This is a genomic window from Mycobacterium sp. NGS68 (assembly GCF_059812195.1).
The window spans coordinates 1-115,343 of sequence record NZ_JCALCE010000020.1 but is presented as its reverse complement, the minus strand read 5'-3'; the positions used below and the strand labels follow the sequence as shown (position 1 = coordinate 115,343).

The 115,343-nt window shown below is 67.5% G+C and carries 90 protein-coding genes, 3 tRNA genes and 3 pseudogenes (1 of these 96 running past the window's edge); 35 read left to right on the top strand and 61 right to left on the bottom strand.

Annotated features, from left to right (window positions below; translation table 11 throughout):
• The 3 genes in view from AC5Y5V_RS21010 to AC5Y5V_RS21000 are tightly spaced (at most 14 nt apart) and all read right to left on the bottom strand, a layout consistent with a single transcriptional unit that may run on beyond the window.
• Positions 1–332: the 5' end (the start) of an ABC transporter ATP-binding protein gene (locus AC5Y5V_RS21010; protein WP_499939410.1), read on the bottom strand. 529 nt of this gene lie to the left of the window's left edge; only the first 332 of its 861 coding nucleotides appear in the window; its start codon is at positions 330–332; its stop codon lies off the left edge, out of view.
• Positions 332–5,833 (bottom strand): type I polyketide synthase, encoded by a 5,502-nt coding sequence (locus tag AC5Y5V_RS21005; RefSeq protein ID WP_499939427.1) that lies wholly within the window; start codon positions 5,831–5,833, stop codon positions 332–334. The genes AC5Y5V_RS21010 and AC5Y5V_RS21005 overlap by 1 nt, the downstream gene beginning before the upstream one ends.
• 14 nt (positions 5,834–5,847) lie before the next feature.
• Positions 5,848–7,647, bottom strand: coding sequence for an NAD(P)/FAD-dependent oxidoreductase (locus tag AC5Y5V_RS21000; RefSeq protein ID WP_499939407.1), 1,800 nt, complete (start codon positions 7,645–7,647; stop codon positions 5,848–5,850).
• Positions 7,648–7,769: 122 nt separating this feature from the next.
• Between AC5Y5V_RS21000 and AC5Y5V_RS20995 the strand changes: the two genes are divergently transcribed.
• The gene (locus AC5Y5V_RS20995; RefSeq protein ID WP_499939405.1) at positions 7,770–9,059 is read left to right on the top strand and encodes a cation:proton antiporter; all 1,290 of its coding nucleotides are present in this window, start codon (positions 7,770–7,772) and stop codon (positions 9,057–9,059) included.
• A gap of 27 nt (positions 9,060–9,086) precedes the next feature.
• On the opposite strand, the gene AC5Y5V_RS20990 is transcribed toward AC5Y5V_RS20995, so the two are convergent.
• From AC5Y5V_RS20990 to AC5Y5V_RS20960, 7 genes and pseudogenes are all read right to left on the bottom strand, one after another.
• A complete protein-coding gene (locus AC5Y5V_RS20990; protein ID WP_499939403.1) occupies positions 9,087–9,854 on the bottom strand; it encodes a crotonase/enoyl-CoA hydratase family protein in 768 nt (255 codons plus the stop codon).
• Entirely contained in the window at positions 9,851–10,573 is a 723-nt protein-coding gene (locus AC5Y5V_RS20985) for a PaaX family transcriptional regulator C-terminal domain-containing protein (RefSeq protein ID WP_499939401.1), read from the bottom strand. The genes AC5Y5V_RS20990 and AC5Y5V_RS20985 overlap by 4 nt, the downstream gene beginning before the upstream one ends.
• A gap of 12 nt (positions 10,574–10,585) precedes the next feature.
• Complete coding sequence (locus tag AC5Y5V_RS20980) at positions 10,586–11,521, bottom strand: crotonase/enoyl-CoA hydratase family protein (protein ID WP_499939399.1); 936 nt, start codon at positions 11,519–11,521, stop codon at positions 10,586–10,588.
• Positions 11,518–13,146: an acyl-CoA dehydrogenase family protein gene (locus tag AC5Y5V_RS20975; RefSeq protein WP_499939397.1), complete on the bottom strand. Its 1,629-nt coding sequence runs from the start codon at positions 13,144–13,146 to the stop codon at positions 11,518–11,520. The genes AC5Y5V_RS20980 and AC5Y5V_RS20975 overlap by 4 nt, the downstream gene beginning before the upstream one ends.
• A 47-nt stretch (positions 13,147–13,193) precedes the next feature.
• Complete coding sequence (locus tag AC5Y5V_RS20970; RefSeq protein WP_499939395.1) at positions 13,194–13,607, bottom strand: type II toxin-antitoxin system VapC family toxin; 414 nt, start codon at positions 13,605–13,607, stop codon at positions 13,194–13,196.
• A complete protein-coding gene (locus tag AC5Y5V_RS20965; protein ID WP_499939392.1) occupies positions 13,600–13,854 on the bottom strand; it encodes a type II toxin-antitoxin system Phd/YefM family antitoxin in 255 nt (84 codons plus the stop codon). The genes AC5Y5V_RS20970 and AC5Y5V_RS20965 overlap by 8 nt, the downstream gene beginning before the upstream one ends.
• Positions 13,855–13,925: 71 nt before the next feature.
• Positions 13,926–14,752 (bottom strand): annotated as a pseudogene (locus tag AC5Y5V_RS20960) (alpha/beta fold hydrolase).
• 124 nt (positions 14,753–14,876) lie between these two features.
• Between AC5Y5V_RS20960 and AC5Y5V_RS20955 the strand changes: the two are divergent.
• On the top strand, positions 14,877–15,491 hold the full coding sequence (locus tag AC5Y5V_RS20955) for a TetR/AcrR family transcriptional regulator (RefSeq protein ID WP_499939390.1): 615 nt from the start codon (positions 14,877–14,879) through the stop codon (positions 15,489–15,491).
• A 17-nt stretch (positions 15,492–15,508) separates the two neighbouring features.
• On the opposite strand, the gene AC5Y5V_RS20950 is transcribed toward AC5Y5V_RS20955, so the two are convergent.
• The 7 genes from AC5Y5V_RS20950 to AC5Y5V_RS20920 form a co-directional block, all read right to left on the bottom strand.
• Positions 15,509–16,348 carry an extracellular catalytic domain type 1 short-chain-length polyhydroxyalkanoate depolymerase gene (locus AC5Y5V_RS20950; RefSeq protein WP_499939388.1) on the bottom strand — a complete coding sequence of 280 codons (840 nt, stop codon included), beginning with the start codon at positions 16,346–16,348 and terminating at the stop codon, positions 15,509–15,511.
• Between the two features lie 10 nt (positions 16,349–16,358).
• On the bottom strand, positions 16,359–17,117 hold the full coding sequence (locus AC5Y5V_RS20945; RefSeq protein ID WP_499939385.1) for a deoxyribonuclease IV: 759 nt from the start codon (positions 17,115–17,117) through the stop codon (positions 16,359–16,361).
• A gap of 10 nt (positions 17,118–17,127) precedes the next feature.
• Positions 17,128–18,066, bottom strand: a complete 939-nt coding sequence (locus AC5Y5V_RS20940; RefSeq protein WP_499939383.1) for a type IV toxin-antitoxin system AbiEi family antitoxin — start codon at positions 18,064–18,066, stop codon at positions 17,128–17,130.
• 145 nt (positions 18,067–18,211) lie between these two features.
• Complete coding sequence (locus AC5Y5V_RS20935) at positions 18,212–22,162, bottom strand: DNA-directed RNA polymerase subunit beta' (protein ID WP_499939381.1); 3,951 nt, start codon at positions 22,160–22,162, stop codon at positions 18,212–18,214.
• A gap of 43 nt (positions 22,163–22,205) precedes the next feature.
• Complete coding sequence (rpoB, locus tag AC5Y5V_RS20930) at positions 22,206–25,697, bottom strand: DNA-directed RNA polymerase subunit beta (RefSeq protein WP_499939380.1); 3,492 nt, start codon at positions 25,695–25,697, stop codon at positions 22,206–22,208.
• Positions 25,698–26,248: 551 nt separating this feature from the next.
• Positions 26,249–27,253 carry an ABC transporter ATP-binding protein gene (locus AC5Y5V_RS20925; protein ID WP_499939377.1) on the bottom strand — a complete coding sequence of 335 codons (1,005 nt, stop codon included), beginning with the start codon at positions 27,251–27,253 and terminating at the stop codon, positions 26,249–26,251.
• A gap of 1,078 nt (positions 27,254–28,331) precedes the next feature.
• On the bottom strand, positions 28,332–29,846 hold the full coding sequence (locus AC5Y5V_RS20920; RefSeq protein WP_499939374.1) for a carotenoid oxygenase family protein: 1,515 nt from the start codon (positions 29,844–29,846) through the stop codon (positions 28,332–28,334).
• 84 nt (positions 29,847–29,930) lie between these two features.
• On the opposite strand from AC5Y5V_RS20920, the gene AC5Y5V_RS20915 reads away from it, so the two are divergent.
• On the top strand, positions 29,931–30,614 hold the full coding sequence (locus AC5Y5V_RS20915; RefSeq protein ID WP_499939370.1) for a TetR/AcrR family transcriptional regulator: 684 nt from the start codon (positions 29,931–29,933) through the stop codon (positions 30,612–30,614).
• A gap of 63 nt (positions 30,615–30,677) precedes the next feature.
• On the opposite strand, the gene rplL is transcribed toward AC5Y5V_RS20915, so the two are convergent.
• The 5 genes from rplL to AC5Y5V_RS20890 all read right to left on the bottom strand — a co-directional run bounded on the left by rplL (position 30,678) and on the right by AC5Y5V_RS20890 (position 37,678).
• Positions 30,678–31,070 (bottom strand): 50S ribosomal protein L7/L12, encoded by a 393-nt coding sequence (rplL, locus tag AC5Y5V_RS20910; protein WP_499939368.1) that lies wholly within the window; start codon positions 31,068–31,070, stop codon positions 30,678–30,680.
• A gap of 46 nt (positions 31,071–31,116) precedes the next feature.
• Positions 31,117–31,713, bottom strand: coding sequence for a 50S ribosomal protein L10 (rplJ, locus tag AC5Y5V_RS20905; protein ID WP_499939366.1), 597 nt, complete (start codon positions 31,711–31,713; stop codon positions 31,117–31,119).
• Positions 31,714–31,974: 261 nt separating this feature from the next.
• Positions 31,975–32,880: an ROK family protein gene (locus tag AC5Y5V_RS20900; protein WP_499939362.1), complete on the bottom strand. Its 906-nt coding sequence runs from the start codon at positions 32,878–32,880 to the stop codon at positions 31,975–31,977.
• Positions 32,880–33,491 carry a DUF7158 domain-containing protein gene (locus tag AC5Y5V_RS20895; protein ID WP_499939360.1) on the bottom strand — a complete coding sequence of 204 codons (612 nt, stop codon included), beginning with the start codon at positions 33,489–33,491 and terminating at the stop codon, positions 32,880–32,882. Before AC5Y5V_RS20895 ends, AC5Y5V_RS20900 begins: the two co-directional genes overlap by 1 nt.
• Positions 33,488–37,678: a glycoside hydrolase family 38 N-terminal domain-containing protein gene (locus tag AC5Y5V_RS20890; protein WP_499939358.1), complete on the bottom strand. Its 4,191-nt coding sequence runs from the start codon at positions 37,676–37,678 to the stop codon at positions 33,488–33,490. The genes AC5Y5V_RS20895 and AC5Y5V_RS20890 overlap by 4 nt, the downstream gene beginning before the upstream one ends.
• Positions 37,679–37,738: 60 nt before the next feature.
• Between AC5Y5V_RS20890 and AC5Y5V_RS20885 the strand changes: the two genes are divergently transcribed.
• From AC5Y5V_RS20885 to AC5Y5V_RS20845, 9 genes are all read left to right on the top strand, one after another.
• Positions 37,739–38,296, top strand: a complete 558-nt coding sequence (locus AC5Y5V_RS20885) for a DinB family protein (protein ID WP_499939356.1) — start codon at positions 37,739–37,741, stop codon at positions 38,294–38,296.
• Between the two features lie 10 nt (positions 38,297–38,306).
• Positions 38,307–39,224 (top strand): alpha/beta fold hydrolase, encoded by a 918-nt coding sequence (locus AC5Y5V_RS20880; RefSeq protein ID WP_499939354.1) that lies wholly within the window; start codon positions 38,307–38,309, stop codon positions 39,222–39,224.
• A 183-nt stretch (positions 39,225–39,407) separates the two neighbouring features.
• On the top strand, positions 39,408–40,754 hold the full coding sequence (locus AC5Y5V_RS20875) for an ABC1 kinase family protein (RefSeq protein WP_499939352.1): 1,347 nt from the start codon (positions 39,408–39,410) through the stop codon (positions 40,752–40,754).
• A 30-nt stretch (positions 40,755–40,784) separates the two neighbouring features.
• The gene (locus tag AC5Y5V_RS20870; RefSeq protein ID WP_499939350.1) at positions 40,785–41,690 is read left to right on the top strand and encodes an alpha/beta fold hydrolase; all 906 of its coding nucleotides are present in this window, start codon (positions 40,785–40,787) and stop codon (positions 41,688–41,690) included.
• Between the two features lie 85 nt (positions 41,691–41,775).
• The gene (locus AC5Y5V_RS20865; protein ID WP_499939348.1) at positions 41,776–42,636 is read left to right on the top strand and encodes a cyclopropane mycolic acid synthase family methyltransferase; all 861 of its coding nucleotides are present in this window, start codon (positions 41,776–41,778) and stop codon (positions 42,634–42,636) included.
• Between the two features lie 178 nt (positions 42,637–42,814).
• Positions 42,815–43,696, top strand: coding sequence for a cyclopropane mycolic acid synthase family methyltransferase (locus AC5Y5V_RS20860; RefSeq protein WP_499939345.1), 882 nt, complete (start codon positions 42,815–42,817; stop codon positions 43,694–43,696).
• Positions 43,697–43,798: 102 nt separating this feature from the next.
• On the top strand, positions 43,799–44,695 hold the full coding sequence (mmaA4, locus tag AC5Y5V_RS20855) for a hydroxymycolate synthase MmaA4 (RefSeq protein WP_499939342.1): 897 nt from the start codon (positions 43,799–43,801) through the stop codon (positions 44,693–44,695).
• A 282-nt stretch (positions 44,696–44,977) separates the two neighbouring features.
• Positions 44,978–45,676 (top strand): YciI family protein, encoded by a 699-nt coding sequence (locus tag AC5Y5V_RS20850; RefSeq protein WP_499939340.1) that lies wholly within the window; start codon positions 44,978–44,980, stop codon positions 45,674–45,676.
• Between the two features lie 9 nt (positions 45,677–45,685).
• On the top strand, positions 45,686–46,918 hold the full coding sequence (locus tag AC5Y5V_RS20845) for an RNA polymerase sigma factor (RefSeq protein ID WP_499939338.1): 1,233 nt from the start codon (positions 45,686–45,688) through the stop codon (positions 46,916–46,918).
• A 57-nt stretch (positions 46,919–46,975) separates the two neighbouring features.
• Here the strand turns inward: AC5Y5V_RS20845 and rplA are convergent, their stop codons facing one another.
• The 11 genes from rplA to AC5Y5V_RS20790 form a co-directional block, all read right to left on the bottom strand.
• Complete coding sequence (gene rplA / locus AC5Y5V_RS20840; protein ID WP_499939336.1) at positions 46,976–47,686, bottom strand: 50S ribosomal protein L1; 711 nt, start codon at positions 47,684–47,686, stop codon at positions 46,976–46,978.
• A gap of 80 nt (positions 47,687–47,766) precedes the next feature.
• Positions 47,767–48,198, bottom strand: a complete 432-nt coding sequence (gene rplK / locus AC5Y5V_RS20835) for a 50S ribosomal protein L11 (RefSeq protein WP_499939334.1) — start codon at positions 48,196–48,198, stop codon at positions 47,767–47,769.
• Positions 48,199–48,254: 56 nt separating this feature from the next.
• Positions 48,255–48,980, bottom strand: a complete 726-nt coding sequence (nusG, locus tag AC5Y5V_RS20830; RefSeq protein ID WP_499939332.1) for a transcription termination/antitermination protein NusG — start codon at positions 48,978–48,980, stop codon at positions 48,255–48,257.
• Positions 48,981–49,011: 31 nt separating this feature from the next.
• Entirely contained in the window at positions 49,012–49,503 is a 492-nt protein-coding gene (gene secE, locus AC5Y5V_RS20825) for a preprotein translocase subunit SecE (RefSeq protein WP_499939330.1), read from the bottom strand.
• Between the two features lie 103 nt (positions 49,504–49,606).
• Positions 49,607–49,679 (bottom strand) — tRNA-Trp (locus tag AC5Y5V_RS20820).
• A 158-nt stretch (positions 49,680–49,837) separates the two neighbouring features.
• A complete protein-coding gene (hadC, locus tag AC5Y5V_RS20815) occupies positions 49,838–50,338 on the bottom strand; it encodes a (3R)-hydroxyacyl-ACP dehydratase subunit HadC (protein WP_499939328.1) in 501 nt (166 codons plus the stop codon).
• A 3-nt stretch (positions 50,339–50,341) separates the two neighbouring features.
• The gene (gene hadB, locus AC5Y5V_RS20810; RefSeq protein ID WP_499939326.1) at positions 50,342–50,770 is read right to left on the bottom strand and encodes a (3R)-hydroxyacyl-ACP dehydratase subunit HadB; all 429 of its coding nucleotides are present in this window, start codon (positions 50,768–50,770) and stop codon (positions 50,342–50,344) included.
• A complete protein-coding gene (hadA, locus tag AC5Y5V_RS20805; RefSeq protein WP_499939323.1) occupies positions 50,757–51,236 on the bottom strand; it encodes a (3R)-hydroxyacyl-ACP dehydratase subunit HadA in 480 nt (159 codons plus the stop codon). Before hadA ends, hadB begins: the two co-directional genes overlap by 14 nt.
• A gap of 47 nt (positions 51,237–51,283) precedes the next feature.
• Positions 51,284–51,451 (bottom strand): 50S ribosomal protein L33, encoded by a 168-nt coding sequence (gene rpmG / locus AC5Y5V_RS20800; RefSeq protein WP_499939321.1) that lies wholly within the window; start codon positions 51,449–51,451, stop codon positions 51,284–51,286.
• A 45-nt stretch (positions 51,452–51,496) separates the two neighbouring features.
• Positions 51,497–51,570 (bottom strand) — tRNA-Met (locus tag AC5Y5V_RS20795).
• Between the two features lie 27 nt (positions 51,571–51,597).
• A tRNA-Thr gene (locus tag AC5Y5V_RS20790) sits at positions 51,598–51,670 on the bottom strand.
• 162 nt (positions 51,671–51,832) lie between these two features.
• On the opposite strand from AC5Y5V_RS20790, the gene AC5Y5V_RS20785 reads away from it, so the two are divergent.
• From AC5Y5V_RS20785 to AC5Y5V_RS20765, 5 genes and pseudogenes are all read left to right on the top strand, one after another.
• A complete protein-coding gene (locus AC5Y5V_RS20785; protein ID WP_499939319.1) occupies positions 51,833–52,549 on the top strand; it encodes an MBL fold metallo-hydrolase in 717 nt (238 codons plus the stop codon).
• 66 nt (positions 52,550–52,615) lie between these two features.
• Positions 52,616–53,494, top strand: a complete 879-nt coding sequence (locus AC5Y5V_RS20780) for a DUF8453 domain-containing protein (RefSeq protein WP_499939425.1) — start codon at positions 52,616–52,618, stop codon at positions 53,492–53,494.
• 49 nt (positions 53,495–53,543) lie between these two features.
• Entirely contained in the window at positions 53,544–54,239 is a 696-nt protein-coding gene (locus tag AC5Y5V_RS20775; protein ID WP_499939317.1) for a crotonase/enoyl-CoA hydratase family protein, read from the top strand.
• A 74-nt stretch (positions 54,240–54,313) separates the two neighbouring features.
• A pseudogene (locus AC5Y5V_RS20770) lies at positions 54,314–56,717 on the top strand (molybdopterin oxidoreductase family protein).
• A complete protein-coding gene (locus tag AC5Y5V_RS20765) occupies positions 56,714–57,193 on the top strand; it encodes a hypothetical protein (protein WP_499939315.1) in 480 nt (159 codons plus the stop codon). Before AC5Y5V_RS20770 ends, AC5Y5V_RS20765 begins: the two are co-directional and overlap by 4 nt.
• On the opposite strand, the gene AC5Y5V_RS20760 is transcribed toward AC5Y5V_RS20765, so the two are convergent.
• Together AC5Y5V_RS20760 and cynS are read right to left on the bottom strand one after the other, a co-directional pair.
• Positions 57,190–58,197, bottom strand: coding sequence for a patatin-like phospholipase family protein (locus AC5Y5V_RS20760; protein WP_499939313.1), 1,008 nt, complete (start codon positions 58,195–58,197; stop codon positions 57,190–57,192). The two genes, AC5Y5V_RS20765 and AC5Y5V_RS20760, sit on opposite strands and share 4 nt — an antisense overlap.
• 3 nt (positions 58,198–58,200) lie before the next feature.
• Positions 58,201–58,677 carry a cyanase gene (gene cynS / locus AC5Y5V_RS20755; protein WP_499939311.1) on the bottom strand — a complete coding sequence of 159 codons (477 nt, stop codon included), beginning with the start codon at positions 58,675–58,677 and terminating at the stop codon, positions 58,201–58,203.
• Positions 58,678–58,716: 39 nt separating this feature from the next.
• On the opposite strand from cynS, the gene AC5Y5V_RS20750 reads away from it, so the two are divergent.
• A complete protein-coding gene (locus AC5Y5V_RS20750; protein WP_499939309.1) occupies positions 58,717–59,799 on the top strand; it encodes a DUF8808 domain-containing protein in 1,083 nt (360 codons plus the stop codon).
• On the opposite strand, the gene AC5Y5V_RS20745 is transcribed toward AC5Y5V_RS20750, so the two are convergent.
• Positions 59,762–60,544, bottom strand: a complete 783-nt coding sequence (locus AC5Y5V_RS20745) for a class I SAM-dependent methyltransferase (RefSeq protein WP_499939307.1) — start codon at positions 60,542–60,544, stop codon at positions 59,762–59,764. The genes AC5Y5V_RS20750 and AC5Y5V_RS20745 overlap by 38 nt on opposite strands.
• A gap of 5 nt (positions 60,545–60,549) precedes the next feature.
• A complete protein-coding gene (locus tag AC5Y5V_RS20740) occupies positions 60,550–61,065 on the bottom strand; it encodes a nitroreductase family protein (RefSeq protein ID WP_499939422.1) in 516 nt (171 codons plus the stop codon).
• 201 nt (positions 61,066–61,266) lie between these two features.
• Here AC5Y5V_RS20740 and recC point away from each other — a divergent pair, with 201 nt between their 5' ends.
• The 3 genes from recC to recD are packed head-to-tail and all read left to right on the top strand — an operon-like array spanning position 61,267 to position 69,664.
• Entirely contained in the window at positions 61,267–64,590 is a 3,324-nt protein-coding gene (gene recC, locus AC5Y5V_RS20735) for an exodeoxyribonuclease V subunit gamma (RefSeq protein WP_499939305.1), read from the top strand.
• Positions 64,590–67,901 carry an exodeoxyribonuclease V subunit beta gene (gene recB / locus AC5Y5V_RS20730; RefSeq protein ID WP_499939420.1) on the top strand — a complete coding sequence of 1,104 codons (3,312 nt, stop codon included), beginning with the start codon at positions 64,590–64,592 and terminating at the stop codon, positions 67,899–67,901. Before recC ends, recB begins: the two co-directional genes overlap by 1 nt.
• On the top strand, positions 67,898–69,664 hold the full coding sequence (gene recD / locus AC5Y5V_RS20725) for an exodeoxyribonuclease V subunit alpha (RefSeq protein ID WP_499939301.1): 1,767 nt from the start codon (positions 67,898–67,900) through the stop codon (positions 69,662–69,664). The genes recB and recD overlap by 4 nt, the downstream gene beginning before the upstream one ends.
• Here recD and AC5Y5V_RS20720 read toward each other — a convergent pair.
• From AC5Y5V_RS20720 to AC5Y5V_RS20710, 3 genes are read right to left on the bottom strand one after another with little or no spacing between them, the layout of a single operon-like run.
• Positions 69,654–70,052, bottom strand: a complete 399-nt coding sequence (locus AC5Y5V_RS20720; RefSeq protein ID WP_499939299.1) for a TA system VapC family ribonuclease toxin — start codon at positions 70,050–70,052, stop codon at positions 69,654–69,656. The two genes, recD and AC5Y5V_RS20720, sit on opposite strands and share 11 nt — an antisense overlap.
• Positions 70,049–70,279, bottom strand: a complete 231-nt coding sequence (locus tag AC5Y5V_RS20715) for an antitoxin (protein ID WP_499939297.1) — start codon at positions 70,277–70,279, stop codon at positions 70,049–70,051. Before AC5Y5V_RS20715 ends, AC5Y5V_RS20720 begins: the two co-directional genes overlap by 4 nt.
• Positions 70,280–70,305: 26 nt before the next feature.
• Positions 70,306–71,310 carry a hypothetical protein gene (locus tag AC5Y5V_RS20710; RefSeq protein ID WP_499939294.1) on the bottom strand — a complete coding sequence of 335 codons (1,005 nt, stop codon included), beginning with the start codon at positions 71,308–71,310 and terminating at the stop codon, positions 70,306–70,308.
• A gap of 107 nt (positions 71,311–71,417) precedes the next feature.
• Here AC5Y5V_RS20710 and AC5Y5V_RS20705 point away from each other — a divergent pair, with 107 nt between their 5' ends.
• The gene (locus AC5Y5V_RS20705; protein ID WP_499939291.1) at positions 71,418–72,134 is read left to right on the top strand and encodes a TVP38/TMEM64 family protein; all 717 of its coding nucleotides are present in this window, start codon (positions 71,418–71,420) and stop codon (positions 72,132–72,134) included.
• 112 nt (positions 72,135–72,246) lie between these two features.
• A complete protein-coding gene (locus AC5Y5V_RS20700; RefSeq protein ID WP_499939287.1) occupies positions 72,247–73,482 on the top strand; it encodes an HNH endonuclease signature motif containing protein in 1,236 nt (411 codons plus the stop codon).
• A 1,198-nt stretch (positions 73,483–74,680) separates the two neighbouring features.
• Here AC5Y5V_RS20700 and AC5Y5V_RS20695 read toward each other — a convergent pair.
• The 11 genes from AC5Y5V_RS20695 to AC5Y5V_RS20645 all read right to left on the bottom strand — a co-directional run bounded on the left by AC5Y5V_RS20695 (position 74,681) and on the right by AC5Y5V_RS20645 (position 87,047).
• Complete coding sequence (locus tag AC5Y5V_RS20695) at positions 74,681–76,231, bottom strand: MCE family protein (RefSeq protein WP_499939282.1); 1,551 nt, start codon at positions 76,229–76,231, stop codon at positions 74,681–74,683.
• A 3-nt stretch (positions 76,232–76,234) separates the two neighbouring features.
• Positions 76,235–77,389: a virulence factor Mce family protein gene (locus tag AC5Y5V_RS20690; RefSeq protein ID WP_499939277.1), complete on the bottom strand. Its 1,155-nt coding sequence runs from the start codon at positions 77,387–77,389 to the stop codon at positions 76,235–76,237.
• Positions 77,386–78,867, bottom strand: a complete 1,482-nt coding sequence (locus AC5Y5V_RS20685) for a virulence factor Mce family protein (RefSeq protein WP_499939275.1) — start codon at positions 78,865–78,867, stop codon at positions 77,386–77,388. Before AC5Y5V_RS20685 ends, AC5Y5V_RS20690 begins: the two co-directional genes overlap by 4 nt.
• A complete protein-coding gene (locus tag AC5Y5V_RS20680) occupies positions 78,864–80,405 on the bottom strand; it encodes a virulence factor Mce family protein (RefSeq protein ID WP_499939273.1) in 1,542 nt (513 codons plus the stop codon). The genes AC5Y5V_RS20685 and AC5Y5V_RS20680 overlap by 4 nt, the downstream gene beginning before the upstream one ends.
• Positions 80,402–81,433 carry a virulence factor Mce family protein gene (locus AC5Y5V_RS20675; protein ID WP_499939270.1) on the bottom strand — a complete coding sequence of 344 codons (1,032 nt, stop codon included), beginning with the start codon at positions 81,431–81,433 and terminating at the stop codon, positions 80,402–80,404. Before AC5Y5V_RS20675 ends, AC5Y5V_RS20680 begins: the two co-directional genes overlap by 4 nt.
• A gap of 10 nt (positions 81,434–81,443) precedes the next feature.
• On the bottom strand, positions 81,444–82,658 hold the full coding sequence (locus AC5Y5V_RS20670) for an MCE family protein (protein ID WP_499939268.1): 1,215 nt from the start codon (positions 82,656–82,658) through the stop codon (positions 81,444–81,446).
• Positions 82,659–82,663: 5 nt separating this feature from the next.
• Positions 82,664–83,539, bottom strand: coding sequence for an MlaE family ABC transporter permease (locus tag AC5Y5V_RS20665; RefSeq protein WP_499939266.1), 876 nt, complete (start codon positions 83,537–83,539; stop codon positions 82,664–82,666).
• A gap of 1 nt (position 83,540) precedes the next feature.
• Complete coding sequence (locus AC5Y5V_RS20660) at positions 83,541–84,338, bottom strand: MlaE family ABC transporter permease (RefSeq protein WP_499939264.1); 798 nt, start codon at positions 84,336–84,338, stop codon at positions 83,541–83,543.
• Positions 84,335–85,057: a FadR/GntR family transcriptional regulator gene (locus AC5Y5V_RS20655; RefSeq protein WP_499939261.1), complete on the bottom strand. Its 723-nt coding sequence runs from the start codon at positions 85,055–85,057 to the stop codon at positions 84,335–84,337. The genes AC5Y5V_RS20660 and AC5Y5V_RS20655 overlap by 4 nt, the downstream gene beginning before the upstream one ends.
• A 95-nt stretch (positions 85,058–85,152) precedes the next feature.
• A complete protein-coding gene (locus AC5Y5V_RS20650; protein WP_499939258.1) occupies positions 85,153–86,097 on the bottom strand; it encodes a class I SAM-dependent methyltransferase in 945 nt (314 codons plus the stop codon).
• Between the two features lie 2 nt (positions 86,098–86,099).
• On the bottom strand, positions 86,100–87,047 hold the full coding sequence (locus tag AC5Y5V_RS20645; RefSeq protein ID WP_499939256.1) for a class I SAM-dependent methyltransferase: 948 nt from the start codon (positions 87,045–87,047) through the stop codon (positions 86,100–86,102).
• A 241-nt stretch (positions 87,048–87,288) separates the two neighbouring features.
• Between AC5Y5V_RS20645 and AC5Y5V_RS20640 the strand changes: the two genes are divergently transcribed.
• The gene (locus AC5Y5V_RS20640; protein ID WP_499939254.1) at positions 87,289–89,664 is read left to right on the top strand and encodes a lysylphosphatidylglycerol synthase transmembrane domain-containing protein; all 2,376 of its coding nucleotides are present in this window, start codon (positions 87,289–87,291) and stop codon (positions 89,662–89,664) included.
• A gap of 7 nt (positions 89,665–89,671) precedes the next feature.
• Here the strand turns inward: AC5Y5V_RS20640 and AC5Y5V_RS20635 are convergent.
• Positions 89,672–92,306, bottom strand: a pseudogene (locus AC5Y5V_RS20635) (GH92 family glycosyl hydrolase).
• Positions 92,307–92,592: 286 nt separating this feature from the next.
• Between AC5Y5V_RS20635 and AC5Y5V_RS20630 the strand changes: the two are divergent.
• Together AC5Y5V_RS20630 and AC5Y5V_RS20625 are read left to right on the top strand one after the other, a co-directional pair.
• Positions 92,593–93,387 (top strand): hypothetical protein, encoded by a 795-nt coding sequence (locus AC5Y5V_RS20630; protein ID WP_499939252.1) that lies wholly within the window; start codon positions 92,593–92,595, stop codon positions 93,385–93,387.
• A gap of 28 nt (positions 93,388–93,415) precedes the next feature.
• A complete protein-coding gene (locus AC5Y5V_RS20625) occupies positions 93,416–93,898 on the top strand; it encodes a hypothetical protein (RefSeq protein ID WP_499939249.1) in 483 nt (160 codons plus the stop codon).
• A gap of 6 nt (positions 93,899–93,904) precedes the next feature.
• Here AC5Y5V_RS20625 and AC5Y5V_RS20620 read toward each other — a convergent pair whose 3' ends face one another.
• Both AC5Y5V_RS20620 and galT read right to left on the bottom strand, forming a co-directional pair.
• Complete coding sequence (locus AC5Y5V_RS20620; RefSeq protein WP_499939246.1) at positions 93,905–94,996, bottom strand: galactokinase; 1,092 nt, start codon at positions 94,994–94,996, stop codon at positions 93,905–93,907.
• Positions 94,993–96,084 carry a galactose-1-phosphate uridylyltransferase gene (gene galT / locus AC5Y5V_RS20615; RefSeq protein WP_499939243.1) on the bottom strand — a complete coding sequence of 364 codons (1,092 nt, stop codon included), beginning with the start codon at positions 96,082–96,084 and terminating at the stop codon, positions 94,993–94,995. Before galT ends, AC5Y5V_RS20620 begins: the two co-directional genes overlap by 4 nt.
• 65 nt (positions 96,085–96,149) lie before the next feature.
• Between galT and AC5Y5V_RS20610 the strand changes: the two genes are divergently transcribed.
• Complete coding sequence (locus tag AC5Y5V_RS20610; RefSeq protein ID WP_499939241.1) at positions 96,150–97,400, top strand: cytochrome P450; 1,251 nt, start codon at positions 96,150–96,152, stop codon at positions 97,398–97,400.
• A gap of 14 nt (positions 97,401–97,414) precedes the next feature.
• A complete protein-coding gene (locus tag AC5Y5V_RS20605) occupies positions 97,415–98,596 on the top strand; it encodes an FAD-binding domain (protein ID WP_499939239.1) in 1,182 nt (393 codons plus the stop codon).
• 9 nt (positions 98,597–98,605) lie between these two features.
• Here the strand turns inward: AC5Y5V_RS20605 and AC5Y5V_RS20600 are convergent, their stop codons facing one another.
• Positions 98,606–98,965, bottom strand: coding sequence for a hypothetical protein (locus AC5Y5V_RS20600; RefSeq protein WP_499939236.1), 360 nt, complete (start codon positions 98,963–98,965; stop codon positions 98,606–98,608).
• A gap of 29 nt (positions 98,966–98,994) precedes the next feature.
• Positions 98,995–99,813 (bottom strand): adenylate/guanylate cyclase domain-containing protein, encoded by an 819-nt coding sequence (locus AC5Y5V_RS20595; RefSeq protein ID WP_499939233.1) that lies wholly within the window; start codon positions 99,811–99,813, stop codon positions 98,995–98,997.
• Between the two features lie 93 nt (positions 99,814–99,906).
• Here AC5Y5V_RS20595 and AC5Y5V_RS20590 point away from each other — a divergent pair, with 93 nt between their 5' ends.
• Together AC5Y5V_RS20590 and AC5Y5V_RS20585 are read left to right on the top strand one after the other, a co-directional pair.
• The gene (locus AC5Y5V_RS20590) at positions 99,907–101,481 is read left to right on the top strand and encodes an HD domain-containing phosphohydrolase (protein ID WP_499939230.1); all 1,575 of its coding nucleotides are present in this window, start codon (positions 99,907–99,909) and stop codon (positions 101,479–101,481) included.
• A 64-nt stretch (positions 101,482–101,545) separates the two neighbouring features.
• The gene (locus tag AC5Y5V_RS20585; protein ID WP_499939226.1) at positions 101,546–103,240 is read left to right on the top strand and encodes an ATP-binding cassette domain-containing protein; all 1,695 of its coding nucleotides are present in this window, start codon (positions 101,546–101,548) and stop codon (positions 103,238–103,240) included.
• 43 nt (positions 103,241–103,283) lie between these two features.
• Here the strand turns inward: AC5Y5V_RS20585 and AC5Y5V_RS20580 are convergent, their stop codons facing one another.
• On the bottom strand, positions 103,284–104,726 hold the full coding sequence (locus AC5Y5V_RS20580; protein WP_499939224.1) for an amidase: 1,443 nt from the start codon (positions 104,724–104,726) through the stop codon (positions 103,284–103,286).
• A 273-nt stretch (positions 104,727–104,999) separates the two neighbouring features.
• Here AC5Y5V_RS20580 and AC5Y5V_RS20575 point away from each other — a divergent pair, with 273 nt between their 5' ends.
• Genes AC5Y5V_RS20575 through AC5Y5V_RS20560 form a run of 4 tightly spaced genes read left to right on the top strand, consistent with a single transcriptional unit; the run spans position 105,000 to position 109,737 of the window.
• A complete protein-coding gene (locus AC5Y5V_RS20575; protein WP_499939221.1) occupies positions 105,000–106,370 on the top strand; it encodes a hypothetical protein in 1,371 nt (456 codons plus the stop codon).
• A 44-nt stretch (positions 106,371–106,414) separates the two neighbouring features.
• Positions 106,415–107,218 (top strand): mycofactocin-coupled SDR family oxidoreductase, encoded by an 804-nt coding sequence (locus AC5Y5V_RS20570; RefSeq protein WP_499939219.1) that lies wholly within the window; start codon positions 106,415–106,417, stop codon positions 107,216–107,218.
• 58 nt (positions 107,219–107,276) lie between these two features.
• On the top strand, positions 107,277–107,546 hold the full coding sequence (locus AC5Y5V_RS20565) for a DUF2510 domain-containing protein (RefSeq protein WP_499939216.1): 270 nt from the start codon (positions 107,277–107,279) through the stop codon (positions 107,544–107,546).
• A 37-nt stretch (positions 107,547–107,583) separates the two neighbouring features.
• On the top strand, positions 107,584–109,737 hold the full coding sequence (locus tag AC5Y5V_RS20560; protein ID WP_499939213.1) for a prolyl oligopeptidase family serine peptidase: 2,154 nt from the start codon (positions 107,584–107,586) through the stop codon (positions 109,735–109,737).
• Between the two features lie 57 nt (positions 109,738–109,794).
• Here the strand turns inward: AC5Y5V_RS20560 and AC5Y5V_RS20555 are convergent, their stop codons facing one another.
• From AC5Y5V_RS20555 to AC5Y5V_RS20540, 4 genes are all read right to left on the bottom strand, one after another.
• Positions 109,795–112,113: a hypothetical protein gene (locus AC5Y5V_RS20555; RefSeq protein WP_499939209.1), complete on the bottom strand. Its 2,319-nt coding sequence runs from the start codon at positions 112,111–112,113 to the stop codon at positions 109,795–109,797.
• Positions 112,113–112,580, bottom strand: a complete 468-nt coding sequence (locus AC5Y5V_RS20550; protein ID WP_499939207.1) for a hypothetical protein — start codon at positions 112,578–112,580, stop codon at positions 112,113–112,115. Before AC5Y5V_RS20550 ends, AC5Y5V_RS20555 begins: the two co-directional genes overlap by 1 nt.
• Positions 112,581–112,921: 341 nt before the next feature.
• Positions 112,922–113,371: a hypothetical protein gene (locus tag AC5Y5V_RS20545; RefSeq protein ID WP_499939205.1), complete on the bottom strand. Its 450-nt coding sequence runs from the start codon at positions 113,369–113,371 to the stop codon at positions 112,922–112,924.
• A 142-nt stretch (positions 113,372–113,513) separates the two neighbouring features.
• Positions 113,514–113,786: a hypothetical protein gene (locus AC5Y5V_RS20540; protein WP_499939203.1), complete on the bottom strand. Its 273-nt coding sequence runs from the start codon at positions 113,784–113,786 to the stop codon at positions 113,514–113,516.
• Between the two features lie 421 nt (positions 113,787–114,207).
• Here AC5Y5V_RS20540 and AC5Y5V_RS20535 point away from each other — a divergent pair.
• A partial coding sequence (locus tag AC5Y5V_RS20535; protein WP_499939201.1) for a PE family protein occupies positions 114,208–115,343 on the top strand: 1,136 nt, incomplete at its 3' end.

Here is a 115,343-nt window from a genome sequence, read left to right as displayed (position 1 = left end):
CTCGCGAACATGTGCACGGTCTCGGACACAGTGAGCACCCCGGCGTCGCTGGCCTCTTGCAGCACGATGCCGATCTCGGCGCGCCAGCTCCTGCCCGCGGTTTCGGGATCTTCGCCGAGCACCCGCACACGTCCGGAGTCGCGTCTTCGGTGGCCCTCGAGGATCTCGATGGTCGTCGACTTGCCCGCCCCGTTGGGCCCCAGGATCGCGAAGATCTCGCCGTACGCAACGTCGAGGTCCAGATCCCGCACCGCGCGTAACTGTCCGTAGGACTTCGACAGCCCCCGAACGGTCACCGCGGGCGAATGATCCTTGGGTGGTGCGGAATTCATCAATCCGCCTCCGGTCGTTGCCGGGTGTCGGGTTGCCCGTCAAGCTCGGCCAGCAGTTCCCGCAGCTCGGCCTCGGACAACCGCTCGATCAGCCAGTCGAGACCGTCATCGGCGACGGCGGGCTCTGACCGCGGTTCGGCGACCGCGGCTGGGTCGTCGCCGGCCAGTCGAAGGTCGGCGAGTATTCGAACGGCGAGCGAATTGATGCTTACGCCCTTGAGCAATTCGAGCAGTGGAAGCTCGATCGCGAAAACCGCATTGATCCGCGTTCTGAAATCCATTGCCATCAACGAGTCAAGGCCGAGGTCGTCCAGCGCGTCATCAGGTCCCAGGTCGCCAGCGTCGATCTCAAAAACCGCGGCGGCGATCTGCCGAACATGGGTTGCGACCACGTCCGGCCTGTCGGCCGCCGGGCATCCCGCGAGCAACTCGACCATCGACGATGCCGAATCGCCGGGGCCGACCGGGGTTTCGGCCATTCCCAGTTCGGAGAAGATCGGCGGCAACTGTCCGCCGAGGCCGGTGCGGCGCGCCCGCGCCCAGTCGGCGCTGATAGCGATGACGTTGGGCGCCTTCTGGTTGATGAGCCGATCGAGGATGCGGGTGCCCGCCGCGGGGGTGATGAGGTCAATTCCCCGTTGCGCGTAGACCTCTTCCAGATGGAGTTCTTCGATCATGCCGACAGACCAAGGGCCCCAACCGATCGTGAGGGCCGGCAGACCCTGCGCCTGCCGATAGTGCGCAAAGGCATCGAGGAAGGCGTTGGCTGCGGCGTAGTTGCCTTGACCGGCCGAAGCGATCACCGACCCCGCGGATCCGAACATGACGAAGAACTCCAGGTCGTGCCCTGCGAACGTGTTATGCAGCACGCGAGCACCGGCAATTTTCGGGGCCATGACTCTGGCAAAGTCGGCGTCGGTCATGTTCACCAGCAGACGGTCGCCGACAGCTCCTGCGGCGTGGACGATTCCACGCACGGGTCGGCCCCCCGCTCGGACGTGGTCGCGCAGCCACGTGTCCATCTGGTCAGCGTCGGTGACATCCACGCTGGCGGTGGTCACATCGGCACCGAGGTGCTCGATCTTTCGGATCGCGTCGATCGACGGAAACTGGGTCCGGCACAGCAGCGCGATGTGACGTGCCCCGCGCTCCGCGAGGTAGGTCGCGACGAGGCGGCCAAGCGCCCCCGCTCCACCGGTGACGACGTAGGTCGCGTCGGGGGTGAGCTTGGTCGGGAAATCCGTTGTCAAGCTTCGGCTTGCGCGGAGGCGGGGAACGAAGGTTTCGCGGCCGCGCAACGCGATCTGGTCCTCGGGGTCCTCGGCGAACATGTGCCGGCAGATGCGCGATGCGGTCCAGGCGCGGTCTTCGGCTGGATCGATGTCGATCAGTCCGCCCCAGTGGTTGACGAATTCCTGATGCCCGACGACTCGGCCCAGCCCCCAGATGGCAGCCTGCTCGACGGCGAGCGCTTCGGTTCCGGGCGCCGGTTGCGCGTTGGCGGTGATCAAGTAGAGGCGAGGCCGGACGGCATCGTGATCCGCCAGGGCTTTGACGAGGTGAAGGATCGCGAGAACGCCTGTCCGGTCATTCAATTCGCTCGTCGATCTGTCCGGATCGGGGGCGATGCGCAGCGGCCAGCAGTTGACGATGCCGGCGAGATCGCCCTCCTTCTGCAGATGCGTTTCGAGCAGCTGACACAGCTGCTGGGGCTGCCCCGGATTCAGCGCATATCCGCCGTCGATGTCGGTCAGCGTGCTGACGTGTCGAGGCACGACCATTCCGACACGGTGTCCCGCCCGCCGCAATTGGTCGGCGAGCTCTGTCCCCACCCCCGTGGCGTCGTTGAAGATCAGCCAGGATGAGCGGGCGGGTGGCGTCGCCGCCGCGCATCCGTCGTACACGATCTCGGGGAGTGCGACCCATTCGATCTCATACAGCCCCTTGTCCACGCCTTCCGGCGACATGCGAGCCGAGGCATTCAGCGACCGCAAGGTGAAGCCGGTGAATGTGGCGAGCGGCTCTCCCCCTTCGTCGGTCACCGTGATGTCGCTTTCGATCTCGTCTTTGGTGGCCGATACCACGGAAACGTGGGCGGTCATATTCTTGTCGGGCGGGCGATAGATGGCGCTTCGCCGGATTCGGGCCGGCAGGTACGGGCCTTCGTCCACATCCCGTCCGACGAACGCCGCGCCGATGAGGGTATGGAACGCAGCGTCGATGAGCGCGGGGTGGAATCGGTATCGGTCGAGTTCGTCGGTGAGCTGTACCGGCACGGCGATATGGGCCGTCGCCCAGCCATCTCCGGACTCGAGACCGCTGATGCTCTGGAAGGCGTCACCGTAGGCGAACCCAGCGGCTCGGGCGCGGGCGTAGAACTCGTCGCCGTCAATCGTGCTGGCCTGCTGCGCGTTCCGCTGAACGCTGGCGGACTGCGGCGGCAGCGAGTTGAGTTCCGCGGTCGCCGTGATCGCCCACGTCAGGTCACCCGCGGCGGTGGCCGTGAACGCGGCGAATTCCAGAGTGCCTGTGTCCCGGTTGAGCGTGGTCCGCAGAATCGGGTCGCAAGTGTCCGAGAGGATGACAGCGCGCTGCAGCGCCAGGTTGTCCACCCGGTAGTCCGTTGACCCGTACGTGGCATTTGCCGCGGCCAAGGCTATTTCGATGTATGCCGCCGCGGGAAGGAGAGTGCTTCCCTGTACCTCGTGATCGGCCAGGAACGGGATCATCGCCGTGCTCAACTCGACTTCCCAGGTCGGATGCACGGCACGCACCGGCTGTCCCAGCAGCGGATGCACGGGGCGGTAGTGCAATTCCTCTGCGGCTTCCGCGGTTTCGTTCCAGAAGCGCCTGGATTGCCACGGGTACGACGGGAGCTTGAGCAGTCGAGCGTTCCGGCGGGGATAAAGCGTGTCCCACGCGATCGGGTGTCCGTGGCAGTGCAATGCGCCGACGCAGTTCATCAGCGTTCGCCCATCGTCGTCATCGCGTCGCTGGCTCGCCAGGACGGCAACGCCGCCGTGTTGGATGCCCGCGATTTCGATGATCGATGCCGCGAGGACAGGATGTGGGCCCAGCTCGACGAAGTGGGTGTAGCCATCATCGATCATCCGGCGGACCGCGGATTCGAAAAGCACTGTGGCGCGAGTATTTTGCCACCAGTAGGCGGCACCGGCCGAATATCCGTCCAACCGCTCGCCGGTGACCGTCGAGTACAGCTGCGTTGTCGGCGCCGCCGGCCATAGGCCCGCCAGAGCGTCGTGGAGCTCGTCTTTGATCGCGTCCATGTAGTGGGTGTGGTACGGCACCTTGCCGTCGAGGAAACGGTGGAAGACCTGGAGCTCTTCGAGTTGGCGGACGATGTCGTCGAGCGCATCGCTGTCGCCGGCGATGGTCACCGCCGAAGGACTGTTGATCGCCGCGATCGAAACCCGCCGCCCGATGCCGTCGGCTGTGTGCTCATCGATCGTCCGCATGAACGACTCGACGCCGAGGCCGACCGCGAGCATCCTGCCCAGTCCGCTCGTACGCTGCTGCAGGCGACTTCGGTGGTAGATGACTTCGATCGCTTGGTCAAAGTCGAGAACGCCGGCGAGATAGTGGGCGGCCACCTCCCCGGCGCTGTGGCCGACGACCGCATCAGGGCGGATTCCGAACTGTGCGAGTTGTTCAGCGAGGGCAATCTGGATGGCGAAGTTGGCGGGTTGCGCGACATCCGTTTCGGCCATCCGAGAGTTGGCCTCGTCGGTTCGCAGCTCGTCCACCAAAGACCAACCGGTGTAACGGGACAACGCGCGATCGCTGCGCAGGATGCTTTCGGTGAAGGCGGGATAGACGTCCAGCAGCCCCCGGCACATCTTCCACCACTGCGGTCCCATGCCGGTACAGACGAACGCCATTTTGGGCGCATCCTGGTTGACGCGTCCAGCCGGGATTCGCCCTCCGTCAGCGAGGGCTTGAAGTTGCTGTCGCGCATCGCCGATGCTGTCCGCGACCAGGGCACGGCGGTAGCCGAGATGGGTGCGGCGCTGACTGAGGGTGTAGCCCAGGTCGAGCAGCGAGAGGTCGGGGTGAGCGCCCACGTGCTCGGCCAACTGGCCGGCCCTCGCCGCCAGGGCTTCCTCGCTACGCGCCGAGATGGGCAACACGGCCAGCGGCAGGTGACTCGCGGCGTCCGCGCGGGCCGGGGCCGGGGGCTCGGCGAGCACGACGTGGGCGTTGGTGCCGCCGAAGCCAAAGGAGTTGACGCCTGCTATCCGCCGACCGCCGCCGGGAAATGCGCGACCGGCTCGGGGAATGTCAATATTCAAGTCCCCCAGCGGTATCTGGGCGCTGGTACGGTTCAGATGCAGGTTCGCCGGGATGTACCCGTGTTTGAGCACCAACGCTCCCTTGATCAGTCCGGCCACTCCGGCGCCCGCCTCGAGGTGGCCGATGTTGGTCTTGACCGATCCGATCAGTAGCGGATTTTCGGCTGTCCGGTGTGAAGCAAGCGCCCTGGCGAGAGCCCGGACCTCGACTGGGTCTCCGACCGGGGTTCCGGTGCCGTGCGCCTCCACGTATCCGACTTCGTCGGGGTGCACCCCAGCTCGTCCAAGGGCCGTCGTAATGGCCGCTTCCTGGGCCTGTGCGCTGGGCACGGTGATGCCGTCGGTGTGCCCGTCCTGTGACACCGCCGTGCCAAGAATCTGCGCGTAGATGTCGTCGCCGTCGCGCAGCGCCTGCTCGAGCGGCTTGATGACGACGACTGCGCCACCCTCTCCCCGTGCGTAACCGTCGGCGGACTCGTCGAACGCCTTGCACCGCCCGTCCGGGCTGAGGAATCCGCTCTTCGATTCCGCGATGGCCGTGTTGGGGCCGATCATGATGTTGACGCCGCCAGCCAGCGCGACAGCACATTCGCCGTTCCAGATGCTCAGTGCCGCAAGGTGTACCGCGACCAGCGAGCTCGAACAGGCCGTATCGATTGTCATGCTGGGTCCACGGAAGTCGAACGCGAACGAGATCCGGTTCGCCAGCATGGTCATCATCATTCCCGTGGCGGAATGCGTCTTGAGTCGGTAGCGGCTGGTGCGGCCCTGGTTTTGCAGCAGCTGATAGTCGAGGGTGAAACCGCCGACGAACACCCCGACGTCGGTGCCCGCGAGACTATCCGCGGGTATTCCGCCGTCTTCCAGCGCTTCCCATGTGGTACGCAGCAGGAGGCGCTGCTGCGGATCCAGCAAGTTCGCTTCGCGAGGGGAGATACCGAAGAACTGGGGATCGAATTGATCTATCTCGCTGAGGAACCCACCCCGGCGAGTGACCATCTTGCCAACTTTTGCCGGGTTCGGATCGTAGTATCGCTCCGCGTTCCAGCGTGTTTCAGGCACCGTGCGCGTTGCGTCGGTTTCACTGCACAGCAGGTCCCAGTAGCGCTGCGCGGTGTGGGCACCCCCCGGAAAGTGGCACCCGACGCCGACGATCGCCAAGGGCGTGCGAGTGCCTTGCTCGGCAGCCATGTTGGATGCGGGGATCAACTGAATTCGAGTGCAGGCGCGGCGCCGAGGATCCAGCCTTGGCTGATCGGGCTGGTGGCTTGCTCCTGCCGGTAGATGGATCGGAGTTCCCTGAGGAAGGCGTCCCGCTGCCACGCCTGCACCTGACGCATGACATCGTCTTCGGAGAACACGCCGCACTTTTCCATGAGCACCGTCTCGATCAACTGGCCCGCCAGCTGACGCAGCAGCCGAACGTTTGCGTGGAATCTTTCGGTGAAATCCGGGGCTTTGCCCATCATCGCGGTATGCAGCGTCACCATGAAGTCCAGCGGAGAGTACAAGTCGACGAATTGCGCGACGGGACACTCACTCTCCACCGCGGCCCATTCCCGGAAGAATCGTTGCATGCGGTTGCTGAGCTCGATGAGCCCGTCTAGGTGTGGCACCACCTCGGGATCGTCGGCGACACTGACGAATCGGCCGTTGCTGTACAGAAAACCGAGGAAGCCCCAATAGAACGCGATGTCCCAAATCACTTTGGCCGACATGACGACGGGCGAGCCCATCAGGGTGTATTGGTCGCAGTACACGTTCAGCCACATGTCGGTGAGCGAGCGGAACAGGGAATCGCAGATGCCGGTCCGGGCGGCGATATCTTCGCCGTCAAGTTCGCGGGTGATCATGTCGGTGATCAGTCCATTACCGATCGCGATGAGGTCCAGTCCGGAGGAATACAGTGGATCCAGAAAGATTCCGGAGTCCCCGGTGAGGCACCAGCGGTCGCGGGCGTCATATACCTGCGTCGCGCTGTGACTGTAGTTTCTCATCACCTTGAAGTCCTTGATCAGGTGATGGTGCTCCGCCAGTACCGCGGCGCACTGTGGTTCGTACTCGCGCAGCCACGATTGGGCTTTGGCCAGAGTGTTGAACCGGTCGAACGCGTGGAAGGCTGGGTCGGCGACAATGCCGACGCTGGTGGAACCCGACGGGAGCCGTATCAGCCAGACCCAATAACCCTGGCCCATCAAATGATTCGTAGATAGCGACCGGTCGCCCTCGAGGAGGCGCGCCCGCCAGCTTTCGTCATCGCTCCACTTGCCGATGTCGATGTCAGTGGCGACACGCAACCATACCGCGTTGCAGTTGTGGTCGTTGCCGCGCCTCAGGTCCAACTGGCGGGTCAGCGTGCGGTTGCGCCCCGACGCATCGATGACCCAACGAGCCGTCGTGAGAGTGGTTGTGTTACCGCACTGTACGGACAGCTCGTGTGGACGACGCCCGGAACCGAGCTGGACGGATCGAACTCGGCCGGTGGTCATTTCGACGCCCTCCGACACGCACCGCCGGTGCAGTTCGTTCTCCAGCCGGCCGCGGTCGATCTGGTAAGTGACCTGGGGCGTGAATGCCGAACTGCCGAGCTCGGTCCGCTGGACGATATCGCTGTTACCGCCGTGCGAGAAAAACATTCGCAGCCCCATTTTGCGAATCTGCGCGTTGCTCAAATGGTCGGCCAGCCCGAGTCGATCCCGCAGGTAGTGCGCGGCAATTTCGACGGTGGACTCACCGACGGTATGGGTGATCTCCGGTACCGGGTGGCGGTTTGGATCAATGACGAGAATTCGCGTTCGGGGCCGCGCGCGACGCATCTCCAGCGCCAGCGTCAGGGCCGCCACGCCGCCTCCCACAATCGCGACATCGTGGTCGGGACATGCGTTTTCGGCGTCCTGCAGGTGTGTCCTTATCTTCCGCGACAGCGCATCCCGGGCCGCCGGGCTCAGTTGCGACAGCTGTGCTTGCACCTCCACCTGTACCCCTGCCATCGGTCCAATGATCATAGTTTCTTAATATTTAAGAACGCTACACTAAGTGCCCAGATCCCGCCGGAAAGCTCCCAGAAGGGTCGTGACAGACATGCCCCAGCGCCACAACCCGCGCTCCGAGCCTTAGACCTCACCACATGCCCGCAGCAACCGCTGTCCATTTCTTCCTCGAACTGGCCGTCATCCTCGGCACGTGCCGTCTCGCGGGTTGGGTGTCACAACGCCTGGGACAGCCCCAGGTCGTCGGCGAGATGGTTGCCGGCGTGCTTCTCGGGCCATCGCTGTTCGGCCGCATAGCACCCGGCCTACAGCAGCACTTATTTCCGTCGGGAACGGCAAACACCGTCCTGTACACCACGGCGCAGCTCGGCCTGGTGCTGTACATGTTTCTTATCGGCCTCAACTTCGACGTCGACCTCGTCAGACGTCGGGTCGGCACCGTGGTCGCGGTGTCCGCAGCGGGCATCCTCACGCCGCTGACCCTCGGCGCGCTCGTCGCCGCTCCCCTGTTGGCAAGCGGGATCTATTTCGACAAGAGCGTCTCGCTCATCATGGCGATGATGTTCCTGGGCGCATCGATCGCCACCACCGCATTTCCCATGCTCGCCCGAATCATTTACGAGCGACAGCTTTTCGGGACTCCCCTGGGCACGCTGGCGTTGGCATCCGGCGCCACCGACGATGCGATTTCCTGGTGCATCCTGGCCACGGTGCTCGCCGTGCACCGCGGCAATGCGACCTTGGCCGTCACGGCGATCGGCGGCGGAATCGTGTACACGCTGCTGTTGCTGACCCTCGGGCGCAAGGCGCTGCGTGTGCTCGGCACGGTTTCCGAGCGCCAAGACACGATCACCGCGCCAGTGCTGAGCGCCGTGCTGATTCTGCTGATGGCGTGCGCCTGGTTCACCGACACCGTGGGGATCTATGCCATATTCGGCGCATTCATCCTCGGTGTCGCCATGCCATCTGGATTCTTTGCGCAACGACTGACCGCGAACCTCGAACCGCTGGTCACCACGTTCTTGCTGCCACTGTTCTTCGTCTACTCCGGGCTGAACACGCAGATCGGCCTGGTGAACAGCCCGACGTTGTGGGCGGTCACCGCGGGGCTGCTGGTCGTCTCGATCCTGGGCAAGGGAGTCGCATGCACGTTGGCGGCGCGGCTGAAGAAAGTTCCTCTCCGCGAATCCGTCGCGCTGGGTTCATTGATGAACGCCCGCGGTCTGATTGAACTGATTCTGCTCAACATCGGGCTCGAATCCGGCATCATCACGCCGACGCTCTTCAGCATCCTCGTGTTGGTGGCCATCCTCACCACGCTGATGGCCACACCCGTATTCGACTTGGTTTACGGACGACATGCGCAGGTGCCGACAGACGAAGCCGAACCCGCACCGACCGCACCGATCGCACCAATCGCACCGTGATTCCGGCGCGCGTCGGCCACTGCCCCGCTAACTGGCCGACGCGCCGTGCCGACCGGCGCCGGCGGCGAACCGCCCGGCCCCCTCCAGGGCCTCGGCGGCGACCTGGGAGATGCTGGCGAATTCGACGTCGATGGCCTCGGCCTCCGGCAGTCCCCACTGGCGCAGTGCCGACAGCCGATCCGCACGCATGCACTGCTGCGGCAAAGCCGCCAGTTCGGCGGCCAGTTCCTCGGCCGCCGCCCGGGCCTGCCCCCTGGGCACCACTCGATTGGCCAGCCCCATCGCCAGCGCTTCGTCGGCCTTCACGCCACGACCGGTCAGGATCATGTCCATCGCCCGGCTCTGCCCGATCAGCCTCGGCAGCCGCACGGTGCCGCCGTCGATCAGCGGCACGCCCCAACGCCGGCAGAACACGCCAAACACTGCGTCCTCCTCTGCGACCCGCAGATCACACCACAGGGCAAGCTCCAGACCGCCGGCCACTGCGTAGCCGCTCACCGCGGCGATCACAGGCTTGGACAGCACCATTCGGCTCGGCCCCATCGGGCCGGGTCCGGTCCTATGCACGGAGTTGGCGTCCGGGGTGCCGAACGACTTCAAATCGGCTCCGGCGCAGAATGTTCCGTTGTCGCCCCACAACACCGCCACCGACGCCCCGTCGTCGCGGTCGAATTCGTCGAAGGCCTCGTACAGCGCGGCGGCCGTCGGGCCGTTGACCGCGTTGCGCGCCTCGGGCCGGTCGAGGATGACCGTGGTGACCGGCCCCTTGCGCTCCACCCGCACCGGATCTTTCATGTCGCCTCCACGAGTTGGGTCGTCTCACGTCGCTGCGCCAGTTCGATGGCGAAGTCATGATAGGCGGCACGCAGCCGCGCCCCTGGCCACTGCGCCGGCAGCAGTTCGTCGGGCAGCATCGGGTCGGCGAGCAGGTGGCGCACCATGGCTGCCGCCACCACGAATCGGGTGGGAATGTCTGCGGCCCTGGACATCTCGGCGAGCAGCCGGTGTCCGTTTTCCGCCCAGGCGGACAGGTCCCACAGCTGGCCGGCCAGCTCGGCGGGCGCGTCGTCGCGCGCCTTGAGCACCCGCACCCGCGCCGCGATGTCGGGGTCCAGCACCAGCTCCAGGTTGTCCGGCCGCAGCCACACGCCCTCGCGCAGCTCGGCGAAGCGCTTGGCGGCCAGGGTGCTTCGCAGGGTGGCGCGGCTACGGGCGTCCGTCCCGACGCTGGTGACGATCAGCATGACCCAATCCCCGTGCCAGGCGTCCACGCTGGGGCGCATGGCCTCGTCCTGACGACGCTGGCGGGCCAGCAAGCGGTCGGAGAGCCGGTAGCCGTCGGCGCCGCGGATCAGGTCGCCGGCACCGACCATGCGGGTCAGCGCGACCCGCAGCGTCGCCTCCTTGATGCCGAAATCGGCGGTGAGCCTGATCAATTCGCCCGCGCTGGCGACGGCGGGGTGAGCGCCGAGCAGCACGCTGAGCACCACCGACCGGGCCGTCATGGCGGGCATCGCTAGACCTGTCTAGACCTGTGAGGCCGTGCGGCCATAGTCGCCGAAGGGCTCGTCGCGATGCTTGACCGCCTCCCGGAAGCCGTGCTCGACTGCGTCGGCGACGAACGCGTGCCCCTCGGGCGTGTGCCGGGCGACCCCGTCGAACACGGTGCTGACCATCCTGCTGGTGGCCACGCCCTGTTGCAGCAGCGGGGCGTTGAGCGCGAGCTTGATCATGATCAGCTGGTTGACCGGCACCGCGGCGATCCGTTGCACGAGCCGCTCGGTGCGCTCGTCGAGGTCTTTGGCGTCCGGCGCCTCCACCGCCAAACCCCACTCCGCGGCCTGCGCGCCGGTGATGCAGTCGCCGGTGAACAACAGGCGCTTGGCACGCTGATCGCCGAGCCGGTGCGCCCACAGGCCCGCCGCCGGCACACCCCAGACCCGCGTCGGCGGGTAACCGATCTTGGCGTCGGCCGCGGCGATCACCTGGTCGGCATGCAACGCGATGTCGGTGCCACCGGCTACGCAGTAGCCGTGGATTTTCACCACGGTCGGCTTGTCGGCGTGCATCAGGCTGGAAAAGCCGCGCACGAAGCGGCTCATCATCTGATAGTCGACCATCGGGTCCCACGGCTGATTGGGCAGGTGGTTGACGGCCTGCGTCTTGCCGTCCAGCACGGTGTCTTTGTAGGCGCTTTTGACGCCGTCGCCGCCCGCCGAGCCCGTGCCGTCGGCGTAGGCGCTCAGATCGAAGCCGGCGCAGAAGCCTTCCCCGCGCCCGGACACCAGGATGACGTGCACGCTCGGGTCCAGATCGGCACGTTCCACCAGCGCCGAAAGCTCCAGCGGGGTGTCGGCGACGATCGCGTTGCCCTTGTCGGGCCGGTTGAAGGTGATGCGCGCAACCCGGTCGGTGACCTCATAGGTCATCGTCTTCAGGTTGTCGACATCGACCGCCCTCATCCCTTTACCAACGCGCGCTCGAGGATCGGCGCGAGGTCCAGGCCCGTCGGCATGGTGCCGAACGCCCCGCCCCACTGGCCGCCGAGCCGGGTGGCCAAAAACGCCTCCGCGACGGCGGGATGCCCGTGCCGCAGCAGCAGCGAGCCCTGCAGCGCCAGGCAGATGTCCTCGGCGACCTTTCGGGCGCGGTACTGGATGGTCTCCAGGTCGGCCAGTTGGTTGCGCAGGTTCTCGACGTGTGCGTCCTGGCGGGCGTCCTGGCCCACGCTGGCCGACAGCTCGTCGAACAGCACCTCGACGCATTCCGGACGAGTTGCCATGGCGCGCAGGGTATCCAGCGCGCTGACGTTGCCCGAGCCCTCCCAGATGCCCATCAGCGGTGCCTCGCGGTACAGGCGCGGCATGCCGGAGTCTTCGACGTAGCCGTTGCCGCCCAGGCACTCCAGCGCCTCGGCGGCGTGCGGGGTGGAGCGCTTGCACACCCAGTACTTGCTGGCGGCCAGGCCGATCCGGCGCAGCAGGGCCTCGCGCTGGTCGCCACGCACGGCCTTGTCGGTGGCGCCGGCCATCCTGAAGGCGACCATCGTGGCGGCCTCGGCCTCGACGGCCAGGTCGGCGAGCACGTTGCGCATCAGCGGCTGGTCGATCAGGTAGGCGCCGAACGCCTTTCGATGCTGGGCGTGGTGGATCGCCCGAGTCAGGCCGGTGCGCATGCTGGTGGCGCTGCCCAGGGTGCAGTCCAGCCTGGTGAGGTTGACCATCTCGATGATGGTGGGGACGCCGCGGCCCTCCTCGCCGACGAGAAACGCCGTGGCGCCGTCGTATTCGACTTCGCTGGAGGCGTTGGCGTGGTTGCCGAGCTTGTCCTTGAGTCGCTGCAGGAACATCCGGTTGCGGCTGCCGTCGGGCAGGATGCGCGGCAACATGAAGCACGACAAGCCTTTTGGTGCCTGCGCCAGCACCAGGAAGATGTCGCACATCGGCGCCGACGTGAACCACTTGTGGCCGGTCAGGCTGTAGGTGCCGTCGTTGTTCGGTGTCGCCTCGGTGGTGCCGGCGCGCACGTCGGAGCCGCCCTGCTTCTCGGTCATCGACATGCCCGCGGTGATGCCGGGCTTGGTGCTGGCCAGCTTGAGTTCCGGGTCGTACTCGCGGCTGGTCAGCAGCGGCTCGTAGACCTCGGCCAGCTCGGGGTTGAAACGCAGCGCAGGCACGACGGCATACGTCATCGAGATCGGGCAGACGTGGCCCGGCTCCACCGTCCACACCGACGTCTTGGCGGCCCGCACCACGTGCGAGCCCGGGCGATCGTCGGCCCAGGGCGCGGCGTGCAGGCCGTGGGCGATCGCGGTGCGCATCAGCTCGTGGTAGGCCGGGTCGAACTCCACCTCGTCGACGCGGTGTCCGTATTGGTCGTGGGCATGCAGGACGGGCCGGTTGCGGTCCGCCAACTCGCCCCAACGCTGGGCCTCGCGGCCGCCGTTGATCGCGCCGAGCTCGTGCACCTCGTCCAGGCCCCACTGCCCGCCCTCGCGAATCAGGGCCTCGGTGAGGACCGGGGAAGTCGCGGCGTTGTGGTTCTCCAGCGGCGGAACCTGGTTGGTGACGATATGTGTATCCGGCATAGCGTCGATATTACAGTTTTTCGACAACCGCACAAGAGATGTAATGGCTAGATGCCGACAATGTCTAGGAGCTGCTCGAGGCCACGAAAGTCGTCGACGTTACGCGTGTAAAGGGGCAGGTTACCGGCCATGGCAGTGGCCGCGATCAGCAAGTCAACAGCCCGAGGGCCGCGCGCCTTTCGCCCGGTCGCGATAATGGCCGCATAGACGCGTCCGTACGCCCTGGCGCAGTTGCCGTCGAATGGCAGCGGGTCGAAGGTAGCCTCGGCGCGCTGAAGGCGATCCTGGCGCCGAGCTCGCTCGGCGCTGTCAGCTGTCGCATGGGGCCCGGCGGCCAACTCCGCCATCGTCAGCGCGCTGATAGCAAGTTCTCGCGGCAGGCGAGCGGCATCGATGCGCTCCAAATCGATCACGACGGAGGTATCGATCAGTCCTTGCGGCGGCCGGTCTGTCTCAACCACGGGGAGTGATCGACTGGTCGGCGCCCCGATCGAGTTCACTTCGCAGGCGCTGCAAGTCGATTGGCGCCGCGCCGCGGAATGCGGCCGCTGCCGCCTCGGCGCTGACGAAGCGACGGCGGCGCAAGGGTGAAAGCTCCCCGACGGGAACCCCATTCCTCGTCACGACGAACGATGCGCCCTGGTCGAGTTGGCGCATAATCTCGCCGCTGTTGTTGCGCAGCTCGCGCTGCGTAATCTCGGCAGACACAGAGCGATCGTAGCACGTGCGCTACACCCGGCGACCCCCCACGCTTCATTACCTGCTGCCCGGGACCGTTGTCAGCCGTGTTGGGACCAATGGTCCTGCAGAAGCGGTACGAACTCGTCTGCGCGGTAGTCCGGGAAGTGCATTCGCGCACCGTCGAGCGTCACCACCCGCGTCGTTCCCGGGATGAGGCGGGCGAGTCGTCGACCCCACTTCAGGGGAAGAACACGTCTCCGGTTCCCCAAACGATGAGTGTCGGCACCGCGAGTTCGGCCAACCGGGGTCTCACCGCCGCGAGATCGTCGGACGAGAGGGCGGCGGTGAGCCGGGCGAAGGCCCGCGACGACTCGGAGGTTCCAAAGACCGGCCGGTAGTAGGCGTCCACGACCTCGGCCGGTAGTCGACCTGGATGCGGATACCCGGCCGTGAGCCCGCTGAGCATGAGCCGACGGCTGTGGATGATGCGGGGTCCGATCCAGCCCAGCAATCCGACTCGCGCCGCGAGGGAGACCGGTTTGAATAGGGCCGGCGGCGTGTTTCCTTCGGTGTCACAGTTGGTCAGCGTGAACGTCGACAATCGGTCGCCGAGGTGCGCGGCGGCGACCTGCGCGACGGCGCCGCCAGTGTCGTTGGCTACCAAATCAAATCGATCCAGCTCCAGGTGATCGCACAACTCGACGACACGTCGGGCCAGCGCGGTCAGGGTTACGTCGGCGTCGCGGGCCGCGGCGGGTGAATGTCCGTGACCAGGCAAGTCCAGCGCAATGCAGCGCCGGTCGTCGGAGGCGACCGCATCGATCACGTGCCGCCACAGAATGCTGTTGGTGAGGATGCCGTGGATGAACACCGCCGGACGACCCTGACCCACATCGAGATAACTGATCGGACCCGATTCAGTCATGGTGCGGTGGCGGTGGTTTTGCAATGCGGCGACATCATTCACGGGGTTGCCTCCCCTTCAGATACCCGAGTTTTGTCGCATACTTGAGGTATGCGAAGCCCTGCGGGCGACTATGCTCTGAGGCGTGGACGCTGTCAAGAGTCGCCGCATGGAATACGCGCAGCAGACCCGGGCCGCGTTGCTTGGCGCCGCTGCGGCAGCGTTCGCCGAGCACGGGTTCGCCGCCGCGTCGATCGCACAAATTGCCGCCGATGCCCGGGTCACGAAAGGTGCTGTCTATCACCACTTTGTGGACAAGAAGGCTCTGTTCGAGGCGGTGATGCAGGAGTACAACGAAGCGGCACAGCAGATGATCTACGACGCCGTCTCCCGCCATCCCGATAATGTGTGGGATGCCGCGATGGCTGCTCTGGACGCCATGCTAGACGTCTGTTCCAATCCCGTCGCCGGTCGGCTGATCTACCTCGAAGGTCCGACCGGCCTGGGGTGGAGACGATGGCGCGAATCCGAACAGCAATACACCCACAACAACGTGAAACGGCTGCTCACCAGCGTTATACGCGCAGGAATCTACCCCGACGACATAGCGGTCGACGCGATGACCCAAGTAATTGCCGGAATGTTCACACACGCCGGCATCGCATTAGCCGAGGCGCCGACCCGCCAGCGCAAACGCATCCGTCAAGAGCTACGTACCGAGCTGCGGCGGGCGCTGAACGCACTGCGCTCTCAGCGATAAGTCACATCGGCCCGAGCTCACCGTGGGTGCGCGGCGAAGAACTGCCAGAACGCCTTGGTGGCGAAGGACGGCCACTCGTGGGTGCCGCCGTCGACGGTGATGAGGCTGACGGCGCGGTTGTCGGCGCAGGTCGCCATGGACGTGGTCGTGGAGCCCTCGGTCGTGACGGCGGGCGGCGAGCACCGATCGACGTTGCGCCAGAATGCATTTACCTCCGCGACCGGGGGGCCGTTGATGATGCTGGCGCCGGGCCCGCCCTTATAGGGAACGAGCCTGTCGGCGGTGCCGTGGATGTGCAGCACCGACGTCGGATGCGGCGCGCGACAGGGATCCAGCTGGGTCGCCGAAACCGGGCCGATGGCGGCGAAGATGCCGGTGTTGCACGCCAGCGTGTAGGCCATGATGCCGCCGTTGCTGATGCCCGAGGCGTAGACCCGGGCGGTGTCGACGCCGACGTTGCGGGCGATGTCGGCGACGGCCGCGGTGATGAAGGCGACGTCGTCGACGCCCTCCTTTGCGGACGGGCCGCAGCAGTTCCCGTCGTTGGTGTTCCAGGCCCTGTTGAGACCCTCGGGATAGGCGACGACGAACTTGCCCGAGTCGGCCAGTTGATCCCAGCCATAAGACCTTTCGGCCTGCTTGGCGCTGGCGAACCCGCCGTGCAGCATGACGACCAGCGGGGCCGACGCGGGCAGTCCCGACGGCTTGTAGAGGCGATAGCCGCGCTCGCGGTCGTGGACCTTGAGGGTGTGGATGCTGGTTCCGTTGACGAAGCCCGACGGCAGGTTCTCGTCCTTCGGCAGCGCGCAGCCCGCGAGCACGACGACCAGTGCGAGGAGGGGGGCTAGGCGCAGCACCCGGGAGGCCTTAGCCGCTTGTCTTTTCACGCAGGAATGCGATGTCGTCCTTGCGGCCCTCGTCGGCGGTTTCGCAGATGACCGGCGCGTCGGCCGCCTTGACTGCCGCTACCAGCAGGTCGGTGTCGATCTGGCCGCTACCCAGGTTCGCGTGGCGGTCGCGACCGGAACCCGCGGCATCCTTGGAGTCGTTGCAGTGGACGAGGTCGATGCGTCCGGTGATGGCCTTGATCCGGTCGACCGCGTCGACCAGTGCCTCACCCGCTGCCCAGGCGTGGCAGGTGTCCAGGCAGAAGCCGATGCCGGTGTCGCCGATGGCATCCCACAGGCGGGCGATGGTGTCGAAGCGGCGTGCCATGGCGTGATCGCCGCCGGCCGTATTTTCCAGGTAGACCGGGACGTCGCTGTGCAGCTGGTCGAGGGCCTTGCGCCAGCGTGCGAAGCCCTCGTCGAGTTCGTTGTCGTCGGCGACGTGCCCGCCGTGCACGATCACCGCGGCCGCACCGATGTCCGCCGCCGCGTCGCAGGTCTGCTGCAGGATCTTGCGCGACGGGATTCGCACCCGGTTGTTCGCCGACGCGACGTTGATCAGGTAGGGCGCGTGCACGTAGATCGGCAGGGCCGCCGCTTTGAGCGCAGCCGCGTCCTCGCGCGGCTTGGGCGCCTTCCAGCTTTGCGGGTTGCCGAGGAAGATCTGTACGACATCCGCCCCCTCGGCTTGGGCGGCGGCCAGGGGGTCGGTGGGGCTTACGTGCGAACCGATGAGCACGTCGGCCAGTCTAGTGGGTCGCCTGGCGTGGGCGAGAAGACGCAAAAGCGCCCATTTCCGGGGGGAAATGGGTGCTTTTGCGTCTGCTCGCGAGGTGAAACTTGACCCGCTCGGCGAGGTCTGCCGGGTGCTCGCGGATGTCGTCCTTGGTGATCGGCGTGGACATCCAGCCGCATTCCTGCAGTCGCGCCGTCTTCAACCGGTCGTGCAGCAGGGCATCAGCGCTCATGTGCCATTGCAGACTGTCGTATTCGGCGACCAGCATAGCGTCCGGCCACGCGAAGTCGACGCGCCAGACCCTGCCGTAGAGGTCAACGATGGTGTACTGCAACTCCGGGATGGGCACCTGGTGGTCGACGAACACCAGTCGCGCCTCGCTCTCCATCGGCGACTCGGCGCGCCCGTCGGCGTGGCCGATCAGCTCGCGGACCTTGACGATGCCGCGTCGTCCCTGCTGCTCGCGGATGGCCGCGTCGAGTTCCCCTCTGCTGCACGCTCCGATGTGCAGGGCCGCATCCAAGGTCGCCAGGGCGCGCGGCCGCCACAGCGTGCGCGCGACCTCGACCGCCGTCCAGGCCGGCGCCGTCGCCAGTCGGCCCTCCACCCGTCGTAGCGGCGCCCCGACCCGCTGGTGCACCATCAGCCCCGCCGACGGCCGCATGCGCACCCCCGGATCCAGGATGTGCAGGCGCGACGTGCTCTCGGTGTCGAAGCCGTACAACGCCGCGGCGGTCCCCTGGCACGCGACCAACGGCTCGGGAGCCAGCAGATCCAGTGCGGCCAGCTGGCCCAGCATGTCGGGCGCAGTGGGCGTGTAGACGCCATGGCATACGCGAATCAGCTTGCCCGCCTTGACAAGTCCGGCCAGGCGCTTGCGCGTCATGGTGGTCAGGAGTTCGGCGGTGGTCGCCAAGCCGCCGTTGCCGAGTACCGCACTGTCGATGTCCACAACGCCACAGTGCTGCGCCGGCGGCGACCGGGGTAGGCAGCCGCGCGCGCTATGTGGACAGGTGCCCAACTGTGCACGCGCCGGACAAACACAAAAGCCCCACATTTCCAAAGGAAATGGGGGCTTCTGTGTCTGCTCGCGCTACCTACCGGTAGTCGCTGTAGCCGTAGTCGTCCAGCGGAACGGCAGCACCGGTGGCCTGGCCGAAGTCCGGGCTGTAGTACTGGTCCTCGTACGACGGGATCGTGTACGCGGCGGCCCGGGCCTCCTCGGTCGGCTGAACCTGGATGTTGCGGTACCGGTTGATGCCGGTACCCGCCGGGATCAGCTTTCCGATGATCACGTTCTCCTTCAGACCGTTGAGCTTGTCGCTGCGGCAGTTGATCGCCGCATCGGTCAACACTCGCGTGGTCTCCTGGAACGACGCCGCGGACAGCCACGAGTCGGTGGCCAGCGACGCCTTCGTGATACCCATCAGCACCGGACGACCTGCCGCAGGCTCGCCGCCCTCGGCCACCACGCGGCGGTTCTCCGCCTCGAACTCCGCACGGTCGATCAGCGAACCGGGCAGGAACTCCGTCGCGCCCGAGTCGATGATGGTGACGCGGCGCAGCATCTGGCGAACGATCACCTCGATGTGCTTGTCGTGGATCGACACACCCTGCGCCCGGTACACCTCCTGGACCTCGCGGACCAGGTGGATCTGTACCTCGCGCGGGCCCTGCACGCGCAGCACCTCGTGCGGGTCGGCCGAGCCTTCCATCAGCTGCTGGCCCACCTCGACGTGGTCACCGTCCGACAAGACCCGCTCGGAGCCGTCCTCGTGCTTAAACACACGCAGCCGCTGCCGCTTGGACAGCTTGTCGTAGACGACTTCCTCGCCGCCGTCGTCGGGCACGATGGTGATCTTGTAGAAGCGGTCACCGTCCTCGAGCCGAACCCGACCGGTGACGTCGGCGATCGGCGCCTTGCCACGCGGCACGCGGGCCTCGAACAGCTCCTGGACACGCGGCAGACCGCCGGTGATGTCCTCACCCACACCACCCTGGTGGAAGGTACGCATGGTCAGCTGCGTGCCGGGCTCACCGATGGACTGGGCGGCGACGATGCCGACGGCCTCGCCGATGTCGACCAGCTTGCCGGTGGCCATCGACCGTCCGTAGCAGGTCGCGCACACGCCGGTGCCGGTGGTGCAGGTCAGCACCGAACGCACCTTGATCGACGTGATGCCCGCGGCCAGCAGGGCCTCGATCGACGGGTCGCCGAGGTCCTCGCCGCGTGCGACGACGACGTTGCCGGCCTCGTCGACCGCGTCGGCACCCAAAGTCCGCGCGTACGCCGAGGTTTCGATGTACGGGTCGCGGATCAGGGTCCCGTCGGGCTGACGCTCGGCCAGCTCGACGACGATGCCGCGCTCGGTCTCGCAGTCGTGCTCGCGCACGATCACGTCCTGGCTGACGTCCACCAGACGACGGGTCAGGTAGCCCGAGTCGGCGGTACGCAACGCGGTGTCCGCCAGGCCCTTTCGAGCGCCGTGCGTGTTGATGAAGTACTCCAGCACCGTCAGGCCCTCACGGAACGAGGACTTGACGGGACGCGGGATGAACTCACCCTTCGGGTTGGTCACCAGACCCTTCATGCCGGCCAGCGTCCGGGTCTGGGTGAAGTTACCCGTGGCACCGGAGTCGACGATCGTGATGATCGGGTTGTCGACCGGGTAGTGGTCCCGCAGCGCCTGACCGACCTCGTCGGTGGCTTCCTTCCAGATCTCCACCAGCGCCTCGTTGCGCTCGTCGTGGTTCAAAGCACCACGCTGGAACTGCTTTTCGACCTTGTCGGCCCGCTCCTCGTAGTGGTCGAGGATCTCCTTCTTGCGCGGCGGCACCAGGACGTCGGCCATCGAGACCGTGACACCACTGCGGGTGGCCCAGTAGAAACCGGCGTCCTTCAGCTTGTCGACAGTCTGCGCGACCACGATCATCGGGTAGCGCTCGGCCAGGTCGTTGATGATCGCGGCCTGCACCTTCTTGTGCATCTGCTTGTTCACGAACGCGTAGCCCAGCGGCAGCAGCTCGTTGAACAGCACCCGGCCCAGCGTCGTGTCGGCTGTCCACGCGTCGCCGGGCTGCCAGCCGTTCAGGCCGAACAGCTCGGTCTCGATCTCGGCCGGCGGACGCAGCTGCGTCAGGCGCACCTTGATCTTGGCCCGCACCGACAGCACCCCGCGGTCCGCGGCCATGATCGCCTCGGCCGGCGAGGAGTACACGCCCGACTCGGGGGTGTCCTTGCCGCCCGGACGGTACTCGCCCAGGGCGTCGTCGACCTCGGTGGTCAGGTAGTACAGCCCGGTCACCATGTCCAGACGCGGCATGGCCAGCGGGCGACCCGACGCGGGCGACAGGATGTTGTTGGACGACAGCATCAGGATGCGCGCCTCGGCCTGCGCCTCGGCGGACAGCGGCAGGTGCACCGCCATCTGGTCGCCGTCGAAGTCGGCGTTGAACGCCTCACAGACCAACGGGTGCAGCTGAATCGCCTTGCCTTCCACCAGCATCGGCTCGAAGGCCTGAATGCCCAGCCGGTGCAGGGTGGGGGCGCGGTTCAGCAGCACCGGGTGCTCGGCGATGACCTCTTCGAGGACATCCCACACCTGCGGCCGCTGACGCTCCACCATCCGCTTGGCGCTCTTGATGTTCTGCGCGTGGTTGAGGTCCACCAGCCGCTTCATCACGAACGGCTTGAAGAGCTCGAGCGCCATCAGCTTGGGCAGGCCGCACTGGTGCAGCTTGAGCTGCGGGCCGACGACGATGACCGAACGGCCCGAGTAGTCGACACGCTTGCCGAGCAGGTTCTGGCGGAACCGGCCCTGCTTGCCCTTGAGCAGATCGGACAGCGACTTCAGCGGGCGGTTACCGGGCCCGGTGACGGGCCTGCCGCGACGGCCGTTGTCGAACAGCGCGTCCACCGACTCCTGCAGCATCCGCTTCTCGTTGTTGACGATGATCTCGGGCGCGCCGAGGTCGATCAGCCTCTTGAGGCGGTTGTTGCGGTTGATCACGCGGCGGTACAGGTCGTTGAGGTCGCTCGTGGCGAACCGGCCACCGTCGAGCTGCACCATCGGCCGCAGCTCCGGCGGGATCACCGGAACGGCGTCGAGCACCATGCCCATCGGCGAGTTGCCGGACTGCTGGAACGCCGCGACGACCTTCAGCCGCTTCAGGGCGCGAAGCTTCTTCTGCCCCTTGCCACTTCGGATGACCTCACGCAGCGACTCGGCCTCGGCGTCGATGTCGAAGTTCTCGATCAGCTTCTGGATCGACTCCGCGCCCATGGCACCGGTGAAGTACTCGCCGTAGCGGTCCTGCAGCTCGCGGTACAGGTTCTCGTCGACGATCAGCTGCTTGGGAGCCAGCTTGGTGAAGGTCGTCCAGATGTCCTCCAGCCGGTCCAGCTCGCGCTGGGCGCGGTCGCGCAGCTGACGCATCTCGCGCTCACCGCCGTCGCGGACCTTGCGCTTGGCGTCCGCCTTGGCGCCCTCGTCCTCGAGCTCCTTGAGGTCGGCCTCGAGCTTCTGGGCGCGGGCCTCCAGGTCGGCGTCACGCTGGTCCTCGACCGCCTTGCGCTCCACCACCATTTCGGCCTCGAGCGTCGACAGCTCGTTGTGCCGCATCTCGTCGTCCACCGCGGTGATCACGTACGCGGCGAAGTAGATGATCTTCTCGAGATCCTTCGGCGCCAGGTCCAGCAGGTAGCCCAGGCGCGACGGCACACCCTTGAAGTACCAGATGTGCGTGACCGGGGCGGCGAGCTCGATGTGGCCCATCCGCTCACGGCGCACCTTGGCGCGAGTGACCTCGACACCGCAGCGCTCACAGATGATGCCCTTGAAGCGCACCCGCTTGTACTTGCCGCAGTAGCACTCCCAGTCGCGAGTCGGTCCGAAGATCTTCTCGCAGAACAGGCCGTCCTTCTCGGGCTTGAGCGTGCGGTAGTTGATGGTCTCCGGCTTCTTGACCTCGCCGTACGACCATTGCCGAATGTCCTCCGCGGTGGCCAAGCCGATGCGGAGTTCATCGAAGAAGTTGACGTCTAGCACGTAAACTCCCTTTCCCCTTGCGGGTTTAGTAACTAGCTAGCTATTAAGCAAGATCCTCTACAGAGGCGGATTCGTTGCGGGACAAGTTGATTCCCAGATTGGCCGCGGCGCGCTCCAAGTCTTCGTCCTCGCCCTCACGCAGCTCGATGGCCGCGCCGTCGGACGACAGCACCTCGACGTTGAGGCACAGCGACTGCAGCTCCTTGAGCAACACCTTGAACGACTCGGGGATGCCCGGCTCCGGGATGTTCTCGCCCTTGACGATCGCCTCGTAGACCTTGACCCGCCCGACGGTGTCGTCGGACTTGATGGTCAACAGCTCCTGCAGCGTGTACGCCGCGCCGTAGGCCTGCATGGCCCAGCACTCCATCTCACCGAACCGCTGGCCACCGAACTGCGCCTTACCACCCAGCGGCTGCTGGGTGATCATCGAGTACGGGCCGGTGGAACGGGCGTGGATCTTGTCGTCCACCAGGTGGTGCAGCTTCATGATGTACATGTAGCCAACCGTCACCGGGTACGGGAACGGCTCGCCGCTGCGTCCGTCGAACAGGACCGCCTTGCCGTCTTCGTTGACCAGCACCTCGCCGTCGCGGTTGGGCAGCGTGGCCGACAACAGGCCCTGCAGCTCCTCCTCCTTGGCGCCGTCGAACACCGGGGTCGACACGATCTGGTTCGGCTGGGCGTGGCGCAGTTCCTCGGGCAGGTTAGCCGCCCACTCGGGAGTGCCCTCGATGTTCCAGCCGGCCTTGGCGACCCAACCCAGGTGGGTTTCCAGGATCTGGCCGATGTTCATCCGTCGCGGCACACCGTGCGTGTTCAGGATGATGTCCACCGGGGTGCCGTCCGGCAGGAACGGCATGTCCTCCACCGGCAGGATCTTGCCGATGACGCCCTTGTTGCCGTGCCGTCCGGCCAGCTTGTCGCCGTCGGAGATCTTGCGCTTCTGGGCCACGTAGACGCGGACCAGCTCGTTGACGCCGGCCGACAGCTCGTCGTCGTCCTCACGGGAGAACACGCGGATGCCGATCACCTTGCCGGACTCGCCGTGCGGCACCTTCAGGGAGGTGTCGCGGACCTCGCGGGCCTTCTCACCGAAGATCGCCCGCAGCAGCCGCTCCTCCGGCGTCAGCTCCGTCTCCCCCTTCGGGGTGACCTTGCCGACCAGGATGTCGCCGTCGCGGACCTCGGCACCGATGCGCACGATGCCGCGCTCGTCCAGGTCGGCCAGCACCTCGTCGGAGACGTTCGGGATGTCCCGGGTGATCTCTTCGGCGCCCAGCTTGGTGTCGCGGGCGTCGATCTCGTGCTCCTCGATGTGGATCGAGGTCAGCACGTCCTCTTCGACCAGGCGGTTGGAGAGGATGATCGCGTCCTCGTAGTTGTGGCCCTCCCACGGCATGACGGCCACCAGCAGGTTCTTGCCCAGCGCCATCTCGCCGTTGTCGGTGCAGGGACCGTCGGCGATGACCTGGCCGGCCTCGACCCGGTCCCCGGCGTCCACGATCGGGCACTGGTTGGCGCACGTGCCGTGGTTTGAGCGCGCGAACTTGCGCATCCGGTAGGTGCGCCGGGTGCCGGTGTCGTGCATGACGGTGATGTAGTCGGCCGACACCTCCTCGATGACGCCCGCCTCCTCGGCGACGACGACGTCGCCGGCGTCGATCGCCGCGCGCAACTCCATGCCGGTGCCCACCAGCGGTGCCTCGCTACGCACCAGCGGGACCGCCTGGCGCTGCATGTTGGCACCCATCAAGGCGCGGTTGGCGTCGTCGTGCTCGAGGAACGGGATCATGGCCGTGGCCACCGACACCATCTGGCGCGGCGAGACGTCCATGTAGTCCACCTCGGACGACGGCACGTACTCGACCTCGCCCGCCTTCCGGCGGACCAGGACGCGCGGCTCGACGAAGCGGCCGTCCGCGTCGATCGGCGAGTTGGCCTGCGCCACGACGTGGCGGTCCTCCTCGTCGGCGGTCAGGTAGTGGATTTCGTCGGAAACCACACCGTCGACCACCTTGCGGTACGGCGTCTCGATGAACCCGAACGGGTTGACCCGCGCGTACACCGACAGCGAGCCGATCAGACCGATGTTCGGACCTTCCGGGGTCTCGATCGGGCACATCCGGCCGTAGTGCGACGGGTGCACGTCGCGGACCTCCAGGCCCGCGCGCTCACGGGACAGACCGCCCGGCCCCAGCGCCGAAAGCCGGCGCTTGTGGGTCAGACCCGACAGCGGGTTGTTCTGGTCCATGAACTGCGACAGCTGGCTGGTTCCGAAGAACTCCTTGATCGCGGCGACGACGGGCCGGATGTTGATCAGCGTCTGCGGCGTGATCGCCTCGACGTCCTGCGTGGTCATCCGCTCGCGGACCACCCGCTCCATCCTGGACATGCCGACCCGGATCTGGTTCTGGATCAGCTCGCCCACCGTGCGCAACCGCCGGTTGCCGAAGTGGTCGATGTCGTCGGTCTCCACCGGCACCTCGGTGCCACCGGGGACGGTCATCGTGGTCTGGCCCTCGTGCAGGCGCACCAGGTACTCGATGGTGGCGACCACGTCTTCCTCAGTCAGCGTCGAGCTGGTGATCGGCGCGCCAACGTTCAGGCCGAGCTTCTTGTTGACCTTGTAACGGCCGACTCGGGCCAGGTCGTAGCGCTTTTCCTTGAAGAACAGGTTCTCCAGCAGGGTCTGCGCGGACTCCTTGGTCGGCGGCTCGCCCGGACGCAGCTTGCGGTAGATGTCCAGCAGCGCCTCGTCGGTGCCGAAGTTGTCCTTCTCCAGCGTCGACATCATGATCTCGGAGAAACCGAACCGCTCGACGATCTGCTCGTGGCTCCAACCGAGGGCCTTGAGCAGCACGGTCACCGCCTGGCGGCGCTTGCGGTCGATCCGCACGCCCACGGTGTCACGCTTGTCGACGTCGAACTCCAGCCACGCGCCGCGGCTGGGGATGACCTTGACACTGTGCAGCGTCTTCTCGGTCGACTTGTCGATGGTCGCGTCGAAGTACACGCCCGGGGACCGCACCAGCTGGCTCACCACGACACGCTCGGTGCCGTTGATGATGAAAGTGCCCTTCTCGGTCATCATCGGGAAGTCACCCATGAACACCGTCTGGCTCTTGATCTCGCCGGTGTTGTTGTTGATGAACTCCGCGGTGACGAACAGCGGGGCCGCGTAGGTGATGTCCTTGTCTTTGCACTCGTCAACCGGTGCCTTGACTTCGTCGAAGCGGGGATCCGAGAAAGACAGCGACATCGAACCCGAGAAGTCCTCGATCGGGGACAGCTCGTCGAGCACCTCTTCCAGGCCACCCACCGGCTTGACGTCGCCACGTGCCACGGCCGACTCGCGCCACCGCGGCGAACCGATCAGCCACTCGAACGAGTCGGTCTGAACGTCCAACAGCCCCGGAACCTCAAGTGGTTCGCGGAGCTTGGCGAAGGAAACCCGGTTAGGTGCTCCAGGTACGGAGCTGTTCGAATTCTGTGGGCGACTCTGGTCTGTCTTGCTCTGGCCGAAATCTGCCAAGATGCATCCTTCCAGCACCTCGTGCGACTCCCGAGATCCCGGCGCGACCGGGCCTGTTCGCCGCGATAATTGTGTTAATCAGGCTGGCGAACGATCTGTCCGGAACTCACGCGCGCAACTGAACAGCTGAGCCTTCGGATAGGGGCTCAGGCTGAGACCACAGTGTCTTTCGCGGCCAAGTGGCGGGTGAGGTGGGCAGGAGGTAGCCAGCGCAACGTCCAACAATAGCGCAGGACGGCGCATTCCTCAACTGCCCAGCACAATGAGTCCAATCAGTCCTGGGCCATTCAAGCGCTGGCTGGCGATTTCGACGAACCCTGGGCATCTGGAACACATGCTGCCCAACAGATTGACCCGTTTACGGCCCGTCGTCAAGGGGGGCACGGTGGCGAGTTGCGCCGAGTTAACGCGAATCCGCCGGGTGCGGCGCCGGGTACAGGCGTGGCGGGTCCGGCGACGGCAAATCCGCACTACCGGGCGTTACACGACACGATGAGCGGAAAGCGAAGGGCCGGGAGATGACTCCCGGCCCTTCGACAGTCCCGGTGGGACTAGAACTGGTGTGACTGGTACTTGTGGCTGCCCTCGAGGTCGTCCAAGATGGCGGCCTGGGCGTTCTTGGGCAGGGTGTGCAGCATCTCGCGCACCCGGGCCTGGCGCCGCGCCACGGCCTTGCGTTCGGGCATGCCGGGCGTCGCTTGGATCTGCGGCGGCACACCCTCGATGTCCTCCACACCTCCGGCGTGCTGGCCAGCGTCGATCATGGCCTGCTCTTCGGCCATGGTGGCCTCGTCCTTCTCCTCGGACATGCCGATGGGCCCGATCCGGCGGCCGTTGAGGAACTGGCGCACCACCGGCTCGTCGCTGGTCAGCAGCACCTCGCGCGGACCGAACATGACCAGGTGCTTGCGGAACAACATGCCCATGTTGTCCGGCACAGTGCGGGCGATGTTGATGTTGTGCGTCACGATCAGGATCGTGGCGTCGATCTGGGCGTTGATGTCCATGATCAGCTGGCTCAGGTACGCGGTACGGACCGGGTCCAGGCCGGAGTCCGGCTCGTCGCAGAGGATGATCTGCGGGTCCAGCACCAGAGCGCGGGCCAGGCCGGCACGCTTGCGCATACCACCGGAGATTTCACCGGGGAACTTCTTCTCGTCGCCGCCGAGACCCACCAGCTGCAGCTTCTCCATGACGATGTCACGGATCTCGCCTTCCTTCTTCTTGGTGTGCTCACGCAGCGGGAACGCCGTGTTGTCGAAGAGGTTCATCGAGCCGAACAGCGCGCCGTCCTGGAACAGCACGCCGAACAGCGTGCGGATCTCGTACAGCTCCTTGGCCGAGCACTCGATGATGTCGGTGCCGTCGATGAGGATGGATCCACGCTCCGGCCGCAGCAGACCGATCAGCGACTTCAGGAAGACGGATTTGCCGGTACCTGACGGTCCCAGCAACACGCTAACCTCGCCCGACGGAATCGTCAGCGTCACGTCTTCCCAGATCCTCGAGGACCCGAACGACTTAGTGAGTCCGTGTACCTCGATAGCGACGCCCATGGGAGATCCTTCCGACGCTGGACATTTGCGAGATGCCCGCCACCTGCCCCTTTGTGTGGCTTGAGTCACTGTAGCGTACGGCCGCGCAGCACATCAGGGTTGCATCGATAACAGTCTTCGTCAGATCCTTCGTCAGACCTGTTGCGGCCGTTACGTGCGGGGTGGCCGTCGCGAGGGATGGTCGTCGCGAGGGATGGTCGTCGCCGGGGTGCGGCGGTCGCCGGGCGTCGGGGGCGTCGGGGGTCGGGGGGCGTCGACGGCCGCGGGCCGCTGAGGGGCCGCGGGCCGCTGAGGGGCCGCGGGCCGAGGGGGCGCGGGGCCGACGGGCCGCTGAGGGGCCGCGGGCCGCAAAATGTAGGGCCGACGCGGGCGGGCGCCGGGCGTCGGGGGGCGTCGACGGGCGTCGACGGCCGCGGGCCGCTGAGGGGCCGCGGGCCGAGGGGGCCGCGGGGCCGACGGGCCGCTGAGGGGCCGCGGGCCGCGGGCCGAGGGGGCCGCGGGGCCGACGGGCCGCAAAATGTAGGGCCGACGCGGACTTTGCCGCACATTTGAGGCCGCTCGCGGCCGAGGACCGCGCATCCGCGTCGCGAGGGGCCGCAAAATGCAGGGCCGACGCGAGGTTTACCTCACTTTTGAGGCCGCTCGCGACCGCGACCGCACATTTGAGGCCGCTCACGCCCGCGACCCACACCTCCACGTCGCGAGGGGCCGCAAAATGCAGGGCCGACGCGAGGTTTACCTCACTTTTGAGGCCGCTCGCGGCCGAGGCCCACACCTCCGCGTCGCGAGGGGCCGCAAAATGCAGGGCCGACGCGGGGTTTACCTCACTTTTGAGGCCGCTCGCGACCGCGACCGCACATTTGAGGCCGCTCGCGGCCGAGGCCCACACATCCATGTCGCGAGGGGCCGCAAAATGCAGGGCCGACGCGGGCTTTGCCTCACGTTTGAGGCCGCTCACGACCGCGACCCACACCTCCACGTCGCGAGGGGCCGCAAAATGCAGGGCCGACGCGGGCTTTGCCTCACGTTTGAGGCCGCAACCGCCACCGCAGCGCCGAGGCCGCTCGCGGCGAGCCGATCACCCGCTGGCGGCCCAGTTGCCATGGAAGCCCATCGGCACCCGCTGCGGTAGATGCACCGTCGCGACGGACTCGAGGGTCTGCGCGTCGAGCAGCAGCAGCTGGCCCTCGTCATGACCGCGGTGATAGCCGTAGCCCATCAGGATGCCGTCATCTTCGGGACCTGCAGACCCCGAATTCGGCACGAAGGACATCTCGCCGATCAACAGCTCCGGGTCAAGCGCGGCGACCCGGCTGGATCCAGTGTCGTAGTCGTGCTTGTAGAGCGCAGTCTCCATAGGCGCCGGTTCACCACCGACCGAGTCGACGAAGCCGCCGCCGACACCCACCGCGTAGCCGAAGCGGTGCCGGCTGCCGGTCAGCGACTCGTTGATCCGGGGAAACTCCTGCGGGCGGTCGTCGCGGCGTTCGGTGCTCACCGCGCCGGTGGCCAGGTTGATCGTCCAGCGGTCCAGGGCCGGCGCGCTGTCTCCGGGACCGCGGCGGTCGCGGTCGAACATCCTCGAGTAACGGACGACATCGAGCACGAGGAACTCGGCGTCACCGCGCGTTTCGGAGTACGCGTTGAGCGGGTGGTAGACGTAGCACGGCTCGATGTCGAACCAGCGCACGTCACGGTTTGAGCCCTCGCGGGGCATGACCCCGATCCGCGCGGGGTAGCTCGGATTCCAGGCGTACGGCATTTGATGGGTGGGCTTGGGGTTTCGGTTGAGCATGGCGGTGACAGGGCTAGGCACCCGCACGCGTCCGAGTAGCGATTGCACCACCAGCCGGGCCGGCAGTCCGAGCCAGCGCGGCATCGTGGCGGGTAGCACCTGCACCGGCTCGAACGTCACCGGCAGGTCGTAGATCACCACATACTTGTCGGTCAGCGAGAAGTCGTGCATCATCGGCGACCCGGACACCGCGATGTCCACGGTGCGGCGGGCCCGCCCCCGGGTGTCGATCACCGAGTACTGAACGGTTCGCCCGCGTGCGAACGAGTAGGACACCGCGTGCAGCTCGCCGGTCCGCGGGTCACGGTGCGGATGGGCGGTATAGCCGCCGGGCAGGGTGCCGTCGAAGTCGCAGGTCCCGACGGTGTCGAGGTCCTCGGTGAGCTCGTAGTTGGCGAGGCCCCCCTCGACGAGCGCGAGCGTCCGCCCGGCGTGGGCCAGGACGCTGGTATTGGCGCCGACGGACAGAATGCCCGCCCGGGGGTCGAGGCGGGCGGGCGGCGGCTCGCCGAGCGTCGCGCATACCGGCGCACTGCGCACCCAGCGGTTGCGGTACCAGCGGGCCTGCCCGTCCTGGAGGGCGACACCGTGGATCATGCCGTCGCCGGTGAACCAGTGGTAGGTCGCCGGGTCCACCTCCGCCGCGGGGTTGGGCCCGTTGCGCAGATAGCGTCCGTTCAGGTGTTCGGGGATGTGTCCGGTGACCTTCAGGTCGGTCGCCGTCAGCTCGGCATCTACTGGCGCCAGGAATCCCTCGAGGTAGGGGTTTCCGGTTTTGGCGGTTTCTACGGAAGTCATGGGCTGAGCTCCTATAACATTGTTATTTCAGCGTTATTGGCACGCTACCCGCTGCAAGGGGCGATGGCAATATCATGTGGCGAGATGACTTCAGACGTTCAGCGCAGCGTTCGTGAGGAATTGCTGCACGCCGCCGTGGCGCTGCTCAACGAGCACGGCCCCGACGCCCTGCAGACCCGCAAGGTGGCCAGCGCCGCCGGAACCTCGACGATGGCCGTGTACACGCACTTCGGCGGCATGCGCGCGTTGATCGCCGCGGTCGCCGAGGAGGGCCTGCAGCAGTTCGACGCCGCGCTGACGGTGCCGCAGACCGACGACCCCGTCGCCGATCTGCTGGCAGTCGCCGAGGCATACCGGCGCTTCGCGATCCAGCGGCCGCACCTGTATCGGCTGATGTTCGGCAGCACCACCGCGCACGGCATCACCGCGCCGGCCGGCAACGTCCTTACGCTGTCAGTGGCCGAAATCGAAGAGCGCGTGCCCGGTTTCGTCTATGTGGTGCGCGGCGTGCGCCGGTCGATCCTCGCGGGACGCATCTCCGCGCTGGACGCCGACGACGATGCGACGGTCGTCGCCACGGCGGCGCAGCTGTGGTCGCTGATGCACGGCTTCGTGATGCTCGAACTGGCCGGTTTCTACGGCGACGGTGACGCTGAAGGCGCTGCCGTCATCCCGTTGCTGATCTCGATGACGACGAATTTTCTGGTCGCCCTCGGCGATTCGCCCGAGCGCATCGCGGATTCGCAGCGCTCGGCCATGCCGAGGTGAGCAGACGCAAAAGCACCCGACACGCAGGGCGTGCGGGTGCTTTTGTGTCTGCTCGCGCAGGGACTACTTGACGGTGACGCTGGCGCCGGCCGCCTCGAGCTTGGCCTTGGCCTCGTCCGCGGCCTCCTTGGCGACCTTCTCGAGCAGCGGCTTGGGCGCGCTGTCGACCAGGTCCTTGGCCTCCTTGAGGCCCAGGCCGGAGACGATCTCACGGACGACCTTGATGACGCCGATCTTCTTCTCACCGGCGGCCTCGAGGATCACATCGAACTCGGACTGCTCCTCGGCGGCCTCGGCGGCAGCGCCACCACCGGCCGGCCCGGCCGCGGCCACGGCAACCGGAGCGGCCGCGGTGACCTCGAAGGTCTCCTCGAACTTCTTCACGAAGTCCGAGAGCTCCAACAGGGTCATTTCCTTGAAGGCGTCGAGCAGTTCGTCGCTGGAGAGCTTGGGCATGGTGTGGGTTCCTCTCTAGATTTCTGGGGTTTGTTGGGTTTCGGGGTTATTCGGCTTCGGCAGGAGCTTCGTCGGCAGGAGCCTCTCCGGCCGGGGCAGCCTCGGCCGGGGCGGCCTCGGCGCCGGGCTCAGACGTCTTCTTCTCCTGCAGCGCCGCGAGCAGTCGAGCCATCTGCGACGCCGGCGCGTTGAACAGGCCGGCGGCCTTGGCCAGGTTGCCCTTCATGGCACCGGCCAGCTTGGCCAGCAGCACCTCGCGGGACTCGAGGTCGGCGATCCGCTCGACCTCGGCGACGGTCAGCGGGTGGCCGTCCATGTAGCCGCCCTTGATGACCAGCGCCTTGTGCTCCTTGGCGAAGGTCTTGATGGCCTTGGCGGCGTCCACCGCCTCGCCGGTGACGAACGCGATGGCCGTCGGGCCGGCGAACAGCTCGTCGAGACCCTCGACACCCGCTTCGGAGGCCGCCCGCTTGATCAGCGTGTTCTTGGCGACGGCATAGGTGGCCGACTCGCCCAGCGACCTGCGCAGCTCGGCCAGGTTCGCCACCGTCAGGCCGCGGTATTCGGTGATCAGGCTGGCGTTCGACGCCCTGAATTGTTCTGCGATGTCTGCAACGGCGGTGGCCTTGTCAGCCCTGGCCATGCATACCTCCTCCGGTCGAAAGACGGGTAAGTCCGCGATCACCGGGGGAACGCCCGCAAATGAAGTACGCCCCGGCGCAGGAAGCGGCCGGGGCGTTCAGATGCACCGGCGCGCGCGCCGGCGAGAGTGCCTCGTCCTCCTGCGCGGGCCGCCGGGATGTGTCCCGGACCTTCAACCGATTGCTCGGTGACCGACGGTCTTCGGTGGATCGGCACCCACAATAGCGCGGCCCGTTCGATCAGCCAAAACGGTTATCGGCCGTCACAGCCCGGCGAGCCGCGCCGCGCCTACCAGACCGGCGTCCCCGCCGAGTTGAGCGGGGACCACGCGCAGGCCCGACAGGAAGTCCAGCCCGGCAAATTCGGCCAGCGCCGCGCGCAGCGGATCGAACAGGATTCCGCCGGATTTGGCCACGCCGCCGCCGATGACGACCAGATCCAGGTCACACACCGCACCCACCGAGGCGATCGTCGCCGCCAGCGCGCGGGTGCCCCGGGCGAACGCCCGCAGCGCCACCGGATCACCGGCCGCCGCCGCGTCGGCCAGCTCCTTCGCGCCCGCCGCGGGCGGCGCCGTCCAGCCGTTGTCCCGCGCCCACCGCGTCATCGACGGGCCGGACGCGATGGTCTCGACGCAGCCGCGGCCCCCGCAGGCGCACGGCCGGCCGTCCGGTTCGACCACCACATGCCCCACGTGGCCGGCGTTGCCCGTGCGCCCGTCGTAGGGTGCGCCGTCGAGCACCAGTCCCCCGCCGACGCCGGTGGACACCACCATGCCGAGCAGGAAGCCGGCGCCGCGCCCGGCGCCGCGCCAGTGTTCGCCCAGCGCCATGCAGACGCCGTCGCCGCCCAGCCGGACCGGCACACCGGGAACGACGGCGGCGACCCGGTCCCGCAGGTCGAACCCGCGCCAGGCTCCGATGTTGATCGGGCTGACGGTGCCGGTCGCCAGGTCGACGGGCCCCGCCGACGCGATACCCACCGCCGCGACCGCCCCGCCGGCCGCGCGCACCGCGTCGGCGATCATCGCGGCGACGGCGTCCCAAACGCGTTCGGCGCCAAGGCCGGCCGGCGTGGGGCGGGTGGCGTCGTAAACCATCGTCCCGGTGGCATCGAATAGTCCGGCCGCGATCTTGGTGCCACCGATGTCGAGGCAGAGGGTGAGCATCAGTGCCGGTGGGTGTTGTCGGGCTGGCGCGGATCGCCAGGGTGCTCGTAGCCGGGCGCCAGGTGGACCAGCTGCGCCCGCCGGGTGTCCAGCCACGTCCGGAAGGCCCGGCGACGGGCGGCGCCGCGCAGATGCTCGGTGATCACTGCGCGCACCTCGCCCAACGGCGGGCCGACGTCCGCCGGCGCGCGCCAGCCGTGCGGGCCCGAACGCAGCGGCGCGAACCGCAGCGGGTTGCGGGCGTGATAGTCGGCGACGTCGTCGTCGGACACGTCGACGGCGGCCGTGACGTCGACGAACAGCGCCCGGGCGCGCGGGTCGGCCAGGACCGCCGCGGCCACGCTGCCGATCTCCAGCCGGGCGGTCACGTCGGGCAGCAGCTCGTCCTCGGACGGGGCGCCTTCGGCGCCGAGCCCGCGCGCGTCCGCCTCCGCGGCGACCACCCGCTCGGTCACGATCAGCTGTGTCAGCCAGCGCCGCAGTTGCCGGCCCTCGCTGGTGCCGCTCGCCGGCAGCACGGCCGCGCGCAGGCCGTTGCGCAGCCGCTCCTCCCGCGCGTCGACCTCGGCGACGGACACCGGGGTGCCCCCGACGGTTGCCACGCGATTCATGTCACCGTCACCCCCACCGCCGGCGTGTACAGCAGTCGGCCTGCGCAGCCGACCCGGACCAGCGCCCACCACTGGCCGGGTGCCAGCCACACCGGCGGGGTCACGTCGAAGCCGACGTCGACCGTGCCGCCGGCGGGAACGGTCGCCCCGAGCGCGTCCGGGCCGATCCATTCCCACGTGCCCCACGGGCTGATCAGGTGGGCCTCCAACGCCAGGTCGGCCCGGGCATGGCTGCCGACGGTGACCGTGAGGCGCGCCGCCTCGCCAGCCTTCAGCTCGACCTCGGCGGGCCCGTCGACCAGATACACCAGTTCGGTGTCCGTCGGCGTGCCGACCGCCACCACGCACACGTCCTCCACCACCTGGTGCCAGGCGAGCGGCACGTAGTTGCCGGTGATGCGCAGCTGGGCCCGGACCGGGTACAGCCCAGGTTCGGTGCCGGCCGGAATGGTCAGCGCGACGTCGGCCTCGACGTGCTCTCCCGCGCACAGCGAGAACGGCAGCTCGCCGGCCGTCGACGACCAGCCGTCGGGCGCCAGCACCTGCACGACGCCGCCGAGCGTGTGGTCGCTGCTGTCGCTGGCCGCGGTGAGGCGCAGCACCACGTCGTCGCCCGGCCCGGCGGAGACCGACGTGGGATGCAGGTGCGCGACGGCCGGCAGGCCGCCGAAGGGCGCCGGGCCGCGGTTGTGCAGCCAGTACCGCGCGTACAACGGCTGAGCCGCCTCGGCCTGCGGGGCCAGCTCGGTAGCTCCGGCGAGCACCTTGGGCATGTCGATCCGGGCCAGCACGGTGGCGAGCTGATAGCCATGCAGATCGATCGCCCGCTTGCGTCGTTCCGGCGTCTCCAGCAGGTCGGCGAGCTGCAGCGAGCGCACCTTGCCGAGCTCCGAGCCGACGGCGACGCGAACCTCGGCGCCAGTCGTCTCGACCAGACGCAGGGCCACCGCGCCCGGGTCCACCGGTTGCGCGCTGCCGCACGCCAGCGGGTTGCCGGCCGCCTTGAGCGCGCCCAGATGCACGGCGTCGGCCGGCTCGACGTGCAGCAGCGAACCCACCGGCGACAGCGTTCCGCCGCGCTTCTGCGGGATCACCGCCCGCAGCGGGTGGGAGAACTGCGCGCTGCGGGCGGGCAGGCCGGCGCGCCGCCAGTCGCCGTCGTCGCAGACCAGCGCGTAGTCGAAGTCGTGTGTCCAGTGCTGGAGTTGGAAGTTGCTGCCGTCCGGCGCGGTGCGGCGCGGGTCGTCGATCCACACCCCGGAGGGCCAGCCCGTGCAGGACCGCAGCAACGCGGTGTGCAGGGTGCCGTCGGAGTCGACGGCGAAGCTCGGCACCCCGCGGTTGAGCAGCGCGACGGTGCGGTCCGCGAAGGGCTCGGCCTCCGACGGCGCCTGCTGCGCGACGACGATTTCGGCGTCGGCCAGGTCCTCGACCAGCGCCGTGATCGCGGCCCGCAGGCTTCGCTCGTCGCGGCCGGCGATCACCAGCACCGGCAGCGCCCGCGGCGGGCGCAGGTCGGCGCCGGGCACCCAGACCGCGGCCAACGGGGTCGCGGCCGGAATCCATACCCGGGCCCGGCCAGTCTTGGCCAGCTGCCGCTCGAGTTCGGCGGAGTAAGCCGGGTCGGCCTCGGCGAGCACGGCTTCGGTGAAGGCGTTGCGGCCCGGTCCGCCCAGCGCGATCCGGGTGTCCGGCAGGTTGGAGTCGACGTCGAGGTTGCCGTAGCGCGGCCGGTCCGCGCCGCTGCAGGTGGCCGTCACGCCCGCGCGGACCAGCGCGACCATCAGGTCGCGAGCCAGGGGCCCGGACGTCGGCTCAGACGGCGCGACGACCTCGGCGACCGAGACCGCGCGCACAGCGTCCCCGACGCGCACCCGGGCCGCCGACGACAGCCCGAACCAGCCGTAGGCCGGGTTGTCCAGCGTCCACAGGTGCTCGGCGGTGTCGACGGACTCGAGCCCCAGCTCCCCGGCCCGGTGCAGCAGCGCGAAGCCGCGCCCGATGACGGCGTCGCCCACCTCGCTGACCGGCATCGCGCCCGGCACCGGACAGGGCCAGCGCAGCCGCAGCAACCGGTCTTCCCCGGCGAACTCGTGGATCGTGGTGCGGCAGTCCACCCGCGCCACCCCGAGCCACAGCGTCAGCGTCTGGGTGTAGCGCAGCAGCGTGCCGATCCGGCCGCGCACCACCAGCCGCTCACCCAGCGGGCCGCGGTATGCCTGCACCCGGGCGGCCGACTCCGACGCGCCGACCACCGGCCCTTTGGGCAGCAGGTGCCAGGGCCCCTCCCCCTGGGTCGGGTGCGACGAGTACTCCTCGTAGACGGCGAGTTCGTTGCCCACCCTGCCGTCGGCGATCAGCTCACGGCCGTCGTGAACCAGCGACGAGACCCCACCGCCGCGCGGGGGATCGACGGTCAGCCGGTAGTGCTCGTTGGCGATCTCGGTGCCGGGCATCTCTTCCCAGCCCTTGCCGCTGCCGCCGACGACCAGCCGGTAGGCGCGCCACCCCAGCGACGGCACGTCGCGGGCCAGCCAACTGACCGACCGGCCGCCGTGCTCGACGTGCGCGGGCACCGCGTCGCCGTCGGGGTCGAGCACCCGCACTTTCCCGTGCACCGGTGGATCTAGCCGGGCGGTGACGATGTCGGTGCGTGCGTGGGTCAGCGTGTTCCATACCAGCAGCGAGTCGTCGCGGACGTCGACAGCGCCGGACAGCAGCGCCAGCGAGTTGTCGCGCGCCGCGCGACCAAGCTCCCAGGCGTCGCGCCAACCGGTCAGCAGATCGAGATAGACCTGGTCGGACTCCGAGCCGGTGATGGCGTCGTGGTGGGCGCCGTAGGCCAGCTGCACCCACGCCTTGGCCAGCGCCGCCTGCGGGTATTCGGCGCCGGTCATCAGCCCGGCGAACACGGCGAACCGCTCGGCATCCAGGACGGCGTTCTCGGCGGCCCGGTTGGCTTGCTTGGTGTCGATGTAGGACACGTCCTTGCCGGTGTAAATCGGGTTCATGTCGCGGGTCTGCGGCGACGGCATCTCGTCCCGATCGGCCAGTTCGGCGCGCACGGCGGCGAAGAACTCCCGCGGCAGCGCGCACACGAACCGCGGCCAGGTGTAGCGCGCGGCCCAGTCCCGGTGGATGGCGGTCACCCACTTGTTGGGCGGGGTGTAGTCGGTGCCGACGGGCAGCAGCACGTTGCGGGTCAGGGCGACCGTCTTGAGCTGGTCGAACAGCGCATAGGTGGCGTCCTCGGCCTCGGCCAGCGTGGTGGACGAGTCCATCCACCAGCCCGCCGAATAGTGCGCCGGCATGTAGTGGGTGAGCAGCCCGTGCCCGGACGGCGAGATCCACTCGAACTCGCTGGAGAACTGCATCCGGTCCACTCCGCCGGTTTCGGACCCCCCTGCCGCCGGCCCCCACTGGTGGTGTGGCCCGCGCGCCCAGGAACTCGACGTCAGCCCGGCGTCGGCGGCCATCCCGGGAAATTGCGGGTCGTGACCGAACACGTCGAGCTGCCACGCGGTGGCCGGGTCGGCGCCCAGCACGTCGCGCTGAAAACCGATGCCGTGCACCAGGTTCCGGATGGTCGTTTCGGGGCTGGTGAGGTTGGTGTTGGGTTCGTTGTAGGTACCGCCCATCACCTCCACCCGGCCCTCGGCGAAGAACCTGCGCAGGTCGGCGCGGTCCTCGGGGCGCGTGTCCCAGTACGGCTTGAGGTAGTCCACTTCGGCCAGCACGAACTTGTACTCCGGTTCGCGGCGAGCCATCTCCAGGTGCGCGTGCACCAGCTCGAAGCCGTTGGTCTGACGCGCCCTTCCGGGCGGGTCCTCGGTCCACTCGCTGGTGTAGCCGGCCTGGGTGTTCCACCACACCGGGTCGTAGTGGAAGTGGCTGACCATGTACATCGTCCAGCCGGGCTCGGCGATCGTGAACTCGAACGCCAGGCTCGCCGGTCCCGCATGCGCCCGCGCGGCCCGACGCTGCCCGACGACGGGGTCGGCGACGGTGACCGGGACCTCGACCGCCTCCGCGCCGGCCTCGGCGACGGCTTCGCCCCGCAGGCCGTCGCCGTCGATGCGGATAGTCGTCGGCTCGGTGCACCCACTGATGGCGATCCGTGCCAACTGCAGGGGCGCGTCCGGTGGCCCGACGAACAACTCGGTCGAGTCCCCCGAAATCACCCGCATAGACCGCACCCTACGTCGGCCCGACGCGAGCTGTCGCCGTGTTCTGGAAGGCTCCAGGTCATGGCGGACCTGACCGCGCGACTGGCAGACCAGCTCGACTTTCACTGGCGTGGACAGCTGCGCCCGCGCCTGGACGGGCTGACCGACGACGAATACCTCTGGCAGCCGGTGCCCGACTGCTGGACGGTGCACCCGGACGGCGCGCTGGACAGTGCCAACCCGGCCTACCCGGCGCCCAGCCCCGCGCCGTTCACCACGATCGCCTGGCGCCTGGCGCATGTCATCGTCGGGGTATTCGCCATGCGCAACCACCACCACTTCGGCGGGCCTCCCGCGGACTACCAGAGCTGGCCCTATGCGACCGACGCCGCCACCGCGCTGAACCAGGTCGACGAGGCGTACGCCACCTGGATCGCCGGGGTGCGGTCGCTGTCCACCGCGGACCTGGATCGGCCCTGCGGGGCGGCCGAGGGCCCCTACGCGGACTACACGCTCAGCGAACTCGTCCTGCACATCAACCGTGAGGCGATCCATCACGGCGCCGAAATCGCCTGCCTGCGCGACCTTTACGCCCACCAACCCGGCGGCCCTCGCTCCGGGCGAGCGCACCACGCGTAGAACGGTAAGCGTGCGCACCAGCAGCGGAACCGCGCGACGCGAGACGCCCGACGGCGCCGTCGAACTCTTCTACGAGGACCTCGGCGACCCGGCCGGCCCGCCGGTGCTGCTCATCATGGGCCTGGGAGCTCAGCTGCCCATGTGGCCCGACGGCTTCTGCGCGCGACTGGTCGACGCCGGCCACCGCGTGATCCGCTTCGACCACCGCGACACCGGGCTGTCGGCCAAGATGCACGGGCAGCGCGCCCCGGGATCGGTGTATCGGCGCGTCGGCCGCTACTTCATGGGCCGGCCCAGCCCGGTGCCGTACACGCTGGTCGATATGACGGCCGACGTCGTCGCGCTGCTCGATCATCTGGATGTCACCCGGGCGCACGTGGTCGGGGCGTCGATGGGCGGCATGATCGCGCAGATCCTGGCCGCCACCGAGCCGCACCGGGTGGCCTCCCTGGGCGTCATCATGTCGACGACCGGTAAGCCGCTGTCCTCGCCGCCGGCCTGGCGGGTCATCAAGCTGGCGTTCGGCCCGCCGTCCGACGACGCCTCGGCCGACGAGAAATTGGCTTTCGAGGTGCGCAATGTCGCGGTGTTCAACGGGCCGAATTTCCTGCCGCCCGACAACGAGCTGCGAAAGCGCGTGCAAGAACTGGCGGACCGTTGCAATTACCCGCCGGGCATGCTGCGCCAATTCGACGCCGTGCTGGGCACCGGCAGCCTGTTGGGCTACAGCAAGTCGATCACGGCGCCGACGGTGGTGCTGCACGGTTCCGCGGACCCGATGGTGCGACCGCGCAACGGACGCGCGGTCGCCGCGGCCATTCCCGGCGCCCGATTCGTGGTGGTCGACGGGATGGGCCACGACCTGCCCGAACCGGTGTGGCGGCCGATCATCGAGGCGCTCACCGAAAACTTTGCGCTGGCGAAATGATCCGCCGATAGTTCCTCGCCGAGCGTCGGCTCAGGGCGAAAACCCGGCCCATTCTTCGCCGCCGGAACACGCTCGGCGAACGCCCCCCGAACGCGTTCGGTGAGCATTTCCGGCACGTGAGCGCGCTCACGCAAATCGGGTTCAAATTGGGAATCGCCTGCCCCGATTTGGCACACTGCAGAAATGAGTTCCACTAAACATCGCGATGTGGCCAAGCTTGACCGGGTGCCGCTACCGGTCGAAGCGGCCCGGGTAGCCGTCACCGGTTGGCAGGTCACCCGCACCGGCGCGCGGGTGGTAACCAGCCTGCCCGGCAAGGGGTCGTGGCAGCAGAAGGTCATCAAGCAGATCCCGCAGACCTTCGCCGACCTGGGCCCGACGTACGTGAAGTTCGGCCAGATCATCGCGTCCAGCCCCGGGGCGTTCGGCGAGTCGCTGTCCCGCGAATTCCGCGGCCTGCTGGACCGCGTGCCCCCCGCCGACACCGACGAGGTGCACAAACTGTTCGTCGAGGAGCTCGGCGACGAGCCGTCGAAGCTGTTCGCCAGCTTCGACGAGGAGCCGTTCGCGTCGGCGTCGATCGCTCAGGTGCACTACGCGACCCTCAAGACCGGCGAGGAGGTCGTCGTCAAGATCCAGCGGCCGGGCATCCGCCGCCGGGTGGCCGCCGACCTGCAGATCCTCAAGCGCTTCGCCCAGGCCGTCGAACTGGCCAAGCTGGGACGCCGGCTGTCCGCCCAGGACGTGGTAGCCGACTTCTCCGACAACCTGGCCGAGGAGCTGGACTTCCGCCTTGAGGCGCAGTCGATGGACGCCTGGGTCTCGCACCTGCACACCTCGCCGCTCGGCAAGAACATCCGCGTGCCGCAGGTGCACTGGAACTTCACCAGCGAGCGGGTGCTGACGATGGAGCGGGTGCACGGCATCCGCATCGACAACGTCGCCGAGATCCGCAAAGCCGGCTTCGACGGCACCGAGCTGGTCAAGGCGCTGCTCTTCAGCGTCTTCGAGGGCGGTCTGCGGCACGGCCTGTTCCACGGCGACCTGCACGCGGGCAACCTGTACGTCGACGACCAGGGCCGCATCGTGTTCTTCGACTTCGGGATCATGGGCCGCATCGACCCCCGCACCCGCTGGCTGCTGCGCGAGCTGGTGTACGCGCTGCTGGTGAAGAAGGACCACGCCGCGGCCGGCAAGATCGTCGTGCTGATGGGCGCCGTCGGCACCACCAAACCCGAAGCCCAGGCCGCCAAGGACCTGGAGAAGTTCGCCACCCCGCTGACCATGCAGACGTTGGGCGACATGTCCTACGCCGACATCGGCCGGCAGCTCTCGACGCTGGCCGACGCGTACGATGTCAAGCTGCCGCGCGAACTGGTCCTGATCGGTAAGCAGTTCCTCTATGTCGAGCGGTACATGAAGCTGCTGGCCCCCAAGTGGCAGATGATGTCCGACCCGCAACTGACGGGGTACTTCGCGAACTTCATGGTCGAGGTCGGCCGCGAGCACCAGTCCGACATCGATGCTTAGCAAGATGCTTAGTAGACCGGAGGAGGGACAGTGGACGTTCGCAGCGGTGCCGCCATATCGGGCGATCTGAAGCTGTACTACGAGGACATGGGCGACATCGACGACCCGCCCGTCCTGCTCATCATGGGACTGGGCGCGCAGCTGCTGCTGTGGCGCACGGCGTTCTGCGAGCAGCTGGTCAGTCAGGGGCTGCGGGTGATCCGCTACGACAACCGCGACGTCGGCCTGTCCACCAAGACCGAGCGGCAAAGCAGCGGCCAGTCGCTGCCGGCCCGGATGGCGCGGTTCTGGCTGGGACTGCCCAGCCGCGCCGCCTACAAGCTGGAAGACATGTCCGACGACGCGGCCGCCGTGCTGGACCACCTCGGCATCGAGCGGGCGCACATCGTGGGCGCCTCGATGGGCGGCATGATCGCGCAGATCTTCGCCGCGCGTTTCGCCGAACGGACGAAGAGCCTGGCGGTGATTTTCTCGAGCAACAACCGCCCGTTTTTGCCGCCGCCGGCGCCGCGCGCCCTGCTGGCGCTGCTCAAGGGCCCGCCGCCGAACTCGCCGCGCGACGTCATCATCGACAACGCCGTGCGCGTCACCAAGATCACCGGCAGCCTCCGCTACCTCGCGCCCGAGGAGGAAATCCGCGCCGAGGCGGGCGAAAGCTACGACCGCAGCTACTTCCCCTGGGGCGTCGCGCGGCAGTTCAGCGCGGTCCTGGGCAGCGGCAGCCTGCTGCGGTATGACCGGCGCATCGAGGCGCCGACGGTGGTGATCCACGGCCGGGCCGACAAGCTGATGCGACCGAGCGGTGGGCGCGCCGTCGCCCGCGCGATAAATGGTGCGCGTTTGGTAATGGTCGACGGGATGGGCCATGATCTGCCGAGACAATTGTGGGGTCAGGTCATCGGTGAGCTGACTGCCAACTTCGCAGCTACCGGATGAAGCACGGTAGCGATGGCTTTAGACTTCTCAGGGTGATGTCACCCAGAGCATCAATGATCACGACTGGGACGGGAGGTTGCGACAAGTGACGAAGTTGAGACCGTTTTACGAAGAGTCGCAGTCGACTTACGACATCTCGGATGAATTTTTCTCGTTGTTCCTGGACCGCAACATGGTCTACACCTGCGCGTACTACAAGAACGACGACATGACGCTCGAAGAGGCACAGATCGCCAAACTGGACCTGGCGTTGGACAAGCTCAACCTCGAGCCGGGTATGACGCTGCTCGACGTCGGGTGCGGCTGGGGCGGTGCCGTGGTCCGCGCGGTCGAAAAGTACGACGTGAACGTCATCGGCATCACATTGAGCCGAAATCACTACCAGCGCAGCAAGAGCAGGCTCGCGGAGATCCCGACCACGCGACACGCCGAGGCACGGCTGCAGGGCTGGGAAGAGTTCGACGAGAAGGTCGACCGCATCGTCAGCTTCGAAGCGTTCGACGCGTTCAAGGCCGAGCGCTGGCCCACGTTCTTCGAGCGGGCCTACGACATCATGCCCTCCGACGGCCGGATGCTGCTGCACAGCATTTTCACCCGTCCGCAGACGTACTGGCGCGATCACGGGATCACCGTGACGATGAGCGATCTTCGATTCTTCCGCTTCCTGGCCACCGAAATATTTCCCGGCGGTGGAATGTGCGGCGAAGCCGATATCATCGACAACGCAATTGCGGCCGGATTTTCCGTCGGCCAAATTCAATATCTGCAAGAGCACTACGTGCGGACTTTGGACGCGTGGGCGGCCAACCTGGAGGCCAATCGCGAAGAAGCGATCGCCGTCCAGTCCGAAGAGGTCTACGACCGCTTCATGCGCTATCTGACCGGCTGCGCGAACCTCTTTCGCAAGGGTCTGTCCAGCGTCGCGCAGTACACCCTGACCAAGTAGGCCCCTTTCGGCCGGCCTCGGCCGAACAATCTCGGTTCGTCGCGCCACGCCGGATCAGATACCATGCACCGAGCATGCGTGGGGGGATGCTTGGGGCCACCGGGTCCAGGAAGGCACACGGTATTTCATGGCTCAGAAGCCGACGAGCCGCATTGTCGACGCGGCACCGGGAGAACACATGTCTAATAAAGTGACGGACCCTGTGAATACGCGGCCGAACGACGAAAATGTCCAGGCGCATTACGACATCTCCAACGAATTCTTCGCGCTGTTCGTCGATCCCACGAAGACATACAGTTGCGCCTACTTCGAGCGCGACGACATGACCCTCGAGGAAGCGCAGCTCGCCAAGATTGACCTCGCGCTGGGCAAGCTGGGGCTTCAGCCGGGCATGACGCTGCTCGACGTGGGCTGCGGCTGGGGTTCGACCATGAAACGCGCCCTGGAAAAGTACGACGTCAACGTCGTCGGCCTCACCATCTCCAAAAACCAGCACGCGTACTGCCAGGAGCTGCTCGATCAGGTCGACACGAACCGCTCATACCGGGTCCTGCTGAACGACTGGTGCGAGTTCGACGAGCAGGTGGACCGCATCGTCACCATCGAAGCGCTGGAACACTTCGGCTTCGACCGCTACGACGACTTCTTCAAGTTCGTCTACCAGGCGCTGCCGGAAGACGGTGTGATGCTCCTGCACTCGATCACGGGCCTGCACGTCAAGCAGGTCCTCGAGCGCCGCCTGCCGTTGACCATGGAAATGGCCAAGTTCATGAAGTTCATCGTCACCGAAATCTTTCCCGGTGGCCGGCTGCCCACGATCGAGACCGTCGAGGAGCATGCGACCAAGGTCGGTTTCAAGGTGACGCAGATCCAGTCGATGCAGGCGGACTTCGCCAGGACCCTCGACTTTTGGTCCACGGCCTTGGAGGCGCGCAAGGACGAGGCCATCGCGCTGCAGTCCGAAGAGGTCTACGAGCGGTACATGAAGTACCTGACCGGCTGCGCCAAGACCTTCCGCGTGGGCTACGTCGACTGCAACCACTTCACCTTGGAGAAGTAGTCAACCGGCACGTTGAATTCGGCACGTTGATTAATGTGGGTAGGGTTGCACGTCGTTGCGTGCGACCAGATAGCGAAGATCATCCAGGAGAACAGAATTACGATGGCTGAGAACAAGGCTGGCCCGACGAAGATTCGGACGCGGTCCGAAGACATCCAGGCGCACTACGACGTCTCCGACGAGTTCTTCGGCCTATTCCAGGATCCGACCCGGATCTACAGCTGCGCCTACTTCGAGCCGCCGGGCATCTCGCTCGAGGAGGCCCAGTACGCCAAGATCGACCTCAATCTGGACAAGCTGGATCTCAAGCCGGGCATGACGCTGCTGGACATTGGCTGCGGCTGGGGCACCACGATGAAGCGCGCCGTCGAGAAGTACGACGTCAACGTCATCGGCCTCACGCTGTCCAAGAACCAGCACGCCCGCAGCCAGCAGGTGCTGGACGCCATCGACACCAACCGCACACGCGAGGTCCGGCTGCACGGCTGGGAGGACTTCGGCGACCCCGTCGATCGGATCGTGTCGATCGAGGCCTTCGAGCACTTCGGGCACGAGAACTACGACGACTTCTTCAAGCGGTGTTTCAACATCCTGCCCGATGACGGCCGGATGACCGTCCAGAGCAGCGTTAGCTATCACCCCTACGAGATGGCGGCCCGCGGCAAGAAGCTGACTTTCGAGACGGCCCGTTTCATCAAGTTCATCGTCACCGAGATCTTCCCGGGCGGCCGGTTGCCGTCGACCGGGATGATGGTCGAGCACGGCGAGAAGGCCGGATTCGTTGTACCCGAGCCGGTTTCGCTACGGCCGCACTACATCAAGACGCTGCGCATCTGGGGTGACACGCTGGAGTCCAATAAGGACAAGGCGATCGAGGTCACCTCCCAAGAGGTCTACGACCGCTACATGAAGTACCTGCGCGGCTGCGAGCACTACTTCACCGACGAGATGCTCGACTGCAGCCTGGTTACCTACCTCAAGCCGGGCGCCCCCGCGTAGAGGCGACCCGCCGCGCTTTCGATCGCTAGGCCACGCTCCGAGGCGCGGCCCAGCTGTCACTCTGTTCTCGGTCGGTAGGAATGTGCCGGTCTGCCCGCCTCTGCGCGACAAGCTGTCGCTACTAGGCGGGCAAAAGGCGATGTGCCGACTTTCTCGCAGCACGTGGGACTCGCGAGGTCCACGCCACGTCCGCCACGCCCTTGTCGGATTCGGCGAGCGCCGTTCGTCGGATAGGTAGAGAGTGAAACGCAGGGTTTCGCTCACTACCGGAGGTGACCACACATGCAGTACCTAGCCTTGCTGATCAGCCAGGAACGCGCTCTCACTCCCGACGAGGGGGCGGCCGAGATGACGGCATACCTGAACTTCCACGCCACGGCCGGGTCGGCGATCCGCGCCGGCGACGCCTTGCTGCCCGCGGCGACGGGGGTCGGCATCGCTGGCGGCCCCGACGCGCCAATCGTCACCGACGGCCCATTCGCCGAGGGCGCCGAGGTGGCTGGCGGCTATTACGTGTTCGAGGCCGAAAATCTCGACGACGCTTTGGCTCTGGCTCGCGGGGTACCCGCGGCCCGGCACGGCGCGGTGGAGCTGTGGCCGATCTACCACTCGTTCGACCCCGAATGGTCGAACGACGGCGGCCACTGGCTGGCCCTGCTGCTGGAACCGCCGGCATCCGCATTCACCCCGGGCACGCCCGAGTGGGAGACGATGGCGGCACGGCACCAGGCATTCGCGGCCGCAGCGGGCGACCACGTCGTCGGTGGCGCCGCGTTGCACGATCGCTCCACCGCGACCACGGTGCGGGTGCGGGACGGCGAAGCGGTGATCACCGACGGACCCTTCGCGGAGGGCGCCGAGGTGGCCAACGGCTTCTACCTGCTCAACGCCCGCGATCGCGACGAGGCCGTCAAGCTCGCGTCGATGATCCCCGCATCCACCGTCCAGCTGCGGCAGCTGGCCGGCGTCTCGGGACTGTAACCTCGCGGAGTGACCAACCTGGACGGCGTCTTTCGCCGCGAGTGGGGTCCCGCCGTTGCCGCGCTCGCGCGCTGGTCCGGCGACCTCACGGTGGCCGAGGACGCCGTCCAGGAAGCCTGCGCCGAGGCGCTTCGCAGCTGGCCCCGCGACGGCATGCCCGATAGTCCGGGCGGGTGGTTGTTGACGGTCGCCCGCAATCGCGCGCGGGATCGCCTGCGACGCGAATCCGTCCGTCCCGGAAAGGAATTGGCGGCTGTGAAGGACTACGTCGACATCATCCGGGCCCGTACCGATCACAGCGATCCGCATCCGGTCCGCGACGACGAGCTGCGGATGATGTTCACCTGCGCGCACCCCGCCCTGGACCGGCAGTCGCAGCTGGCTCTCACGCTGCGGCTGGTGTCGGGGTTGACCGTCGCGGAGATCGCCCGCGCGCTGCTGCAGACGGAGGCGGCCGTCGGTCAGCGAATCACCCGCGCCAAGAACAAGATCCGGCACGCCAACATCCCGCTGCGGGTGCCGCCGGCCGGACTGTTGCCGGAGCGCACACCGCACGTGCTCAGCTGCGTCTATTCGGTGTTCACCGAGGGCTATTGGTCGACGGCCGGCCCGTCTGCCATTCGCGACGAACTCTGCGACGAAGGGGTGCGCCTGGCCGGCGAGCTGTGCGCGCTGATGCCACGTGAGCCGGAAGCGCATGCCTTGGCGGCCCTTGTGCTGCTGCATGATTCGCGACGCCCGACCCGGGTCGACGCGGACGGCGCCCTGGTGCCGCTGGAGGAGCAGGACCGCCGCCGATGGGACCGCGGACGCATCAACCGTGGCCTGGACCGGTTGCGTGCGGCGCAGGGGTCGGCCGGGCCGTACCTGCCGCAGGCCGTGATCGCCGCCCTGCACGCGACCGCGCCGTCGTGGGAGCAGACCGACTGGGCCACCATCTGCGCCGCGTACGACCGACTGCTTGCGCTGACCGACTCGCCGGTGGTGATGGCCAACCGCGCGCTGGCCGTCGGTTTCCGCGACGGACCCGACGCAGGCCTGGCCGCGCTGGAGAAGGTGTCGCACGATCCCCGGCTGGCGCGGTCCAATCTGGTCGCGTCGGTGCGCGCCGACCTGCTGCGACGCGCCCAACGGCCCGCCGAAGCCATCACGTGGTACCGAGCGGCGTTGGAGTCCAACGGATCTGAGCCCGGCCGCGACTTCCTGCGCCGACGCATCGCCGAATGTGCCGAGCAGACGTAAAAGCACCCGACACGCCGGGCGTGCGGGTGCTTTTACGTCTGCTCGCGCAGGGAAAAATTACCCCTCGGCGGCGAAGTTGCGGGTGATCGACGGGTCGACCGGAATGCCCGGTCCCGTCGTCGTCGACACGGTGACCTTCTTCAGGTAGCGGCCCTTCGACGACGACGGCTTGAGCCGCAGCACCTCGTCCAGCGCGGCACCGTAGTTCTCCGCGAGCTTCGCCTCGTCGAACGATGCCTTGCCGATGACGAAGTGCAGGTTGGCCTGCTTGTCGACACGGAAGTTGATCTTGCCGCCCTTGATGTCGGTGACGGCCTTGGCGACGTCGGGAGTGACGGTGCCGGTCTTGGGGTTGGGCATCAGGCCGCGGGGGCCCAGCACGCGGGCGATGCGGCCCACCTTGGCCATCTGGTCCGGCGTCGCGATCGCGGCGTCGAAGTCCAGGAAGCCGCCCTGGATCTTCTCGATCAGGTCGTCGCTGCCGACGATGTCGGCTCCCGCGGCGACGGCAGCGTCCGCCTTCTCGCCGACGGCGAACACGGCGACCCGGGCGGTCTTACCCGTGCCGTGCGGCAGGTTGACCGTGCCGCGGACCATCTGGTCGGCCTTGCGCGGGTCGACGCCGAGCCGGATCGCCACCTCGACGGTCGCGTCCTGCTTGGTCGACGACGTCTCCTTGGCCAGCTTGGCCGCCTGCAACGGGGTGTAGAGGTTGTTGCGGTCCACCTTCTCGGCGGCGGCGCGATATGACTTGCTGGTCTTGCTCATGTGAAATCCAATCTGGTGTTGGGTTCGTGGTTAACGGCGGGCCGAAGCTGGCCCTCCCACGGGGTTCGGGCTACACAAACCTATTCAACGGTGATACCCATCGAGCGGGCGGTGCCGGCGATGATCTTGGCGGCGGCATCGATGTCGTTGGCGTTGAGGTCGGACTTCTTGGTCTCCGCGATCTCACGCACCTGGTCCCAGGTGACCTTGGCGACCTTGGTCTTGTGCGGTTCGGCGGAACCCTTGGGCACACCCGCAGCCTTGAGTAGCAGCTTGGCGGCCGGCGGCGTCTTGAGCGCAAAGGTGAAGCTGCGGTCCTCGTAGACCGTGATCTCCACCGGGATGACGTTGCCGCGCTGGTTCTCCGTGGCGGCGTTGTACGCCTTGCAGAACTCCATGATGTTGACGCCGTGCTGGCCCAGCGCGGGGCCGACGGGCGGCGCAGGGTTGGCCTGCCCCGCCACGATCTGCAGCTTGATCAGCCCGGTGACCTTTTTCTTCTTCGGGGCCATGAGTTGTCCTACGTTCCTTCCTAGATTTACAAGCTTGTGCGAGCGAGCCCAGCGGGCTAGATCTTGGAGACCTGGCTGAAGGTCAGTTCGACCGGCGTTTCACGGCCGAAGATTGAGACAAGCACCTTGAGCTTTTGCTGCTCGGCGTTTACCTCGTTGATCGTGGCCGGCAGCGTGGCGAACGGTCCGTCCATCACCGTGACCGATTCGCCGACCTCGTAGTCGACCTCGACCACCGGACGTTCCAGCCCACCCGCCTCGGCGACGGCGGCGGTGCTGGCCGCACCCTTGGCCGCCTTCTTCGTCGCGCCCGGGGGCAGCAGGAACTTCACCACGTCGTCAAGCGCGAGCGCCGACGGGCGCGAGGTCGCGCCGACGAACCCGGTCACCCCGGGCGTGTTGCGCACCGCGGCCCACGAGTCGTCGGTCAGGTCCATGCGCACCAGGATGTAGCCCGGCAGCACCTTGCGGTTGACCTGCTTGCGCTGGCCGTTCTTGATCTCGGTGACCTCTTCGGTGGGCACCTCGACCTGGAAGATGTAGTCGCCGACGTCAAGGTTCTGCACCCGGGTTTCCAGGTTGGCCTTCACCTTGTTCTCGTAGCCGGCGTAGGAGTGGATCACGTACCAATCGCCCGGCCTGGCGCGCAGATCTGCCTTGAGCGCGGCGGCTGGGTCCAGTTCACCGGGGTCTTCGGCTGGAGCCTCGGCGACCGCCTCGGTGCCGGCGTCCTGCACGTCGACCGCCTCAGCGGCAGACGTGTCACCGTCGAAGGTAGTCACGGTTTGCAGTCCTCTCTATCACTCTCAAGCCTCAGCCGAACACCAGAAAGATCAGCTTGGCCAGGCCGAAATCCGCGAGCCCGACCAGCGCCACCATGAAGGCCAGAAACACCAGCACCACTGAGGTGTAGGTGAGCATCTGTTTGCGGTTCGGCCAGATGACCTTCCGCATCTCGGCGACTACCTGCTTGAGGTAGTTGTAGACGAAGATAATCGGGTTCGCCGAACCCGCACCGGCTTTCTTCGACTTCTTCGCCTTGGCGCCGGCTTTCGCGCCACCCTTTGCAGCTTTTGTCTGGGCCTTGGCCTTCGCGGCCTTGCCGGACTTCTTGTCCTTGTCTTCCTTGGCGACCTCGGTGTCGTCCGAGTCCGACGATTCCTTGACATCGTCGACGACCTTCACGCGGGACCGCTTGCCGGTGGGCCGTTGCGGCCGCGTCACTACGACCGTGCGTCCGCCGCTGTCCTCGGCCTCGCCGCCGTCGCTTGCGGCGTCGTTGGCAGCGTCGCCCTCGTCGCTCACCGCATGCTCCTTTGTTCGCTAGCTGTCCCCCGGGTCGTGCCGGTCCGATCAGGTCCGATCGGCACACCTCCCAGTGTCCACCATGTCACGTATTCACCTTCAGCAGGGGCGACAGGACTTGAACCTGCAACCTGCGGTTTTGGAGACCGCTGCTCTGCCAGTTGAGCTACGCCCCTTCGCGGTTGGCAGGCCGAATCCAGACCCACCTGGGTTGGGGCTTACATGACACGCGCGCCCTCCGCTCGTACGACTCACGGAAAGCGCGCAGATGCTGGGAAAACCCCGACGTCCGAGTGTACTCGATCCCCTATAGGCGCAGGAAATCCGATACCGATCACCCGGTCCTGACGACCTGCCCTGTTTCCTTGTCCCATTTCAGCTGGATCGAGTCGTCGCCTTCGTGGCCCATCATGGTGGTGTAACCCACCAGGACCACCTCGCCCTTCTCGTTGGTGCAGGTGTTCCTGGTGACGACGATGTCGGCGCCGAACCGCTCGTCCACCGACTGGATCTCCATGCGGGCGAAGAGCTTGTCGCCGGCGCACACGGGCTTGCTGTAGACGAATTTCTGGTCGACCTGGACGATCTGCATGGTCTCCATGCCCAGGTCGACGTTCCTGAAGAAGTCCCGCTGGACCAGGCTCGCGAAGATCGACACGTACGTCAGCGGCGCGACGATCGCGTCGTAGCCGAGTTCGGCGGCCGCATCCTCGCGCAGGCTCGCCGGGTCATCGCACTGGATCGCCCCGGCGAAGGCGCGGACCTGCTCACGACCCACCACGAAATGGTCGGGGTATTCCCACACCATGCCGCGGATGTCGGTTTTGAGAGCCATCCGCTAAGCCAGCTTCGCCGACGCGACGGCCCGGCCGAAGATCTTCTTGCCACCGGTGGTCGCGGTCAGCGCGATGGTCACCGACTTGCTCTCCGGATCGACTGACTTCACCCGGCCGCTGAACACCAGCTCGGCGCCCTTGCCGTCATTGGGTACCGGGACGATCGCGGTGAACCGCACGTTGTACTCGGTGACCGCGCCCGGGTCACCGACCCACGACGTGACGTAACCCCCGCCCAGTCCCATGGTCAGCATGCCGTGCGCGATCGCGGTGTCCAGACCCACGAGCTTGGCGATCTCGTCGTCCCAGTGGATCGGGTTCAGGTCGCCCGAGACCCCCGCGTAGTTCACCAGGTCCTGGCGCGTCAGGGGATAGGTCTTCTCGGGAAGCTGGTCACCGACCTTGACCGAGCTGAACTCACGCAGAGCCATCTGAAAATCCTTCTTGTCCATCCTCACCAGCACGGCCGGCCAGGGTTGTATAGGTCTCCTGCACGATGTCACCGGCTTCGTCGGTGATGATGTTCTTGGTCACGATGATCTCGGTGCCGTGGGCCTCACGCACCGAGTCCACGTACACGTCGCAGTACAGCTTGTCGCCCGCCACGATCGGCCTGGCGAATTTGAGCACCTGGTCGACCTGGACGATCTGCGCATCCTGAATGGCGATGTTCGCGTGATCGAAGAACGCCGACTGGGCCTTATAGCCGAACACGCAGATGTACGTCAGCGGCGCCGGCAACCCGTCATAACCCAGCTCGGCGGCCGCCTCCTCCGTGAAGAACACCGAGTCGTCGTTCTGCACGGCCTCCGCGTATTCGCGGATCTTCTCTCGCTCCACCTCGTAGTAGTCGGGGTAGCGGTAGTGCATCCCGACTATTTTTGCGGACAACGCCACGGCTCTAGAACCTACCTAGTCATGCTCGGGAATTGCTGGTACGGGCGCTACCGTGTCTCGCGGTGGCGCTGGTGCTGGCCGCAGTTACGGCAGAACTTCTTCAGCTCCATCCGGTCGGGATCGTTGCGCCGGTTCTTCTTGGTGATGTAATTCCGGTGCTTGCACACCTCGCATGCCAAAGTGATCTTCGGCCGCACGTCGGTACTGGAAGCCATTTCCGTTCTCTCTCGAATCTCTCTCGAAATCGCACTGTTGTGTTGTAGCGATGGCCGGACTCGAACCGGCGACCTAACGATTATGAGTCGTTCGCTCTAACCGACTGAGCTACATCGCCTCGCGCCGCCCTGCTCGGCGTCCGCCGAGCCCCCTAACGGAATCGAACCGTTGACCTTTTCCTTACCATGGAAACGCTCTACCGACTGAGCTAAGGGGGCCGTTCACCCGTAGCGACCAGTCGTGCCGCGGGCCTAAAAGAGGGTACAGCGTGGCGCGTGGCGTAACCAAACGACGGGTGCATGAGGCCCGGCTTCCTCGACCTTTCGATGCGACGCCACCCAGACCGGACGGGTGATCGGCCCAGGTCATAGTCTGGTCGGGTGTCAGATTCGGACCGGCTGTACTTCCGCCAACTGCTTTCCGGCCGCGATTTCGCCGCGGGCGACATGATCGCGCAGCAGATGCGCAACTTCGCCTACCTGATCGGCGATCGGCAGACCGGCGATTGCGTGGTGGTCGACCCGGCCTATGCGGCCGGTGATCTGGTCGACGCGCTCGAGGCCGACGGCATGCACCTGTCCGGCGTGCTGGTGACCCACCACCATCCCGACCACGTGGGTGGGACGATGATGGGCTTCCAGCTCGCGGGCCTGGCCGACCTGCTGGACCGCGTATCGGTGCCGGTGCACGTGAATACCCATGAAGCGCTCTGGGTTTCGCGGGTCACCGGGATCGGCCTGGGCGACCTGACCACCCACGACAACCACGACAAGGTCAGCGTCGGCGACATCGAGATCGAGTTGCTGCACACCCCCGGACACACGCCCGGCAGCCAGTGTTTTCTGCTGGATGGCCGACTGGTCGCCGGGGACACCCTGTTCCTCGACGGCTGTGGCCGCACCGACTTCCCCGGCGGCGACTCCGACGAGATGTATCGCAGCCTGCAGAAACTTGCGCAGCTGCCCGGCGACCCGACGGTCTTTCCGGGCCACTGGTATTCGGAGGAGCCCAGCGCGTCGCTGGCGGAGGTCAAGCGCTCCAACTACGTGTACCGGCCGGCGAATATCGATCAGTGGCGCATGTTGATGGGCGGCTGAACGTCGCCTCAACCACACCCGGGCCGCCTTCGCGGTGAATTCCGCACCCAGTAGAACCAGCGGCAACTGTGGTATAAGCGGAAGGTGGATTCGGCGGGTTCAGCGGCGTGGTCCCAGGGCAGCTGGCAAGGGGCCACGGCGTTAGCGGGCTTCGGGTCCAGCACCTGGTTGGTGTGGTCAGTGTGGGCGGCGCTCGTGCTCGGCGTCGTCGCGCTCGTCTTCACCAATCACCAGATTCAGCGCAACCGCCAATTGGCCGCCGCGCAGATCCGGCCCCATGTCGCGATGCTGATGGAACCCCACGTCACGGACTGGCACGTGATCGAAGTGGTGGTCCGCAATTTCGGCCGGACGGCCGCCTATGACATCCGGTTCTCGTTTCCGACGCCACCGACCGTCGCGGCGTACGAAAACGCCTCCGACGGGTACGCGGACGTCGTCGAACTCCAGCTCCCCCGCGAGTTGCCGACGCTGGCGCCCGGCCAGGAGTGGCGGATGGTGTGGGACTCCGCCCTCGACCGCGCCGAGATCGGCAACGCCATCGAGTCGCGCTTCGCGGGGTCGGTCATCTACTACGACCGCCCCGAGCAGCCAAAGGGATGGCGGTTCTGGCAGCGCGCGCGCAAACCGCTGGAGACCAAGGTCGTGCTGGACTGGGACGCGCTGCCGCCCGTTCAGCGCATCGAGTTGATGACCACTCACGACCTCGCGAAGCGCGAGAAGCAGAAATTGGAGCTGCTGCGCAGCCTGCTGACCTACTTCCACTACGCCAGCAAGGAAACGCGGCCCGAGGTGTTCCGCAGCGAGATCGAACGGATCAACTCCGCCGTGCAGGAGACGCAGGACCGCTGGCGCGTCCGGCAACTCGACCAGCCCACCGATGTCAACCTGCGGTGGGGTGACGCCGAAGACGAACTCGGCAAGCATCGCAACCAACGCGTGTGATTGCCGATCTGGTTGAATCGACGGGCTTGTCCGTAGCGAAGGAGTAAACATGAGCGGCCCCGTCACTTACAGCCACGACGAATCCGTCGGGCTGATCCGGATGGACGACGGCAAGGTCAACGTGCTGGGGCCGACGATGCAGCAGGCCCTCAACGCGGCAATCGACCAGGCCGACGCCGACAACGTCAAGGCGCTGGTGATCGCCGGCAATGAGCGGGTGTTCAGCGGCGGCTTCGACCTGAAGGTGCTGACCTCCGGCGAGGCGCAACCGGCGATCGACATGCTGCGCGGCGGCTTCGAGCTGTCGTATCGGCTGCTGTCCTACCCCAAGCCGGTGGTGATGGCCTGCACCGGGCACGCCATCGCGATGGGGGCGTTCCTGCTGTCCTCCGGTGATCACCGGGTGGCCGCGCACGCGTACAACATCCAGGCAAACGAGGTTGCGATCGGCATGACGATCCCCTGGGCGGCGCTTGAAGTCATGAAGCTGCGGCTGACTCGGTCGGCCTACCAGCAGGCCACCGGCCTGGCCAAGACATTTTTCGGTGAAACCGCGCTTGCCGCAGGGTTTGTCGATGAGATCGCGCTGCCCGACATGGTGCTGAGCCGCGCCGAGGAAGCCGCGCGGGAATTCGCCGGCCTCAACCAGCAGGCGCACGCCGCCACCAAGCTGCGCGCCCGCGCCGACGCGCTGAAGGCCATCCGCGCCGGGATCGACAACCTCGAAGCGGAGTTCGGGCTCTAGTCCCTGCGCGGTCGCCGCACGTCCGGGCCCATTGGCGGACGTTTTGTCGACCCGGTCCCGGGTAGGCACCGAGGATGGTTGCCTCAGATCGCATCAAGGACCCGTGGGGAACACGGACCCCGTACGGACCGGGCGAGCCGTGGCCGCAACGCGTCGACGAGTACCTGGCCGACGGTCTCGACCCGGACGAGGTGGACCGCTGGGTGCAGTCGGCCGCGGTGTTGCACTCCAACGGCGACGCCCTCGACATCGCCGTGAAAGACGGGCGCATCGTCGGTGTCCGCGGGCGCGGCGTGGACCGGGTCAACCACGGCCGCCTCGACCCCAAGGACCTCTTCGGCTGGCAGGCGAACGGATCGCCGGACCGCCTCACGACGCCGCTCGTGCGAATCGGCGGCGAACTGCGGCAGTGCGATTGGGACACCGCCATGGATCGGATCGTGACGCGCAGCCGACGACTGCTGGACAGTTACGACCCGAACTCGATCGGCTTCTACACCTCCGGCCAGCTGTTCCTCGAGGCGTACTACACCCAGGCGGTCGTCGCGCACGGCGCCATCGGCACCAACCATGTCGATGGCAATACGCGGCTGTGCACGGCCACGGCCGCCGAGGCGCTCAAGGAATCCTTCGGCTGCGACGGGCAGCCCGGTTCCTACACCGATGTCGACCACGCTGACGTCATCGCGCTCTTCGGGCACAACGTCGCCGAAACCCAGACGGTCCTGTGGGCGCGGGTGCTGGATCGACTCGCCGGAAGCGAGCCGCCCGCCATCGTCTGCGTCGATCCGCGCCGCACACCGGTGGCCTGCCGAGCCGACGTACACCTGGCTCCGTTACCGGGCACCAATGTGGCATTGATGAACGCCCTGTTGCACGAGATCATCGCCCACGAATGGTTCGACCGCGACTACATCGACACGCACACCGTCGGTTTCGACGAGCTGCGCGAGCGGGTCGAGGAGTTCCCACCCGAGCGGGCGGCCGAGATCTGCGGCGTGGACGCGGGCGATATCCGTCGGGCGGCGCGTCTGCTCGGCACCGCGCGGCGGTTGCTTTCCACGGTGTTGCAGGGCTTCTACCAATCGCATCAGGCCACCGCGGCGGCGGTGCAGGTCAACAACATCCACCTGGTGCGCGGCATGCTCGGCAAGCCCGGTTGCGGTGTGCTGCAGATGAACGGGCAACCCACCGCGGAAAATACCCGCGAATGCGGCGCCGACGGCGACCTCGCGGGCTTCCGCAATTGGTCCAACGACGAGCACATCGCGGAATTGGCGCAGTTGTGGAACCTTGACGCCCAACAGATTCCGCACTACGCACCGCCGACGCACGCCATGCAGATTTTCCGCTATGCCGAAGAAGGCACGATCCGGATGCTTTGGGTTACCGCCACGAACCCCGCGGTGTCGTTACCGGAGCTGCGGCGCATCCGTGAAATCCTGTCGCAGCAGCGCCTGTTCCTGGTGGTGCAGGACATCTTCATGACCGAGACGGCCGCGCTGGCCGACGTGGTACTGCCCGCCGCGGCGTGGGGAGAGAAGACCGGCACCTTTACCAACGCGGATCGCACGGTGCACCTGTCCGAAAAGGCGGTGGAACCACCGGGTTGCGCTCGATCCGACCTCGACATCTTCCTCGACTATGCGCGTCGGATGAAGTTCCACGACAAGGACGGTCAACCGCTTCCGCCCTGGACCGATGCCGAGTCGGCGTTCGAAGCATGGAAGAAGTGCAGCGCCGGCCGGCCGTGCGATTACAGCGGCCTGAGCTATGAGAAGCTGCGCAGTGGTAGCGGCATCCAATGGCCGTGCAACGACGATCATCCCGACGGCACTGAGCGCCTCTACGCCGACGGAAGCTTCTGGGCGGCACCGGATTACTGCGAAGCCTACGGCAAGGATCTGATCACGGGTGCGCCGCTCGAGCCCACCGAATACCGGGCGATGAATCCCTACGGCAGAGCAATCATCAAGGCGGCCCAGTATATTCCGCCGCACGAACCACCCAGCACCGAATATCCTTTCGCGCTGATCACCGGCCGGACCGTCTATCAGTTCCATACGCGAACGAAAACCGCTCGCGCACCGCAACTTCAGGCTGCCGCGCCCGACGTCTGGGTGGAGATCTCGCAGGGTGATGCCCGCCGCCTCGGAATCGGCGAGGACGATGCCGTCGAGGTCCTAACACCGCGTGGCAGCGTAATGTGTCCCGCGCGGATCACCGGCATCCGGGACGGGGTGCTGTTCGTGCCGTTTTCACTACGGCTATTGGGATACCGCCGGTGGCCAGGGACATCGTCGCGCGGGCAACGAACTCACGGTCACCGATTGGGACCCCGTGTCCAAGCAGCCGATCTTCAAGACCGCGGCTGCGCAGCTGCGGAGATGTCGACCGCGCAGCGTTGCGGCGGCTCCGACCCTGGGCGGCGCACGGGCCGAGGTGGCGGAATTCTCGCCGACTGGGGGTGGTCGATGAAGCTCAACTTGGCGATCCGCGAGCTGCACCGTTCGGACCGCAAGCTGGCCCACGAACTCGAGGTGATCGCCGCCCGACACCGCAGCGACCAGGATATTCATTACCTGGCGCACGATCTGGCCAGATGGTCGCGAAGTCATCTTCGAGAGCTGGCCGAGCACGGCCGCCACTACGGCTTGCGGCTCTCCACGGAACCACGTACCGGCGCGGCCACGGGACGTCTCCAATCGTGGGCCAGCCGCAAGCTACGGCACCGCCCCGAACCGTCGCTGCTGCTGATCGCGGACTTGCGCCGAGTACACCGGATGGCCGCAGGCACGTCCCTCGACTGGGATCTGCTCGCTCAAGGCGCGCAGGCCGCCAAGGATGCGGAACTGCTGAACCTGGCCTCGCGCTGCCATCCGGAGACTCTGCGCCAAATGCGCTGGGCCAACGCGATGCTCAAAGAACTGTCGCCGCAGGCATTGACCAGCTAGGGATATGGGCGGAAGCGCTCCAGGTATTCGACCCAGTTCCAGGTCGACAGGAACTGCTGCGCCGCGGCATACCCCTTGTCGTACAGTGCTTCGGCTTCCGCGCGGGTGATGTCGAAGTCGAGAAAATTGACCGACGTCGAGTCCACCCGGATCGCCCGCGCGCTGACCCACGGCTGGTTCAGGTAGGTCTGGTCGTGGCCCACGAGCATCGTGGTGATCAGCTGCTCCAGCAGGACCGACGGCGGGCCGAGCAGGCGAAGCGCGCCGACGCCCGGGATCAGCTGGTCGTTGCCTTCGGGCAGCTGGGGCACCACCGTCACGCCGAAAGTGGGCCAGCGCGGCGGTTTCCCGTCGAACCGGTCGAACGAGTCGACCGGGAAATTGGACAGCACGCCCCCGTCGACCAGGGTGGAGGTGAGGCCGTCGGCGCTGGTCAGGCTGACCGGCCGGAAGTAGAACGGGATCGACATCGAGCCGCGGACTGCATCGGCGACCAGTTGGTCGTCGGGATCGAGCCCGTAGACGCGTCGGTAATCCCAGGGCAGTCGCACCAATTGCCCGGTCGTGATGTCGGTGACGGTCACCGCGAGGCGGTAGCGACGTTCCTTGGGAATCTGCCTGTCGGTGAGCGCCAGGTCCCCGAACGTCGTCACACCCAGGTTCTTCAGCTCGCTGCGGATCCACTCGTGGGCGAAGTCGCCACGGTAGATGCCCGTCTCGCGCAGCAGTCCCCAGGCGCTACCGATCACGGGCAGGCCCCCGACGGGATCGCGGAACTTCGGGTAGGGCAGGGTCAGCGCGAGTTCCTTGATCTGTGCCGTCGTCAGCCGATCGCCAATGGACGCCGCCGCCAGGATCGAGCCGACCAGTGAACCGGCCGACACGCCGGACACTCGTTTGACCGAATACCCGGCGTCCATCACGGCGACCACCGCCCCCACCAGGCCGACACCCTTGACGCCGCCGCCCGACAGCACCATATCCACCGGCTTCTTGGCTGCCATCTCCTAATCCCCAGCCTCTTGCGAGGCGGAAACCCAGTCGTAGGAAAGGAATTTCCCGTCGAAGGTCACCACGACCCGGTCGCCCGACGGGTGCGGCTTGCGTTGCAGGTCGACGCTGAAGTTGATCGCGCTCATGATGCCGTCGCCGAACTGCTCGTGGATCAGTTCCTTGAGCGCGCCGCCGTACACCTGCAGCGCCTCGTAGAAGCGGTAGATGGTGGGGTCGGTCGGCACATTCCCGGCTGAGGGGGCCGACCCGCCGCGCAGGGGCGGCGCGGCCAGTACCGGCACCGCCGACTCGTCGAGACCCAGCATCCCGGCCAAGACCTTGGCCAGGTCGGCGGGGATCGGGTGCTGGCCGAGCAGTGCCGACGTGGTCCATACGACCGGCTTCCCGATGGCATCGGCGAGTTCCTGCCAGCTCAGGCCCTTGGCCAGGCGCGCAACCACGATCTGCTCGGTGATCTCGTTTCTGTTCATGCCCCCCAGCATGCACGCCCGGGGGGACATACTCATTTCATGACCGCCGGTGCGAGCGCCGACCCGCTGCTGCTGGGCCAGCGAGTGGTGGCGATCCTGGAGACCGGATTACGGACGGCGACCTATAAGCTCGCGACGTTGATGGCGTTGATCGATCACTGCATCGAGCACCTGCCCGAGGATCCCGCTGATGCGCTGGTCGTGCCGATCCCAGAGTTGGCGCATCGAGTCCTGTCGATTTACTGGCGTCAGGTCCGGCCCTTCGACGGGCGTGAGCTTCGGCAGTCAACGCAACCCCGGGCGCGGATCCTGTTTGCCATCAACGTGTTCCGCAGTGCCGCGGGAGGCGCAGTGGCACTGGAACTCGCGGTGTTGCGAGCCCCGGCCGCATATCGGGTCGCCATCGACGAGATCGCGCTCTGCCTCGCGCAGCAACCCCTGAACCGGCTGCAGCGGCTTCCGGGCTCGGCGACCGGGGAGTGCTTTCTCTACGACGATTCGTTCCTGCACGACCAGATCTCACGCCGAAGCCTGCACGATCACGGTGATGCCATAACACTCAAGCCTGGTGTCGCCTCGGGACTGGCACGGCTAGCCGGCTTGTTGAAGCCTGCGCTGGAGATCATGTGGGTCGAAGACGTGCGCCGGATGAACAAGTTCCTCGACGAAGCCGTTCCCGACGTCGCCGGACACCTTTTCGGCCGGGAACGGGTCGCGCTGGCGGGGGTCCGCGAGCCGTTCAAGGAAGCGTTCGGACCGCATTGCTTCTACTGCGCATCACATTTGCGGGCCGACAACCCGATCGACCATGTACTGCCCTGGTCGCTCGTCGGGATTGACGGGCTCAGCAACCTCGTCCTGGCGTGCAGCCGCTGCAACGGCGACAAAGGTAACCTGCTACCCGCCGTGGGCATCGTCGACCGAGTCCTCGAACGTGACCGGCGCGTCCTCGACGACATCGCCGACGAGCTCCAGTGGCCGACTCAGCGCGAGCGCGTCGTCGCCGCCGCGCGCGGCCTGTATCGCGGCCAGCCGCCGGGGGTGCCCACCTGGTCCGGCTACCGTGAGACCGCCCTGCTCGATATCAGCTACTCGCCGTGGTGGATTCGGTTGCAGCCATAGGCTTCACCGCTGACACCAAGCGCGTGGAAAACCACGGACCGCCGTACCACATCCGCCATCCCAGGTTGCGGCGCCGGACATTTCGCCAACCCAACTCGCGCAGCCGCTCTGCGTGTTGCCGCGTCTCCCACAGGTCCGCGATCGCGAGCCGTCCGCCGGGTCGCAGCACCCGACACGCCTCATCCAGCGCCGCCCGGCGACCGCCTCGGCTCGGAATGTTGTGGATGGCCAGGCTGCTGACGATCACGTCGACGCTCTCGTCGGGCAATGGCAGCGCGGTCATGTCGGCGGTGTGCACCTCCACCCGCTCGGCCACATTCTCCAGCGACGCATTGGCCAGGGTGGCCTGCTGCGAGTTGTCGGTCTGGTCGGCGTGCCAGAGGTCGACGCCCACCCCACGGCCCCGCGGCAACCGTTTGGCCGCGGCCAGCAGCACCGCGCCACGGCCGCAGCCCATGTCAAGCACGGTCTCGTCGCCACGCAGCCGCAGGTCGTCCAGAATGCCGTCCCACACCCGGAACTTGCCCGCACGCGTCGCGTAGATGTACCACGCCGCGGTCGCGATCAGATCCGTCCCGCACGCGGCGGCGAGCACCGCCGCCAGACGATTGCCCCGACGTAGGTTGATCACCGACGCCGCGAACAACGCCGCGGATCCTGCTCCGACGATGGCCAATTGCCCGCCCGCCGAGACTGTCTTGAAGGACCCGTCGTAGCCGTACTCGCCGCTGTGCGAATGTCCCATGCGATTCACCAGCGCCCGCGGTGGACGACCTCGGCGAACGGCCGCCGGTCCGGTTTGCGGATCGGCCGCAGCGGTCGATCGGCGGGATACCCGATGCCGAGCATGAACGCCGCCAGATACCCGTCGGGGAAACCGAGGATGGCGCGCGCTTTGTCCTGGTCCCCCACCGACGAATGCCCGGTACCGATGCCCAGGTCGGTGGCCGCGATCATCATGGCCATTGTCGCCTGGCCGGCGTCGTACTGGTCTACTACCTTGCGGCGCTCGTCCGGCGGCACCGGCACCACCAAGACGATCGCGGCCGCGGCACCTGCGAGATGACCGGCCCCCTTCCACACGGTGGAGAGCTCCTGGAGCTGAGTCCTGTCGGTCACGACGACGAAGTCCCACGGCTGTCGGTTGCTTGCCGACGGTGCCCGCCATCCCGCTTCGGCGATCCGGTTCAGGTGCTCGTCGGACACCGGTTCCTGGGAATACTGCCGCACGTTGCGTCGGGCGCAGATCGCATCCCAGGTTTCCATTTGCGTTCCTCCCTCGCGCTCGCTGCCCATGGTGCCACCGGTGTCGGTGAGGCGGTCTTTGGTGAGCACGGGCCCCACGCACCGTCGCTGCCCATGGTGCCACCGGTGTCGGTGGGGCGGTCTTTGGTGAGCACGGGCCCCACGCACCGTCGCTGCCCATGGTGCCACCGGTGTCGGTGGGGCGGTCTATCGTGGCCCGCAATGGCGCTTCATCTCCATCGTGCCGAGCGCACCGACATCCTCGCCGACGGCCTCGGCGCCCTGCTGGCCGAGCCACTGCCCGACCCGTTCGCCCAGGAGTTGGTGCTGGTGCCGGCCCGCGGCGTCGAACGCTGGCTGAGCCAGCGGCTTTCGCATGTACTGGGTCGACGGCCCGACGGCGGCGACGGCGTCTGCGCCGGGGTGTCGTTCCGCAGCCCAGGCTCGCTGCTGGCCGAGATCACCGGCTCACTCGAAGACGACCCGTGGTCCCCCGACGCCATGACGTGGCCGCTGCTGGAGGCGATCGACGCCAGCTTGAACGAGCCGTGGTGCGCGACGCTGGCGCGGCACCTGGGTCACTTCGACAGCGACGCCCCCGAGGCCGACCTGCGCAAGGGCCGCCGGTACGCGGTGGCGCGCAGGCTGGCCGGGCTGTTCGCTTCCTATGCCCGGCAGCGTCCGCAGCTGCTGGCCGACTGGCTGGCCGGCGACGCGACCTCCCTCGACGCGGATGTGTCGTGGCAGCCCGAGCTGTGGCGGGCGCTGGTCGCCAAGGTCGCCGCCGACCCGCCGCATGTCCGTCACGGCAAGACCGTCGAAAGGCTGCGCGAAGCTCCGGCCGACCTGCCGTCCCGGTTGTCGCTGTTCGGCCACACCCGGCTGGCGTGCACCGACATCGAGCTGCTGCAGGCGCTGGCCGTACACCACGACCTGCACCTGTGGCTGCCCCATCCCAGTGACCAGCTTTGGGAGGCGTTGGCCGACACGCGCGGCCCGGTGCCGCGGCGCGACGACGCCAGCCATCGCGCGGTTCGTCACCCCCTGCTGGCGACCCTCGGTCGGGACCTGCGCGAGCTGCAACGAAGCCTCCCTGCAGATGCGGCGACCGACGAGGCGCTACCCGGCGCCGATCGACCTGACACGCTGCTCGGCTGGCTGCAATCGGACCTGTCCGCCAACGCGCTAAGGCCAACGGGCCGTGAGCTTTCGGCGAACGACCGGTCGATACAGGTGCACAGTTGCCACGGTCCGGCCCGGCAGGTCGACGTGCTGCGCGAGGTGCTGCTCGGCCTGCTGGCCGACGACCCGACGCTGGAGCCACGCGACATTCTGGTGATGTGCCCGGACATCGAGACGTACGCGCCGTTGATCGTCGCGGATTTCGGGCTCGGCGACGTGGTGCACGGCGCGCATCCCGCGCATCGGCTTCGGGTCCGGCTCGCCGATCGCTCACTGGTGCAAACCAATCCCCTGCTTGGCGTGGCATCGCAGCTGCTGATGCTCGCCGGCAGCAGGGTCACCGCCAGCGAGGTGCTCAACCTGGCCCAGGCCGCGCCGGTGCGCGCCCGGTTCGGCTTCGACGACGATGACCTGGAAGGCATCACCCGCTGGGTCCGCCAGGCGAACATCCGGTGGGGCTTCGACCAGCAACACCGCAAGCCCTTCGGCGTCGATTTCGTGCACAACACTTGGCAATTCGGCATCGACCGGGTGCTGGCCGGCGTCGCGATGTCCGAAGCGTCGCACACCTGGATCGACTCGACGCTGCCCCTCGACGACGTCGGCAGCAACCGGGTGGAGTTGGCCGGGCAATTCGCCGAATACATCGACCGCCTGCGGAGCGTTGTCGATTCGCTCACCGGAACCAAGCCACTGCGCGAGTGGTTGGCCGCCCTGTCCGACGGCATCGGCCTGCTGACCCGCATCGACGACTCGCCCTCCTCGCAGGACGCCTGGCAGACCAACCAGGTGCAACGCGAATTCGCCGAAATCCTCCGCACCGCCGGTCCGCGTGCGGACACCCTGCTGCGGTTGTCGGATCTGCGCGCGCTGCTGCAACGGCACCTCGCCGGGCGGCCCACGCGCGCCAACTTCCGCACGGGCACGCTGACCGTCTGCACGATGGTGCCGATGCGTTCGGTCCCCCACCGGGTGGTCTGCCTGGTCGGCCTCGACGACGGCGTGTTTCCGCGTGCCGGCGTCGTCGACGGCGACGACGTGCTGGCCCGTCGACCCGTGACCGGTGAGCGCGACATCCGTTCGGAGGACCGGCAACTCCTGCTCGACGCCATCTGTGCGGCCACCGAAAATCTGGTGATCACCTACACCGGCGCCAACGAGTATTCGGGTCAGCGCCGGCCTCCCGCCGTCCCGCTGGCCGAACTGCTCGACACCGTGGATCTCACCACGACCGAGAAGGTGCGCGCTCGCGTCGTGGTGGAACATCCCCTGCAGCCGTTCGACATTCGCAACGTCGAGCGCGGACGGCTGGTCCCCGGCAAGCCGTTCAGCTTCGACAGGACTGTGCTGCGGGCCGCGCAGACGGCCGCGGGCGAACGGGCCGGGCAACCGAAGTTCATCAGCGGTCCGCTGCCGGCCCCTGACCCGGATGACGTGGTCCTCGCCGACTTGGTCGGGTTCTTCAAAGACCCGGTAAAGGGCTTTTTCAGAGCGCTCGAGTACACGCTGCCGTGGGACGTCGACGGCGTCGAGGACGCGATGCCGATCGACATCAATGCGCTCGAGGAGTGGACCGTCGGCGATCGGATGTTGCGCGACATCCTTGCCGGCATGGCGCCCGACGATGCGCGGCAGGCGGAGTGGCGCCGCGGCACCTTGCCGCCCGGCCAGCTCGGCTGGCGCAAGGTGACCGACATCCGCGACCAGGCCGCGTCGTTGGCCACCGCCGCACGGCGACACCGCGGATCGACCATGGCGGCGTACGACGTCGACATCGATCTCGGCTCGCGGCGGCTGACCGGGACCGTGTCGCAGGTGTTCGGCGATCGTTTGGTGTCGGTGACCTACTCCAGGCTGGACGGCAAGCATCTGCTCGAGTCGTGGATCCCGTTGTTGGCCATGCTCGCTCACGATCCGGACGGCGATTGGTCGGCGGTGTGCATCGGCCGGCCGAAGCGGGGCACCACCCCGCGGGAAGAGAGGCTGGGCCGACCGCACGACTCGGCCGCCGACGTACTCCGAGACCTGGTGTCGATCTACGACGCCGGACGTCGAGAGCCGATTCCGTTGCCTATCAAGACCTCTTACGCATGGGCCGTGGCCCGGCACGGCGGCGACGATCCGGTGCGGGAAGCGGAGTACCGGTGGAAGACGAACCGGTATCCCGCCGAAGACCAGGAGCCGGCACACGTGCGGGCCTGGGGCAGGAACGCGCGGCTGACCGATCTGATGCAGCCGTTGCCGCCCGGCGAGGAATCTTCCCGCAGCCCGAGCGGAGAGAATAACCGGCTGGGCGCGTTCGCCGTGCGCCTCTGGCGACCTCTCTTACAAGCTCAGTTGCAGGCCACGGGGAGCACCCGGTGATGGAAGCTTTCGACCTGCTGGGCCCGCTGCCGGCCGAGCGCTCGACCACGGTGCTGGAAGCCAGCGCCGGTACCGGCAAGACGTTCGCGCTGGCTGGCCTGGTGACCCGCTACGTCGCCGAAGGCCGGGCGCTGCTCGACGAGATGCTGCTGATCACGTTCGGGCGGGCCGCCAGCCAGGAGCTTCGCGAGCGCGTCCGGTGCCAAATCGTAGATGCTCTACGGGCGTTCGCGGACCCGTCCGTCGTCGGCGACAACCAGTTGGTGGCGCACCTGCTCGACTGCACCCCCGCCGAGCGCGAGGCACGAACGCGACGACTGCGTGACGCGCTCGCCGGTTTCGACGCGGCGACCATCGCCACCACGCACCAGTTCTGTCAGCTGGTGTTGAAGTCGCTCGGCGTGGCCGGCGACACCGAAGCGGGGGTCACGCTGGTCGAAGACCTCGACGATCTGGTCACCGAAATCGTCGACGACCTGTACCTGGCCCGTTTCGGACGGGAGCGCGACGATCCCGCGCTGAGTTACCCCGACGCGCTCCGCATCGCCCGGACGGTGGTCTCGAACCCGTCGACCCAATTACGGCCGCTCAATCCGCAACCCGACTCGCGCGCCGCGATCCGCGTCGACTTCGCGAATAGCGTTCTCACTGAACTGGACACACGCAAGCGCCACCGCGGCGTCCTCGGCTACGACGACCTGCTCAGCCGGCTGGCCGACGCCCTGAACAGTGACGACTCCCCCGCCCGCGCGCGGATGCAGCAACGCTGGCCGATCGTCATGGTCGACGAGTTCCAGGACACCGATCCAGTGCAGTGGCGGGTGATCGACCGAGCGTTCAGCGGTCGGTCCACAGTGATCCTCATCGGCGACCCGAAGCAGGCGATCTACGCGTTTCGCGGCGGCGACATCGTCACCTACCTGAGTGCGGCCGAGACGGCGGGCGACAAGCGGACGCTGGCGACGAACTGGCGCAGCGACAGCGTGCTCGTCGATCGACTGCAGGCCGTGCTGCGCGGCGCCGAACTGGGCGACCCGAGAATCGTCGTCCACAACGTCGAGGCGCACCATCAGGGCCACCGCCTCGTCGGCGCGCCGCGCAACGATCCGTTCCGGCTGCGCGTCGTGCGCCGGGCGGCGTTGGGCCGCAGCGGGCTTGCGAATCTACAGATCGACGATGTCCGGGACCACATCGGCCGCGACCTGGCCGCCGACATCGGCGGACTGCTCGCCAGCGGTGCGACGTTCGACGGTAGGCCCATCCAGGCGCGCGACATCGCGGTGATCGTCGAGACGCACAAGGATGCTCGCGCCTGCCATCGCGCGCTCACCGACGCGGGGATCCAGGCGGTGTACACCGGCGATTCGGACGTGTTCGGTTCGGAGGCGGCCGACGACTGGCTGTCGCTGTTGGAGGCCTTCGATCAGCCGCACCGGCCGGGCGTGGTGCGCGCCGCCGCGGCGACGATGTTCTTCGGCAATACCGCGAAAGACCTTGCTGCTGGCGGCGATGCGCTGACTGATCGGGTTGCCGAAACTCTGCGCGAGTGGGCCGGCCACGCCCGCGAGCGCGGGGTCGCCGCCATCTTCGAGGCCGCGCAGTTGAGCGGCATGAGTGACCGGGTGCTGTCATGGCAGGGCGGCGAGCGGCACATGACCGACCTGGCGCACCTGACCCAGCTGTTGCAGGACACCGCCCACCGAGAGGGATACACCCTGCCCGCACTGCGCGACTGGCTGCGCGCCCAGCGCGAGGAACGCGGCGGCAGCACCGAGCGCAACCGGCGCATCGACAGCGACGCCGCCGCCGTTCAGATCATGACGGTGTGGGTGAGCAAGGGCCTGCAATATCCGGTGGTATACCTGCCATTTGCGTTCAATCGCAATATCCAGGAACGCGAACTGGTGCTGTTCCACGATCAGGGCGTGCGCTGTCTGCACATCGGCGGCAGGGACAGCCCCGACTTCACGGCCGTCGAGACCCTGGGTGTCCGGGAAGCCGCGAACGACGACAGCCGGTTGACCTACGTCGCCATGACGCGGGCCCAGTCGCAGGTGGTGGCCTGGTGGTCGCCCGCGTATTGCGAACCCAACGGCGGCCTGTCGCGCCTGTTACGTGGACGCCGCCCCGGCGAGTCGGTGGTTCCCGACCGCTGTGCGCCCGCGAAGATCAGCGACGACGATGCGTGGGCCCGCTTCCGCGAGTGGGAGGACGTCGGCGGGCCGGTCCTGGAAGAGTCCGTGATCTCCCCGGCGCAGCCCGTTACCCACACGGCGACGCACCCCGACCTGGACACCCGCCACTTCGACCGCGCCATCGACACCCGCTGGCGACGCACCTCGTACTCGGGCCTGATCAGGGGCCTCGAGACCGCGCAACCGGCGGGTGTCAGCAGCGAACCCGAGGACAGCGAACTCGACGACGAGGTCGGCGATATTCCGTTGACCCAGGCCGCATCCGGGTCCGACCTACCGTCGCCAATGGCGCAGCTACCCGCGGGCGCGAAGTTCGGCACCTTGGTCCACGCCGTACTCGAGACCACGGATCCCTTCGCGGTCGATCTCGCCGCCCAACTCGAGTCGCAGATCCGTGAGCATTCGGTGTGGTGGCCGGTGAATGTGCCCGCGGCCGAACTCGCCGCCGCCATGGTGCCGATGCACGACACCCCGCTGGGCCCACTGGCCGACGGCTTGACGCTGCGGCAGATCGGGCTCGCGGACCGGTTGCGGGAGATGAACTTCGAATTCCCATTGGCCGGCGGCGACGCTCGAGGGACCGCGCCCGATATCCGCCTGGCCGATCTCGGTGTGTTGCTGAAGTCGCACCTGCCGGCCGATGACCCGCTGGCGCCGTATGCCGATAGGTTGGGCAGCGACGGGCTGGGCGGCCAGTCGCTGCGCGGGTACCTCAACGGTTCCGTCGACGCTGTGCTGCGCATCCCGGACCCGGGGTCGGGCTCGCGGTACCTGGTCGTCGACTACAAGACCAACTGGCTGGGCGACCCCGACACGCCGCTGACCGCCGCCGACTACAACCAGCCACGACTGGTCGAGGCGATGCTGCACTCGGACTATCCGCTGCAGGCCTTGCTGTACACGGTAGTTCTGCACCGGTTTCTGCGTTGGCGCCAGCCGGATTACGCCCCTGGGCGACACCTGGGTGGCGTGCTTTACCTGTTCGTGCGCGGGATGTGTGGGCCCGACACTCCGATGCTGGAGGGCCACCCTGCCGGGGTGTTCAGCTGGTCCCCGCCCGCCGCGCTGGTGACGGCCCTGTCGGACCTCCTCGACGCGGGGAGGTCGGCGGCGTGACCATCGAGACCCTGGAATCGGGACACTGGCGACTGGCGATCGGCGCAGTCGACCCGCTGCGGGCCTTCAACGAAGCCGGTGTGGTCGACTCCGCGGATGTTCATGTGGCGCAACGGCTTACCGACATGGCCAAGGAATCCGAGCCGTCGGTGCTATTGGCGGTCGCGTTGCTGGTGCGCGCGCTGCGGGGCGGTTCGGTGTGCATCGACCTGCGGTCGATCGAGGCGCAGATCGGCATCGCCGAACTACCCTGGCCGTCGGCCGACGAGTGGTTGGCTGCGGTGCGGGCCAGCCCGCTGGCCGGGTCCCCGCCCGTCCTGCGGGTGTACGACGACAATTTGGTCTATCTGGACAGGTATTGGCGCGAGGAGCAGCAGGTCGCCGACGACCTGGTGGCATTGCTGTCGCGACGCGCACCGGCGGCGAATCTCGACCTCACCCGCCTGTTCCCCCACCCCTACGAGGAGCAGCGCGCCGCCGCGAATATCACTCTGACGCAACGCCTGACAGTGCTCACCGGCGGACCGGGCACGGGTAAGACGACGACGGTTGCGAGGTTGTTGGCGCTGTTCGCCGAGCAGGCGGAGGCGGACGGCGCGGCCCGCATGCGCGTCGCCTTGGCCGCGCCGACGGGCAAGGCGGCCGCCCGGCTGCAGGAGGCGGTGCAACTGGAGGTCGGCAAGCTGGCTGCGGTGGACCGGCAGCGTCTGGCGGGACTTCGGGCGACGACCCTGCACCGACTGCTGGGGAGCCGGCCGGATACGTCGTCGCGGTTTCGCCATCATCGCGGTAATCGGCTGCCGCAGGACGTGATCGTCGTCGACGAGACGTCGATGGTGTCCCTGACGATGATGGCCCGGCTCCTGGAGGCGGTGCGGCCCGACACGCGCCTGCTGCTTGTCGGCGATCCCGATCAGTTGGCGTCGGTCGAGGCCGGCGCGGTATTGGCCGACCTGTTCGACGGGCTCGGCGCGCGCGACGACGCACGGATAGCGGCGCTGACGACGTCGCACCGGTTTGGCGAATCGATCGGCGAGTTGGCATCGTCGATCCGCGTCGGTGACGCTGACCGGGTCATCGAGTTGTTGCGGAGCGGTGACGATGACGTCGAGTGGGTCGACGCCGAAGACCCGTCGGCCCGGTTGCGCGATGTGCTTGTGCCCCATGCTCTTCGGCTGCGACAGAGCGCGGTTCTCGGTGATGCGACGGCCGCTCTGGCGACGCTTGACGAGCATCGACTGCTCTGCGCGCACCGCCGCGGCGCCTACGGAATCCAGCACTGGAACCGGCAGGTCGAGCGGTGGCTGGCGGAAGCGACGGGCGAACCGATCTGGTCGGCGTGGTATGTCGGGCGCCCTGTGCTCGTGACGGCCAACGACTACGGGCTCGGCGTATACAACGGCGACACCGGCGTGACGGTGCAGGGCAGCGCGGGCGGGCAGCGCGCGCTGCGCGCTGTGATCGCCGGTGCCGACGAGCCGCTCGAGTTTGCGACCAGCCGGTTGTCAGACGTCGAAACGGTGCACGCCATGACGATCCACAAGAGCCAGGGCAGTCAGGCCGACGAAGTGACCGTCCTGCTGCCGTCGGCGGATTCGCGGTTGCTGACCCGGGAGCTGTTCTATACGGCGGTGACGCGAGCCAAATGCAAGGTGAGGATCGTCGGCCCGGAGGCCGACGTGCGGGCCGCGATCGAGCGACGGGCGATACGAGCCAGCGGCCTGGCCCGCCGGCTGCGCATCGCCCCGTCCGCTAGCCAGTAGGTATCAGCACGGCGACGTCCTTCTGTAGATGCGCCAATCCGCTGTCGAGTGTGGCCAACTGCCCGTCGCGGCTTCGGGCGAGCTGAGCGAGGTAGGCATCGGTTACCTGCCGGTGACCGACGACGCCCCCGACCTCCACATCGGCGAAAGTCGCGCTGTCAGGCCAGAACTCGTGCCCATTCGTGCTCTGCACCGCACTCACCACATCGCGAGCGGCCGCCGCAGACTGCCCCGTCCGAACGAGAAACCGAACCAGGCTGGCCTGCGTGATCGGACATGTAGCGAATCCAGCGTCGGAGTTCGCCAACCAATCCACGGCGGCATCGTGGTGCACATGCTCGGCGACGATGAGGGCGATCAGCACGTTCGAATCAAGCAGCGCCGTCACTGTTCATCCTCCAGCGAGCGCACGTCCTCGGAGGTCACCACCTTCCCGACGCTCACCAGCGGTAGCCCGGTCCTGGGCTCCACGGAGATCGGAACACTTCGGCCAACGCCTAAACCGCGTCGAATGAGGTCGGCAACCGTCTCACTGAGTGTCCGCTGGGTGTCTCGCGCGATCGCCAGCGCCTGTTTATGCAGGTCGTCGGGAAGATCAATGGTGGGTGCGCACATCACCTTAACATCAATGCATCACCACATCACGATGCACGGGATCGCGCCGACCTGGCTTTTGTCGCGCGCAGTGAACCGCAGGCGGCCTGGAATCGGGCCCACTCATCGGCGGTGGGGCGGGTCGGGCAATCGTCGTAGGCCTCATCGCTTACAGCCAAGTCCGGCGCGAGCTTCCACATCAACGTTGCGAGTTCGGCGACATGCCCGGCCTTGGCGGCGAATTTGTGGAACACCCGCTGGCGTAGCCAAGACTGGGCACTCTCGGCGCCGGCGGCGAGATCCAACTCCGGCAATCGCAAAGCACCCTCGCATCGACGAACCTGCTCCTCAAAGCGATCCTCCCAACACTCGGTGCGCCAACCGCTCCACAACCCGGGTAGCGCCTCGAATACGCCCACCGCCTCGGTGGTTTCCCAGGCTCCCAACGTTTTTCGCGGCACGTCGATGTGTAGGCCGCCGTGCGGAATCTTGCCGAGCTTCAACCGTTGAACACCGCGGCCGGGCAGTAGGTCCAGCAACGCGGGGCCGTACCATGCCTTGCTCAGGTCGCCGCAGTACAACGGCCAGAACCTGAGCTCGCCGGCGGCGTCGACGACGGAAACGAGGTTGCACATGGTGCTTCGATCGCGCTGGGGCCTGAGGTTCGGCCGATGCTTGTCCTCATACGGCCGCAATTCGGCTCCGACGTATCCGGCCAGTTCGGTGGTTCCGTTGTATGCCCAACTGATTCCATAATCGGGCCAGACCACGGCGAGCGCGGTCATGATGGCTCGGCGCTCGTTCATGGACACCATCATTTCGTCACCGAAGAACAACAACCGCCGGCGATCTAGGTCCACCACCGCCCCGCCGTCAGCCCACAGCGGGTCGACCCAGTCGTCTTTGCCGACCGGCTCTAGAGCCTGCACGTACCGCAGCGCGAGGTCCGGGCCGCCGATCAGCGCATCGAGCATGCGGTAGCCCAACCAGCGCGCGTCAAACAGTTGCCAATCCTGATCTTTCACAACGACGAAGTTCGCCATGCTGCCCATGTCGGCCCCATTTCGGTATGGACGCGACCCCCGAGGTCGCATCGATTGCGGCCGAGTCTGCACCACGGGTCCGACAACTTTTCCGGTGCGGAAGAATCGCGATCACTATGGTCGACAACGAAAGTTCCGCTGAGGGCTCGGCACCCCCATCGCGGCGACGCCACATCGCGCAGCTCGTCGTCTTCGCTGCCTTCCTGTGCACGATGTTCTACCTGGTGGCAATCGCGCACGTCATCGACATGGATGCGGTTCGGCGCGTGGTGTCGGCGACGGGACCCGCCGCGCCGCTGACGTACGTGGTGGCGTCGGCGATGCTGGGCGCGTTGTTCGTGCCGGGTTCGATCCTGGCCGCGGGCAGCGGGCTGCTGTTCGGTCCCGTGCTGGGCATCTTCGTCACGCTGGGCGCCGCGGTGGGCACCGCCGTCGTCGCGAGCCGCATCGGCCGCCGGGCCGGCCGGGACAGCGCCCGAGCTCTGCTCGGCGCAACGCGCGCCGATCGTATCGACGCGTTAATCGAACGAGGCGGCCTGTGGGCGGTCGTCGGCCAGCGCTTCGTTCCCGGCATTTCGGATGCGTTGGCCTCCTACGCGTTCGGCGCGTTCGGAGTTCCGCTGTGGCAGATGGCGGTCGGCTCGTTCATCGGCTCGGCACCGAGGGCATTTGTCTACACCGCACTGGGCGCGGCGATTCGGAATCGGTCGTCGGCGCTCGCCTACGCTGCGATCGCGGTGTGGTGCGTGACCGCCGTCGTCGGCGCAATCGCGGCGCGGCATGGATACCGAAAGTGGCGCGGGCACAACCGCCGACGGCCCGACACGCCGTAATGCGGACTTGTCGGTGCCGCCTCAGGCCGAGATCTATCACGCTCACGCGGCCGAGGCCCGCGGTATGGCGTTTGGCGGAAAACTTGTCGTAGGTCGCTGCTTTGATGTGGTTATGTCGTCGTCCGCTTTGCCTGTCACGCCGGTCAGACCGATGGATCGTTTGGAGGTGTTGTTTGAGGAGTTGGCGGAGTTGGCGGGTCAGCGTAATGCGATTGATGCCCAGATTGTGGCGCGGGTGGCTGAGATTGAGCGGGACGGGTTGTGTGGGATGACCGGGGCGCGGTCGGTCAAGGCGTTGGTGGCCTGGCGGCTGGGATTGTCGACCTCGACCGCGGCCACGATGACCACGGTGGCGGGCCGGCTCGCAGAGTTCCCGTCGTGTGCCGAGGCGATGGCGGCGGGCCGGTTGTCGCTGGATCAGGTGGGGGTGATCGCCGCCGGGGCGGGTGCGGGCTCGGATGAGCATTATGCGGAGCTGGCGGCGGTGGCCACGGTCAACCAGTTACGCACCGCCGTCAAGTTGGAGCCCCGCCCCGACCCGGAACCGCGCCCGGCCCCGGAGCCCTCGCTCACCAAGACCGGCACCGAGGCGGGCAGTTGTTACCGGATCACGTTGGGCCGGTTGGAGGCGGCGAAGTTCGATGCCGCGCTGGCCTCGCATCGGGATGCGCTGATCGCGCAGTGGACACGCGACCACGCCGACAGCGCCGAGGGGCAGCGGCCCCCGATCCCGTCCACAGTGGATGCGTTTCTGCGGTTGGTGGAGGCCGGCTGGGACGCTGATGCCGCCCAGCGCCCGCATGGGGCGCACACCACGGTGGTGGTGCACCTCGATGTCGCCGCCCGTGCCGCCGCCCTGCACCTGGGCCCGCTGCTGACCGACGCCGAACGGCGGTACCTGACCTGCGACGCCACCTTCGAGGCGTGGTTTGAACGCGACGGACAACCGATCGGGGCAGGCCGGGAGACCCGCCAGATCAGCCGCCGGCTGCGCCGCGCCCTCGAGCACCGCCACTCCACGTGTGCGGTGCCCGGGTGCGGGGCCACCCGCGGCCTGCACGCCCACCACCTGGTGCACTGGGAAGACGGCGGCCCCACCGAGCTCTCGAACCTGGTGCTGCTATGCCCGTATCACCACCGGCTGCACCACCGCGGCGGCATCACCATCTCCGGCACCGCCGAGGATCTGACCGTCACCGACAGCGACGGCCACACCCTGGACAACCGCTCCCTGGCCCGACCACCCAACACACCCCCACCCGATGTTCCGCCCTGGAACGGGCCTTTGGGCGAGCGCGCCGACTGGTGGTGGTACACACCCTACGAACCGGAAAAGACCGGGACGTAGCGGATCGTGATCGAATCCGTGCGCGACATGGCGGCCGGCGGCGGGGCCGGCCCGCCGTGGGCGTGCAGAAAGTGTCGGCTAGCGCAGCGTGTCGCCGTACCTCTGCGCCCGGTCACCGGCAGGCGCCGGACGGCGGGTATGTGTCGGTTTGCCCGCCTTCGCGCGACACGTTGTCGCTACAAGGCGGGCAGACGGCCGTAGGCCGATTTTCTTGTGACGTTTGGGGATCGCGAGCGTCCCCGAATGTGCGGCCGCACCCGCGATTTGACGCAACTTTGAGCGCCCTGGCGGGCCAGCGGCGGGCCCCCGCGACGGTGCACGACATGCCGGCCGAGCGCAGCGTGCCGCCGTACATCGGCGCACACTCGCGGGCGTGGCCGCGGGCATGTGGCGGTTTGCCCGCCTCCGCGCGACAGGTTGTCGCTGCGAGGCGGGCAAGACTCCCTATGCCGATTTCTTGTGACGCCTGGGACTCGCGAGCGGCGCCAAATTCGCGGCCCCATCGCAATTGGACGTAAATTTGAGCGCCCTCGCGGGCCAGCGGCGGGCTGGCGGGCGGCCATCCGGGTCCCCGCGACGGTGCACGACATGCCGGCCAGCGCAGCGTGCCGCCGTACATCGGCGCACACTCGCGGGCGCGCGACCGCGGGCATGTGGCGGTTTGCCCGCCTTCGCGCGACACGTTGTCGCTACGAGGCGGGCAAAAGGCCATATGCCAATTTTCTTGTGACGCCTGGGACTCGCGAGCGTCCCCAAATTCGCGGCCCCACCCGCAATGTCACGCAAATTTGAGCGCCCTCACGGGCCAGCGGCGGGCTGGCGGGCGGCCATCCGGGTCCCCGCGACGGTGCACGACATGCCGGCCAGCGCAGCGTGCCGCCGTACATCGGCGCACACTCGCGGGCACGCGACACGTTGTCGCTACGAGGCGGGCAAAATTCCATATACCGATTTTCTTGTGACGCCTGGGACTCGCGAGCGGCCCCATATGCGCGGCCCCACCCGCAATTTCACGCAAATCTGAGCGCCCTCGCGGGCCAGCGGGCGGGCAGGGCCCCCGCGAGCGTGAACGACATGCCCGTCAGCTCTACGAGGCAGGCGCAAAGACATATGCCATGTGAGGCCTGCGCCGCTACCCGCGACTCTGGGCGTCCATGCTCTGCGGCGGCAGGGCAGCCGACAGCCAACCAGGCCATCTTCAGCGCGTCGGCGCCAACATCTGCTTCCACCCGTCTTCCCCGATATTGCGGGAATTCTCAACGGAATACACCACACCGTCGGGCCCGACGACCTTGCCGCTCTGCACGTCGTAAATCGACGTGGGAAGCACGTTCGGCCGGTACACGCACGGGTTGGGCTGCTGGCCATTGCACTGAACAGTGCCCGAGCCGGGCCGCTGCAGCGGATCGCTGACCGGCGGCGGTGTCCCCGGCACGCGATCCGCCGGCAGCGGGTTCACGCCGTTGTTGATCGACGGCGCCGGGATCACCTGACCCGGCTTCACCGGCTGATCACAACGCGCGGCCGGCGCGGGACATGTCAGGATCTGGTTCGGCTCCCCGTACCAGGGGTTGGTCCCCATCGGCAGGTAGGGCTCACTGCTGCGGCACTCACGCGGGCTCGCGGCCCGCTTGCCGGGCACGTCCACACACGGGTAATTGCGCGCTCCGCGAACCACATTCGTCGCGTCCATCGGAATCTTGCAGTAGGTGCCCTTGGGCAGCGGCGCCGCACCGGTGTCCGCGGGTGCCCGCCATTCCGAGGCCGACATGAAGCCGGTCAGGCACGGTGGCGGCTGGTTGAACGCCAAGGCGCCGACGCCGAGACCCGCCTGCCCGGGAAACTCCGCGGTGACGGACTGGGCGATCGCGCCCGACTGCGGCAGGAACACCAGCGCCTGCTCGACGCCGTTGTGGTAGCGCTTGAGCATGTCGATCACGACCTCGAGGTTGGCCAGGAGCTGCGGCAGCGAATCCTTGATGTCGCCGAAGGTCGCATTGACCTGATCGGCGGTCGGCGCGGCATTGGCCAGGATGCTGCGCAATTCGGGGTCGGTCTGCGCGGTCTGCGCGGCCAGCATATTGAGGTTCGCGGACCAGCGTGCGATGTCGTCGCCGGCATTGACCTGACTATCGATGATGGGCGCGGCGCGCGCGATGATGTCGTCGATGTCGTCGATGCTGCCGCGGAAGTCGTGGGCGATCGCCTGGGTGGCGTCGACCAGGCGCCGCAGCGACGGTCCCAGCCCGCCAACGGCCTGTGAGGTCTCCCGAAGCAGTGTCCCCACTTTGTCTTTCGGCAGTACCGACAGCCCGCGGTTCGCGGCATCCAGCGCCGGACCGATCTGGCTCGGCACGGTGCTCTTCAGGATCGTCTGCTCGTCGAGGAAGTACGGGCCTTCGGTACGGTCGGACACCAGGTCGACGTACTGCTCGCCGACCGCCGAGACCGAGTGCACATTCGCCGACGCGTCGGTGGGGATCTGATAGCCGTTGTCGATGCTCATCGTTGCCCGCGCCCCCCGTTCGGTGGGCTCGACAGCGGTCACCTTGCCGATCGTGATGCCCCGATAGGTGACGTTTGCTGTGCGATAAAGCCCTCCGGAGCGCGGTAATTGGGCGTAGAGGGTATAGCGTCCGACGCCGACGAGGCTGGGTATCCGCAGGTAGTACCAGCCCAGCACGCCCACCGCGACGAGGGCCAACGCCGCCAACAGCGCCAACTGCGTTTTGATGAAGCGAGTCAACATCTTTCACTCGCCCCTCTCCACCAGCGGTCCCCCCGGGGCATCGTTCGGGTTTGGCGTATAACGCACATCCGGAATCATGGTGTTGGGATCACGCCCCCACGCCTGTTCGAGCGCCCGCAACATTCCCGAGAAGCCCGTCCCGCTCAGCATCGTGTTATCGATGGTGGACAGCGTCAAATCGAAGGCGCCGGAAACGTTGACGTAGTCGCCGCGGATGACCTTTGCCACGTCGTCGATGTTGAACGGGGCTGTGAGGCCGAGTCGCAACGCGTCGAGCAGGTACGGCGCGGCCCGCTCGAGTTGCTTGAGCGGCCGCTGCAGCAACAGCAGGCTCTGGTGCAGATTGGGACGGGTATCCGCAAACGTCCGGTTGGCGAGATCGCTGAGACGCCCGAGAGATTCGGTGGCATCGGCGAAGAGTTCGCGGGTATCGGAGAAATGCTGGATCAGTGGCGGAAGCTCGGTCAGCACCCGATCCAGCGTGTTGTTGTGGTGCGCGGCGATGTCCACAAGTTCGCTGGTGGCATCGAGTGCACGGGTCAGGTTCTCGCGTTGACGGTTCAGCTCGGCGGTGAATGTGGCTAGCTGGCCGAGGAATTCGCGCACCTGGTCAGCGTGGCCGTCGAGGATCTTGATGACCTCGCGTTGGATCAGGTCGAGGTTCGGAATGCCGCCGCCGTTGAGGATGATCGCGACACTGGCCAGCGTGCGTTCGACGGTCGGGTAGGCCGACGACTTGTCCAGCGAGATGATGTCGCCGTTTCGCAGCGGCCGCGGGGACGGGTCCGTCGGCGCGGCGAGTTCGACGTGCTGCGTGCCCAGCAGGCTGGTTTGGCCGATCTTTGCGGTCGCATTCGCCGGCAACTTCACCGTCGGATCCACGTTCAGTGTCAGAATCGCGGTCCAGTTGTCCAGCCTGATGTCGCGCACCGTGCCGACCCATACGTCGGCGACCCGCACCCGGCTGTTGGTGTTCAGCGCCAGAGTCTCAGGCATCTGCACGTAGATCGTCAGGCGATCCGCACTCGTGCCCCGGCCGATCGGCAACGGCACGTTGGCAATGCCGCGCCAGGAGCACGATGCCAGCACCGAAGCCAGCACCAGAGCCAGCAACAGCGCCACGCCGCGGCGGCAGCCACCGAGGATCCGCCGGGTCACTGGCCCGGGCCCGTCCGTGCGGGCGGAGGCGGATTGGACTCGTCGTAGGCGTTCGGGGATCCGGGCAGAGTGGTTCCCGGCGGCGGCGGCGCGATGTCAGGCCCACCCATGAGTTCGGCGAACGATTGCGGTGTCAGCATGTTCACGGTCGCCGGCTGCACCCGGGTGCCCTGCATGCCGGGCGCGACGACCCAGCCCGGCTCGGCGTTGCGGTGCGAGAACGGGGTGTCCCGCGAGAAGATGCCGGGCACGGTGGTGTCCTTGTAGCCCGACGGCGGGCGCAGCCGTTCCTCCGAATACGCCACCTCCTTGGGCAGGGTGGCCGCCGAGCTGAAGAGGTTGGAGCCCAACGGCGGATAGTTCAGCTTGATCGCGTCCAGCACCGGCGCCAGGTACTGCGCGCACAGCTCGGCGGAGTCCTGATAACCCTGGCGGCTGCCGGCCTGGATCGCGCTGCAGATGAACTGCAGCGGGTTGGCAAAGTTGGGGAATACGAACAAACCCACGAGCGAGCTGTGCAGTGGGTAGTAGATGTTGTTGAAGTTGCCCGCATAGGTGGGCAACACATGCAGTGCGGTCTCCAGCCCGTCGCGCGCCTCCGGCTGCAGCAGGGTGTTCGTCACGTCGGTCAGGTTGTTGACATCTGTGGCCAGCACGGATCTGTTTTCGCCCAGGAACTTTCGGACGGTGCCGAGCACATCGTCGACCCGTCTGACCGTGTCGGCCACGTCATGGTCGGATTTGGTGAACCAGTCGGTGAACTCGGCCAGGTCATTGTTGAGCGCGACGAACTGCCGGTCGTTTCGGTACAGCGCGCTGACGAACTGCGCGAGGCTTCGCGTGATCGCGACGAAGTCCCCTCGGCCCTCGTTCAGCGCGGTCAACGCGTCCGACAGGGCGCTCAGGGTTTCGTTGACCTGCTTGCCTTTTCCCGCGAGATTGTCCGCGGCCGATTCGATCACCTCACCGAACGGTCCCTTCGGCTGCTCCGGTGTCGGACCCAGCTGGCGGAGGATGTCGCTGATGGAGTCGCGCAGGTGATCCCACTCGACCGGAACCTGCGTGCGTCCGATCGGGATCACCGCGCCGTCCTTGAGCACCGGCCCGCCGACGTAGGGCGGCGACAGTTGGATGCTGCGCGATGCCACCAGGCTGGGGTTGAGAATCGATGCAGTGGCATCCGCGGGCACCTTGTACTTGTTGCTGTAGTGCAACGTGACCCGCATCCGGTCGCCGGCCGGCTCGATCTTGTCGATCGCGCCGACGCGCACTCCCATGATCTGAACCCTGTCGCCGGAGTAGAGCGCGAGGGCCTCAGAGAAATACGCGACGACGGTCGTGGTGGTCAGTTTCCGGTACAGCTGCGCGCCGAAGATGACGCCGACGAGCGCCAGCGCTGCCGCCAGGGACACGGCAATCAACACCCAGCGGGAGACCTCGGGCAGGCGAACCTTGCGGATGTCGAAGATGGTGCTCATTGATTGCTACCTCCCGTCCCATCGGGCGTAATGAGCGGCGCGGGCAGCCGGGGGCCGGGCCCCGGTGGCGCGGGTCCCGGCGCGGGTCCCGGCGGCCCCGGGCGGCGGGGACCGGCGGCCGGTCCCGGGAGTTCCGACCGCGCGCCCGGCGGCGCGATCCCGGGCAGCGGCACCGGCGTGCCGGGAACGCCCGGCGCCGTCTCACCCGCCCGGCCGGAGCTCGGCACGCCCGGTGTCGGCGGCAGCCCGTCGGGGTTCGGCGGCGACGCTTGGACGTCCACCGGAACGGGGAAGCCGAACGGCGCCGGGCCGAACGGCCCATCACCAGATGACGGACAGGGCAACGGATTTCCGGGCCGCGGCAGGCCGTCGGCGGCCGGCGTGTACGAGCACGGCGATCCCGGCGGCACGGCGGGGCCCGGGTGTTCGGGCGTGCCCTCCAGCACCGGCGGCGCCGGAGGCGGCGCTCCGTTGGGGAACCTGGTGCCGTTGGGGTCGGGGAACCGGAACGACGGCAGCCCGGTATTGCGCCAAAACTGCTCGGGGTCAATGCCGCGCTTCTTGAACGCCGCGTCGACCCAGGGCTGCAGGATCGTCGGCGGTAGCAGGTTCACGACGATGGCCTTGAAGTACGGCCCGGAGCCCACCGCCTCGGTCAGGGCGGCGGTGTACCTGCTGAGCAGTACCAGCACGTCGGCGAGGTCCTTCTTGCGTTTGACCAGTTCGCCGCTGACCGTGTTCAACTCTTGCAGCATGTGGTTGAAGTTCGGGTTCTCCCGGATCAGTGCGCGCACCTGGTCCGAGACCTCGTTCACGTTGCTCAGCAGGATGCTCAGCGCCTGGCTGCGTTGCCGGAACGCGGCCAGCAGGGTATTCGCGTTGACCAGCAGATCGTTGAATTGTCCGCTGCGGTCGCCGAGTACGCGCGCGACCTTGTTGGCGTTCGCCAGCAGCTGCTTGATCTGTTCGCCGCGCTGGCCGATGCTGTCGGCGAACGTCCTGACACCGGTGAGCGCGGCGCTGAGATGGGGCGCGGTTTGGTCGAAGGTCTCCGACAACACTTTCAGTGAGCGCTTGGTGGCGTCGATGTCCCAGCCCGTCGCGGCCTTGGTGGCGTCGACGAATGCGTCGTACACCTGGTAGGGGGTGGTGGTCTGGGCCGACTGAATGATGCCGTTGGGCTGCAACGGCGTTGAACCCCGCGGCTCGATCTGCATGTTCTTGCGGCCCAGCAGGGTGTCGGTGCGGATCGCCACCCGGCTTTGCGTGCCGATACGCTTGCCGGCCATCGAGAAGCCGACCAGGACGTGGTTGCCGCGAATCTCCAGCGACCGCACCAGGCCCACGTTCACGCCGGCGATCTCGACCCGGTCGCCCGGGCTGATGCCGCCGGTGTCGGCGAACTGCGCGTAGTAGACCGGCGTGGCGAACAGCATCGGGACGCTGGTAAAGCTCTGTCCCACACCAATTGCGAGCACGGTGACCACGACACCCATCAGCCCGACACGTCCGCGGTTGAATTCGGACAGGGTTCTCATTGCGGCGTGCACCTCCCGGTGGGGTGGCTGAAGAGCTTGATGGTGCGCACCGGACCGCCGGGCTGCAGCCCGTTGACTTTCAGCGACAGGTCGCACAGATAGAAGTTGAAGAAGTCGCCGTACGTCCCGCCGGCACGGCCGATGGTCCGGTACGCGGCCGGCAGCTTGCCCAGCACCTCGTCGAGGCTTCCCAGTTTGCTGATCAACGGCTCCTGGACGTTTTCGAGATACCCGACGGTGCTGTGCAGCAACGGCCGGTCCTCGGCCAGCAGGTCGGCGACGGTTCCCGCCGCGTTGCTGATGTGCGCGACCGCGGAGGCCAAGGGATCGGCCCTGTTCTTCAGCGCGGTGATCAGGGATTCCAGCTTGTCGACGGTTTGGTCAAATTCCTTCTCGTGCTTGACCGTAGTGGCAAGCAGGGTGTTCAGGTTGTCGACGACCTGGCCTATCGCGTGGTCCCGCTCGGCCAGCGTGGTGGTGATCGAGGCGGTCTGGTCAAGGATGTCGCTGATCGTGGCGCCCTGCCCTTGGAACACCGTGAGGATCGAGTGGGCGATGCTGTTCACCTTGTCGGGGTCCAACGCCTTGAAGAGGGGACGGAACCCACCTATCAATGCGTCCAGATCCAGCGCCGGCTGGGTGTGCTCGATCGGGATCGTGCCGCCCGGGGTGAGCCGACGGCCGCTGTATCCCCGCTTGAGTTCGAGGTAGCGGTCGCCGATCAGGTTGAGGTAGCGGACCGCGGCGGTGGTGGCCTGATCCAGTGGCAGCGTGCGGTCCACGCTGAAGTCCACTAGCACCCTCTTGTCCCCGTCGATCAACGTCACCTTGGCGACCTTGCCGACCTCCACTCCCGCGGCGCGGACAAACTGCCCCGCGCGCAGCCCGCTGACGTTGGTGAACACCGCGGAGTACCCGGTGGTGCGGTTGAATCGCATCTGCCCGAAGACGATGATGATCGTCACGGTGAACACCAGCAGAACCAACCACAAGATGCCGAGTTTGACTGCTGTGCCGGTGACCTTCATGCATTCCTCGTCATGGGTTGATCGTGTTCTCCCCGAACTGGCGTCCCCAGACGTATTCGGTGAACATCGGCTGGCCCAGCTCCAGGTGGTTGTACGGCGCGAGGCTCGCGCCGGTATCCATCACCAGGTAGGGCGCCGGCCACAGCTCACGCGTGATCGGTTGCCAGCATCCGGGCCGCCCCCCGGGTCCGCCGCGGGCATTCACCCGCGGCAGATTGTCCGGATAGACATAGGGATTGGGCGCGCCGATGATCGTCCCGGCGGCCGCCAGCGAATAGCCGTTGCCGCCAGCCGCATTCGCGACTCTGGGCGCGGCATCGTGGAAGTTACGGACCAGGCAGAACAGTTCGGGGCTGTACTCGTCGAGCAGCGCGGCCGTCGGCACCAGGTCGGCGGCCCCGCGCGACAGGTAGGGCCCGCCCCGGGCCAGGATGTCCTCGCCCACCTTGCCGACACCCACCGCGGCCAGCAGCGCGGCATCCAGGTCGTGCTGCTGTTTGGTCAGCGTTCCCGCGGTGGTCACCGCGTTCTGCAGGAAGGCCCACAGGTCGCGCGAGGAGCGGGCGTAGATGTGCGCGAGGTCGGCGAGCCGGCCCGCGTCGTAGCCGAGCTGCGGGATGCGCGGGTTCAGCTGCGCCAGAATCTGTTTGCCGTTGACCAGCGACTCACCGAAGTGGGTGCCCAGCCCGTCCAGCGCCTGCGCCACCGCCGACAGCGTTTGATTCAGCTCGATCGGATCCACCTTTTCGGCGATCGAGGTGACCGTCTCGAACAAGGTGTTGAACTCCGTCGTCACCGAGCGCACGTCGATCACGTCGTTCGACGAGATCCGTTCGCGCTTAGGGGTTTCGGGGGAAGACAGCGCCACATACTTGTTACCGAACAGGGTGGCCGCCTCGATGTTGGCCACTACGTTGACCGGAATCAGGTGGACGTACTTGGGATTCACGTCCAACCGCAGCTTGGCCGCCGGCCTACCGTCGCGCTCGATCTCCGAGATGGCGGCGACCCGGCCGATCTGAACGCCGTTGAAGGTGACTTTCGCCCCGGGTTCCATGACCAACCCGGCCCGGGATGCCACCATCGTCAGCTCGGTCTTGGGCGTGAAATCCCCCTGGAATTGCAGATACACCAGCGTGAGCACCAGTGCGCCGGCGAGCAACAGGGCCAAGCCCTCGACGTAGACCCACGCGCGGCGGGACTTCCACAGCACCGGCAGGTTCATCGCGGTTACACCGTGAGATTGAAGTTCGGATCGACGCCGTAGAGCGCCAACTGGGCCAGCAGGACGACGACCACCACCGAGACCAGCGAGAAACGCATCGATCGCCCGACCGCCTGGCCGACGCCCACCGGGCCGCCGCTGGCGGTGTAGCCGTAGTAGCAGTGGGTGATCATCACCACCACCGCGATGACGACGACCTCCACCACCGACCACCCCACGTCCTCGGAGCGCAGGAAGGTGCGGAAGTAGTGCTCGTAGGTGCCGTTCGACTGGCCGTAGAACACCGTGGTGACGACCTGACCCGACGTGAATGCCATGTCGAGGGCCAGCGCGTACAGCGGCCCGATCACCACCAACCCGCCCAGGATGCGGGTGGACGCCAGAAACGAGATCGACTTGATGCCCATGACTTCCAGCGCGTCGATCTCCTCGCTGATGCGCATCGCGCCCAATTGCGCGGTGGCGCCCGCCCCGACCGTGGCGGCCAGCGCGACACCGGAGATGATGGGCGCCGCGACCCGCGTATTAGCCAGTGCGGCAAAGAATCCGGTGAACGCCTCGACTCCGATGTTGCCCAGCGACGCGAAGCCCTGGATCGCGATCAGCGAACCGCCGGACAGCGTGACGAACCCGATGATTGCGACGGTGCCGCCGACGACCGCCATCGCGCCGGTGCCCATCCCGATCTCGGCGATGAGGCGCAGGGTCTCCCGGGGGTATCGGCGCAACGCCCATCCGATCTGCCAGAGGCTGATCCGGGTGAACCGCGCGAAATTGCCGATCTGTTCGAATCTTCGGGCGACGCCGCCACCGTAGCGGTTCACGTTGGCCGCGGTCCGCGGGTAGCGGGAGCGCAGCACGACGGCGGTGGACTGGGACACGCTAACGCCCCGTCCCGAACCGTACGCCGATCGTCGTAAGCACCACGTTGATGGCGAACAGCGCGATCACGCACAGCACCAAGGTCTCGTTGACGGCGGTCCCGACGCCTTTGGGGCCGCCCTTGGTGGTCAGCCCGCGGTAACAGCCCACCAGGCCGGCGATCAACCCGAACGTGGCCGACTTGATCACCGAGATCACCACCTCCGGCAGGCCGGTGACCAAAGTGAGCGTGCTGACGTAGGCGCCGGCCGAAACATGTTGGATGTAAACGCCAAACACGAATCCACCGACCAGTCCGATGGTGATCACCGCTCCGTTGAGCAGGGTGGCGACGATGGTGGCGGCGACGACGCGGGGCACCACCAGCCGCTGAATCGGGTCGATGCCGAGCACCTCCATCGCATCGATCTCCTCGCGAATGGTGCGGGCGCCAAGGTCGGCGCAGATGGCCGTGGATCCGGCGCCGGCGATCACCAGGACGGTGGTCAGCGGGCCCAGCTGGGTCACCGCACCCAGCGCGGCCCCGGCGCCGGAGATGTCGGCAGCGCCGAACTCCGCCAGCAGGATGTTGAGCGTGAAGATGATGAGCACGGTCAACGGAATCGAGACCGCGAGCGTCGGCAGTAACGAGACGCTGGTGATGAACCAGCCCTGCTCGATCGTCTCCCGCCAGTAAAACGGGCGCCGGAACAACGCCCTTCCGGTCAGGACGCACGTCTTATAGAAGCCGCCGACCGCGTCGATCCCGGGCTGGATCTGGTCGCGGAGGTAGGTGGTGATCACCGTGTGTGCGGTCATCGACGCTTCCCCGGCTTTTCGAGCGCGGCCAACAGCGTCGCGTTCGAGGCCTCGAGCAGGTGCTCGGCGGCCTTCTTGGCGCGCGCGGGATTGCCCGAGCTGATCGCATCGGCCAGCTTCCGATATGCCTCCGGACGCTTGACCTCGCCCGGCATCGTGGCGGCCAACGCGGTGAGCGCCGGCTCGTATGCGACGCGAAATGCGTTGTACATCAACCGGTATACGATCGACCCGGCGCCGTCGACGATATGATCCCAGAACTGCAACGCGTGTAGTTGCCACTCCCGCAGGTCCCGGTCGTTCTCGAGCGCGCGCAGCGACTCCCCGAGCCGTCCGGCCATCCCGGGTTCACGTCGCTCGGCCGCCAGTTCCGCGACCTTGGGGCCGTTGCGCAGCCGGGCGTCGAGGATGCTGCGGAACACCGAGACGTCGAGTTCGCCATCGCGAAACAGCAACCGGGGCAACAGGTCCAGGCCGGCGTGCCGCCGGAAGTCGCGCACGGTGGTGGCGCCGCCGTGACGCACTTCGACAAGCCCGGCCGCCGACAGCCGTTTGAGCGCCTCGCGCACGGCCGGCCGCGAGACCCCGAGCACGTCGGCCAGCTGGCGCTCGCTGGGCAAGGTCTCACCGGGCCGCATCTCTCCGCTGAGCACGTCGGCGGTGATCTGCTCGAAGACCTCTTCCGGCACCGATCGACGGGTAACCGGCTGCAGCGCCATGCGCACAGTCTGGGAGGTAATAGGTCAGACGTCAAGTGGCCTGACCAGTGTGTCGCGCATAGATCGAAAAAACCCGGCGACGGTGACCGGAGCCGCTAATCCCCGCGCCGCGCGTCGACGAACAGATTCCCCGGAACCCGTTCCTCGATCTCCTTGGGCGGCCTGCGGTCAAACCCGGCCATCAACTCGTCGGTGGGTGTCACAGTCACGTCCCAGCCGTGGCGGCGGAACCAGTCGCCGACGTCTTCGCGCTCCTCGAAGTACCACAGCTCGTCGGTCCGGGGTACTTCGCGCTGCGGATCTATCAGTTCCATGTAGGCACGGATCCGATCCATCCGCTCCCGGCGCCTCGCACGGATGTCGAGGTCCAGGAACTTGGGGCCCAGCGCCTCCACCGCAACCCTGCTGCCGTTGGCGGTCAGCGCCTGCACGCGCTCGAACAACAGGTCTTGAGCCAGGGCGGGCAGGTACGGCATCAGCCCTTCCGCCGACCAGGCGCTCGGTTCGTCGGCGTCAAATCCCGCCGCCTGCAACGCCGTCGGCCAGTCTTGCCGCAGATCCGCCGACACCGCGACCCGATTGCAGGCCGGCTCGGCCCCGTGTTCGGCCAACGTCGACGACTTGAACTCCAGGACCCTGGTTTGGTCGAGCTCGTACACGGTGACGCCGTCCGGCCACTCAAGCCGCCACGCCCGTGAGTCCAGCCCCGCCGCCAAGATCACCACCTGGCGGATGCCCGCACCGGTGGCGTCTAAGAAGAATTGGTCGAAAAACGCTGTCCGCGAAGCCATGTAGTCGACCATCGCCTGCATCTGCTGCGGTAACTCCGGTTCGGCTTCGATGAGCTCGGGGGGCAACTGTGCCGCGGAGTGCCAGTTCCACACCCCGTCGCCGACGGCGTCGAGGAAGACCTGCGCGAAGGGATCGCTGATCAGCGGGTTGTCCCGACGGGTTTCCGCGGCCCGCGACGCGGCCACACCCAGTGCCGTCGCCCCGACGCTCTCGGTGATCTCCCAGCTGTCGTTGTCGGTTCTGGTCACGTTCAGTTCCCTCCTCGCTGCGCGGCCACGAACAAGGTTTCTGGGGCCGCGTCCTCGACTTGCTGCGGCGGCCTGCGGTCGTAGCCGGCCATCAGCTCTATGGCCGGCGTGACCGTCACGTCCCAGCCGTTCCGACTCAACCAGTCCGCGACGTCCTCGCGCTCCTCGAAATACCACAGGTCCTGCACGTCGGGGATTTCGCGTTGCGGCTCAAGCTTGGCGATCAGGTCGCGCACCCGTTGCATCGACTCGCGCCGCTTGGCTTGGGCGTCCTCGTCGAGAAAGTCTGGGCCGGGCGCCTCCACGGCGATCCGGCTGCCGACCGCGCCCAGCGCCTGAACCCGCTCGAAGAGCAGCTCCTGGGCGACCGCCGGCAGGAACGGCAACAGCCCCTCGGCCGACCAGACGCTGGGCGCCGCCGCGTCGAAGCCCGCCTGCCGCAACGCCGCAGGCCAGTCTTGGCGCAGGTCGACCGGAACGCTGACCAGGTTGCACGTCGGCTGGGCGCCGTGTTCGCGCAGCGTCGACGCCTTGAATTCCAGCACACGCGGCAGGTCCAGCTCGTAGACGGTGGTGCCGTCGGGCCAGGGCAGCCGCCACGCCCGCGAGTCCAGGCCCGCGGCCAGAATCACCACCTGGCGCGCACCCGCGCGGGTCGCATCGAGGAAGAACTGATCGAAGAACGCCGTCCGGGCGGCCATGTAGTCGACCATGCCCTGCATCCGCGGCTTAAGGTCGGGCTCGGCCTCGACGATCTCGGCGGGCAGGTTGGTGGCCGCGAACCAGTTCCAGATGCCGTCACCCGCGGCATCCAGGAACACCCGGGCGAACGGGTCGCTGATCAGCGGGTTCTCGCTCTCGGTTTCCGCCGCGCGGGACGCCGCGACGCCGAGCGCCGTCGCCCCCACGCTCTCGGTGATCTCCCAGGTGTCGTCGTCGGTTCTGGGCATGTCCGAATCCCCCAATTCGCTAGTCAGACTATCTATCGAACCCTACGCGCGCAGCATGTGAACGGGCTGTGCCGCGTCGAGGCGCTCGCCATCGTGAACGGGCTCCGCTGTCGATGAGGGCGAAAGTAGGCAGTCCGGATCGCCGACCAAATCATTTCCACGCAGGAGGTATGCGGTTAAGTTGTCGGCGAGCCGCTAACAGCGCGGCCGATCCGGAAAGGTCCCGAAGGGATCCCGCACCATGCGAGTCGACGGGCGAGACATCACCGTTTCCGGCAGCCTGCTGCAACCGCTGACCCGACGCACCAACGACATCATCCGGCTTGCCGTGGCGGCGACGTTCCTCATCGTCGTGATCGTGAGTTTCCTGGTTACCCGCACGCGGTGGGTCGACCTCGAGAAATCGATCTCGCAGATCGTCGGCGTCCTCACCCCCAATCAATCCGATCTGGTGTACCTCGCCTATGGCATCGCGATTCTGGCGTTGCCGTTCATGATCCTGATCGGCTTGGTCGTCTCTCGGCAGTGGAAACTGCTGGGCGCGTATGCGACCGCGGGACTCCTTGCCGTTCTGCCGCTGTCGATCACCGGCAAGGGCATCGCGGCGCCGAAATGGCACTTCGACCTGTCCGACCGGCTGCACACGGTGCTGGCCCAGTTCCTCGACGACCCGCGGTGGATCGCGTGGTTGGCCGCGGTGCTGACGGTGTCCGGTCCGTGGCTGCCCGCCCGCTGGCGGCGCTGGTGGTGGACGCTGCTGCTGGCCTTCGTGCCGATCCACCTCGTCGTGAGCGCCGTGGTTCCGGCGCGCACCCTGCTGGGCTTGAGCGTGGGGTGGTTCGTCGGGGCGCTGGTGGTCCTGATCGTCGGAACCCCTGCGCTCGAGGTGCCGCTGGAGGGTGCGGTACGCGCGATGGCCAAACGGGGGTTCGTCGTGACGGGGCTGCGGGTGGTCCGCCCGGCCGGGCCCGGGGCACTGGTGCTCGCGGCGACGGCCAACGATTCCGATTCACCCGCGGCGGTCGAGCTGTACGGACCGCACCAGCGCAGCGGCGGCGCCCTGCGCCAGGTCTGGCGGAAGCTGCGGCTGCGTGGCACCGAAACCGCACCCCTGCAGACGTCGATGCGCCGCGCCGTCGAGCACCGCGCCCTGATGTCGATTGCCGTCAACGAGGCGGGCCTGGCCAACACGACGACGATCGCCGTCGCCGCGCTGGACCGGGGATGGACGCTGTACGCGCACCAGCCCGTCCGCGGGATCGCGCTGGACGAATGCCCGGGGCAGACACCGATCGGCGACGTCTGGGAGGCGCTGCGGGTCCTCAACGAGCACCAGATCTCCCACGGCGACCTACGCGGCCACGAAATCACGGTCGAAGACGGCACGGTGCTCTTCGGCGGCTTCGGCAGCGCCGAATACGGAGCCACCGAATCGCAGCTGCAATCCGATATCGCCCAACTGCTGGTCACCACTTCTGCGTTGTACGACGCGGAGTCCGCGGTCGCCGCGGCGATCGAGGCTTTCGGCAAGGACGCCATCCTCAACGCGTCCCGCCGGCTCACCAAATCGGCTGTGCCGAAGAGGATCCGGAGATCGGTGTCGGATGCGGGCACCGTCATCTCGAACGCTCGCACGGAGGTCAAGCGCCAATCCGGTGCGGACGAGATCAAGTCCGAGACCATCACCCGGTTCACCCGGAGCCAGGTCATTCAACTGGTGCTGCTGGTGGCGCTGGTCTACGTCGCGTATCCGTTCATCAGCACCGTGCCGACCTTCTTTTCCGAACTGAGGAATGCGAACTGGTGGTGGGCGCTGCTGGGGCTGACGGTGTCAGCGTTGACCTACGTCGGCGCCGCGGGGGCGCTGTGGGCCTGCGCCGACGGCCTGGTCAGCTTTTGGAAGCTGTCAATCATGCAGGTTGCCAACACCTTTGCGGCAACAACCACGCCGGCCGGAGTGGGCGGGCTTGCGCTGAGCACGCGGTTCCTACAGAGGGGCGGCCTGACCACGTTGCGGGCCACCGCGGCCGTTGCGCTGCAGCAGTCCGTGCAGGTGATCGTCCATGTCGTGTTGCTGATCGTGTTCAGCACCGCGGCGGGCGCATCGACTGACCTGTCGCATTTCGTCCCCAACGTGACGGTGCTGTATCTGATCGGCGGGGTGGCGCTGGGCATCGTGGGCACGTTTCTGTTCGTGCCCAAGCTGCGGCGGTGGCTGTCGACGGCGGTGCGTCCCAGGCTGAAGGAGGTCACCGGCGACCTGCTCGAACTGGCCCGCGAACCCAAACGGCTGGCGTTGATCGTGCTCGGTGCCGCCGGGACGACTCTTGGTGCGGCGCTGGCGCTTTGGGCCAGCGTCGAAGCATTCGGCGGCGGCACGACCTTCATCACGGTCACGGTGGTGACGATGGTCGGCGGAACCCTGGCGTCGGCCGCGCCGACCCCGGGCGGCGTGGGGGCCGTGGAAGCGGCGCTGATCGGTGGGCTGGCGGCGTTCGGGGTGCCCGCGGCCGTCGGCGTGCCGTCGGTGCTGCTGTATCGCGTGCTTACCTGCTGGATACCGGTGTTCGTCGGCTGGCCGGTGATGCGCTGGCTGACCAACAACGAGATGATCTAGCCGCGGGTCACTCGTCGTCGTCGCCGCTGACGACCGCGACGACGACAACGAAAGTCTTCGCGCTCGGACCGAACCTTGCGGTCAGGTAGACGGGGTAATAGCCGTCGGGCACCGACTGCGCCGCCGTGACCGCGACGTACGCCCTGGCGAATCCGTCGGCGCGGAACGATCCCGAAACGGGGTCGGCCGCGATACCCGGGCGGTAAGCGGCGCCCGTGACGATGTAGTCGCCGGACGTGCCAATCATGCGCTGCAGGTCGACGATCATCGTTTCCGTGCTGCCCGGCGCCATCCTGAGGAAGGGGTAGGGCACGTTGACCGTCAACGCCGAACTGCCCGTACCGAAGGACGGTGGCGCGGAGGACTCCGCGGTACCCCACACCTTGTTGGGTGTGTTGGACAGCGCGAAAACGACCTCGCCGCCGGTGCGGATCATCGACTCGGGAAGAAAGGTCCGATCGGTCACCTCACCGTCGATGCGGAGGCCGTCGATGTATTTCAGCCGGTGCCGTCCGGATGCGCGTGGAGCGGAGATCCGAATGGACTTGCCCTCCGGAAGCGCGACCACGGCGCGGTCGAACAGGGGCGTGTTCAGGGTGAGAATCGCCGTTCCGGGAATGCTCGGGTACATACCAAGAGCCGCCCACACGTACCAGCTCGACATCGCACCCAGGTCGTCGTTGCCGGGTTCCCCGTCGGGTGTGGCGCCGAACAGTTCGCTGCGCACCCGATCGACCGTCTCCTGGGTCCGCCACGGTTGACCGATGAAGTTATAGAGCCAGGGCACACCGAAATTCGGCTCGTTACCGATCCAGAGATAGGGCTCGTTGGGGCCCACGTTGAGCCGATGCGTGAAGCGGTCGAGTCGTGCGGCCACGGCCTGACGGCCCCCCAGCGCGGACACCAAGCCCGCCACGTTGTGGGGCACCCACCAGACGTATTGCGCCGCGTTGCCCTCGTCGAAGCCGACCTGGCCAAAGTTCGACGGGAGGACGACGACGCCCGGGCCGTCGGCGAACAGGCCGTCCGGGCCGCGCGGCGAGATGTAGCCAGTGGTGGGATTGAACAGGTTCTGCCAAAACTGGGCCCGGTGCTGGAATTCGGCGGCGGTCGCGGCGTCGCCGAGCGAGTCTGCGAGCCGGGAGACGGCAAAGTCGTCGACGGCCCACTCGAGCGTGATCGAAGCGCCGGCGATCCAGTGGTCGGTGGTGAACTCCGCCGTCTGCGGTGCGTAACCCAGCTGCAGGTAGGTGGCGGCACCTGGCCGCTCCGCATAGCCGTCGCGCCCGACCCCGCCGTAGGTCGCCCCGCTCACCATGTAGCGCAACGCGGTCTTGACATCGAAATCCCTTGCCCCGAAGGCATAAAGGCTCACGATGAGCGGCACCACGCTGTCACCGGTCATCTCGCCGGTGGCCGAATTCGCGAGCGGCCAACGCGGATACGAGCCGAGTTGCACCGCGTCGTTCAGCAGGGACTGGGCCATGTCACTGGCCTGCTTGGGAAAGAGCAGGCCGTGCAGGGCCGCCAACGACCGGTAGGTGTCCCAGTCGGAGAAATTGGTGTACTGCGTATGCCCCCGGCACCACGGTGTGCACGACGCCGTCGAATCCGGTATAACGGCCGTCGGCATCATTGAATGTGTTGGGGTGCAGGACCGTACGGTACAGCGACGTATAGAAGGTCATCAGGTCGTGGCCATTGCGGCCGGCCACCGCGATCCGCGCCAGCGCGGAATTCCATTCGGCGGCCGCCGCGGCGCGGACGTCGTCGAAACTCGCGGTGCCCTCGGCCGCCAGGTTGGCTCGCGCTCCGTCCACGCTTACGTAGGAGATCGCGGTGCGCACCTCGAGCATCGACCCGGGAGGAAACTCCACATACCCCCCGCTGTAAGGCGAATTCGCCTCGCGGGCGCCGGGATAGACAGAATAGGAGTCCCACGCGCCGTGAGAGGTGAACGGCTGATTGAACTTCATGGCGAAGTACACGGTGTAGCTGTTCTGCTTCCCGCAGAATTTGCCACTGGTCGCCGATCCCGTGATCGTGGTGTCGTCCTCGACTCGGAAAGTCGCGGCGGAGTTGCCCGCCAGCGATGCGCCGGAGCGCACGTGAAACAGCGCGGGACGATGATTCTTTGGGTAGCTGAACCGGCCGACACCGGTGCGTGTGGTGGCGGTGAGTTCCGCGGTCACACCGGTGCCCGGGAAGCGCACCGTGTAGTAGCCCGGCACGCCCACCTCGCTGTCGTCATGCGCGATTCGCTCCCAGGAGTTCCAGGGCTGCGAACCGATCGGGGTGGTGGTCGGCAACATCGAAATGTCGCCGAACGCGGCGCAACCCACCGAGGCGTGGGTCATGCTGAACCCGGTCGAGCGCGTCTTGTCGTAGTCATAACCGGCGTAGGTACCGACGGTGTCCGGCGAGTACTGGACCATGCCGAACGGCACCGTTGCACCCGGGAAATTGTTGATCTCCCCTACCGCCTCGCCTCCGGTGCCCGTGCCGATCAAGGTGTTGACGTACTCAAGTGGATTCGCGACAAAGGCGGCCTCACCCTCATACATCACCGGTGGAGCGGCGATGAACGCGATCGCGACAGCACTCACCACCACGAGCGTGACGAGAACCTTCCGTGACCGCATAGCTGTCTCTTACTGCATCGCCGTCCCGTTTGGGTGCAATTTCGGGCGGGCTTCGGTGGCCCAGACCAACCTAGCAACCCTCGCCGCCTTGCGGGCCGTTCTCAGTCCCGACTCGGCCGACGCAAGTGCCAGCCCCTCCGACACCGACTCGAGGCCCCTGATGGATGCCATGGACATCGTCGACGAGCAGACCACCATCACGGTCTGAAACCAGGCGATCACTCCGGAGGTGAATGCGCAGCCCGGCCTACCGCCGCTGACGCCTATCAGCCCATAAAGTAGGGCGATGCGTCGGCTTTCTCGCCTGTCTCGCCCCTCCGGCTTGCTCAGCGCTTTGCTGGCCGCCGTGCTGCTGGCCTCGGGTTGCCACACCCAGAGTCAACACGCGAGCGCTCCCTCGGCCAGTCCGCCGGCCGCCGACCGTCTCTGCAGCGACGTCCACGGGTCGTGGGACGCGAAGTCGAAGCGTTGCACGCTGACCAAGGACGCCAACAAGGTCCACATCGAGGTCAAGGCGTCGTACCCGGTGGAGCTCGTCGACAATCCGACGTCCGGTCCCGTGCTGCGGCCGTTCGTCCAGAAGTTCTTTGCCGACTTCGGTCAGACCGATACCAACGGGGCCGGCGACGCCAACCTGGTTTCCAAGGTATGGGAGCACAAGCCGAGCACGAAAACCGTTGTATTCCAGGCTGATTGGTACTTCAGTAGCATGCCACACCCGAGCGGGCAGATCACCACGTTCACGTTCGACCTCGGTCAGAACAAGCAGCTGCAACTCACCGACCTGTTCTGTCCGGGCATCGACCCGCTGAAGGCCGTCCCGCCGATCGTGCGGCCGTTCGTGCAGCAGGCGCTGACCGGATCACCGTTTCACATCGAGCAGTTCGAGCCGAACAACCCCGAGGGCGAATACGCCGACAACTACGAAGCCTGGGCGCTCGAGGGCGACGACCTCGTCCTGTTCATGCCGGCGGGACGCGGCCCCGGCGGCGTCTCCCCCGGCTTCGTCACCCCGCGCATTCCGCTCGCCGAGTTCTCGTCGATCCTGCGCGAGAAGGGCTGCGCCACCCCTGCTCGCTAGCAACCCGGTTTGGCCTTACGGTGTTGGCATGGCAGAACAGTCGCATGCGATAGAGGCCGGGCACCCACCGTCGGCGCTGCTCCGGCTCGTCAACCCGATCCTGGGCACCCTGCTGCGCACACCCCTGGCCGGGCCGCTCGGCACGCAGCTGATGGTGCTGAACTTCACCGGCCGAAAGTCTGGGCGGCAGTTTTCGATTCCGGTCAGCGCCCACGTGATCGACGGCGATCTGTACGCCCTGGCCGGGGCCGTCTGGAAGAACAACTTCCGCAACGGCGCGCCGGCCCAGGTTGTTTACCGCGGTAAGACCACCGCGATGCGTGGCGAACTCATCACCGATCCCACTACGTTGCCCACCCTTTACCGCAAGTGCGTGCAGGGTTATGGCGTCAAGCGGGCTCAGCGGATGACGGGCCTGAAGTTCCGCGACCCTCAGGTACCGACCCTGGAAGAGTTCGCTGAGGCCATCGAGCGGATGCAGCTTGCGGCGATCCGGTTCACGCCTGCCTAGTCGGCGTCAAGGCACGGCCCCCGCGCCCGCCGCCGCCTGGGTCCGGCTGATCACCGACGACTCAAACCCGGCGGCGGCAACCGTTTCGTGAACCGCGGCACCGACGGCGTCCGCCCGCTCGGCCGGCACCAACGCGATCACGCAGCCCCCAAAGCCGCCGCCGGTCATCCGGGCGCCCAGCGCACCCGCGCGCACGGCGGTATCGGCGATCAGGTCGATGTGCTCGGTGGTGATTTCGAAATCGTCGCGCATGGACGCGTGCGAGGCGGTCATGATGCGACCGGCTTCGGTGAAGTCCGAATACTCTAGCGCGGCAACGTAATCGAGCACTCGCCGGTTCTCCGTCAACACATGCCGGGCGCGACGGACATCGACGGGGTCGGTCACGGCCGTCAGGACCGCGGGCCCGCGTTCCTGAACCTCGCGCAGCGACGACACCCCCAGATCGGCCGCCGCGCGCTCGCACGAGGCGCGCCGGGCCGCGTAGTCACCGCCCGCGTGCCGGTGACGGGCCCGGGAGTCGATCAGCAGCAACGCGACGCCGCGCGCGTCCGGGTCGAAGGCCACCGGCGCCACGGTCAGGTCGCGGAAGTCGATCAGCAGCGCCGTCGACGGCGCACCGAAGAGCGAGGCCAGCTGATCGAGCAAACCCGTTGGGGCGCCGACGTACTCGTTCTCGGCACGCTGGGCCAACCGCGCCCGCAGTGTGGTGTCGATGGCCGCACCCGTGGCCGACGTGATCGCGCCCAGCACGGCGCATTCCAGGGCGGCGGACGAGGACAGGCCCGACCCGATCGCCACGTCGCTGGTGATCGACATCGCGCCGCCGGGCACCGGCTGCCCGGCCTCACGCAGCGCCCACACCACCCCGGCGACATAGGCGGCCCAGCCCTGCACTTCTCCGGGAACCGTGCCCAGCGCAACGCGCACGGCGCCGTCGGCGCGATCGCTGCGGACGACGATCGCATCGCTGCGGTCCGGGGAGAAGGTCGCGACGGTGCGCTGGGGCAGCGCGATCGGCAGGGCGAACCCGAGGTTGTAGTCGGTGTGCTCGCCGATCAGGTTGACCCGCCCGGGGGCGGCGTAGGAGAACGTCATTTGAGTTCCCGCAGCCGCTGGGCCACACCTTCGGGGGTGACGTCGCTGATGAACGCCTCCATCGCCGACTCGGAGGCCGCCAGGTACTTGAGCTTGGTGGCGCTGCGCCGGATGGACATCAACTCGACGTGGAAGTAGCCGTCGGCTTGGGCGTCGGTCGCGGCGAACTGGTGCAGCGCCGAAATATACGGCAGCGGGCCGGAATACAGCCGGTCGAACCGCTGCAGCACGTCGAGGTAGACCCGCGCGAACCCGTCGAGCTCGCTCTGGTCCAGATCGGTCAGGTTGTGCACGAACCTGTTTGGGTAGATGTGCACCTCCACCGGCCAGCGCGCCGCAAAGGGCACGAACACGGTGAACTGCTCGGTGCGCGACACCACCCGGCTGCCGTCGGCAACCTCGCGCGCCAGCAGATCGGCAAAGAGGTTGCCGCCGTGGCGTATCCGATGGTTACGCGCCTGCTCCAGCATGGCGGCGGTCCGCGGCGTCAGATAGGGATAGCCGTAGATCTGGCCGTGCGGATGGGTGAGCGTCACCCCGATCTCCTCGCCGCGGTTCTCGAAGCAGAACACCTGCTCGATGCCGGAGATGGCCAGCAGGTCGGCCGTGCGGTGCCGCCACGCCTCGACCACCAGCCGCGCATGTGCCGGTTCCAGGTCGGCGAACGCGCCGGTGTGGTTGGCGGAGAAGCAGATCACCTCGCACCGGCCGTGGCCCGGAGCGGCCATGAAGCCGTCCGAAGCGCCGTCGGATGTCGGCAGCGGGATCGGTCCGGCGCCGGAGAGGCTCGGAAACCGGTTCTCGAAGACGACGACGTCATAGTCGGGCGCGGGCACCTCGCTGGTCAGTCCGGTCGGGCCCGGGCACAGCGGGCACTGGTCGGGAGGCGGTTTGTAAGTGCGGTCCTGGCGCCGCGCCGCGATGATCACCCACTGCCCCGTCGTCCGGTCGAACCGCAACTGCGACTGGTCCGGGTCACGCGGCGGCAGGGGCCTGCGGTCGCCGACCGGCTCCGGGCGGTGTCCGGGCAGCGCGAAGAACAGCAGGTCACGGCCGTCGGCCAGCTTTGCCCGCGTAGGCGCTTCCACGACGTCGAAGACTAGCGCCCTCGATTCGTCGCTGCCGTCGAGGCCATCGGATTTACCATCAGGCGATGACTACCCTGAACTTCCCGCCGGGGTTCGATTTCACCGACCCCGACATCTACGCCGAGCGGCTACCGGTGCAGGAGCTGGCGGAGCTGCGCCGGGCGGCACCGATCTGGTGGAACGCGCAGCCGCCGGATCAAGGCGGCTTTGGCGACGGCGGCTACTGGGTGGTGACCAAGCACCGCGACGTCCGCGACGTCTCGTTGCGCAGCGACGTCTTCTCGTCGGCCGAGAAGTCGGTGGTCCCGCGGTACCGGGAGGATCAGGCGCAGGGCCAGATCGAAGCGGGGCGGGCGTCGATGATCATGATGGACGACCCCGAGCACAGCCGGCTACGCAAGATCGTCGCGCGCGGCTTCACGCCACGCGCCATCGAGCGATTGCGCGCCGACCTTGCCGACCGCGCCCGGCGCATCGCCGCGCACGCGGCGGCCGCGGGGTCGGGCGACTTCGTCCGCCAGGTCGCGTGCGAGCTGCCGTTGCAGGCGATCGCCAGCCTGCTCGGCGTACCGCCGGCGGAACGCGAGATGCTGTTCGACTGGTCCAACCAGATGATCGGAAGCGACGACCCCGAGTTCGCCGACCACGACGCGCTGACTTCGGCGGGCGAAATGATGTGGTATGCCATGCAATTGGCGGCCCGCAAGCGCGGATCCGAGGACCAGGACATCGTCACCACGCTGATCAACGCCGACGCCGACGGCCACCTGTCCGAAGCCGAATTCGGCATGTTCGTGGTCACGCTGGCCATCGCGGGTAACGAGACGACCCGCAACTCGATCACCCAGGGCATGATGGCCTTCACCGAATTCCCCGACCAGTGGGACCTTTTCAAGGCGCAGCGACCGAAGACCGCCGCCGACGAGATCATCCGCTGGGCCACCCCGATCACGTCGTTCCAACGCACCGCGCTGGTGGACACCGAGCTCGGCGGGGTGCGGATCGAGAAGGGCCAGCGGGTGGTCATGTTCTACCGCTCGGCCAACTTCGACGAAGACGTGTTCGCGGATCCGTTCGCGTTCGACATCCTGCGCAGCCCCAACCCGCACGTCGGATTCGGCGGCACCGGAGCGCATTACTGCATCGGCGCCAACCTCGCGCGCATGACGATCGACCTGATGTTCAACGCGATCGCCGACGAAATGCCGTCGCTGACACCACGTGGCGATCCGGAGCGGCTGAGGTCATCCTTCATCAGCGGCATCAAGCACTGGCAGGTGGACTACGGGCCCACAACGCAAGGATTATATCCATAGGGCACACTTGCAGTATGCAAGTGGCGATTAGCGGTGCGGGGGTTGCCGGTGCGGCCCTCGCCCATTGGCTGCACCGCACCGGCCACACACCCACCCTGATCGAGCGGGCGCCGCAATTTCGCACCGGCGGCTACATGATCGACTTCTGGGGCGTCGGATACCAAGTGTCAAAACGGATGGGCATCGAGGACTCGATCCGCGCGGCCGGATACCAGATCGAATCCCTGCGCTCCAAGGGCCGTCGCGGCGAAACCCGGGCAGAGTTGGCGGTCAGCGTCTTTCGGCGCACGTTCGGTGAGGATTTCACCAGCCTGCCGCGCGGCGACTTGGCCGCCGCGATCTATTCGACCATTGAAGGGGAGATCGAAACGATCTTCGGCGACAGCATCGCCGGCATCGCACAACACGGCGACGGTGTCCGCCTGAGCTTCGACAACGCGGCACCACGCGATTTTGACCTCGTCATCGGCGCCGACGGCCTCCACTCGAATGTGCGGCGGCTGGCGTTCGGCCCGGAGGCCGACTTCGAGCATTATCTGGGCTGCAAGGTCGCGGCGTGTGTGGTCGACGGGTACCGCCCGCGCGACGAGCTCGCCTACGTGACGTACAACGTTCCGGGCCGACAGGTGGGACGCTGCTCGCTGCGCAACGACCGCACCATGTTCCTGTTCATCTACCGCGACCAGCATGAAGTCACTGGCATGGAGGCCGGACTCGAGCCGAAAGAGCAGCTGCACAAGCAGTTTCGGGACGCGGGCTGGGAATGTCGGGAGATGCTGGCCGCACTCGACGACGCCGGCGACCTATACTTCGACGTCGTGAGCCAGATCCGGATGGATCGCTGGCACCGGGGCCGCGTGATCCTGATCGGCGATGCCGCGGCCTGCATATCGCTGCTCGGTGGCGAGGGCACCGGCCTGGCGATCACCGAGGCGTACGTGCTGGCCGGTGAACTCGGCCGCGCGGGCGGCGACCACGAGCGCGCGTTCGACGCCTACGAGGCCCGCCTGCGTCCGTTCGTCGAGAGCAAGCAGGCCGGCGCGGAGAAATTCGTTTCGTTCTTCGCCACTCGGACCCGACTCGGCGTGTGGTTCCGCGACGTGGCGATGCGCGCGATGAATTTCTCGCCGCTCGCAACGCTGATCGCGGGCGGCGTGCGCGACGATTTCGACCTGCCCGACTACCGCCTGCCGTGACCCGGCCGATCAGAGCAGCGGCGAGTACGTCGCTTTGAGGTGTTCCAACAGATCCCGCAGGCGGCGCTCGTAGTCGGCGATCGCGCCGCCCCCCGCCGCGGCCGGGTCAGCGGGCCGGGCGGTGCCGATGTCCAGGGTCGCCTCGCTCTGCCGACCGAGTACGCGCGCCAGATCCGGCAGCAGGCTCTCGTAGTCCCTGATCGCCTCCAGCGAGTCGCCGGCCTTGACACGCTGGCGCACGAGTTCAGCGCGGGCGAGCAGAATCTCCGGGTGATCCCTGGGACGCAGCTGCATCAGTCGCAGCACGGCCCGTTCCGCCGCACGCACCCCGGCGCCCCGCGACCGGGGATCCGATTCGGCTGGGCCCATCGACTGCTCCTCTCGTGCAGTTTTCGAGGCTAGCCGCCGCCGGCGCATTCGGCACGCGAAGCCGAAGACCCGAGCACGAACGAGTCGATGGGCTGGGTGCGTCCACGCAACTGAAGGCGGCGCCGTTGCGCGCTTCCCGTCAACTCGTCGGCGACTCCCGACGCCACGAGCAGCTCGCCCCCGGCGGCGTGTTGCTGCATGCGGGCCGACACGTTGACCGCGTCGCCGAGGGCGGTGAAGTCAACCACCGCCTCGCCGACGTTGCCGACGTAGGCGACGCCGGCATTGACCGCGATCCCCAAGTCCAGCCACGGCCCGTCTTCGCCGCCGTAGCCGACGGCCTCGAGCAATTCCATCCCCGCCAGCACCGCGCGCTGCCGATAGTGCGGGCCGCTGATGCCCCGCACGAAGAACGCCATGACCTCGTCGCCGATGAGTTTGTCGATCACCGCGTCATGGCGCAGCAGGGTCCGCGTCGCGGCCGTGTAGAACCGGTTGAGCAGGGCCGCAAAGTCGGTGGCCGACAATCCCGAACCGCGCTGACCAAGCGTCGTCGAACCCCGCACATCGGCGAACAGCACCGCGACGTCCGCCTCCGCCCCGCCCGGTGGCAGTGCATCACAACACCGGCTGCACAGGTTGGGGTTCTTGCGCGACGGCCTGAAGCCGGCGGCCCCGAACACCCGTCCGGCGGGGCCGCCGAATGGGTTGTTGCACACCTTGCATCGCGGCGCCGAGGGTAGGTAGCGGAACAGCCGTCGCGCCCGCACCAGCGGCGCGTGGCCGTCCGTCAGGATCCTGTTCCATGGGCCCGCGTCGGCCACGAGCGGCGTGCTTACAACGGTCATGCGGAAATGATTGCCCGGGGACGCCGTTGGGCGCATGGGGCATCCGCCTCAAGAATCGCGCACCCGGCGCCGTCTTCGGGCCAGAATGAGAGGGTGCAACCCACCCGCGGCCCGACCCACGGCCCGGTGAAGGGTCTGCGCAGAGCCGAGTTGCTGGCGGCCATATCGCTGGCGATCGACCTCGGCCTGGGGCAGCCGATGGAGCACATGCTGCGGTCCTCGTTGATCGCGGCGCGCCTCGCCGATCGGATGGGCCTCGATACCGGGCAGCGCGCCACGGTGTACTACGCCAACCTGCTGGGCTGGATCGGTTGCCACGCTGATTCCCACGAACTTTCGGCCCTGTTCGGCGACGACATCGCCTACCGGGCCGACACCTACCGGGTGGACATGACCGGACTGCCATTCCTGCGGATGATGACCAGTCACGTGGGCCGTGGCTTGCCGGGCTGGGAGCGCGGCATCCGATCGGCCGCGTTCGTGCTCACGGCGCGCAATCAGGTTGCCCAACTGATTCATTCGCACTGCAGTTCGGCCGGCGTGCTCTCCGATCGGATGGGGCTGGACCGCGAGGTCGGACAGGCGCTGGCGTACGTCTTCGAGCGCTGGGATGGCCGCGGGATGCCGAACGGGGCGCGCGGAGAAGACATTCCGCTCGAGATCCATATCGTGCACCTGGCCGACGTCGTGGAGGTGCACTACCGCACCGGCGGGGTGCAGGCCGCTGCCGCCGTCGTCCGCTCCCGGCGTGGCACCCAGTTCAGCCCCGCGGTGGCCGAGGTTTTCGAGCGCGACGCGGCCGCGATCGTCGAGGGCCTGCTCGACATCGACGTCTGGGCGGCGGTGCTGGCGCAGGCCCCGGACCGCGACCGGGTCCTCGACGACGACGAGGTCGACGAATTACTCAAGGCAATAGCGGATTTCGTCGATCTGAAATGCCCGTGCTCGCCGGGTTATTCGCGCGGAGTCGGCGATCTGGCGGCCGCCGCGGCCCGGCACCTGCGGATGCCGCCGGCAGACGTCACGCGCCTGCACCGGGCCGGCCTGGTGCACGGCCTCGGCCGGCTGGGCGTGTCCAACCAGATCTGGGAGAAGAAGGGCCCGCTGACGACGGCGGAATGGGAGCGGCTACGGATGTATCCGTACCTGACCGGGCGGATTCTGAACCGGGTCGGCGGCCTGGAGTCCGTGGCCTCGCTGGCCACCCAGCACGAGGAGCGCATCGACGGGTCCGGGTTCCCCCGCGGGCTCGCCGGCGCCGAGTTGAGCGTGCAGGATCGGCTGCTGGCCGCGGCCGTGGCGTATCACCAACTGCTCGAGCCGCGTCCCGACCGGCCCGCCCTCGACGCCGGCGGTGCCGCGACTCGGCTGCGAGATGAGGCGCGCAACGGACGCCTGGACGCCCAGACGGTGGATGCCGTGCTCACTGCGGCCGGTCATCGGGCATCGCGCCGAACGTCATGGTCGGCGGGACTCACGTCCCGCGAGGTCGAAGTGTTGCGGCTCGTCGCGCAGGGTCGGTCGAACCGCGAGATCGCCACCCAGCTGGTGATCGCCGAGAAGACGGCGCGCAACCACGTCGAGCGCGTCTACGCCAAGCTCGGCGTCAACAACCGCACGCAGGCGACCCTGGCGGCGATCGATCGGGGCCTCGCGGCGGCGCCCTGACAGCACGGCAACTTGAGGCAAACGCCCCATGCGGCCAGGCCGTCCGGCGGCCGATGATCACGCCATGACCGAATCCATTTGCGTACCAACACATCAGCCGCTCAGCACGCGCGGCACGCGAGTAGACGCGAGCGACGTGGCCCGACGGGCCGGCGACCGCCAGATCCTGCACGAGATGTCGCTGTCCGTCGAACCGGGCGAGCTGGTCGCCATTGCCGGCGGCAGCGGCGCGGGCAAGACGACCTTGCTGGAAATCCTCGCCGGCCTGCAACCGCCGTCGGCGGGGCGGATCCACCACGACGGTGCGCCCTGCGGAACGCGATTTCGCTCCGAGTCGCGCATCGGCTATGTGCCGCAGGACGACATCATCCACCTCGAGATGCCGCTGCGCCGCACGCTGCGGTACGCGGCGCGGTTGCGGCTGCCCGCCGGGACGACGACGGCCGAGGTGAACCGCGTCGTCGAGGAGACTATGCGCGAACTCGACCTGGCCGACCGGGCCGACGTGCCCGTCCGCGCGCTGTCCGGCGGCCAGCGCAAGCGGGCCAGCATCGCCGTGGAGTTGCTCACGCGCCCCCGCCTTTTCTTTCTCGACGAACCCACCTCGGGGCTCGACCCCTCGACCGCAGCCGACGTGATGCGACTGCTGCGCAGGTTGAGCCGCCGCGGGGTCACCGTCGTTCTCACCACACACGAACCGGCCGCCATCGACCGCTGCGACCGGGTGGTGTTTCTGGCCCGCGACGGCCATCACGTCTTCACCGGCAGCCCGGCGGAGGCCCGCGGTTATTTCGACGTGCGGACCCTCGACGAAATCTACGACCGGCTGGCCGATGAGCTCACCCCGCGGATCTGGGCGCAGCGGTTCACCGACAGCGGCCGGCGTTCCGGGCCCGCGTTGACGCCGGCGAGGACCACCCGCCCAGACGTCAGGCGCGCGGGCGTCGTCCGCCAATGGTGGCTGCTCACCCGCCGCAACGTCGACGTCCTGCTCCGCAACCGCCTGACGCTGGCGGTGCTGCTCGGCTCACCGGTGCTGGTCACCGCGATGATGGCAACGCTGTTCAAGCGCGACGCCTTCGATCCGCACGGGCCTGCCGATGTGGGCCCGGCTCAGATCGTGTTCTGGATCGCGTTCGCCGGCTTCTTCTTTGGTCTCACTTATGGACTGCTGCAGATCGTCGGGGAGATGGCGGTCTTTCGGCGGGAGCGCCTGGCGGGGCTGAGCGTGGGCGCCTACGTGGCGTCCAAGATCACGGCATTGCTGCCGGTGCTCGCCGCGGTGAGCGCGGTGTTGCTGGGGGTCCTGCGCGCGCTCGGCCGGCTGCCGGCCCTCGGATGGGATGTGTACGCGGTCCTCTTCGGGACGATCCTGGTCGAGGCGACCTCGGCGCTGGCGCTGGGGCTGCTCGCCTCGGCCGCGGTGTCCAACGCCGCGCAGGCCGCGCTCGCCCTGCCGATGCTGTGCTTCCCCCAGGTCCTGTTCGGCGGCGCGATCGTCCCGGTGGACCAGATGACCACCCCGGGGCGCGCGATGAGCGTCCTGCTGTCCAACCGCCACACGTTCGATGCGCTGGGCCGTGAATTGAGCCTCGACCGCTACACGACCACCCTCCCGGCCATGTCCGCCTATCGTGAGACCTTCCACGGCGGCACGGGCGCCAGTTTCGCGGCGCTCGCCACGCTGGCCGCGGTCTTGACGCTGGCCACCGTGTGGGTGCTGGACCGACGCTCCGCTCCGGGTAGGGGTCGGCGCTGAGCGCTTCGTGGACCAGCCGTCGCCGTCCCGGCGGGTACGCCAGTCAGCCGACGTCGGGGTGATACGACGCCCACGGATGAGCCGATTCCAGTTGCGCCGCAACGCGAATGAGCACATCCTCGGCACCGTAGGCACCGGCGAGCTGGACGCCGATCGGGAGGCCATCGGCGTTGCGGTGCAACGGCAGGCTGATCGCCGGCTGCCCGCTCATGTTGAATGGCGGTGTGAATGCGGCGAACTGGCCACCGCGGCGCATCGGCGCCGTCGGATGCGCCGGGTCGTTCTCGAATTCCGTGAGCAGCGGCGGTGGTTCGGCGACCGTCGGCGTCAACAACAGGTCCCAGCCGTCGGCCCACCACTGCTGCAACGCCCGCCGGAACGCGTACACCTTGGCCTGCGCCACGGCGTAGTCGACGGCGCTCACGTGCGGCGCGCGCTCGACGAAGACCCAGTTGACCGGTTCGATGTCGGCGGCGGTCACCTCCCGGCCGAGCTTCTGGCTGAACCCGCGCGCCGCCATCGCCATCTGCACCGCCCACAGCGCCATGAAGCTGTGGGTCAATGTGGTATCGGCCAGCGCGGCCGGCCACGCCGGTTCGACGATGTGCCCGAGCCCCTCCAGCATCGACGCCGCCGACCGAACCGCCGAAACGCAGTCCTCGTGCAGGAACTCGCCGCGCGGATGGACGTCGAGCAGGCCGATGCGTAACCGGCCGGGGTCGGTGCCGACCTCTTGCAGATATGGCCGCCGCGGCGCGGGTGCGATCACCGAGTCCCCGATCCCCGGCCCGCGCACCGCATCGAGCAGGCCGGCCGTATCGCGCACCGTGCGGCTGACGCACAACTCCACCCCCAGGCCCACCTCGGCGCGCTCGGGGCCGACGGTGATGCGGCCCTGGCTCGGCTTGAGCCCCACCAATCCGCAGCACGACGCGGGGATGCGGATGCTGCCGCCGCCGTCGGACGCGTTGGCGAACGGAACCATCCCCGCGGCCACCGCCGCCGCGGCGCCACCGCTGGACCCACCCGGCGTGCGGTTCAGCGCCCACGGGTTGCGGGTCGCTCCCCAGGCCACCGGCTGGGTCGTCGGTAGGCTGCCCATCTCGGGGCTGTTCGTCCGGCCGGCGATGACCAGCCCCGCCGCCTTGAACCGCGACACCAGCGTGGTGTCGGCGGCGTCGATCTTTGCCGCCTCCTTCAGCGCCACATTGCCGTTCGACAGCGTCTGTCCCGCGAAGCTCGTGTACAGATCCTTCAGCAGAAATGGCACACCGCGAAACGGGCCGTCGGGTAGCCCGGGATCGGCGGCCACCGACCTGGCGTGGTCGAACCACTCCATGACCACGGCGTTCAGCGCCGGGTTGCAGGCTTCGATCCGCTGGACCGCGGCTTCCAGCAGTTCGGTCGGCGTGACCTCGCCGCTGGCGACCAGCGCCGCCTGATCGGTGGCGTCCATCCATCGCGTCTGTTCGGCCAGATCGGTCATGGCTTTCGGTCTACCACGCCGTGACAATGACGGGCACTACCCGCAGACCTCCGTACAGTCGTTGCGGCGGGTCGCCATCCACACCGTCCACGAGACGCAGCACCACCTCCTCGACATTTGCGGGCAAATGCGCTGAGCGATCAATTGCGCTGCCAACAAATTGGGTAGCAAATGGCTTGCGCTCGATTAGGCGCGTCCCGTGAATGCCCGACTCGCCGTATGCAACGAACGCCTCTAGTCTCAAAGGACACCGAACTTAGCGGGGGGAACGCTATGAGTGTGAACACACGGTCACGTGTGTCCAAGAGCCGACTCGCCACCGTGGCCGCGGCCAGCCTGGCCGCCGCCGCCTGCGCCGCCTGCACGACGTCGAGGACCGCCCAACCACCTGCGGAAGCCCACGCCAACTCGGCGGCGTCGACGCCGACCGCGACGCCGTCGGCTCGTCCGGTCGCCGCACCGGCTCCGGCGACGAGCCCGTTGGCCAAGGACTGGAAAATTTACAGCGGAACGGTCTACTTCGGCTGCCCCGAGGGTTTCTCCTCCAGCAAATCGGCGCTGGAAGACATTCGCCCCAAGGTATTCAACATCCGAACGGGCCAATTCGACGCACCGCCGGTGCCGATGGTGCCCGTGGGCGAGACGATAACCGGCGCCATGTGTGCGCTGACCAACACGCTCGATGATGTGAAGGTTGTCTATGTCGTAACGACGGCCGCATCAACCCCGCAAGTCCCCCAACCCCCCCAAGCCACCAAAACGACGGCGTATCTGTTCGACCTCAAATCGAGCCAGCCGCTGGCCACCAAGGAATTGCAACCGCCCACCCCCGATCTGAAATTGGCGGAAGCCAAGGACTGGCGACTCGGCTCGACCGCGCTGGGCGTCGCGTGGATGAACGCGTTCAGCGACGGCCACGGCCCGGCCACCCCACCGCGGACCGTGATCCTGTCCAACACCGATCTGTCCATGGGGTGGACCGACCCGCAACCCGGGCGGGCGCTGCCGGACGTCCTTGTCTTCCAACGGAATACGGCACCGGGCCAGACGTCGGGAGCGGAGCTGCGCCTACCGGCCGGCGAGGCGGTGTATCAGGACAACGACATCGACAACGTCGAGGCGGAGCTGTCCGACGGGCCCGACAAGCTGGTCAAGATCGCCCGACGGGATCCGGCCAATCCGGCGGCCAGGTCGACGACGTTCTACGACCTGAACGCCAAGTCCGCCCTCAAGTTCGGTGACACCGACAAGATCTCGGGCAGCGGATTGGCGGCCACGTTGTCGGATGGCAAGTTGTTCGTCGACGGGCGCGGGTCGGCCAATTCTCAGTTCGGGTTCGGCGTGTGGAACCTGCGCACGCAACACTGGGACCTGCTGAAGACCCGAACTGAAGCCACCGAAGCGGGCATCACCAAGCTGGCATTCTTCGGCGACCGCCTGTACATCACGTACGCCAGCGGCACACTCTCGGTAATCGACTTGCCCGCCGGCAACTCCGTCGCGTCGAACTGGTCCGTGCGGCCGTTCGCACGAATCACCGGGTGGACGCTGGTCTGCCGCGGCGAGACGCCGACGGGCGGGGAGTGCAAGGAGATCGTCATGGTGCAGGACGAGGACGGCCACTACCCGGGTCCCTGGACATAGCCTGTCCCCGAACACCTTCCGCCGGGGCGTTAACGTAGGCGTCCATGGGTGTTTTGGATGGGCGCGTCGCCTTGATCACCGGAGGTGCACGAGGTCAGGGCCGCGCGCATGCGCTGGCCCTTGCGGGCGAGGGTGCGGACATCGTCGTGGCCGATGCGCCCGGCCCGATGACGGACCTGACCTACCCGCTGGGCGACGAGGACGACCTGCGACACACGACCAAGCTGGTCGAAGAGCTGGGCCGGCGCTGCGTACCGATGACGGTGGACGTGCGCGACTCGGCGCAGGTCGGCGCGGCGGTCGAGCAGACGGTGCAGGACCTGGGCAGCCTCGACATCGTGGTGGCGAACGCCGGCATCGTCAGCACGGGGCCGTTGGACGAGGTCACCGACCAGATGTGGCGGCAGTTGCTGGACACCAACCTCAGCGGCGTGTTTCACACCCTGCGCGCGGCGGTCCCGGTGATGCGGCGCCAGCGCTTCGGCCGGATCGTGGTGACCTCCTCGATGGGCGGCCGGATGGGCATCCCCGACCTTGCGGCCTACAACGCCACCAAGTGGGGAATCATCGGGCTGGCCAAATCGCTGGCGCTGGAGGTCGCGAAAGAGGGCATCACGGTCAACGTCATCTGCCCCACGACCACGCAGACGCCCATGGTGCAGCCCGCCGGAGCGGATGACGTTCCCGACGAATTGGTGCGCCGGATGATGAAGGCCAACCCGATACCGAAGCCGTGGCTGCAACCCGAGGACGTCAGCCGCGGGGTGCTGTACCTGGTCAGCGATCCCGGAGTGATCACCGGCAGCGTCCTCGAGGTCGGCCTGGGCGGCAGCGCCCGCATCCACTGACGCGCCTGTTGACTCGGGACGACGCCGGGTTCAGGATCAGGGCTACCGGAGGTGGAGCATGCTGCTGGCGCGTGGGTATCACAGCCATGGCCCTGGCGGCGGATTCACCTGGGTCAGCGTCACCATCTTCGTCCTCGTCCTGGCGTTCGCCATCTATCGTGCGAGACAACGCAGGAGACAGCAGAACTCGCCGTTCGGGCAGGATTCGGCGACGTCCTGGCCGCAACCCGGCAGCGCGCCGGGCTGGTATCCGGACCCCAACGATTCGTCGCAGCTGCGCTATTTCGACGGTCAGTACTGGACGTCACAAGCGCGCCGTCGGGAGTGACCAGCTGATCGGCTGAGCGGTGCGGCAGGATCGGTTCATGCGTGACTTCCCGCCCGCCTTGCCCGTTGAAGTCAGCTATCCGCGGCTCGCTGCCCGTACACAGCGTTTCAGCCTGGGCACGCCGCGCAACTTCGCCGCCGCTCCGGACGGCTCGCGGGTCGCATTCCTGCGGTCCCGGTCGGGCACCGACCGCACGACGCTGCTCTGGGTGCTCGATCTGCCGCCCGACGGTTCGTCCGCCGAACGGCTCGTCGCCGATCCACGCGCGCTGGTCGGGGGCGAGGAGGAGCTCTCGGCGACCGAACGCGCGCGTCGGGAACGGGCACGCGAGGGCGGCGGCGGGGTGGTCTCCTATGCGACCGACTCGGCGGTGACCCGCGCGGCGTTCGCGCTCTCCGGAGATCTCTACGCCGCGGACCTGGTGAGCGGCGGTGTACGCCGAATCGACGTGCCCGGCCCGGTCGTCGACCCGCGTCCCGACCCGACGGGAGCTCGGATCGCGTACGTATCGGGCGGGGTCGTGCGCGTCGTCGGCGTGGACGGATCCGCAGACGCCGAACTCCCGGGTCAGGACACCGGACCGGACATCACGTGGGGGCTCGCCGAGTTCATCGCCGCGGAGGAGATGGGGCGGTCGCGTGGATATTGGTGGGCCCCCGACGGGACGGCGGTGCTGGCCACGCGGGTCGACGCCGGCCCGGTGCGGCGGTGGCACATCGCGGATCCGGCTCACCCGGAACGCACCCCGACGACGGTCGGGTATCCCGCGGCCGGGACGCCCAACGCGGTCGTCGGTGCACACATCCTGTCGGTCGGCGCCGAACGCGTCGAGATCGTCTGGGACAGTGCGACTTTCCCGTACCTGGCCAGAGTGCACTGGTCGACCGACGGGCCACCGCTGCTGCTCGTGCAGTCACGGGACCAGCGCGAGACGCGAATCCTCGCCGTGGACGCGGCAACCGGCGCGACCGAGGTGCTGCACGCCGACTCCGACCCGTCGTGGGTGGAACTCGTGGACGGGGTTCCGTTCTGGGGCGAGCCCGCGCGGCTGGTCCGGGTTGGCGACGCCGACGGGGCGCGGCGGCTGTACATGGGCGCCGAAGTCGCCTCGGGCGACCTGCAGGTGCGCGGCGTGCAGGGGACGGTCACCGGCCCACAGGGCGAGTCCTGTGTGCTGTTCACCGCGTCGGACGGCGACCCCACGCAGGTCCGCCTGATGCGAACGTCGCCGAACGGCCCGCTGCCGGTCGCGGACGCCGACGGAATCACGGTCGGCAGTGGGGCGGGGCGGCTCACCGTGGTGGTGTCCGCCTCGTTGGACTGGTTCGGCCGACGAGTCAGCGTCTACCGGGACGGCGCGCGCGTGGCGACGATCGCGTCGCTCGCCGAGGAGCCGCCACTGCTCCCGCAGCCACGGCTGCTGAGCGCCGGGGAGCGCGGGGTGCGGACCGCGCTGTTGCTGCCGCGCGATCACGTGGCGGGCTCGCGACGGCTACCGGTGCTGATGGACCCCTACGGCGGCCCCCACGCGCAGCGAGTCCTGCAGGCGCGCAACGGGTTTCTCGAATCGCAGTGGTGGGCGGATCAGGGCTTTGCCGTCGTCGTCGCGGACGGACGCGGCACGCCCGCGCGCGGTCCGCAGTGGGAGCGGGCGGTGCGGGGCGACCTGGCCACGCCGGTGTTGGAGGACCAGATCGCCGCGCTGCATGCGGCGGCCGAATCCCACGCCGACGTGGACCTCTCCCGCGTCGGCATCCGCGGCTGGTCCTTCGGCGGCTTCCTCGCGGCGCTGGCGGTGCTGCGCCGGCCCGACGTCTTCCATGCCGCGATTGCCGGGGCGCCGGTCACCGACTGGGCGCTGTACGACACCCACTACACCGAGCGCTACCTCGGCGTGCCCGGCAGCGACGAGACCGTCGAGGCGGCGTACACCCGTTCCTCGCTGCTGCGCGACGGCGTGCTGGGCGAGGTGAGCCTGCCCGCACGGCCCCTGCTGCTGGTTCACGGTCTCGCCGACGACAACGTCGTAGCCGCGCACACGCTGCAGCTGTCGTCGGCACTGCTGGCCGCGGGGCGGGTGCACCAGGTCCTGCCGTTGTCGGGAATCACGCACATGACGCCCCAGGAGGTCGTGGCCGAGAACCTGCTGGGCTACGAGCTGGACTTTCTGCGCCGCGCGCTCAACGCGTGACCGCGGCGGCCTCCGGGCTGTGGTTCAAGTTGATCGGCGAGAAGGCGCGGACGGACTTCAGACCAAGACCTCGGAGAACGGCAGGACGACCCCGGCCATCCGCGCGGCATAGATGATGTCGGCGGGAGTGCCGCCGTCCCAGCACAACAGCGTCTCGAGCCGACGACTGTAGGCGTAGTCGACCATGTAACGCACCACCGCGTCGGGATCCTCGATCCCGTACAGCCCCGGGCGCTGCGTGCCGGCCAACAGCCGCGCCGATTCGTACTCGCGGCGCAACGCGGCCCACTCCTCTACCGACGGATTCTTGCCCGCCACCAGCGTGCGCGCCACCGACACCGCCACGGGCGGTAATTCGGGACCCAGACCGAAGGCCGCCGCCTGGGTGACCTCACGGCAGTAGTCCTCGACGTCGGCGGCGTCGGCGCGTTCCAGCGCCTCAAACAGCGCGGGATTCACCGTTTCCAGCCGGTGCGAGCGGCCGCGGGTCAGCCGCGACGCATCCGCGTCGGTCGGACCGCCGGACGGGGCCACCCCCCACGCCACGTCCTCGACGCCGTCACTGATCAACTCCGACCGCGTCACCCATGTCGTCGCGATGGCCGACACCACGTCCCCGCGATCGCGGATCGCCCGCAACACCGTCTCGGCCGGATTGAACCAACCGAACCACCGCGTGTCGAAATCCGGATCCAACCCCGCGGCCAACGGCGCGCTGCGCGGCAGATACACCCCCAGCGGGATATAGCCCGCGCCCTCGTTCGTGGCGATCCACATCTCCGGCAACCCCGAAGCCCCGCGCGCGATCCCCACCGCCCAGTCCAGACCCGGATGCACCACACACGAGGCCGCCGCCAGATCGGCCACCGTCGCGCGCGCCAACTCCAGGTCGGTCATCGACGTCTCCCGACGCACCCGCGCCGGAGAAGAATCACGAACCGCCGCAGGCAACAACCCCGGACCCGCACCGCCCCCACCACCGGGCGGAACGTTCGACGGCGGCACCGGCGGCACCGCCCCTGGCGCCCCGACACCCGCACCGGCGGCCGCACCCGGCGGCAACACCGACCCATACGGCGTCATCGGCGCACCCATGCCCGCCCCAGCCGCCGCTGGTTCGGCCGCAGGAGCGACCGCCGCCGACAACGGCGCCGCGGCCACCGGCGCCGACTGACCCAGCGGAGCCGCCAACGGCCCCGCCGGGGCCTTGGGCACCGCCTGCTCAGCCGCCGCCAACGCCGGACCCACGCCAGCAGCACCCGCACCCGCCAGCAACCCGCTGTTGAACTGCGACGTCATCGCCTGCGAAATCGCCTGCGCCGCCTGACTTTGCAATGCCGGAGCAGCGAGGTTGCCGGCCGGGCCGAACATGCCCGGATTGAAACCACCCAACAACCCCGACAGCGGCCCCAACCCGCCACTCAGTGGCGAAGCGCCACCACCACCCATCGACGGCATCGACGGCAGCGACGGAATCGACGGAATCGTCGGAATTCCGGACGACCCGGGCAACGGCGAAGGGACGCCTCCTCGCCCACCGCCGGGAAGACCCCACGGGCCCTGTCCGGGTTCGCCACCCCCGGGCAGCGAGTCTCCACCACCACGGTGTCCCGGTGTGCCTGCACCGGCGCCGTGGGGCTCGCCGCCCGGTCCGTCCGGCTGCGGCGGGTCTTCGTCTGAATCACCCCGCTGATTCCCGGCGGGTCTCACTCCCGGCGATTGCGGAGCCGGAGCGATACCGAACTGATTGGACAAGGCCGTGGTGGCGCCAGTGACGTAGCCCTTGAGCTGGCCCGAGTAGTCGCCGATCATTCCCTGGTAATGCGTCAGAATCGGTGCGACTGCCACCGGTGCGCCGCTGTTGCTTCCCAGCAGCCGGTTGATCTCCTCGTGTGCTTGGTCGTTGGCTTCGCGCATCTTCTGTTTGATCGAGCGGATGTCCTTGCCCAACAGCTTGTACTGCGCGGCGCTCTCCTTGGCCACGGCCACCAGACGCTGGTGCAGGCTGTCCTCTGAGGCGTAGTGGGTCTGGGCCGCGTCGGCTCCCGCACCAGACGTCCAATAATTCGCGAACACCGTGCCGACGTGAGTCTTGGCGGTCTCGTTGGAGTGCTCCGCCTGGTGTTCGAGCCGCTCGAGTCCGGTCGCCGCCTGCTCGAACGCCGACTCCGACTCGGTGGGCCACAACGCGCCCACCAGGTACGGGCTGTAGAGGCCGCCCGGACGTGGGACGTCGCCACCGCCGGGCATCCCGTAGTTCGGGACGTACCCGTCCAGCGCCGGTCGGGCGGCCGCGAACAGTTGGAGGACCTTGGCGGCTTCGCTGTTGTTGCGTTGCTCCCACCAGCCATGGCTGTTGTTTGAGACGTCGGCCATCAGTGCGCAATCCCGCACAGGCTGTCGAGTGCGTCGATCGCCGTATTCGCCAGATGGTTCAACCGGTTCACCTCCGCGGTCGGCAAGCCGGCCATGGCTGCGCTGGTCAGGTCCAGCGTCGTGTCGATGTAATTCTTGGCCGCGCCCGCCACCTCCTGGGGCGTCGCGGGTGTCAGCGAATCTCTCACTGCCACAACACTATCGACCGATCGAAGCGTCAACGGAACGTTCAATTGACCGTGCACCCGAACACCCCCCTGTGTGTCCTGTCCCCGCGTCGAGCGATCGAACACCTGGCACACCTGCGCTTTCGCGGTTGCCTGCTGGGCCGGGCTGTACGGCGGTGCGGCGGATCGCGGCGAAGTCGGCGCCGGACCCGTCGGCGCGGCAGCGTTCTCGCGCTTGGCCGTGTGGGCAAGCGCCGCGACAGCCACGAGCGCAGCGATCGAAACCACCAAGACGACCATGGCCCAGCCCCGGCGGGTGCCGGGTGACGATGGCGGCGGGTAGGCCGACGCACCCGGAAACGACGACACCATGTCCAGCCGTCCTACCTGGTCAAACCCGTGTCGAAGAGGTCGTCATGCGATGATCGTACCGTCGGCCATCGCCTCATACAGCTTCCAAACTGGGCCGCTTTCGCGGGGCCAGCGCGCGATCGCACGCGCGGCGCGAGCCGCGCGCAGCGGCGCGATCGCAAGAAACCGCGACACTAAAACGTCGGCGAAGACACGCCGGGTAATGGCGCCGCAGTTTAAGTTTCGCGATCTGCACGGCACATGGGCGGCAAGACGGCGGCCTTAGTCGTCTAGTGCGGCAGGCCGCACACATCCGCGAACGCAAAAATCGCGTCGTTCGCGATGCCGTTCAGCCGATTGCTTTCCTCGATCGGCACGTTGGCCAGGGTCGCCGTGCTCAACTCCTGAGATGTGGTGATGTATTTGCGGGCAGCGGCAGTAACCTCCGGCGGTGTCGCGGGGGAAAGCGCATTCTCCACCGCCACAACACCATTCAACGTGCGTAACACGCGAGGGATGTTGACCTGGCCGTTGACGACCATCCCGCCTTGCCCCTCCAGTCCCCGTGTCGAGACATCGAAGACCTGACACACGCGCTGCTTGGCAGCTGCTTGGTCGGCGGGACTGTACTGCGGCGAGGTCGTGGTCGGCGGCGCGGACGTCGCAACTGGTTGCGGTGTGCTCGGGTCGTGTGCGAGCGCATAGGTCACCGCGGCCGTCGCGGCCATCGCCGCCAACACCGCGACTGCCTTACCCACCGCCAGCGGCCAGCGCCTAGGCCCGCGCGGCGGAGACGGCGGCTGCCCCATCGACTGCGGAGGTGCGCCGGGCGGCGGGACATAGCCCGGCACACCCGGTGATGGCGACGACATACCCGCTTACCTAGATGGTCAGGGTGCTCGTGCTGGCCGCCTCGGTAGCCTCAACGCTGGTCACGCTCAGCGCGGTCGAGGCCAGGCCTTCAGCCGCGACGCCAGCCAGGTGAGCACCCGCAGCCGCCAGCAGTCCGCGCACCTCGCCCGCAAATTCCAGCGTGTAACTGCCGGCCGGGGTTTGCACGCCCCCGACCCCGCCGGCGGCCTCGCACCTCGCTTGACCGGCCGCATTCAGACCGCTGCTGGTCGCCTGCGGATCCATCTCGAATCTTGCCGACATGCCCAGATCGTACCGCCCGGCGTCGGCCCGTACAGCAGCCAAATGGCGCCGTTGGCGCTTGGTGGTGGCAGGTCGTCGACCCCGTCCAGGCTCATGCCGTGCCGCCCAACTAGTGCTTGACGAACACGCCCAAGGGCAAACAGATCTACATTCCAGCCTGAGCCGGCGCGCAGAGCAACGCCACAGCGAGGCGATAAATCATGCGGACTCTTCTTGATTGGGGTACCGACCAGTTCCATCCTGTTACGCCGCTGCCGTCGGCGGCGAATGTGGTTGGTCGCCCGCCGACGGAGCCGTCCCGGTTAACTCTCAGATTCAACCTGCGAAATTCAACGGAAACTCATATAAAAGCAGCCCAGGCCTGATAATAGTCCATTAGTCCTCATTCTTAACGACTCGGGCAGTTGGTGGGGAGGCAGTCATGTCGTTCGCCCTTGTGTCGGCAGACTTCTTGGAAGTAGCGGCGGCCGATATCGCGGGCATCGGGTCGTCGCTGCAGGCGGCGCACACAGCTGCCGCGGCCTCATCGACGTCGGTGGTCGCCGCAGCAGGTGATGAGGTGTCGGCAGCGATCGCGTCGCTTTTTTCCGGTTACGGGCAGCAGTACCAGGCGCTGGGCGCAAAGGCGGCGGCGTGGCAGGCCGAGTTCACGCAGGCGTTGAGCGGCGCGGCCGGCGCGTATGCGGCCGCAGAGGCGGCAAATTTGACGCCATTGGCTCTGGCGGCGCGGCAGGCCCAGAGCTTGGGACTGTTTTCACCAGTGCTGGATTTGACCGGGCGCCCGTTATTCGGCAATGGGGCTGATGGCGCTCCCGGCACGGGGCAGCCCGGCGGCGGCGGCGGCTGGCTGTGGGGCAACGGTGGCACCGGCGGGTCGGGAGGCCCGGGGCTAACCGGAGGTGCTGGGGGGTCGGCGTTCTTGTTCGGAAACGGCGGGGCCGGTGGTGCCGGCGGTGACGGTACGACAGGGGCAACCGGCAGCACCGGCGGCGTCGGTGGTACCGGTGGCGTGGGCGGTACCGGTGGCGTGGGCGGGCGTGGCGGAATGGTGTTCGGCAACGGCGGGGCAGGCGGCGTTGGTGGCACCGGTGGGGTCGGCGGCGAGGGTGCGGCTGGTGCCAGCGGTATCGGTAACACGACGGATGGCGGGGTCGGTGGGACCGGCGGCAACGGCGGCCAAGGCGGCGCCCCCGGCGCAGGCGGGGCCGGTGGATTGATCGGCAGCCCAGGCGCAGCAGGTTCGGCCGGTAACGGCGGAGCCGGCGGAGCCGGTGGGACGGGCGGTCAAGGCGACGCCGGTGCGGTCGGCAGTGGCAACGCCGGAACAGGGGCCATCGGCTATTCCGGCGGCGACGGCGGCCATGGCGGCAACGGCGGAGACGCTGGCATCGGGGGTGGTGGCCACCAAGGCGCCGGCGGCCATGGCGGCAACGGCGGTGTGGGTGGCGTCGGTGGTCAGGGCAGCGACGGCACCGACAACAGCGCCACGGTCGACACCGCGGGTGGCCAAGGCGGACAAGGCGGCACCGGCGGCACCGGCGGCAACGCCGGAACCGG

What these genes read in the sequence shown, in the direction of transcription:
- AC5Y5V_RS21005 (WP_499939427.1), bottom strand. Translation starts at nt 5,833, where the DNA reads ATGGCTGCCGAGCAAGGCACTCGCACGCCCTTGGCGATCGTCGGCGTC.
- AC5Y5V_RS21000 (WP_499939407.1), bottom strand. Translation starts at nt 7,647, where the DNA reads ATGATCATTGGACCGATGGCAGGGGTACAGGTGGAGGTGCAAGCACAG.
- AC5Y5V_RS20995 (WP_499939405.1), top strand. Translation starts at nt 7,770, where the DNA reads ATGCCCGCAGCAACCGCTGTCCATTTCTTCCTCGAACTGGCCGTCATC.
- AC5Y5V_RS20990 (WP_499939403.1), bottom strand. Translation starts at nt 9,854, where the DNA reads ATGAAAGATCCGGTGCGGGTGGAGCGCAAGGGGCCGGTCACCACGGTC.
- AC5Y5V_RS20985 (WP_499939401.1), bottom strand. Translation starts at nt 10,573, where the DNA reads ATGCCCGCCATGACGGCCCGGTCGGTGGTGCTCAGCGTGCTGCTCGGC.
- AC5Y5V_RS20980 (WP_499939399.1), bottom strand. Translation starts at nt 11,521, where the DNA reads ATGAGGGCGGTCGATGTCGACAACCTGAAGACGATGACCTATGAGGTC.
- AC5Y5V_RS20975 (WP_499939397.1), bottom strand. Translation starts at nt 13,146, where the DNA reads ATGCCGGATACACATATCGTCACCAACCAGGTTCCGCCGCTGGAGAAC.
- AC5Y5V_RS20925 (WP_499939377.1), bottom strand. Translation starts at nt 27,253, where the DNA reads ATGGGCGTCGCTATCGAGGTACACGGACTCACTAAGTCGTTCGGGTCC.
- AC5Y5V_RS20920 (WP_499939374.1), bottom strand. Translation starts at nt 29,846, where the DNA reads ATGACTTCCGTAGAAACCGCCAAAACCGGAAACCCCTACCTCGAGGGA.
- AC5Y5V_RS20915 (WP_499939370.1), top strand. Translation starts at nt 29,931, where the DNA reads ATGACTTCAGACGTTCAGCGCAGCGTTCGTGAGGAATTGCTGCACGCC.
- rplL (WP_499939368.1), bottom strand. Translation starts at nt 31,070, where the DNA reads ATGCCCAAGCTCTCCAGCGACGAACTGCTCGACGCCTTCAAGGAAATG.
- rplJ (WP_499939366.1), bottom strand. Translation starts at nt 31,713, where the DNA reads ATGGCCAGGGCTGACAAGGCCACCGCCGTTGCAGACATCGCAGAACAA.
- AC5Y5V_RS20900 (WP_499939362.1), bottom strand. Translation starts at nt 32,880, where the DNA reads ATGCTCACCCTCTGCCTCGACATCGGTGGCACCAAGATCGCGGCCGGA.
- AC5Y5V_RS20895 (WP_499939360.1), bottom strand. Translation starts at nt 33,491, where the DNA reads ATGAATCGCGTGGCAACCGTCGGGGGCACCCCGGTGTCCGTCGCCGAG.
- AC5Y5V_RS20890 (WP_499939358.1), bottom strand. Translation starts at nt 37,678, where the DNA reads ATGCGGGTGATTTCGGGGGACTCGACCGAGTTGTTCGTCGGGCCACCG.
- AC5Y5V_RS20885 (WP_499939356.1), top strand. Translation starts at nt 37,739, where the DNA reads ATGGCGGACCTGACCGCGCGACTGGCAGACCAGCTCGACTTTCACTGG.
- AC5Y5V_RS20875 (WP_499939352.1), top strand. Translation starts at nt 39,408, where the DNA reads ATGAGTTCCACTAAACATCGCGATGTGGCCAAGCTTGACCGGGTGCCG.
- AC5Y5V_RS20860 (WP_499939345.1), top strand. Translation starts at nt 42,815, where the DNA reads ATGTCTAATAAAGTGACGGACCCTGTGAATACGCGGCCGAACGACGAA.
- mmaA4 (WP_499939342.1), top strand. Translation starts at nt 43,799, where the DNA reads ATGGCTGAGAACAAGGCTGGCCCGACGAAGATTCGGACGCGGTCCGAA.
- AC5Y5V_RS20850 (WP_499939340.1), top strand. Translation starts at nt 44,978, where the DNA reads ATGCAGTACCTAGCCTTGCTGATCAGCCAGGAACGCGCTCTCACTCCC.
- rplA (WP_499939336.1), bottom strand. Translation starts at nt 47,686, where the DNA reads ATGAGCAAGACCAGCAAGTCATATCGCGCCGCCGCCGAGAAGGTGGAC.
- rplK (WP_499939334.1), bottom strand. Translation starts at nt 48,198, where the DNA reads ATGGCCCCGAAGAAGAAAAAGGTCACCGGGCTGATCAAGCTGCAGATC.
- hadC (WP_499939328.1), bottom strand. Translation starts at nt 50,338, where the DNA reads ATGGCTCTCAAAACCGACATCCGCGGCATGGTGTGGGAATACCCCGAC.
- hadB (WP_499939326.1), bottom strand. Translation starts at nt 50,770, where the DNA reads ATGGCTCTGCGTGAGTTCAGCTCGGTCAAGGTCGGTGACCAGCTTCCC.
- rpmG (WP_499939321.1), bottom strand. Translation starts at nt 51,451, where the DNA reads ATGGCTTCCAGTACCGACGTGCGGCCGAAGATCACTTTGGCATGCGAG.
- AC5Y5V_RS20775 (WP_499939317.1), top strand. Translation starts at nt 53,544, where the DNA reads ATGAGCGGCCCCGTCACTTACAGCCACGACGAATCCGTCGGGCTGATC.
- AC5Y5V_RS20765 (WP_499939315.1), top strand. Translation starts at nt 56,714, where the DNA reads ATGAAGCTCAACTTGGCGATCCGCGAGCTGCACCGTTCGGACCGCAAG.
- AC5Y5V_RS20760 (WP_499939313.1), bottom strand. Translation starts at nt 58,197, where the DNA reads ATGGCAGCCAAGAAGCCGGTGGATATGGTGCTGTCGGGCGGCGGCGTC.
- cynS (WP_499939311.1), bottom strand. Translation starts at nt 58,677, where the DNA reads ATGAACAGAAACGAGATCACCGAGCAGATCGTGGTTGCGCGCCTGGCC.
- AC5Y5V_RS20750 (WP_499939309.1), top strand. Translation starts at nt 58,717, where the DNA reads ATGACCGCCGGTGCGAGCGCCGACCCGCTGCTGCTGGGCCAGCGAGTG.
- AC5Y5V_RS20745 (WP_499939307.1), bottom strand. Translation starts at nt 60,544, where the DNA reads ATGGGACATTCGCACAGCGGCGAGTACGGCTACGACGGGTCCTTCAAG.
- AC5Y5V_RS20740 (WP_499939422.1), bottom strand. Translation starts at nt 61,065, where the DNA reads ATGGAAACCTGGGATGCGATCTGCGCCCGACGCAACGTGCGGCAGTAT.
- recC (WP_499939305.1), top strand. Translation starts at nt 61,267, where the DNA reads ATGGCGCTTCATCTCCATCGTGCCGAGCGCACCGACATCCTCGCCGAC.
- recB (WP_499939420.1), top strand. Translation starts at nt 64,590, where the DNA reads ATGGAAGCTTTCGACCTGCTGGGCCCGCTGCCGGCCGAGCGCTCGACC.
- AC5Y5V_RS20715 (WP_499939297.1), bottom strand. Translation starts at nt 70,279, where the DNA reads ATGTGCGCACCCACCATTGATCTTCCCGACGACCTGCATAAACAGGCG.
- AC5Y5V_RS20710 (WP_499939294.1), bottom strand. Translation starts at nt 71,310, where the DNA reads ATGGGCAGCATGGCGAACTTCGTCGTTGTGAAAGATCAGGATTGGCAA.
- AC5Y5V_RS20705 (WP_499939291.1), top strand. Translation starts at nt 71,418, where the DNA reads ATGGTCGACAACGAAAGTTCCGCTGAGGGCTCGGCACCCCCATCGCGG.
- AC5Y5V_RS20700 (WP_499939287.1), top strand. Translation starts at nt 72,247, where the DNA reads ATGTCGTCGTCCGCTTTGCCTGTCACGCCGGTCAGACCGATGGATCGT.
- AC5Y5V_RS20695 (WP_499939282.1), bottom strand. Translation starts at nt 76,231, where the DNA reads ATGTTGACTCGCTTCATCAAAACGCAGTTGGCGCTGTTGGCGGCGTTG.
- AC5Y5V_RS20685 (WP_499939275.1), bottom strand. Translation starts at nt 78,867, where the DNA reads ATGAGCACCATCTTCGACATCCGCAAGGTTCGCCTGCCCGAGGTCTCC.
- AC5Y5V_RS20680 (WP_499939273.1), bottom strand. Translation starts at nt 80,405, where the DNA reads ATGAGAACCCTGTCCGAATTCAACCGCGGACGTGTCGGGCTGATGGGT.
- AC5Y5V_RS20675 (WP_499939270.1), bottom strand. Translation starts at nt 81,433, where the DNA reads ATGAAGGTCACCGGCACAGCAGTCAAACTCGGCATCTTGTGGTTGGTT.
- AC5Y5V_RS20670 (WP_499939268.1), bottom strand. Translation starts at nt 82,658, where the DNA reads ATGAACCTGCCGGTGCTGTGGAAGTCCCGCCGCGCGTGGGTCTACGTC.
- AC5Y5V_RS20660 (WP_499939264.1), bottom strand. Translation starts at nt 84,338, where the DNA reads ATGACCGCACACACGGTGATCACCACCTACCTCCGCGACCAGATCCAG.
- AC5Y5V_RS20655 (WP_499939261.1), bottom strand. Translation starts at nt 85,057, where the DNA reads ATGGCGCTGCAGCCGGTTACCCGTCGATCGGTGCCGGAAGAGGTCTTC.
- AC5Y5V_RS20645 (WP_499939256.1), bottom strand. Translation starts at nt 87,047, where the DNA reads ATGCCCAGAACCGACGACGACACCTGGGAGATCACCGAGAGCGTGGGG.
- AC5Y5V_RS20640 (WP_499939254.1), top strand. Translation starts at nt 87,289, where the DNA reads ATGCGAGTCGACGGGCGAGACATCACCGTTTCCGGCAGCCTGCTGCAA.
- AC5Y5V_RS20630 (WP_499939252.1), top strand. Translation starts at nt 92,593, where the DNA reads ATGCGTCGGCTTTCTCGCCTGTCTCGCCCCTCCGGCTTGCTCAGCGCT.
- AC5Y5V_RS20625 (WP_499939249.1), top strand. Translation starts at nt 93,416, where the DNA reads ATGGCAGAACAGTCGCATGCGATAGAGGCCGGGCACCCACCGTCGGCG.
- AC5Y5V_RS20620 (WP_499939246.1), bottom strand. Translation starts at nt 94,996, where the DNA reads ATGACGTTCTCCTACGCCGCCCCCGGGCGGGTCAACCTGATCGGCGAG.
- AC5Y5V_RS20610 (WP_499939241.1), top strand. Translation starts at nt 96,150, where the DNA reads ATGACTACCCTGAACTTCCCGCCGGGGTTCGATTTCACCGACCCCGAC.
- AC5Y5V_RS20605 (WP_499939239.1), top strand. Translation starts at nt 97,415, where the DNA reads ATGCAAGTGGCGATTAGCGGTGCGGGGGTTGCCGGTGCGGCCCTCGCC.
- AC5Y5V_RS20600 (WP_499939236.1), bottom strand. Translation starts at nt 98,965, where the DNA reads ATGGGCCCAGCCGAATCGGATCCCCGGTCGCGGGGCGCCGGGGTGCGT.
- AC5Y5V_RS20595 (WP_499939233.1), bottom strand. Translation starts at nt 99,813, where the DNA reads ATGACCGTTGTAAGCACGCCGCTCGTGGCCGACGCGGGCCCATGGAAC.
- AC5Y5V_RS20585 (WP_499939226.1), top strand. Translation starts at nt 101,546, where the DNA reads ATGACCGAATCCATTTGCGTACCAACACATCAGCCGCTCAGCACGCGC.
- AC5Y5V_RS20580 (WP_499939224.1), bottom strand. Translation starts at nt 104,726, where the DNA reads ATGACCGATCTGGCCGAACAGACGCGATGGATGGACGCCACCGATCAG.
- AC5Y5V_RS20575 (WP_499939221.1), top strand. Translation starts at nt 105,000, where the DNA reads ATGAGTGTGAACACACGGTCACGTGTGTCCAAGAGCCGACTCGCCACC.
- AC5Y5V_RS20570 (WP_499939219.1), top strand. Translation starts at nt 106,415, where the DNA reads ATGGGTGTTTTGGATGGGCGCGTCGCCTTGATCACCGGAGGTGCACGA.
- AC5Y5V_RS20565 (WP_499939216.1), top strand. Translation starts at nt 107,277, where the DNA reads ATGCTGCTGGCGCGTGGGTATCACAGCCATGGCCCTGGCGGCGGATTC.
- AC5Y5V_RS20560 (WP_499939213.1), top strand. Translation starts at nt 107,584, where the DNA reads ATGCGTGACTTCCCGCCCGCCTTGCCCGTTGAAGTCAGCTATCCGCGG.
- AC5Y5V_RS20555 (WP_499939209.1), bottom strand. Translation starts at nt 112,113, where the DNA reads ATGGCCGACGTCTCAAACAACAGCCATGGCTGGTGGGAGCAACGCAAC.
- AC5Y5V_RS20550 (WP_499939207.1), bottom strand. Translation starts at nt 112,580, where the DNA reads ATGGTCGTCTTGGTGGTTTCGATCGCTGCGCTCGTGGCTGTCGCGGCG.
- AC5Y5V_RS20540 (WP_499939203.1), bottom strand. Translation starts at nt 113,786, where the DNA reads ATGTCGGCAAGATTCGAGATGGATCCGCAGGCGACCAGCAGCGGTCTG.